Origin of the sequence: Nocardia brasiliensis IFM 10847 (assembly GCF_000710915.1) — a bacterium.
Taxonomy (GTDB): Bacteria; Actinomycetota; Actinomycetes; order Mycobacteriales; family Mycobacteriaceae; genus Nocardia; species Nocardia brasiliensis_A.
Map to the genome: position 1 here is coordinate 1 of NZ_BAUA01000090.1, position 115,343 is coordinate 115,343.

Sequence of the window (115,343 nt, forward strand, 5' to 3'; positions counted from 1 at the left end):
ACCTGGTAGTACCTGCCGTCCAGCGTCGCCTTGCCGGTGGTCCACGCCTGCCGGAAGATCTGCACGCCCTCGTCGAGCCGGCCGAGTCGCTCACCCGCCGACGGGAAACCGTAACCGTAAGCCCGCCACTCGTGTTCGTACCAGCCGCCGCCGATGCCCATCTCCGCCCGGCCGCCGGAGATCAGGTCGACGGTCGCGGCGACCTTCGCCAGATAGGCCGGGTTCCGGTAGCTCATCGCGGTACACATCTGCCCGAGCCGCACCCGCGAGGTGGACGCCGCGAACGCCGACATCAGCGTCCAGGCCTCGTGGGTCGCCTCCGCGGTGGGCACGGGCACGGTGTGGAAGTGGTCGTACACCCACAGGGATTCCCAGATGTCGGCGGCATCCGCGCGTTGCGCGAGGTCCCGCATCACCCGCCACTGGTCGGCGGGGTCGATACCGACGAGGTCGAGCCGCCAACCCTGCGGGATGAAGATGCCGAAGCGCACAGATTTCTCCTTCGTATGTTTGCCCACAACCTAACCAATCATCCCGTGATCGGCCGGGTGCGGCGAAGGCGGCTGATCTGCGCCGGTGCCGGTCAGCGCTCGCGGTGGGGCCGTTCCTGTTGTGCCGGAGTGGATTTGGGCGGCAGGACCACCGGATCCGGTTCGCCGGGGACGATCTCCGGGGCCACCTCGTTCGTCGGGTAGTGGTGGGACTCGTAGACCGGTAGGGAGCCGAAGCGGGCCGGGTGCCCGGTCTCGACCCCGGCGAAATGGTGTTCGAGCAGGTTGGCGGCGTGCAGCGTGCCGGTCGCGCCGCGGAACCCGGCGGCCACCCGGGCGGCGCCGTCGCGGCAGGCCAGCGCCCGCTCGATCCCCGCCCGGAGTCCGGCGACGGTGCGCCGTTTCGGCGCGACGCAGCTGCCCGCCTCGTTGCCGAGCACCCGGCGCGCGACCTCGAAGTGGTCCCGCCCCGACGGCACGACACACACGGGAACGCCGGTGGCCAAAGCCTTTTGGACGAGGCCCATGCCGCCGTGCGAGACCACCACGGCGGCGCGGTCGAGCAGCAGGTGATGCGGCACGAACCGTTCGACTCGCGCGTTCGGTGCGGCGGTGAGGGTTTCGGGATCGATGGCGCCCGAGGTGACCACGGTGTACATCCCGCTGTCGGCCAGCGCGTCCATCGCCGTCTGGGCGATCCTGCCGTCGTCGTGGAATTCGGTCGAGCAGGTGACCAGCGCCAGGGGACGATCGATCGCGGCCAGCCATGCGGGTGGTTCGGCGTCCGGGGCCCACAGGCCGGGGCCGACCTGTGCGACGGATTCCGGCCAGTCCGAGCGCATGTCGTCGAACGGCGGCGCCGTGAAGTTGAGGGTCAGCGGCGGCATGCGCAGGTAGTCGACGATGCTGTCCAGGGTGTCGAGGCCGTAGTACTGGCGCATGTGGTTGAGCTCGGGTAGCACCTCGTTCCATCTTCGTTCCAGGAACCAGTGCAGGCCGTTGTCGCGCAGGCGGCCGAACAGATCGGTCCGCGGCGCCAACCCGGGGCCGAAGGGCGGCGTGTCGGCCGAGGGGAGTGGCAGCAGTTTCGGCGCCCAGGAGGCCCACGGCAGCCCGCTGGCCGCGGCGAGGATCTGCGCGCCCGGCGCGGTGATGTCGATCAGCAGGGCGTCGGGCCGTTCGGCGATGATCGCGCTGCGCAGCGCCTGGATCTCGTCGGGGATGCGGGCGACGAGCGCGCGCAGCGCCGCGCGCAGGGCGGGGATCTTGGCAGTGGTGGCCCAGTCGTTGAGCGTGTCCATCGCCAGGGCCGGTGGCAGCTCGCGCACCGTGAGGCCGAGTGGGCCGAGCTCGCGCTCGCTACCGGGAATCGTCAGCACGGTGACGGAGTGGCCGCGGGAAACCAGCTCGGACAGTACAGGCGCGACCGGATACAGATGTCCCTTTGCCGGTGAGGTGAAGGCCAGTATCTTGGTCATGCCACACGCTAACTCATAGCTAATGGATGTGCAGAGGCTGTTGGTGAACCGTTATCCGCAGGTGCAACGCGTCTTCGGGACCGACTTTCTCGGATATATCTGCAAGTAGTGGCTGCTTCACGCGGAAGTATCGGTCGCCGGGGCTGAAAGGTTCAACAAGGACAAGCTTTCGGTATGAAGTATTGGCGTTCCATTTGCAATCATCGGGCAAACACTCAGTCGGATGGGTGTGCTAAGCAAGGAGCATGACGAGCGCGATCGGCCTGCTGCTGTTCCCCGGCGTCGAAGAACTGGACGCGGTCGGTCCGTGGGAGGTGCTGTCGGTCTGGACGCAGTACTTCCCCGACGACGGCTACACCGTCTTCACCTTCGCCGAGCACGAGGGCCCGGTCGAGTGTGCGAAGGGCATGCGGATCGAGGCCCAGTACTCCTATGCCACCGCGCCCCGGCGGGACGTCTTGATCATCCCCGGCGGCATGGGCACCAGGCCGATGCTGAACGACGACGCCGCGCTCGACTGGGTACGCGCACAGCGCGCGACGACCCCGCTGATCACCAGCGTCTGCACCGGTTCCTTGGTGCTCGCCGCCGCGGGACTGCTGGCCGGCCGCCCGGCGACCACGCACTGGGCCTCGCTCGAGCACCTGCGTGAACTCGACCCCACCATCGCGGTCAGCACCGAGGAACGATTCGTCGACGACGGCGACATCATCACGTCCTCGGGTGTTTCCGCGGGCATCGACATGGCACTGCATCTCGTGCGCCGCCTCGCCGGTGCCGAACGCGCCCGCCAGGTCCGCCACACGATCCAATACGACCCGGCCCCGCCGGTGTGAGTCTGCCGCGCGCCCACCATGGACCGCGGTGGAGACGGCCGTCACAACCACTGTCGCCGAGTAGCGCACACCCGCGGTCGAGGTGAAGAATCTGGACGGATGCCTGTATCCTGCGTAGGGATGCATTCGCGTCCGATCAATGGTGAAGACGGTGTAGACGCCCAGGTCTGCGGCCGCGACGAAGAGGAGGTGGGGTTGCCATGCGCAGCGAACCTCCCAGTCGAAGGCCGCGCGGCGCCGCCCCTTCGCATTCCTGAGTAATCAGCGACGGTGGGGGCCGGCGCCCGCGGTGTGACTCTTCGCGCCCGCTCTTGTTCACTCACGCGTATTTGCTGAGGATCCCCCATGTCGCAGACCGACGTAATCGAAGTTCGTCCGACGCTGTCCGAGTCCCTGCGGGATATCGCCGACGCTCACCGCGTCGACGCCGCGCTGGCCTGGCTCGATGAGCGCCCGCCGCATGTCATCGCCGATCAGCTGGCCCGGATGGACGCCGTCCAGGCCGGTATGGCGTTCCGGCTGCTCGACAAGGATCTGGCGCTGGCCGTTTTCGAGGAACTCGAGCCGGTCGACCAGCAGCAGATCCTGCAGGGCCTGCGCGACCAGAGCTTCCGCGACCTGGTCGAGGGCATGGCTCCGGACGACCGCGCCCGCATGCTGCGCGAGGCGCCCGCGAAGGTGGCCAAGAAGGTGCTGGCCGGGCTGAGCCCGCGCGAGCGGCGGATGACCGCCACACTGCTCGGCTACCCGGAAGGCTCGGCCGGGCAGTACATGACGCCCGCCCTGGTGGCGCTGCCCCGTGACCTCACCGTCGCCGACGCACTGACCGTGGTGCGGGCCAAGGGCGCCGACGCGGAAACCGTCTACACGCTGCCCGTGGTCGACGGGGGCCGGCGGCTGACCGGCATCGTCGAACTGCGCGAGCTGGTGCTCAGCAAGCCGGACACGATGATCGCCGAACTGGTCGTCACCGAACCGGCTTTCGCGCGCGCGACCGACTCGGCGGAAAAGGCCGCCCGGTTGATGCGCGAGACCAACGACATCAACCTGCCCGTGGTGGACAGTGAGGATCGGCTCGTCGGGCTGCTCACCATCGACGATGCCGTCGAGGTGATCGAGGCCGCCGACAGCGAGGACGTGGCCCGGCAGGCGGGTTCGGCGCCGTGGGAGGGCCACTACATGGCCGCCGGGGTGTTCCAGCTGGCCCGGTATCGCGCCATGTGGCTGGTGCTGTTGCTGCTCGCCGCGACCCTGACGGTCAGCGTCACCGACATGTTCGAGGGCACCCTCCAGCAGGCCGCGCATCTCGCGCTGTTCATCCCGCTGCTGATCGGCGCGGGCGGCAATGCCGGCGCGCAGGCCGCCACCGCCTGCGTGCGCGCGCTCGCCGTCGGCGAGGTGCGGGTCTCGGATCTGTTCAAGGTGATCTGGCGGGAATGCCGGGTCGGGTTGGTGCTCGGCGCCATGCTCGCCGCCGCGGGACTGGTGATCGGCGGGCTGTTCGTCGGCCCGCGCGTCGCGGTGGTCGTCGGCATCACCCTGGTGCTGATCTGCGGCTGGGCCGCGACCATCGGCGGCACCATGCCGTTGCTCGCCAAGAAGCTGCGGATCGATCCGGCGGTGGTGTCCGCCCCCATGGTCACCACCCTGGTGGACGCCACCGGCTTGGTCATCTACTTCACCACCGCCAAGCTGGTGCTCGGCATCTGAGCCGGAACACCGCTCGGTGCAAGCGAAGTCGGCCACCGCGGATCGGCGCGGGCAGCTCCGTTAGTGCTTCGTTGATTTCCGGTTAGGACCCGGCGCGACGCTGTGTGCGATCACCCGGATACCAGCACACGGAGCCACCGATGAACGTCAAATCCACCGCCGCCACCCTCGCGATCGCCGCGGGCGCCTGCCTGTTCGCGCTGCCCGCCGCCTCCGCGACGACCTACACCAACTGCGATGTCGAAACCGCCGCGCTCGCGCTGCTCGGCGAGGAAGGCGTCGTGCTCGACCAGATCAACAAGCTGCGCAAGGACGCGGGCCTGGCCGCGGTCACGCACAGCGAGGTGCTGGCGCGGCCCGCCGAATGGGCGAGCAACGACAGCGCGCGCCGGGGCAGCTCGCCCGCCGACCACGTGGACACCCTCGGCCGCGATATCAAGACCCGTTTCGCGCAGTGCGGCGTGCCCGTGAACGCGCCGAAGATCGCCGAGATCAACTTCTACGGCCGCGGCGTCGAACCCGCCGACGCCATGCGGTTCTGGTCGAATTCGCCTGGGCACCGGGCGATCATCCTCGACGGCAAGCTGGACAAGGTCGGCGTCGCGGTGATCTACCAGGGCGACCGGCGGCACTGGACGGTCACCTTCGCCGCCGACCACAGCACCCCGCCGCCCACCCTGCCCGCCACCGTCACCCGGGACAACCTGAACGGCGCGCAGCATCAGGCCGAGTTCGACAAACTGGTCGCGCAGGGCTACCGGATCAGCGATATCCGGGTCAGCGGCGGCAACGATCCGCGCTATTCCAGCACCTGGGTCCGCAACGACGGCCGCGCGTGGCAGGCCCGGCACGGCCTGGACGCCAAGACCTATCAGGCCGAATTCGACAAGCTGCTGGCGCAGGGCTACCGCTTGACCCTGGTCCGTGGCTACGAGGTCAACGGCGCGTCGCGCTTCGTCGGCATCTGGGAGCGCAACGACGGCCGGGCTTGGCAAGCGCGCCACGACATCTCGGTGCAGGCCTACAACAGCACCGCGGCCCAGCTCGCCGCGCAGGGCTACCGTCTCGTGCACGAGCACCGGTACCCGGTACAGGGTCAGACCTTCGTCGCGGCCATCTGGAACAGGTGATCGGCGCTCGAGGCCGCGGCCGTCCAGCAGGGCGGTCGCGGCCCCGTCGCGTCTGCGCAACCGCTCGTTACCGCACTGCCCCCGCGAGCTTGCTAACGTCGGAGCGCTCGAACAACAACATGAGGGGCGAATGAGACAGATCTTGTTCTCGGCGATGATCGCGCTCGTGGTGTCGATCACGTTGACGCCATTGCTGATCAAGCTTTTCACGAGACGTAACGTCGGCCAGGAGATCCGGGTCGACGGCCCGGCCAGCCATCAATCCAAACGCGGCACCCCGACCATGGGCGGCATCGCGATCCTGATCGGCATGTGGGCCGGATACCTGGGGGCGCATCTGCTCGACAGCCGGCACGACGAAGCCGAGATCTCGGTCTCCGGTCTGCTGGTGCTCGGCTTGGCCACCGCGCTAGGTTTCGTCGGGTTCCTCGACGATTTCATCAAGATCCGCAAGCAACGCAATCTCGGCTTGACCGCCACCGGGAAGTACATCGGACAGCTGCTCGCCGCAGTCATTTTCGGCGTGCTCGCGTTGCGGTTCCCCGGCGATATGGGGCTCACTCCCGCCAGCAGGCACATGTCCTACGTCCGCGACGTGACCACGGTGTCGTTCGGCGTGATCGGCTTCCTGCTCGTCGTCTGCTTTCTCGTGGTGGCCTGGTCGAACGCGGTGAACATCACCGACGGCCTCGACGGGCTGGCCGCCGGATCGATGAGCTTCGCGCTCGGCGCCTACGTGATCATCACCTTCTGGCAGTACACCAATTCGTGCGTGAGCACCCCGGTCGCCGGGTGCTACACCGTGCGCGATCCGCTCGACCTCGCCGTGGTGTGTGCGGCGGGCGCCGGCGCGTGCATCGGATTCCTGTGGTGGAACGCGGCGCCCGCGAAGATCTTCATGGGCGACACCGGTTCGCTGGCGCTGGGCGGTCTGCTCGCCGGGCTGTCCATCACCACCCGCACCGAGCTGCTGATGGCGGTGGTGGGCGCGCTGTTCTTCGCCGAGATCCTCTCGGTGCTGTTGCAGATCGTGGTGTTCCGGACCACGCGCAATCGGCTGTTCCGGATGGCGCCGTTCCACCATCATTTCGAACTGGGCAAGTGGGCCGAAACCACGGTCATCATTCGGTTCTGGTTGCTCGCCGGCATCGCCGCCGCGGTCGGGCTGATGCTCTTCTACGGGGAGTATCTGGCCGTCGTCGGCTGAGGTGTCAGGCGTGGCGGGCGTCGCGGTCCAGGTCGCGGTGCGGTGCCGCGGTGCGGCGAGCGCGCTTGCCGCGGGCGATCTCGGTGGCCAGCGCGTCCAGCGGTTGCGCGAGTTGGTGCAGCGGGTCGGCGAGCGCGCTCAGCCAGGTCTTCGCGGCCGCCAAGCCCGCCTCGTCGAGCGTGTAGAAGCGCCGGGTGCCCGCCGCGCGAACGCGGACCAGCCCGGCGTCGCGCAGCACCTTGAGATGCTGGGAGACGCCGGGTTGCGAGATCTGCGCGTGCTCCTGCACCGCCGCGACGACCGCGCCCGCGGGCTGTTCGCCTGCCGCCACCAGCTCCAGGATGTAGCGGCGGATCGGGTCGCCGAGCGCCTCGAAAATGCTTGCGGTAGAACGGTCCATCAGGACTCGGGGCTCTCCTCGGATTCCACGGTGTAGAACGTCACCGTATTCGCCGCGGCCGCGCGCGCCGCGTCCGGCTCGTCGCCGTCGCCGATCGCGGCCTCCGCCCAGCCCGCCGCGGCCGCGCGGATGAACTCCTTGCCCTCCGGCGTGGTGTGCAAGGTGAGCGCCTCGGCCTGGTCCACCGGTTCGCCGCTCGCCAGGTGCAGCCCGAGGCCCACCAGCGCGAGATCCCAGCCGACACCGACGGCGCCGGGACCGTACTGCGTCCAGAAACCCGGGTCGACGGGCGCCTCGTGCGTCAGTTCGAGCAGGGTGCCCGTCTCGCTCGGCGCGAGGCCGACTCGCACCCAGGACACCTGCGGTCCCATCTCCCAGGTCACCGCGAAACCCTTGGGCTCATCACACTCTTCGACCACTCCGCCCGCATTCCCCTCCAACTGGTAGCGCCCGCCGAGCGCCAACTCCCCGCTGATCGGCAGGAACCAGCGCGGAATCCGCTCCGGATCGGTCAGCGCCTCCCACAGGTCGGCCTGATCGGTCGAATAGCTCCGCCGCGCCACCGCAACCTTCGTCGGCACGCCATCACGCACCCCACTGCGAATCTCGCGCGTCACCAGTCCGGCAAGGGTGACAGGGTCGGTCAGCAAGGCCATCGGACTCTCCTTCATAAGTTTCTACTTATATTAACCGCCAGCATACTGCCACGCCAGAGCGTTCTCGTCTATTGCCCGTAAGAGAACCGCAGGTCGGCGAACAGCAGCGTGCCGAGTCGCCGTCGCAGATGTCCGAGCTTGCTCTGGTCGGGCAGATCGTCCGGAGTGAGCAGGGTGAACCGCAGCAACGTCTCGCCGTCGCGCACGGCCGTCAAAGCGAAATGCACCTCGTCGCGCGGCCTGCTCGGCCACAACGACGACCACACCACCCGCTCCGGCTCCACCGCCGCCAACACCACCGGATCGACCTCGTCCGCCAGTAGCCGCAACCACGGCCGCGCCTCGGCCCGGCGTGGCTCCACCAGCGATCCCCACACCACCCGGGGCGGCGCGGGTAGCCGCCGTGCTCGCCCCCCGATCTCGATCACTCCAGCACCTTACGGCTCGGTGCCGGGGTCAGCTCAGGTCTCGGGCGTAGTGTCTGCTGCCGGATTCTTCGCGGTAGCGGCCGAAGCCGGGGATCGGGTGGTAGCCGGCGGAGGTGTAGAGGGCGATGGCTTCCGGTTGGCGGGTACCGGTTTCCAGCACGATGCGGCGGCGTCCGGCTGCCGCCGCGCTGTGCTCGATGGCGGCCAGCAGTTGCCGGGCGAGCCCGCGGCCGCGCACCTCCGGTGCCACGTACATCCGTTTGAGTTCGGCGTCCCCGTCCCGGAAATCGGGTTCGTCGCCCTCGTGTGCCCGCCACCCGGCACATGCCACCGCGATCCCCTCCACGTACCCGATCAGGAACGCGCCCAGCGGCGGCGCGAACTCGCCCGGATCGGTCGGACTCTCGTCCGGCCCGCCATAGCGCACCACATACTCCTGCTGCACCTCGGCGATCAACTTCCGCGCGTCCGGACTGTCATAAGCGCGCGCCACCAGTTCCATGAGGGTCAGGCTAGCGAGCGTGGCGGCGATCAGCCGGTGATCGTCGCCACGGAAGCGGTCGAATTGCCGATCCCTCTCCGAAATCCGCTCCAGCGGAAAAGAATGCGGGAGGATATTGCCGGCCACTTGATCGCCAGGTAATGGTGGCGGTATCGCGCGAGAGGGACGCCACCATTACCTGGTGATCGGTTGCCCAGGAGGAAAAGTCGGGTGGCCGCACGGGCTCGGATTATTCGCCGAGCTCGGCGGCGATGTCGAGGATGTGTGCACGGCTGTCGGTTTCGGGCAGGGCGAGGCGTTTGAGGTCGGTGCATACGGAGCGGTAGGTGGCGATCTCTTCGGGGTGCTCGAGGTAGAGGTCGCCGGTGAAGCCTTGGACGTAGACGACCGGCGGCTCGGACAGGTACGCGGTGGGGTGTGCTGGAAACTCCAGCAGGACAAAGCTGCCCACCAGCAGACCCTGGTACGCGCCGGCGGTACGCGGCAGCACCCGTACCGAAACATTGGGCAGCCGAGCGAGATCGGCCAGACGGGTCAACTGGTCGATCATGACGCGGGTACTGCCGGTGATCCGGCGCAACGCCATCTCATCGATGAACGCATCGAACGCGAGCGGGTTCGCGCTGTCGGTGAGCCGCGACTGCCGCCGCGCCATGACTTCGACGTTCTTCTCGATATCGGCGGTCGGCCAGTTGGGGTGCAGCGCCCACGTCATCGCGCGGCGATAGTCGGCGGTCTGCACCAGGCTGGGCAACAACGTCGGCTGATACGAAATGACGTGCTGCGCAGCCTCTTCCAATCCGACGAACAGCCCGCCGTGCGACGGCAGCGCGTTGTCGTAGCCGTGCCACCACGCCTTGGTCTGCGTCTCCTCCATGAGCCCGAGCAGCATTCGGGTCAGACTCGGCGGCAGCTCGTAGATCTCGCACAGCCGCTTGATGTACAGCGGGTTCAGGCGGATCTGGACGCCGTTCTCCATCCGCCAGAAGGTTTGTTTGCTGACGCCGATCTCGTTGCGGGCGACTTCCGCGGTCACACATGCCTCGAGGCGTGCGCGGCGGAGCTCACGGGCCAGGAGCCGGCGGGGCAGGGTCGAGCCAGTCGTCATGGGCAGCATCTCCGAAGGGTTGCTAATGGATTGGGTCCGTTTTGGAACCTGAATAGGGCGCCGATTTTGGAACCTTGCCGAAAAAGCTCGACTAACTCGGTGGTGCAAGGTCCCGATCGTGTGGCTGTGCTGTTGCATTGCTGGTGTTCGCGGAAACCCGACCGGCCCGCCAACCCGATTCGGTGTCCGTGCTCATCCAACCAGGCGACTGTATAGGAGGATTGCCAATTTGCCGAATTGCTCAGTGCGTCAACTCAATCGACCCCCGAGGGTAGAAAAAAGTCGCGTTCCAACTGGAACATTCCAGAATGTCGATTTCCCTCGCGGTGGGTTATTGCTGCCATTCATCCGGACGCGGAACGCGCATTTATCCGTATGTCACCGCCGCGCGACTTTTGGGTTGTCGCACCCGCTCTGGCCTGCCGAAACGAGTGCGGGAAGGTGGAATGGGCGCGGCAAGCGAGTTCCGTCGGGGCATACGCTTCGGCGCGCTTGCCGGAGTCCGGATAGGCCCTGTGCGGTGAATGGGTATGCGGTGTAGCAGCTTTCTACGTGGCGTGTGTCCCGCGACAGCGGCGCAGCCTCTGCCGGGATGTGCACTCGGCTCTGTGAAACCAATTGCGCACCAGCCTGTTCGGCCCCACAACGCATCGACCCCAGCGCCCGCGGGACGCTGGGGTCGAAAACGTGCGCGCTTTACTGCGTGGCGAGTTGCCGCGCCAGCGCCCAGATCACCAGGACATCGATCGCGATGATCACCAAAGCCCAGAACGGATAGATGGGAGCGAAGAGGAAGTTGTCCAGGATGCTGATCGCCGCCATGACGATGCCCGCGAGGTAACCCCAGGTCTTGCCCGTGACGATGCCGAAGCCCGCGACCAGAACGAGGATTGCGATCACCAGGTGGATCCAGCCCCACGTCGAGACGTCGACGAGGAACACCTGGTCTTCGGTGACGACGAAGATGTCGCGTCCCGCGATCGCGGCGATGGCGCTCATCAGATGCAGCAGGCCGGTGACGAGGATGAGGGCACCGGCGAAAATCGTCATGTCGTTGAGCACCGGGCCGGTGCGGACGGGTCCGGGACTGGTCATAACACACACTCCTTCCGAAACGCGTGGTACACCTCTCGGCTAAACGTAGCCCCTGATCAGGCGAAACCGGCGCAGATCGGCGGATCGGAACCGTTGTGGCAAACTTTCCGCGATCTCGCGCGGCGCGCCAGCATCGATGTGGTCGATCGGCTGCCGGTGGCGCACAATAGGGGCCGCACGCGGTGGCTCCCGGCCGTTTCCGTCCAGGTGACACACATCGCTGCGACACAAGGTGTTGTGCTGCACGGACTTGTCACCCCCAAGGAGTAGTGTCCAGGGGAGAGAAATTCCGTGACGGCCGCGGGCTCGGGAAAGGTGTGGAGGCAGCATGAAACTGATCGATCGGGTATCGGCCATCAACTGGAATCGGGTGCCCGACGAGAAGGATGCCGAGGTCTGGGATCGGCTGACCGGCAACTTCTGGCTGCCCGAGAAGGTTCCGGTGTCCAACGACATCCCCTCGTGGGGCACGTTGACCACCGACGAGAAGCAGCTGACCATGCGGGTCTTCACCGGACTGACGCTGCTGGACACCATTCAGGGCACCGTCGGCGCGGTGAGCCTGATCCCGGACGCGCTGACCCCGCACGAGGAGGCGGTGTACACCAACATCGCGTTCATGGAGTCGGTGCACGCCAAGAGCTACAGCTCGATCTTTTCCACGCTGTGCTCCACCCGCGAGATCGACGACGCGTTCCGCTGGTCGGAGGAGAACCGTAACCTGCAGCGCAAGGCCGAGATCGTGCTCGACTACTACAACGGCGACGATCCGCTGAAGCGCAAGGTCGCTTCGACCCTGCTGGAGAGCTTCCTGTTCTACTCCGGCTTCTACCTGCCGATGTACTGGTCCTCGCGGGCCAAGCTCACCAACACCGCCGACCTGATCCGGCTGATCATCCGGGACGAGGCCGTGCACGGCTACTACATCGGCTACAAGTACCAGAAGGGCTTGGAGCTGGTCGGCCAGGCCGAACGCGACGAGCTGAAGAACTACACGTTCGAGCTGCTCTTCGAGTTGTACGACAACGAGGTCGAATACACCCAGGACCTCTACGACGAGGTCGGCCTCACCGAGGACGTCAAGAAGTTCCTGCGCTACAACGCCAACAAGGCGCTGATGAACCTCGGCTACGAGGGCCTGTTCCCCAAGGACGAGACCGAGGTGAATCCGGCCATCCTGTCGGCCCTTTCGCCGAACGCCGACGAGAACCACGACTTCTTCTCCGGCTCCGGCTCCAGCTACGTGATCGGCAAGGCCGTCAACACCGAAGACGAAGACTGGGAATTCTGACCCCTCCCGAACCTGAAACGGCGGCAGAAATCCTCTGCCGCCGTTTTTCGTGAGCTGGTCACCTTCGGCTGGCTCGGCGGTAGCCGATGGTGGCGGGGATGGCGAAGAGGGTGATGGCGCCCAGGGACCAGAGGAAGGTGAGGGTCAGGGGGCGGGCGAGCGGACCTTCGAGGGCGAGGGCTTTCATGGCGTCGACGGCGACGGACATCGGCTGGTTGCGGACGACCGGTTGGATCCAGGTGGGGTAGGCGGCCAAGGGGACGAAACCGGTGCTGAAGAACATCATCAGCGAGGTGAGGATGGTGATTCCCTCGACCAGTGCGGCTTTGGCGTTGAAGACGGCGACCGAGGTGACCACGGTCGCGAAGGCCAAGCCGAAAAGCACCGGGATGAGCAGGAATACGAGCGTGGGCAGCAACCCTTGGTGGAAGCGGAAGCCGAGCAGGAACCCGACCAGGATGATGGCGAGGGTGCCCGCGAAGATCCGGCAGCCTTCGGCGACGATGCGGGACGCGAGTCCGGACGCCCGATGCACCGGCAGCACCCAGAAGCGGGCGAGCAGCCCGGCTTCCCGCTCCCGTCCGAGCAGCACCCCGCACGCGACGGCACCGGAGACGGCGCCCGCGATGGTGACCATCGGCACCGAACCATAGAGCGCGCTTTCACCGGTGAAACGCTGGATCTGCCCACCGACCACCGTCTCCAGCATGATCAGCAGCAGGCACGGGATGATCAGAGCTTCCAGCAGGGTGACCGGGTTGCGCGCCCAGCGCAGCAGCAGCCGTTGGGTCTGAATCAGCGTGTGCCGCAGCAGCGCCGCGGACGACGCCTCCGCGGCGCGGACGCCCTCGCTTCGATCGGCCAGCAGTGTCATCATGCCCTCCCTGCGCTCAACCGGATGGTCAGCGGTATGCACACGAGCAGAATCGCGGCGGTCCAGGCCAGCGACGGCCCCATCAGCGACCAGGTGACCTGGCCCGCGTTGCCCAGCGAGTCGCCGGCCAGCGCACGCAGGCCGATGACGAACTGCGAGACCGGCTGGTTGCGGACGAACGCCTGGACCCAGGCCGGAAACTGATGTGCCGGAGCCAATCCCGTCGACAGCATGCCGAAGATCAAGGGCGGCAACACCAATGCCTGCGTGGTGGCTTCCGGGCTGCGAGACAGGGTGCCGATCACGTCCGCGCCGAGTGTCAGCGCGGTGCCGATGAGCATCGACAGCAGCAGGAAGCCGAGGGTGTGGGCGGTGTCGAGATAGAACCGGAACCCGATGACGTGCCCGCACACCACGGCGGCGCACAGTGACAGGGCCAGCCGGAAGATGTTGCCCGACATCCGCGCCGAGACCGGCACGAGCCGGCCGACGGGCATCGACCCGAAGCGCCGGTTGAGTCCGGCCACGGAATCGGTGGCCGCGCGGAAAGCGGCCGAGATGGCGGTGAAGGCGGCGGCCTGCAGCACGACGAGCGGCATCATGAACTGCGCGTAGCTGCTGAATCCGGTGCCCGCGAAGGTCATCACCGTTTTCAGCGGAATGTAGAAGCCCGCGGTGAACGTCGCGGGCGCGAGGATCGAGGTCAGTACCTCGCCGGTTTTGACCGAGGGCACGATCAGCCGGGACGTGAGCACCCACCATTGCCGGGCCCGCGCCGGTGTCGCGCCGACCTCGGCGAGCCAAGCTCCGGTGGTCATGAGACAGCCTCCACGTCAACGGTTTTCGCCTCTTCGGTGGTGGCGAGATGCCCGGTCAACTGCAGGAACACGTCGTCGAGCGACGGCCTGCGCAACGCGATGTCGACCAGCTCCACCTGCGCCCCGTCCAGCCGCCGCAACGCTTCCGCGAGCGTCTTCGCCCCGTCGGGCGCGGGGATGGTGATGCGATCCGAATCCGGTGTCAGCGCGGCCCGATTCTCCGCGGGCAGCAGCGGCCCGAGGGCGGCCGCGATGACGTTCAGGTCGGTCAGGTCCAGCGGCACCACTTCGCAATAGCTGCCGCCGGTCCGGGATTTCAGCTCGTCCGCGGTGCCCTGGGCGATCACCACGCCGTGGTCGATCACGATGATGCGATCGCTCAGCGCGTCGGCCTCCTCGAGGTACTGGGTGGTGAGCAGCGTGGTGATGCCCGCCTTCTTGAAGCTGCGCACCAGATCCCAAACCCCTTGCCTGCTGCGGGGATCCAGCCCCGTCGTCGGCTCGTCGAGGAAAACCACATCCGGACGGACGACGAGGCCGCACGCGATATCGATGCGCCGCCGCATGCCGCCCGAGTAGGTGCCGACCCGGCGTCCCGCCGCGCCGACGAGATCGAACTCGGTGAGCAACTCGTCCGCCCGGGCCCGCGCGGCGCGTTTGCGCAGGCCCATCAGCCTGCCGAACATCACGAGATTCTCGTAGCCGCTGAGCATGTCGTCGAGTGCGGCGTACTGCCCGGTCAACATGATGGAGCGGCGCACGGCCGCCGGGTCGGTGACGACGTCGTGCCCGGCGACGAGCGCGCGGCCGCGGTCCGGGGCGATGAGCGTCGAGAGGATGTTCACCGTGGTGGTCTTGCCTGCGCCGTTGGGACCGAGGATGCCGAGGATCTCGCCGGGCGTCGCCGTGAAATCGACGCCGCGCAAGGCCTGCACGGCACCGAACGACTTCTCGATGCCCTCGACCACCACTCCCTGCTCGGAATTCATTGTTGTCCTTCCAGATGTTCGTCGAGCACGCGCGCGATGATCGGCAGCACGTGTGGTGCGGTCAGCTCGTTGTGGGTGACCTCGATGTCGTGGTTGACGACCGAACCGGTCGCGTACGGCCGCCAGCCGTCCGGTCCGACGATGTCGGAGCTGTCGACCGTTGCGCTGAAATACAGCAGGTCGCCGTCGAATACGGGTCGCTGATACCCCGCGCGGGAGCGGGCGGCCGCGTTGTACGACTCGGTCAGGCGCTCGATCATGTCCGCGTCGACGAGCGTGAGGCCGCCGAGCCGTGCGCGGATGCGCTCGGCCGCTTCGCTCGCGGTCGCCTCGGCGGGCACATCGTGGATCCCGAAGATCGCGCCGAAGCTGTTGACGAAGGCTCCCGCCGTGAGCTGTTCGACGTCCGAACCGTCCACGTCGGCGGTATCCGAATCCAGCAGGGCGACCAGGCCGACGCGGTGTCCGTCCGCCTGCAACCGAGCCGCGACGGCGTGTGCGATCACTCCGCCGAACGACCAGCCGAGCAGGTGGTACGGCCCGGACGGTTGCAGCGCCCGAATCTCGCGGACATACCGGTCGGCGAACTCCTCGATCGAGCGCAGCGACGGTTCGCGGCCGCTGAGGTCCGGCGCCTGGAGAGCGTAGATCGGCCGCCCCGGGCGCAGCACCTGCGCGAATCCCAAGTAACTCCAGGAGATTCCGGACGACGGATGGATGCAGAACAGCGCGGGCTCGGTACCGTCGCGCCGGATCGGCAGCACGACGTCCAGTCCCAGCGCGAAGTCCGGCGCGGGCCGGGCCGCCGCGGCCGCTTCCTCCGCCGCCGCGAGCTCGGCGGCGGGGGTGCGCGCGAATTCGGCTGCGGCAGCGAGCGCATCGAGCCACAGGCCGGCCAGCCCGGCGATCTCGGCGCGATGCAGCAGGGTCTGCGGGAACGTGAAATCCGCACGCAGCTTGCCGTCGACCACTACCGTGTTCACCTCCAGCACCGAGAGCACAGGCAGATCGGCATCGGCCGCGGCGGACAGCTCACCGAACTCGTCGGTCCGTGTCCAGCCCAAGCCGTCGAGTCCGGGCGGGACGTCGGACGGGGACTCGGCCCCGCGATAACGGAAGCCGATCTGTCCCGGCGCGCCTTCGGCGGCGCGCAGCCGGGCACCCGTCTCTGTGTTGAGGTAACTCAGCAGCCCGAACCCGAGGCCGTTGTCCGGCACTGCATTCAGCTGCTGCTTCACCGCGCGGATCGCTGTGCCCAGCGCCGGACCGCCCGCGAATGCGGTGTCGAGGTCGAGCTGCCCGAGTTCGAGTCGCACCGGGTAGTGCCCGGCGAGCGAGCCGATCGTGCGCGACAAGCTCGCACCGGGGATAGCGTCGCTCTGCCTGCCCCGTCCGGCCAAGCGCAGCAGCGTATCCGTGGCCGCCTCTCCGGATCGTGCTGCCCGCCAGCGCAGCAGCGCCACCGCGAGCGCGGTCAGCAGGACGTGCTCGGTCTCGGTCGCGAACAGTCTCGGCAGGTCCGCGCACACGGTCGCGGTGACCTCGGCGGACGTTTCGCAACGCACCGTGCGCAGCCGACGCGTTCGATCGACGGCGGGTTCCAGGGCCCGGCTGCCGATCAGCGGGTCCGCGCCGGCGAGCACACCTTGCCAATACCCGAGCTCGAAAACGCGGGTGGCGCTATGGGCTTCGTCGACGAGCGCATGTGCCCACCGGCGCATGGATGTACCGGTCTCGGCGAGCACCGCGGTGTTGCCGACGCGCACCTGCGCCCACGCCGCCATCAGGTCCGGCAGCAGAATCTCCCACGAGTCCTCGTCGATCAGCAGCCGGCTCGCCAGCACGAGCAGCCGACCGGCGCTGGTCCGTGCGCCGGCGTCGCCGACCGGATCGAGCCAGAGGCACCGCAGCACAACGCCGTTCGCCGGATCCAGCCGGTTGATCGGCGAATGCAGTTCGGCCAGCACGTATTCGCGCAGATCGACGGAATCGGCCGCGGCATCGAACTCGACCCGGCGCACCAGCGCGCCCACCTCGACCGAGCCGGGTTCGCCCACCTGCAACCGCCAGTCGCCGCCCTCGCGCCGCAGCCGTGCCCGGAGCATGTCGTGCCGGTCGATCACCGCCGCGAGAGTGGTGACCAGCTGCGCATGCTCGATGCCGATCGGCAGCTCGAGCGTCACGATACGCGCGGCGCGCAGGAAACCGCTGTCCTGCTCCAGCAGGTACCGCGTCGCCGGCGGGAGCGGCAGGTCACCGACGCCGCCACCGGGCAGCTCCGCCAGCGGCGCGACCGCACCGGCACCGTCCACGGCCGTGGCCAGCGCGGCGACGGTGCGGTGCTCGAACACCTGCAGCGGCGTGCAGTCGATGCCCCGCTGCTTCGCCTGGGCCACCAGCTGGATCGCGAGAATACTGTCGCCGCCGAGCTCGAAGAACGACGCGTCGATGCCGACCCGGTCGAGTCCGAGCAGCCCGGCGACGATCTGGGCCAAGGCTTCCTCGGTCGCCGTGCGGGGTGCCCGGTATTCGGTCTCCGCTGCGCTGAACTGCGGCGCGGGCAACGCTTTTCGATCCAGCTTGCCGACCGCGGTGAGCGGGATCTCGTCCAGGACGACGAATGCCGACGGCACCATGTAGCCGGGCAGCGCCTCGGCGGCGAACTCGCGGATCTGTGCGAGATCGAGTTCGACACCGGGCTTCCGGACGAGATAGGCGGCCAATACGGTAGTGCCGGCGGGCCCGGCGACGCCCAGCGTGAGTGCGAAATCGACGCCGTCCGCCCGCCCGAGCACCGCGTCGATCTCACCGAGTTCGATCCGTTGCCCGCGCACCTTCACTTGGAAGTCGGTGCGGCCGAGGTACTCCAACATCGGCCCGCCGTTCGGCGTGCGCGTATCGGCGGTCGTCCACCGCACGAGGTCGCCCGTGCGATACATCCGTTCACCCGGTGCGCCATAGGGATTCGTCACGAAACGACCGGCGGTCAGGCTCGGCCTGGCGTGGTAGCCGCGCGCCAGGGCGGGACCTGCAAGGTAGAGCTCGCCCGCGACGCCGATCGGGACCGGTCGCAGCCTGGCGTCGAGCACCATGGCGGCCGCGCCGCGAATGGGCGGCCCGAGCGAGACGGGCGCGCCGACGCGCACTACGGCACCGGTTGCCACGACGGTGAACTCGGTCGGTCCGTACAGATTCACCATCCGCAGACCACGGCGGTGGCCGCACCACCGCTCGACGAGCTCGGCGCCGACCGCCTCGCCGCCCACCGCGAGCACCCGCACCTCGGGCACGCCGGCGGGATCGATGGTGGCGAGCGCGGACGGCGTGATCATCACGTGTGTGACGTGCTCGGCGTCGATCAGTTCGGCCAGCGCACTGCCGCCGAACACCTCGGCGGGCGAGACGACCGAAGCGCCGCCCCAGCCGAACGCCATCAGCGCCTCGAGAATCGACGCGTCGAAACTCGGTGAGGCGACATGCAGTACCCGCGACTCCTCGTCCAGGTCGAGCAGATCGCCTTGGGCCGCAACGAAGTCGGCGATGCCGCGGTGCGTCACGGACACGCCCTTGGGGGTGCCGGTGGAGCCGGAGGTGTAGATGAGCCAGGCGGGATTGTCCAGCCGGATCGGTCGCGGCAATTCGTGGTCGCGCACCGCACGCGCGTTCGCGGCGGACCACCGCTGCACGACCTCGAGATCATCGAGCACCAGCCAATCCGTGCTGTCCGGCAGCAGGTTCCGGTAGGCCCGCAGCGTGAGTCCCACACGCGCACCGGAATCGGTGAGCATGTGGTCGATGCGCTCGATCGGGTGCTTCGGGTCGACCGGCAGGAAGGCCGCGCCGATCTTCGCCGCCGCCCACATGCCGGTGAGCAGGTCGGGCGAGCGCGGCAGGCCCAGGGCCACCACGGTTTCCGGTCCGGCGCCCGCCTCGAGCAGGAGGCGGGCCAAGCGATTGGCGTGCGCGTCGAGTTCGCGATAGGTGGTCGTGTCACCGCCCGCGACCACGGCGGGTCGCTGCGGATACCGGGCCACGGTAGCCGCGAGCAAGGCGGGCAGCGTTGCCGGCGCGACACTGTCGAAGCCGCGCACCGGAATCAGTTGCGCGCGTTCCTGGTCGTCGAGCAGTTCGATATCAGCGAGCCGCACGTCGGGCCGGGCCGGCACCGCGGCCAGGATCCGGCGCCAGCGGGTGACGAAAGAGGACACTGTCGCCTCGTCGAACAGGTCCGTCGCATAGGTCAGGACACCGTCGAGACCCGCCGGGCCGGACGCATCGAAGCGTTCGCGCAGATCGAGGGTCAGATCGAATTGTGAAGCGCGCCGGTCGAAGTCCTGCACCTCCACCCGCAGTCCGGGCAGTTCCAGCACCGGTTCGACGAAGTTCTGCAGCGACAGCGACACCTGGAACAGCGGGTGGTGGGCCGTCGACCGGGCCGGATTCAACGCCTGCACGAGACGTTCGAAGGACACGTCGGCGTTGGCGAACGCGTCGAGATCGGCCGCCCGCACCGCCTTCAGGAACTCGGCGAATCCGAGCCCCGGATCGACCGCAGTGCGCAACGCAAGAGTGTTGACGAACATGCCGACCAATTCGTCCAGCGCGGCCTCCCCGCGCCCCGCCACGGGCGTGCCGACGACCACGTCGTCGGTGCCGCCGAGCCGCGCCAGCAGCACGGCCAGGGCCGCGTGCACGACCATGAACAGGCTCACCTGCTGCGCCGCCGCGAATTCGACCAGGGCGCCGTGCAGTTCGGCCTCGATCGCGAACTCGACGTCGGCGCTGTGCATCGACTGCACGGCCGGACGCGGGCGATCGGCGGGCAGCTCGAGCACATCGGGAGCATCGGCGAGGGTCTCGGTCCAGTACCGAATCTGACGTGCTGCCAGGGAATCCGGATCGTTCTCGCTGCCGAGCACCTCGCGATGCCACAGCGCGAAATCGGCGTACTGCACTGTCAGCGGCACCCGCGTGGTGTCGGCCCCCGCCGCACGCTCGGAGTATGCGGCGACGAGATCGGTGGCCAGCGGCGCCATGGACGCGCCGTCCGCGCTGATGTGGTGCACCACCAGGACGACTACGTGCACCGCCGCGTCGGAACCCGCTGCGACACGGAACAACCCGACCCGCAGCGGCGGTTCGTGGCTGATGTCGAAGCCGGTGCCCGCGAGGGCATTGATCCGGGTACGCAGGGCCGCACCGTCTTCGGTGTCGACGACGACCAACCCGGGATCCGCCGATTCGGCGTGCATGATCACCTGGCGCGGTCCGTCCGCGTCGGCCGGGTAGATCGTGCGCAGGCTCTCGTGCCTGCGCACCACATCGGTCAACGCGTGGCGCATCGCGTCGACGTCGAGCGTGCCGGTGAGGCGCAGCGCGACTGCGATGTTGTAGGCGGGCGAGCCGGGGTCGAGCCGGTTCAGCACCCACATCCGCTGTTGGGCGGGGGAGAGCGGGATGCGGTCCGGGCGGATGCGCGGTGCGAGCACGAACCGGCCCGGCGCACCGTCGGTGGCGGGCACGACGCGGGCAGACAGCTGCGCGACCGTGGGCGCGTCGAACAGGTCGCGCAAGGCGATGGTCGAGCCGAGCGCCGAATTGACCCGCGCGACAACCTTTGTCGCGCTCAGCGAGTTGCCGCCGAGTTCGAAGAACGATTGATCGACGCCGACCCGCTCGGTGCCGAGTACGTCGGCGAACACCTCGGCCACCGCCTGCTCCACCGGCGTGCGGGGAGCCAGGTACGGCCGATTGGCGTCGGAGAAGTCGGGCACCGGAAGCGCTTTGCGGTCCAGCTTGCCGACCGGTGTGAGCGGAATCGAGTCGAGCACGACCAGGTAGCCGGGCACCATGTATCCCGGCAGCTCGCCCGCCACCCGCACGCGCAGCCTTTCGGTGTCCAGTCGCACGCCCGGGGCGGGCAGCACGTAGGACACCAGCACCGTCGCCCCGCCGGGCCCGGCGCGGCCGATCGTAACCGCGTACTCGACCTCCTCGTCGCGCGACAGCACGGCGTCGATCTCGCCGAGTTCGATGCGCAGACCACGAATCTTGACCTGGAAGTCGCTGCGGCCCAGGTATTCCAGTTCGTAGTCGCCGCTCTGCCCGACGACCCAGCGCACCATGTCCCCGGTCCGGTACATCCGTGCGCCGGGTGCGCCATAGGGATCGGCGACGAAGCGACCGGCGGTCATCTCGAAACGGTTGAAGTATCCGCGGGCGAGTGCCGGTCCGGCCAGGTACAACTCGCCCGCGACACCGACCGGGACCGCCCGCAGCCAGGTGTCGAGCACCATGGTGGCGGCGCCGCGGATCGGGCCGCCGATGGTGATCGGTTCGCCCGCGACGAGTTCGGCAGGCCCGGTCGCCCAGATGCTGAACTCGGTCGGTCCGTACAGGTTCACCATCCGCCGCCCGATCGACCAGCGTTCGATGAGTTCGGGGGTGGCCGCCTCGCCGGCCACCGCGAGCACGCGCAGCTGGTCGAGCCCTGTGGGTTCCATGGTGGCCAGCGCCGAGGGCGTGATCACCGCGTGGGTCACCCGTTCGGTGCGCAGCAGCTGTTCCAGCTCGGCGCCGCCGTAGACGTCCGGTGGCGACACCACGAGCCTGCCGCCCGCACCGTGCGCGGTGAGCAGTTCGAAGACCGAGGCGTCGAAGCTCGGCGAGGCCACCTGCAGGGCACTCGCCGTCGGATCGAGGGCGAGTGTTTCGCGTTGCGCGGACACGAGATTCGCGATGCCGCGGTGGCTGAGCAGCACGGCCTTCGGTTTGCCGGTGGAGCCCGAGGTGTAGATGAGGTAAGCCGTTTGGTCGAGGTCGATCGGGCCGCCGCGTTCGTCGTCGGTGATCGGGTCGGCGGACACGGTCATCACCCGGCGGATCGTGTTCAGGTCGTCGAGCAGCAGCCAGTCGATGCTGCCGGGCAGCGTCTCGCCGGTAGCGGTGACGGTGACCCCGATGGGCGCCTTCGAGTCGGTGAGCATGTGCTCGATCCGCTCGACCGGATAGTTGGGGTCCAGCGGCGCGAAGGCCGCGCCGGATTTGGCCAGAGCCCACACCGCCACCACGGATTCCAGCGACCGGGTGAGCGCCAGCACCACGAAGACCTCGCGGCCGACGCCGCGGCTCAGCAACAGCCGCGCGAAGCGATTGGACCAGGCGTCGAGTTCGCCGTAGGACATGGTGAGTTCGCCCGCGCTGACCGCGATGGCGTCGGGATCGATCGCCGCACCCGCGGCGAGGATCTCCGGAAGTGTGCTGAGCGCCAGCGATTCGGGCCCGTGCACCGGCAGCAGCGCCGCGCGCTCGGCCGCGTCGCAGTATTGCACCTGCGAGACCAGCGCCCGCGGATCGTCGGCGAGCTGGGTGAGCAGCCGGACGAAGCGATCGAGCAGCGGTCGCGCCGCGGCGGGCTCGAGCTGGTCGGCCATGAATTTCAAGGTGATCCGCAGGTTGTCGCGGCCGTCGTCGCCGCGCAGCGGAATGATCATGAGGTTCAACGGGTACGGCGTGGCGTCGGTGCCTTCCACCTCGAGTACCCGCATGCCCGCGATGTCGAGCGCCTGGGACAGGGCCTCGCGGTCGATCGGGTAGGACTCGAAAACCGTGAGTGTGTCGAACAATTCGGCGAGACCCACGGCCTGATGGATGGCCGCCAGGCCGACATGCTGATGATCGAGCAATCGAGCCTGCTCAGCTTGCAGCCGGGCGAGCAGATCGACCACCTTCTCGGCCGGATCGAGCTGTACCCGTACGGGCAGCGTGTTGATGAACAGGCCGACCATCTCTTCGACGCCGGCCAGCTCCGGGGGACGCCCGGACACGGTGCCGCCGAAGACCACATCGGTGCGGCCGGTGCGCATCGCGAGCAGCATCGCCCAGCTCGCCTGCACCAAAGTGTTGACGGTGGCGCCGGATTCGCGCGCGGCGGCTTCCAGACGGGCGACCGTGTCGGCGGACAGATCGGTGGACAGCATCCCCGTCTCGGTCGATTCGATCCCGGCCAGGGTGGGCACCGCGCGGGTGGGGGTGTCGACGCCGGCCAGCGACTGCCGCCATGCGGCGATCGAGGCGTCGTTGTCCTGTTCGCGCAGCCAGTCGAGGAATTCGCGGTAGGAGTGCGCGGGCGGCAGCGCCGTCGCATCGCCCGAGGTGACGTAGAGCGTCAGCAGTTCGCGCACCAGCAGCGGCGTGGACCACCCGTCCAGCACCAGATGGTGATTGGTCAACACGAACCGATACGCCTCGGCGTCGGTCCGGATCAGCGTGCACCGGATCAACGGAGGCTTGGTGAGTTCGAATCGGGTGTGCGCGTCGAGCGCGATCACCCGATCGAGCTCGCGCTGCCGCTGCTCGGGATCGGCGATGCCGGTCAGATCCACCTCGTGCCAGCCGATCTCGGCCGCGGCCAGCACGAGCTGGCGGGGGCCGTCGTCGGTTTCCACGAAGGCGACCCGCAAATTCTCGTGCCTGGTCACCAACGCTTGTGCGGCGGTGCGCAATCGCGCCGCGTCGACGGTGCCCGCCAGGGTGAGCAGGGATTGCACGGTGTAGCCGTCGGCGGTGTCCGAGTCGTACAGCGCATGGAAGAGCAGGCCGTATTGCAGGGGCGAGAGCGGCCAGACGTCGGCGAGGTCGCGGTAATCGCCCTCCCAGGCGTCGATCTGGGCCTGGGTGACCGGGACTAGGTCGAAGTCCGAGGGCGTGCGCCCGCCCGCACCCGCGCTCGTCGCGTGCGCGGCGAGCCCGCGCAGCGCCTCGGCCCACAACTCGGCCAGCTGGTCCACCTCTGCGGCGGCGAGCAGCCGGGACGCGTAGGCCCAGGTCACTTCCAGGCCCGCGTCGGTGCGCACGGCGTTGATGTCGACGAGCGCGGCCAAGGGCGCCCGATCGTCCTGTGTCGCCGTGAAACGTTGCGGCAGCCAAGGTCCCGTGTCCGCGCCGGTGGTGGCCCGGCCCAGATAATTGAAACTGATCTGCGGCGTCGGGCCGGCGGCGAGCGCCGCGGCGGACTCGGCGTGCAGATATCGCAGCATGCCGAAGCCGATGCCCTTGTCCGGCACCGTGCGCAGCTGTTCCTTCGTCGCCTTGATCGCCGCGCCTGCCGCGGCCCCACCGGCGAACGCCTCGTCCGGATCGATCCCCGTCAGGTCGATCGCCACGGGATACACGCTGGTGAACCAGCCGACCGTGCGTGCGACATCGGCGCCGGGCAGGATCTGCTCCGCCCTGCCGTGGCCTTCGAGCGTGAACAGCGTCGCGTGCCGGTCGCGCCACCGGCCGACCGCCAGCGCGAGCGCGGCCAGCAGCACATCGTCTGCGCTGCAATGGAATCGGTCGGGGGCGGTGGTCAGCACGGCGGCCGCGATCTCCGGGACGATCACCGTCTGCCGCTGGGCCATGGTGGCGACGACATCGACCTCGGGGTCCAGGGCAGCGGTGCCGAAGGCCGGGTCCGGCGTCGCCAGGATGTCCTGCCAGAGCGGCAGTTCGGTGGCGCGTTCGGCGGCTTGCTCGGCTTGGCCGTGCGCCCAGCGCCGGAACGAGGTGCCGACCGGCGCGAGAGTGCCGCCCATGGCGGCGGTCGCGAGGTCCGGCAGCAGGATGCGCCAGGAGACGCCGTCGGTCACCAGATGGTGCAGCACCAGCCAGAGCGCGGGCTCGTCGGCTTCGAGCAGTACGAAACGGGCGACCACGCCCGCCGCCGGATCGAGCAGGTCGGCCGCGCGCTGCAATTCGCGTTCGGCGCTGTCCGTGTCCGCCCGCACCGCCTCGACCAGGGACTCGGCATCGATGGCGCCCGGTTCGGCCACCGTCCAGGACCAGCCGTCGTCGGTCCGGCACAGCGTAGAGCGCAGCAGATCGTGCCGATCCAGCAGTGCCTGCACCGCCGCGATGACCTGCTTCCGCTCGAAATTCGCGGGCAGGCCGACGAGTACCGCCTGCGCGAAACGTGGCCAGGTATCGCCCTGCGCCAGCATGGCGTGCACGATCGGGGTCAATTCGACCGCGCCGACGCCACCGCCCGGCAGTTCGTGCACCACCTGTGACGGCACTTCGGTCGCGACGGCGGCCAGCGCGGCAACGGTTTTGCGCTCGAACACATCTCGCGCGCTGAGGCCGAGGCCCGCGGCCTTCGCCCGCGAGACGAGCTGAATGGAGACGATGCTGTCGCCGCCGAGGGCGAAGAAGCTCTCGTCGACGCCGACCTGGTCGAGGCCGAGCACCTCCGCGAAGAGCGCGGCGAGGGTCTGCTCGCGCGGCGTGGACGGTGCCCGGCTGACGAGCGCGCGGGTGCCGAAATCCGGTGCGGGCAGGGCTTTGCGGTCTACCTTGCCGAGCGGGGTTAGCGGAACCTGCGCCAGCACCATCACCACGGTAGGCACCATGTAGGCCGGGAGGGTCTGTCCGGCAGCCGCTTTCAACGCCTCCGGATGCACTTCGGCGCCGGGCCGCGGCAGAACGTAGGACACCAACGCGGTCGCGCCCGTGCCGGTCTCGGCGCCGAGGGTGATCGCGAAATCGATCTCGGGCAGCCGCTGCAGCGCCGCATCGATCTCGCCGAGCTCGATGCGGAAGCCGCGCACTTTCACCTGGAAATCGCTGCGGCCCTGGTACTCCAGCTCGAGCCGGTCACCGTGGCGGTGCCAGCGCACCAGGTCGCCGGTGCGATACATCCGCGCGCCCGCCGCGTACGGATCGGCGACGAACCGGCCCGCCGTGAGCCCGTTGCGCCGGTGATATCCACGCGCCAGGCCGGGGCCCGCGAGATAGAGCTCACCCAGGGTGCCGGGCGGTACCGGGCGCAGCCAGGGGTCCAGCACCACGGCGGTGACGCCGCGGGCCAGGCCGCCGATGGTGACCGGTGCGCCCGGCGTCATCGGCCCGCTGAGGGTCGCCGTCACCGTGGTCTCGGTGGGGCCGTAGCCGTTGAGCAGCGTGCGGCCCGCCCACTTGGTCACCAGCTCCGGCGGGCAGGCATCACCGCCGACGATCACCGTACGCAGATCGGGCAGGCTCGCCGGGTCCAGCGAACCGACTACTGCCGGAGTGACATTCAAATGCGTGACGCGGTGTGCCCGCAGCACCTCGGCCAGTTCCTCGCCCGCGTAGGCCGCGGGCGGCACGATCGCGAGGGTGGCGCCCGTCGCGAGCGTCACCAGGATCTCCTCGACCGAGATGTCGAAGCTCGGCGAAACCGCGTGTGCGACCACGGAGTCCGCGGTGACCCCGAATCCGGCCGCGGAGCCGGTGGCGAGGTTTGCCAGTCCGCGATGCGAAACCGCCACGCCCTTGGGCAGACCGGTGGAACCCGAGGTGTAGATGAGGTAGGCGATCTGGTCGATGTGCAGCGCGCCGGTGCGATCGGCGGCGGCCACCTCGGCCGAGTTCTGTTCTGCCACAGTGCGAGTGGTGTCCGCGTCGTCGAGGATCAACCAGTGCACCCGGTCCGGCAGCGCGGTCCGCGCCGCCGCGACCGTCAGTCCCGCGACGACGCCGCTGTCGCCGATCATGTGCTCGATCCGGTCGGCCGGATAGGTGGGGTCGATCGGGACGAACGCCGCCCCGGTCTTGGCGACCGCGAGGGTGGCCAGCACCGATTCCAGCGAGCGCGGGATCGAGATCGCCACGGCGCGTTCGGGTCCGGCTCCCGACGCGATCAGCACCCGGGCGAGGCGATTCGTGCGCTCGTCGACCTCGCGATAGGTGAGCGCGACGTCCCCGGCGCGGATCGCGATCGCCTCCGGGTCGAGTCGTGCTCCGGCCGTGAGGATTTCGGGAAGAGTGCGGGCGGCCACACCTTCGGCCCCCGAGGCGGGCACCAGGTCGGCCCGTTCGTCCTCGGACACCACCGGCACCGTCGAGAGCGCCGCATCCGGCCCAGCGGTGAGGAACTCGTGCAGGAAGCGCAGGAAGCGCCGATGCTGCGCGGCCAATTCGGTGTCGCTGTACAGGTTCGCGTTGGCCTGGAAATCGATGTGGGTGCTCTCGCCGCCCACGCCGGGATAGAAATTGAGGAACAGGTCGTCGATCAGACCCGAGGTCAGCACATGCAACCGCCCGGTCACCGGGCCGAGCTGAATCCTGGTGTCCACCATCATCAGGTTCACCGAGGGACCGAAGGACGCGGCCTCGTCCATCGACCAGCCCAGGTCGCGGAAGATGTCCTCCTGCCGGTACCGCTGCCTGCGCAGCGCGCTGGTCAGCTCACCCTGCGCGGCTCGGATCACCTCGCCCACCGTGGTGGCGGGGGTCAGCCGCAGCCGCAGCGGCACGACATTGGCGATCATTCCGCCGGAACGCCGCAGGATCGCGGTGGTGCGTGCCGAAACCGGCAGGCTCAGTACCACTTCGGCGGCGCCGGTCATCGCCGCCAGGTACGCGCCGAAGGCGGCGACCACGGTCGGCGCGACGCCGGAATCGGCCTCCTTGGCGACGGACTCCAGCAGGACCGCGGTGTCCGGCGGCAGCGCACCGGCGACGCGACTGGGATGCGCGTCGACCTCGGCGGTGCGGCCCGCGAGGCTGACCGGATCGGCCACGCCGTCCAGATGGGTCAGCCAGTGCTCGCGGTCGGCCGCGAACCGCTCCGAGGTGCGGTAGGCGAGATCGGCCTCGACGATCTTGCGCAGATCCTCGGCCTTGGCCGCGGGCGGTTCCTCGCCCGCGAGCGCCGCGTTGTACAGCTCCCCGGTGCGCTGCACCATGGTCAGCGCGCCCATGCCGTCCAGCACGATGTGATGGATGCGGGAGTACCAGTACCAGCGGTCCTCGGCCAGCCGCAGCATCACCACCCGGACCAGCCGGTCGCGGGTGAGTTCGAGCGGCGCGTTGTATTCCGCGCGCATCCAGGCGTGCGCGGCGGCTTCGGGGTCCGGCTCGCCGCGCAGGTCCAGCGTGATCAGGTTGTCGTCCAGCGTGGGGTCGACGAACTGGAACGGCTGACCGGCAACCTCGACCAACCGCAGATAGCCGGTGCCGAATTCGCGACCGGCCTGCCGGGCCGCCCGGGCGAGCAGGTCGAGCTCGATCGGGCCGCGCAACTCGACGTACTGGGCGATCGAGATGGGAGTGTCGCCGGCGATGTGCTGGGCGAACCAGATGCCGCGCTGGGCCGCCGAGAGCGGGAAGGCGCCTTCGGGCAGACCGGTAGGGGTCTCGAGGGGTACGAGGGAAGGCTGTTGCATGAATAGTCCTACGTTCTTACCGCTCACAGCTGCGCGGCTGTGACCGTCGCCCGGCTTACGCGGTAGTGGTAGTACCTGCCGCACAGCTTCGCGACAGGTTCATTCTGAACCGATGACGTGTGCACCGATGGGTGTTTGCCGACATGCGGTACCCGGACACGCGACAGGCGCGCCCGAACGACGTCGGACGCGCCTGTCGCAGCTCAGGCCGCGAGCGGGTGGTCGGCGGAGGTGAGCGGGGCGTCGGAGCCCGCGAGGTAGCGCTGCAGGGTCGAGCGGTCGTCGAGCACCAGCCAGTCGATCGCGTCGGTGAGCTCGCCGCGGCGGGCCTTGGTGGTTACCCCGACCGTGGTGCCGAGGGCGAACGAGGCGTCGCCGGTGGCCGGGACCGGGATGGCGCCGATCTTCACCGCGGCGCGCTCGGCGACCACCGATTCGATCTCGTCGTCGATCGCGATCGCGACGCGGGTGTCGAGGCCGGCGCCGAGCCCGAGCAGCAGCCGCCCCAGGCGGTTGGACCAGCGGTCCAGCTCGGCGTAGGTGAGGGCGCAATCGGGGGTGGACGCCACGACCGCGTTCGGATCGACCACGGCGACGGGCCGCGCGAGCGGCAGCAGGCGGAGGTTGTCGGTCTGCGATGCGGTCAGCGTGTACATGATGTCCGTCCCTCGAAGTCTCGGAGAAGAGGTTTCTTGCTTGCCTCTAAATCTCGGCTACGAGGGCGAACTTCGACAGCAACCCAAGCGCTGGACGCTGTCCCTCCCAGGGTGTGTGTTTTTCACCCCAGGGGGTACCGGGGTATCTGGTACGGCGCCGCGGTCAGTCGGTGACGAACCCGTTGAGGGTGCCGGTCAGATCGGTGAGCAGCGCCCGCGCGGCGGTGAGCCCGTTGCCGTGCCAGACGGTGTCCTCGACCGCGAAGACCCGCTTGTCGGTCGACGCGCCGAGATCCTTGAAGGTCTCCGAGCGCATCACCTGCTCGCCGTGCTTCTTCCCGTCCGCGCCGGCCAGCAGCACATAGATCAGATCGCCCTCGAGTTTGCCGGCGAACTCGTCGGGCCGCACGTCGAAGGTGGTGCCGCGCTGGGCCTGCGGGCGCTGCACACCGGCGTCCGCGAGGATCTGGCCCGCGAAACTGTTGCTGCCCTGAATCTGGTTGGCATCGCCGGTGAATCGGACCACCGAGGCCTGCGTCTGGCCGGAGCTGAGCACGTTGCCGGTGTCGGTCGCGGCGGTGCGGTAGTCCTCCAGCGCGGCGTCGGCGGCCGCCTTGCGGCCCAAACCGGCTGCGAGCGCGGTGAATTCGGCCTGCCAGCTGTTGTTCGCGCCGACCAGTACGGTGGGCGCGATCGCCTGCAACGCGTCGAAACTCGCAGTGGCCGTGGGGATGTCGCCGATGATGAGGTCCGGATGCTGCTCCGCGATCAGGGCCGGGTTCGGCTGGGCCGCGGTCCCGACGCCGGGGATCTTCAGCACGCCGGTGCCGAGATAGGCCGGCTGCGGGCTCGGTCCGTCGATGGTCACCGCGCCGACCACGCGTTCCCACAGGCCGACCGCGCAGGTCGCGTCCAGGGCGGAGGTGGTCAGCACCACGATGCGCTTCGGGTCGGCGGGCACCTCCGAGACGCCCGCGGCGTGGGTCACCGTGCGGGTGCTGCCGTTGGCCGGATCGGGTGCGCTCGGCAGCGGGCACGCGCGTGTGGTGTCACGTTCCAGCCCCACCACGCCCGCGCCCGCGATATTGGTCGTGGTGCGCACGATGGTGCTCGCGTCGTCGGTCTTGCTGCACCCCGCCGCGACGACGGTGGCGGCCAGCGCGACGACGGCGGCCAGCCGGCGCCGCGCCACGCGGGCGGTGCCGGATCCTGGAGTAGCTGTGCGGTTTCGGGTACGAACGAAGGCGCTCAGCGGCATGCGGGTGAGGGTACATGCGCCGGCCGGTTCGGCGGGGGAGAGGTCACCGCCGCCGCGTGCCGCCCGGCGGGCCTCGGTCGCCGCAGGGCGAACTCATCGGTAGCGTGTTGTGCGGACAGGTCGGTCCGCCGGACCAGCGCTGTGCCCATCAACGAAATACGACACAGAGTAGGACCCGTGCGGATTGCTGCGGCAGCACGGTTTACGATTCCAGAAGCGCAAGCGAACTGTCGTCTGTTCCGACCCGGGGATGGATGCAAGCAGCGGAGCCTGCGGAGCGACCTAAAGGCACCTTCAGGAGGATCAGTGACTGCGGTAGAGCCCCAGCCAGTCCAGCAGTTGGAAGCGACTCGGCCGTATCCGGCACGGACCGGGCCGAAGGGTTCTTTTCTCTACAAGATGGTCACCACCACCGACCCCAAGGTGCTCGGTGTCATGTACCTGGTGACCGCGATGAGCTTCTTCCTCATCGGTGGTCTGATGGCGCTGATGATGCGCGCCGAACTGGCCCGCCCCGGTCTGCAGTTCCTCTCGCCCGAGCAGTTCAACCAGCTGTTCACCATGCACGGCACGATCATGCTGCTGTTCTACGCGACCGCGATCGTGTTCGGCTTCGCGAACATCGTGCTGCCGCTGCAGATCGGCGCCCCCGACGTCGCCTTCCCGCGGCTGAACGCGTTCAGCTACTGGCTGTACCTGTTCGGCGGCACGATGGCGACCGCGGGCTTCATCACCCCCGGCGGCGCCGCCGACTTCGGTTGGACCGCTTACACCCCGCTCACCGACATCCTGCATTCGCCCGGCGTCGGCGCGGACCTGTGGATCCTCGGTCTGGCGGTCTCGGGTCTGGGCACCATCCTCGGTGGCGTCAACATGCTGACCACCGTCGTCTGCCTGCGGGCCCCCGGTATGACCATGTTCCGGTTGCCGATCTTCACCTGGAACATCGCCGTCACCAGCGTGCTTGTCCTGCTTGCCTTCCCGCTGCTCACCGCCGCGCTGTTCGGCCTGGCCTACGACCGGCACCTCGGCGGCCACATCTACGACCCGGCCACCGGCGGCGTGCTGCTCTACCAGCACCTGTTCTGGTTCTTCGGCCACCCCGAGGTGTACATCATCGCGCTGCCGTTCTTCGGCATCGTCTCCGAGATCTTCCCGGTCTTCTCGCGTAAGCCGATCTTCGGTTACACCACGCTGGTCTACGCGACGCTCGGCATCGCCGCGCTCTCGATCGCGGTGTGGGCGCACCACATGTACGCCACCGGCGCCGTGCTGCTGCCGTACTTCTCGTTCATGACCTTCTTGATCGCCGTGCCGACCGGTGTGAAGTTCTTCAACTGGATCGGCACCATGTGGCGTGGTCAGCTGACCTTCGAGACACCGATGCTGTGGTCGATCGGCTTCCTGGTGACCTTCCTCTTCGGCGGCCTGTCCGGCGTCATCCTGGCCTCGCCGCCGCTGGACTTCCACGTCACCGACTCGTACTTCGTGGTCGCGCACTTCCACTACGTGCTCTTCGGCACCATCGTGTTCGCCACCTTCGCCGGCATCTACTTCTGGTTCCCGAAGATCACCGGCCGGATGATGGACGAGCGCCTGGGCAAGTGGCACTTCTGGACCACCTTCGTCGGCTTCCACACCACCTTCCTCGTCCAGCACTGGCTGGGCGCCGAAGGTATGCCGCGCCGCTACGCCGACTACCTGCCCAGCGACGGATTCACCACGCTGAACACGATTTCCACCATCGGCGCGTTCATCCTCGGCGCCTCGATGCTGCCGTTCGTATGGAACGTCTTCAAGAGCTTCCGCTACGGCGAGGTCGTCACCGTGGACGATCCGTGGGGCTACGGCAACTCGCTGGAGTGGGCCACCACTTGCCCGCCGCCGCGGCACAACTTCTACGAGCTGCCGCGGATCCGGTCCGAGCGTCCCGCCTTCGAGCTGCACTACCCGCACATGGTCGAGCGGATGCGGGCCGAGGCGCACGTGGGCTGGGGTTCGGGCAAGCACGCCCACGATGTCCACGAGGGCGCGGTCGCGACCAAGTAGGCATCAGAATTACGACGTCGAGTGTGCACCTGCTGGTGACAGCAGGTGCACACTCGTTTCTGCGGGAGCTCGCGCTCACCGCAGGGCACCATCGCCCGGAGCGACGTGACAACGAGGTCAAGCACAGCGACGGCGTACCACGACCCTGGAGCACATCAGTTGACCGACACCACCGTTCTCGTCACCGTCACCGGACCCGACCGTCCCGGTGTGACGTCCGTGCTGCTCGCCGCGATGTCCCGGCACCACGTGGACCTGCTCGATGTCGAGCAGGTGGTGATCCGCGGCCGGCTGACGCTCGGCGTGCTGGTCACCTGCCCGGGTGACGCCGAGTCACTGCAGGACGAGCTCGAAGAAGCGATGAACACCGTCGGCATGCACGTCGATGTCGAGGTGGACGCGGAGATCGGCAGGCAACCGATGTCCACCCACGCGGTGGTGATCCTGGGCGCCCCGGTCACCGCGCACGCGTTCAGCGCGGTGTCGCGGCAGCTCGCCGCGCTGGGCGCGAACATCGACACCATTCGCGGCATCGCCGACTACCCGGTCACCGGAATGGAATTGCTGGTCACCGCGACCGATACCGGGGCCGACACCGACTCGCGACTGCGTACCGCACTGGCCGAGATCGCGGTAGCCGAGCAGGTCGACGTCGCGGTCGAGCGGGCCGGGCTGGCCCGGCGGGCCAAGCGCCTCATCGTCTTCGACGTCGACTCGACGCTGATCCAGGGCGAGGTGATCGAGATGCTCGCCGCGCACGCGGGCGTCGAGGAGGAGGTCCGCAAGGTCACCGAATCCGCGATGGCAGGTGAGATCGACTTCGCCGAATCGCTGCGCCAGCGCGTCGCGACCCTGGCCGGCCTGGACGAGTCGGTGATCGACGAGGTGGCCGATCGGATCGAGCTGACGCCCGGCGCCCGCACCACCATTCGCACGCTGCGCCGGCTCGGCTTCCGCTGCGGTGTGGTGTCGGGCGGGTTCCGTCAGGTGATCGAGCCGCTCGCGCACGAGCTGGAACTGGATTTCGTGCAGGCCAACACCTTGGAGATCATCGGCGGCAAGCTGACCGGTCGCGTGGTCGGCGAGATCGTCGACCGGGCCGCCAAGGCGACCGCACTGCGCAAGTTCGCCGCCGAGGCGGGCGTGCCGATGGAACAGACCGTCGCGGTCGGCGACGGCGCCAACGACATCGACATGCTCAATGCCGCGGGACTGGGCGTCGCGTTCAACGCCAAGCCCGCGCTGCGCGAGGTCGCCGACGCGGCGCTGTCGCATCCCTTCCTGGACGCGGTGCTGTACGTCCTCGGCGTCACCCGGCACGAGGTCGAGGCCGCCGATGCCCGGGACGGATTGCTCAGGCGCGTGCCGCTGGGCTGAGCGGCGGGTAGCCCGGTGTCGATGTCCGGCTCGGGTCGGCGTCGTCGGTAGGCTGACGCCGACCATGATCATCAGGCGATCGGAGCTTTCGGTGCGCAAGACTCTGCTGGTGCTGTTAGTCGGGCTGTCGGTCGTCGGATGCGGCAAGGACGACTCCGCCGACGCGAAACCGACGTCCGCGGCCGCGCCGACGTCCGGCTCCGCGTTCTCGGTGCTGAACGCGACGCAGGAAGCCAACGGGCAGGAGCGCCGGCTCACCATCGGGCAGTCGCTGGTGCTGACCCTGCCCGCGAATCCGTCCACCGGCTTCTCCTGGCAGATTTCCGGCCTGGACCCGAATGTGGCTCGGGTGCAAGGCGAACCGACGTTCAAGCAAGACCCGTCGGTGCCGGTGGCGCCCGGCGCGGGCGGTACCTCGGAATGGACCTTCGTCGGCGAGGGCGCGGGCGTCACCCAGCTCACGATGGACTACATGCGCCCGTGGGAGCAGGGCATCGCACCCGCGCAGACGTTTTCACTGACGATCAAGGTGGAGTGATGTCGAGCATCCCGGAATGCGCGGCCGGAATCCGGGACGAACACGAAAGTCCGGGGCGGGCAGCCGAATTCGACGAGGCAGGCTTCCGCGTCCGGCACGCGGAGCTGGCGGCGGGCTACGGCGGCGCGGGCGACCCCGACGATCCGGCCATGGTGCAGGCCATGCAGATCGTGTTGCACCTGCCCAAACAGGACCCGCCGCCGCGCAGCGCGTTGCTCGCCGCGGCCGCCGCCGCGTCGGTGGCGCTGTGTCTGGACGAACGGGTGGGCCCCGGTGGCGAATGGGCCGAGCGCTACCTGGCCTGGAAGCGCTCGCGCATCCGCAAGGTGAGCAGGCGAGCCCGCGGCGCCCAGTGGCTCGCCGCGAACGAGGTGGACGGCGTCACCGTCGAGGTCGACGGGGCGCAGGCGCGCGCGTTCGTCCCCGGGCCGGTGGGCGCGGTCGACCCGCGGATCAAGCGGTTGCAGATCGGTGGCACCGACCTCGAGCACGACGATCCCGGTCCCGCCCCGGCGGAACTGCCCGTGCTGTGGGTGAATTCGGCGCTCGGCATGACGCTGGGCAAGGCCGCCGCGCAGGTCGGTCACGCCAGCATGTTGCTGGCCGGCGCGCTGACCGTGGCGCAGGCGCGGTGCTGGGCGGAGCGAGAATTTCGTTGTGCCGTCCGGGAAGCCGACGCGCGACAATGGAAAGTGTTGGCGGATGCGGTCGCACACGGATCGGCAGTGGCCGTGCGCGACGCCGGGTTCACGGAAGTGGCGCCCGGCTCGATGACAGTGATAGCGGTTCCCGCGCAAGCTGGGTGACCGTCGGAAACAGTCGCGAGGGCCGAAGAGGCTTCGGGCGGGCCGAATCGGGGTATCACTCGAGGACGTTGTGCTCTATCTCGCCGGGCCTGCCGAGCGGAGGCTCGAAGACCCAAGGCCACGCGGCTTTGTCGACCGAAGGGATGGAACCAGCTATGACGACGCTGCTGGTGATTCTCGCCGTCTGGGTGCTGCTGTCGGTTCCACTGGCCTTCCTCGTGGCGCGACTGCTACACAAGTCGCCCGAGCGGGACGAGCGGCATCCCAGGGCCGAGCACGACGACGACCAGCGGCTACGTGGTCTCTTCGCGCTCGGCCGCAAACGCTGACCCGGCGACACGCGCCACGCACCCCCGCCCGCGTTGGCCAGTGATCCCATGGGTGGGCCAAGATGGACCGCGTGCCACAACCGGATCCGGATCTGCTCATCGATTTCACCGACGTCACTGTTCGCCGTTCGGGCCACACGCTCGTCGGCCCGGTGACCTGGCAGGTCGAGCTCGACGAACGCTGGGTCGTGCTCGGCCCCAACGGCGCGGGCAAGACCTCGCTGCTGCGCATGGCGGCCGCCGAGCTGCACCCCACCTCCGGCGTGGCGCATCTGCTCGGTGAAGTGCTCGGCAAGGTCGACATCAGCGAACTGCGCCCGCGGATCGGCCTGTCTTCCGCGGCCGTGGCCGGCCGGGTGCCGCGCGACGAGAAAGTCAGCGATCTGGTGGTGTCGGCGGGCTACGCCGTGCTCGGCCGCTGGCGCGAACGCTACGACGACGTCGACACCGACCGCGCCGTCGACATGCTGGAAAGCCTGGGCGCCGAACATCTTTCCGACCGCACCTACGGCACCCTGTCCGAAGGGGAGCGTAAGCGGGTGCTCATCGCCCGCGCGCTGATGACCGATCCGGAACTGCTGCTGCTCGACGAACCGGCTGCGGGCCTGGACCTGGGTGGCCGCGAAGAACTGGTGGAACGGCTCGGCGATCTGGCCGCCGACCCGGACGCGCCGGCCATCGTGCTGGTCACCCACCACGTCGAGGAGATCCCGCCCGGCTTCACCCACGGCCTGCTGCTCAACGAGGGCGAGGTGATCGCACAGGGTTTGCTCACCGACGTGCTCACCTCGGAGAATCTCAGCGACGCATTCCGTCAGTCGATCGCGCTCGACCAGATGGACGGTCGCTACTTCGCCCGGCGCGCCCGCCGGGCGGGCAAACATCGCACCCGCTGAGCACACCTACCCGTGACAGTGCGTACCGCTCGCGGGTTACTGTGCAGGGGTGAGTGAGACAAATACCGCGGCCGGCTCTCAGGTTGCCCCGCCGGTCAAGGATGCGTCGACGGTGCTGCTGGTGCGCGACAGCGCCGCCGGTCCCGAGATCTTCCTGCAGCGCCGGGTCGGCGCGATGGCGTTCGCGGCCGGGATGACCGTGTTCCCCGGCGGCGGCGTCGATCCCACCGACGGCACCGCCGATATCGCCTGGGCCGGACCCGAACCCGCCTGGTGGGCCGAGCGATTCGCGACCACCGAGTCGCGGGCCAAGGCGCTGGTCTGCGCCGCGGTGCGGGAGACCTTCGAGGAATGCGGGGTGCTGCTCGCCGGTCCGACCGCCGACACGGTGGTCTCCGACACCACCGGCTACCGCGCGGCGCGCGGCCGGCTGGAACGTCGTGAGCTGTCGCTGGCCGGTTTCCTCGCCGCGGAGAACCTGGTGCTGCGGGCGGATCTGCTTCGGCCGTGGGCGAATTGGATCACGCCGGTGGTCGAGCCGCGCCGCTACGACACCCGCTTCTTCGTCGCGGTGCTGCCCGCCGGGCAGCTGGCCGACGGCGCCACCTCCGAAGCGGCGGAGGTGAATTGGCGTACCGCGGCCGAGGCGCTGCGGCGGTGGCGGGCGGGCGCCGACATCCTGTTGCCGCCCACCTGGTCGCAGTTGCAGGGCCTCAGCGAATTCGGCTCCACCGCAGAGATTTTCGCCGCCGAGCCGGTGATCGAGCCGATCATGCCGGAACTGGTCGAGCAGGACGGGCGGCGGGTGCTGATGTTCCCGGACAACGGGCGCTACCTGACCGATCTGCCGGATCCGAGCAAGCTCGAGGGATCCGTCCGCAAGTGAAGCCGCGGCAGGGCACCCGGTAGCGTCTGCTGCCATGGCCGAATTCGTGACCCTGGAGCTGCCGGAGGGTGATGCCGCGCGCCGCGTGGCCGTCCTCCGGATCGACCGCCCGCCGTTGAACCTGCTGAACCTGCAGCTGGCGCGCGAACTGGCCGAGGCGGCCGAGGCGGTCGCGGCCGACCCGACGGTGGCCGCGGTCATGGTCTACGGCGACGAGCGGGTGTTCTCCGCGGGCGACGATCTGGCCGAGCTGGCCGCACTCGGCGCCGGCCAGGCGCGGGCGCTGGCCGCGGATCTGCAGAGCCACCTGGGCTGCCTGGCCCGCCTGCCGCAGCCCACGGTCGCGGCGATCAGCGGCTACGGTCTCGGCGCGGGACTCGAGCTCGCGCTGGGCGCGGATCGGCGGATCATCGGCGACAACGTCAAACTCGGCCTGCCGCAGATCAAGGCGGGGCTGATCCCGCTCGCCGGCATCCGGCGGCTCGCGCTGTTGATCGGACCCGGCCCGGCCAAGGATCTCGTCTACAGCGGCCGGTTCGTCGAGCCGGCCGAGGCGCTGACGCTCGGCCTGGTCGACGAGGTGGTGCCGCCCGACGACGTGTACACCGCCGCGTTGCGCTGGGCCCAGCAGTTCACCGCGGCCCCGGGCCGGGCACTCGCCGCGGCCAAGGCGGTGTTCGAGGCGGGCCCGCACGGACTGGACCGCGCACAGACCGAATGGTCTGATCTGTTCACGACCGAGGACCGCCGGATCGGCACCGAGTCCTACTTGGCGAACGGTCCCGGATCGGCCGCGTTCGTCGGGCGCTGAGGCGTGCAGCGGCTCGGCGTCGCGGGCGTGCTGAGCAGGGGTTTCCGGAAGATCGCCTGATCGGAACAGGTTGCTGTCCGGCCGCCGGTCCGGCGGGCGTCCTGTTGGGTGGGCCGAGGGCAAGATCATCGGTTGACCTTGGGTAGGCTTGGCTGCCATGACGGTACGCCCTGACGACCCCGCGCCGAACCCGCACGCCACCGAGGCCGAGGTCGAAGCAGCGCGCAAGGATACGAAGCTCGCCCAGGTCCTCTACCACGACTGGGAAGCCGAGACCTACGACGACAAATGGTCGATCTCCTATGACGAGCGCTGCATCGAATATGCCCGTGGCCGGTTCGACGCGGCCGTCGGTCCCGCCCCGCTGCCGTACGAGCGCGCCCTCGAGCTGGGCTGCGGTACCGGCTTCTTCCTGCTGAACCTGATGCAGGGCGGCGTGGCCAAGTCCGGTTCGGTCACCGACCTGTCGCCGGGCATGGTCAAGGTCGCGCTGCGCAACGCGCAGAACCTCGGCCTCGACGTGGACGGCCGGGTCGCCGACGCCGAAACCATCCCGTACGAGGACGACACCTTCGACCTGGTGTGCGGGCACGCGGTGCTGCACCACATCCCGGATGTCGAACTGGCACTGAAGGAATGCCTGCGCGTGCTCAAGCCGGGCGGGCGCTTCGTGTTCGCCGGCGAGCCGACCACCGCGGGCAACTTCTACGCGCGCTGGCTCGGCCGGATCACCTGGAAGGCCACCACCACCGTCACCAAGCTGCCGCAGCTGGCCGGGTGGCGGCGTCCGCAGACCGAGCTCGACGAGTCCTCGCGGGCCGCGGCGCTCGAGGCGGTCGTCGACCTGCACACGTTCGATCCCAGCGACCTGGAGAGCATGGCGCGCTCGGCCGGTGCCGTCGAGGTCAAGGCGACCACCGAGGAGTTCGCGGCGGCGCTGTGGGGCTGGCCGGTGCGCACCTTCGAGGCGGCCGTGCCGGACGAGAAGCTCACCATGGGCTACCGGATGGCCATGTACAAGGCATGGCTGCGGCTGAGCTGGTTGGACGAGAACGTGATGCGCCGCGTGGTGCCCCGTCAGTTCTTCTACAACGCGATGATCACCGGCGTGAAGCCGCACTCCGCCGCCAAGTAGTGGGTTACGGCTTCGGTCGTCCGGATGTCGCCTTCCTCGGCAGCTCGGCGGGTAGCGCCGCGCTGTCCGAGGTGGACCGGCTGGAGCTGACCCCGGCCGCGCTGCTGCGCGATCTGGAACGGGTGCGGCGCGAGCACGGCACGTGGGCGGCCGCGCTCGTGGAGACGGTGCGGCTGCGGCGCAAGGCGGTCGGCAAGCTCGCCGGCGCGGGGGCGTGGTTGTTCACCGACGACGCCCTGCAGCAGGCGACGCCGACGCTGGTCGCCCGGCATCGAGCCGCCCGCCTGGCCGGGCGCGCCGTGCACGACGTGACCTGCTCGATCGGCGCCGAGCTGGCCGAGCTGGCGCGCGCGTGTCCCGCGGTGCTCGGCAGCGACCTGGACGAGGTGCGGCTGGCGATGGCCGCGCACAATCTGGCCGGATCCCGAAATGTCTTGCTGGCCAAAGCGGATGCGCTGGTGCCGGTGAGCAGGGACACCGTCGTGGTCGCGGACCCGGCGCGGCGGGCCGACGGCAAGCGCACCCACGATCCCGCGAAGCTGCAACCGCCGCTGCCCCATCTGCTCGCCGCCTACCCCGGGCGCGATCTGGTTGTGAAGTGTGCTCCCGGACTGGATTTCGACCGGCTCGACTGGTCCGGCGAGATCGAGGTCGCCTCGCTCGACGGCGCGGTCCGTGAGGCGTGCCTGTGGTCGCGTGGGCTCACCGACCCTGCGGTTCGTCGGCGCGCGACCGTACTGTCCTCGGCCGGAACATCTTTCACCCTCACCGACGCGGACCCCGACGAGATCCCCGAGCGGGCGCCCGGTGCGTGGCTCATCGATCCCGACGGCGCGGTGGTCCGGGCCGGCCTGGTGCGGCATTACGCCGCGAAACACGGCCTCTGGCAACTGGATCCGCGCATCGCCTATCTCACCGGCGACACCGTCCCGCCGGGCACCCGCGGCTTCCGCATCGTCGACCGCCTCGACTACCGCGAGAAAACCCTGCGGGCCGCACTGCGCGGCCACGACTGCGGCCCGCTGGAGATCCTGGTCCGCGGCGTCGACGTCGACCCCGACAAACTCCGCCGCACCCTCAAACCCCAAGGAAACCAACCCTTTACGTTGGTCATCACCCGAATAGGCCGCACCCCCACAGCGTTCCTGTGCACGGCGGTCGCTGCGCAAGCTTGAGGTTCGGTCCGCTGCGTGCGGTTCAGCTTGCGGTGCGTGGTTGGGTCGGTTGCGCGTGGTTGGGTCTGTTGCGCGTGGTTGGGTCTGTTGCGCGTGGTTGGGTCTGTTGCGCGGGGTTGGGTCTGTTGCGCACGCTTCGGTCTGTTGCGCGGGGTTGGGTCTGTTGCGCGGGGTTGGGTCTGTTGCGCACGCTTCGGCCTGTTGCGCACGGTTCGGTCCGTCGCGCGCGTTTCGGCCTGCCGCGTACGGTTCGCTCCGTTACGCACGGTTCGGTCTTTCGCGCACGCTTCGGCCTGTGGTGCACGGGTTCGGCCTGTGGCCTACGGGTTCGGTCCGCGGGGCGCGGGTTCGGTCCGCCGCGCACGGTTCCGGTCCGTTGGGTGCGGTTCGGCCTGCCGTGCACGGTTCGGTTTGTTGGGTGCGGTTCGGCCTGCCGTGCACGGTTCGGTTTGTTGGGTGCGGTTCGGCCTGCCGTGCACGGTTCGGTTTGTTGGGCGCGGTTCGGTCCGTCGCGTACGGTTCGGGCTGCTGCGGACGGTTCGGCTTGCTGGGCACACCGTGGTCGGCGGTGTCGCGCGTGCCGTGGCAATTCGTGCGCGGTGCGCCTACGTCTCCATCTTCTTGACCACGCGCTGCACCGTCAGCCAGGTGCGCGTCGTGATGTCCTTGCCGTAGGTCTTGTCCAGCCAGCTCATGAAGTCCGGGGTCTTGCCCGGGTCACTGTTGTCGATGACGGCCAGGAAGGCGCGGCAGGGCTTGTCGTAGCCGACGATGCGGGTCAACGGATCGGGCTGGTCCGGCAGCTTGCCCGGGGCTTTCGCCCCGTCCTTGAGGAAGGTCGCCACCAGATAGGTGCCGCGTCCGTGGGTCAGTCCGGGGAACGGGTCGCTGTCGAGCAGCGCGCGCAGTTCGGGGTGGCTGCGGACGATGGTGCCGCCGGGAATCCCGAGTTCCCGATTGAGCGCCCGCTGGATCCGATCTTCCAGTTCGACGATATCGGTGTCGGTGCTGCGGAACACGATGTTGCCGCTGGCCAGCACCGAAGCGACCTTCTCGAACCCGAGCCCTTCGAACACGCCGCGCAACTTGTCGTTGCTCATGTTCTTTCCGCTCGGCGCGATCCCCCGCAACAGCGCGGCGTAGGTGTGCATATCGCAGACGCTACCCGGCGCGTCGAGGCGCAATGACCGCCGCGCATGCCCTGTTGTCCCGCGCGCGTGTCTGTCGACCGGCACGCGCGCGGAACAACAGAAGTTGCGCGGGAGACTAAGCCGTCGTGGTGGCGCCGTTCTTCTTGCGCTCGATGTCCTCGAGCGCGGCGAGGTACTTGGCGCGCTCCTCGGCGCCGGCCTCCCAGGCGGCCTTGCGGTTCTTGACCACCTTCGCGGGGGCGCCGACGGCGATGCTGTAGTCGGGGATCTCGCCCTTTACCACCGCGTGCGCGCCGAGCACACAGCCGCGGCCGACCCGGGTTTCGCGCAGCACGGTGACCTTCGCGGCGATCCAGGTGTCGGGGCCGATGCGCACCGGGCTCTTCACGATGCCCTGGTCCTTGATCGGGAGCGTGATGTCGTCCATCTTGTGGTCGAAATCGCAGATGTAGCACCAGTCGGCGACCAGGGTGGATTCGCCGATCTCGATATCGAGGTAGGTGTTGACGACGTTGTCCTTGCCGAACACCACCTTGTCGCCGATGCGCAGCGAACCCTCGTGGCAGCGGATGGCGTTGCCGTCGCCGATGTGCACCCAGCGGCCGATCTCCATCCGGCCCAGCTCGGGGGTCGCGTGCACCTCCACCCGCTTGCCGAGGAAGACCATGCCGCGCAGCACGATATGCGGGTTGGCCAGCCGGAACTTGAGCAGCCGGTAGTAGCGCACCAGGTACCAGGGGGTGTACGCCCGGTTGGCGAGCACCCAGCGCAGCGAGGCCACCGTCAGAAAACGGGCCTGCTGCGGATCCCGGCGGCGCGATCCACGCCAGCGCGAGCGCAACGGCGCGCCCCACATGCTCGTCACGTACGGCTCTCCTGTCCTGGTCCAACGACTGGTCGCGCGCCCGGGCGGCGACGGGGTAGAGCCTAGTTGGCGTGGTCGGACGCAGTCCATCCGCAGGCCACCCGCCCCGCAACCGCACCACTTGACGGACGTGCGGGTGCGGCTCCCGTACAGTGGCTCCGACGCCGGGGGCGGCGTCCCGGAATCCACACGCGTACACCCGAAACCGGGTTGCTGCGCCGACGGTGGGTCGACACCCTTTAGTCTCGTCCGAGCGGAAACGACGACAGGAGTGCAGCAGGTGCGTAGCGGCGGCATACTGGCCAGTTCCCGGTGGCGACCGTCGCGGGTGCGGCTGGCCGCGTCGCTGGCCGCGATCAGCGCGCTGGCCTTGACCGGCTGCGGCACCGACGTCGACGACATCACGGTCGGGCCCGGCAAAGGCTGGCCCGCCGCCTTCCACGACGGCCGCAACGCGGGCACCAGTCCGGTCACCGGCGCCAAGAAGATCGCCCTGAGCTGGTCGCGCCCGATCGGCGGACCGATCGCGCAGCCGGTCACCATCGGTCCCGACGGGCAGTTCTTCCTGACCACGCTCTCGCGCGACTGCATGCTCTTCTCCGGCCAGATGGCCACCGGCCGCAAGCGCTTCTGCAGCAAACTGGGTCCGAGCGCGATTTCGGCGCCGAGCGTGGTCGACGGCACGACCAACGTCTACGTCGGCGACGACGACGCGGTCAACTCCTACAACTATCTCGGGCAGCCGCGCTGGCGGACGCCGATCGGCGGCACCCCGGTCTCCACGCAATTCACCGGCGACGGAAGGCTGTTGGTCGTCACGCAGTCCGGCCAGGTCGATGTGCTGTCCCGGCAGACCGGCGAGCGGACCGTCCCGACCACCCAGTTACTCGGGGAACCGGACTTCCTGGAGTACCCGAATCTGACCCGTCCGGCGGCCGGGCAGGGGCTCGACGACTGCCGCACCGGCGGTCCGCAGTGCCCCGTCGCGAACATCTCCGCCGTCGACGCCGCGAGCGGGCGTTTCTTCGTGACGGTCTGGAAGCCGGGGCAGCCCGCCGCGGCCTTGGTCGCGCTGCGCTACGCGGACAACAAGATTCAGCAGGAGTGGAGCGCGGAGCTGCTCTCCGGCGGCAGCGGCACCAGCCCGGTGCTCTCCAGCGACGGCAAGACGCTCTACGTCGGCGACAACAGCAAGCGGCTGATCGCGGTGGACACCGCCGACGGCCGCACCAAATGGGTGCACCAGCTGGAATGGGCGCCGCAGGGCGGCTTTTCGGTGTCCGACGACGGTCTGATCATCCCGGCCGGCGACGACGGCTACCTGCTCGCCCTCCGCGACACCGGCGACACCGCGGAAACCGTCTGGGAGCGTAAAGATCTCGCCCTGCGCGGCACCCCGGTGCAGACCGCGGGCGGCACCGGCTACACCACCGCCGCGATCGGCGACGGCCTCAACCTGATCACCTTCGACACCAAAACCGGCGCCACCATCGACTCCGACGTCCTGCCCGGCGCCCAGGGCAGCACCACCGGCACCTCCATCGGCCCCAAGGGCGAAGTCCTGGTAGCCACCCGAATCGGCGAACTCTTCACCTTCGAACCCGAACACTGACCCACACCCCACACCCCGCGCATCTTCCCGCGCGCCGCGCACCTTCCGGTACGCCGCGCACGTTTTCGTCGAATGACTCGTGCGCGTGGTGCTAGAAGGTGCGCGGGAGCTGGGTGGTGCGGCCCAGCGGGCGCGGTCGGTGCGCGGAGCGCGCGACTGCGCGCCGGAAGCGGTCCGCCACGAGTGGCGGGGTGTCGAGCTCGGGCCAGCCCCATCGGACGACTTCCCAGCCGAGATCGCGAAGGGTGTCTTCACGAAGTTTCTCCTCGTACAGCGCCGTGGCTGGTTCCTTCGGAAGGGTTCCGTCGTACTTCACTTTGCCGTCGAATTCGCCGATGATGCCGAGCTCCTCGAAGCAGAAATCGACGCGGGCGACGAATCGGCCGGATCCATCGAGAACGGTCGTCTGCAAATCGGGCGTGGGCAGGTCGAGCTCGGCGAGCAGGACTCGGCTGCGGGATTCGCCGACGCTTTCGCTGCGCTCGTCGAGCATTCCGATCGCTCGTGCAGCGGCGCGGTAACCGGGTCTACCGACAGCGTAAGTCAGTGCCTGGCAGAGAGATTCGTGAATCAAGTGGAATCGGCGCACTGCCGCGTCACCGATGGCGACCGCTGCTTGGAGTGTGGCGGTACGCGCGATGTCGACAACGGTGCGTGCCGGGGTGAACACGCGCAACGGCCCGATCGTCAGGGTCTCGGCCTCATCGAAGGGTGCGCAATGCATGTGCACGTGTTTGCCGCGGTGCCCACCGCTGCGCCGAGGCCGCGTCACGTGCACGCGATCGAGCGCCAAGCCCCACAGGGGCAGATCCTGCACCGCGGCCGCGGACTGATGGCTGATGATGGCAGGCGCGGACAGGTGCGCTGCCGTGGCGTAGACCAGGGCGCTGTACTGCTCCTGCCGGTCCAGCGCCGCGTAGGCGTCCGACCGTAGATATGAGCCGGGCCGTAGCCGGCGCCAGCCGCACCGAGTTGTCAGCCGCCGCAACTCGTTGTCGCTGAATCCTTGTGCCAACGCATCACGGCGCTGGATGGGTGTGGCTGTCATCCGCCCATCCTGCCCGCGCCGCACCCGGAACCAGCGCCGAAAATCGGCCCCTGTGGACAACCACCGCCCTGTGCACAACGCTGCCGCGCACACCTTGTCGCGCCGCGCACGTTTCATTCGAAAGTCTTGTGCGCGGGGTACCGAAGTGTGCGCGCGGCAGCCGAAAGCCGTTACGCGCCAGGTGGTTAGCGGCCGAGCTCGGTGCGCAGTATGGCTTCGTAGCGCTCGGACAGGTCGGGTTCGGCTTCGAAGGATGCGGCGAACGGCAGGTCGTGGGCCGCGCTCGTGGCTAGGACGTCTCGCCACAGCTCGACCGCAGGTCGCAATTCGGCTTCGGGCAACCCATCTACCAGGCGGTGCAGGTCTTTACGAATCGTGCCCACGAGCGTACGGACCGGCGGATTTCGGCGGTACGGGGTGATCGACTACTTCGGGTCTCGTTCGGGGAGGGGGCGTTCGATGATGGTGGGGCGGCCCAGCGGGTTGCGGACGCGGCGTTTGGCGGCGTGGTAGACCTGGGCGGTTTCGGCGGCGACCACGTCCCAGGCGAAGTCGGCGGTGAGGCGTTCGCGGGCGGCGTAGGCGCGGTCCTGGGCGGCGGCCGGGTCGTCGAGGGTGGCGCGGGCCGCCTCGACCAGGCCGTCGACGTCGGCCGGTTCGAACGAGGCGCCGGTGACGCCGTCGATCACGGCTTCGCCGAGTCCGCCGGCGGTGGAGGTGATCAGCGGGGTGCCCGCGGCGGCGGCTTCGAGCGCGACGATGCCGAACGGCTCGTACCGGCTCGGCAGCACGATGGCGTCGGCGCCGTGCAGCCAGCCGAGGAGTTCGGTGTGGTCGAGCTGTCCGGCGAAGGTGACCGCGCGGGCCACCCGGTGCACCCGGGCGCGTTCGCGCAGCCACTCGAACTGGGTGCCGACCCCGGCGATGGTGAGCGTGGTGCCGGGGTGCGCGCGCCGGATCCGCGGCAGCGCGGCGATGGCGTCCTGCACGCCCTTCTCGTATTCCAGGCGGCCGACGTACAGCAGCCGCGGCGGCCCGGTGCGCGGTGAGCGCGGCCGAAATGTCCAGGCGCCCACGTCGATTCCGTTGCGGATCACCGTCATCGGCACCCGCTCGGGCCCGTAGAGCCGTTCCACCTCGTCCTGCATGGAGGTGGAGCAGGTGATCAGCGCGTCGGATTCGTTGGCCAGCCACCACTCGACCGAATGCACCTGCCGGTTCACCTTGCCCGCGACCCAGCCGCTGTGCCTGCCCGCCTCGGTGGCGTGGATGGTCGAGACCAGCGGCACGTCGTAGTACTCGGCCAGCGCGATGCCCGGGTGCGCGACCAGCCAGTCGTGCGCGTGCACCACGTCGGGCGCCCAGCCGTCACCGATGCCCGGTTTGCCGAGCGCGATGCCCGCGCGCACCATCGCGTGCCCCATCGCCAGCGTCCAGGCCAGCATGTCCTCGCCGAAGTCGAACACCGGCGGATCTTCCGCGACGGCCACGACCAGCACCCCCTCGGCGATGAAGGAGTGGGTCGGATGGGTCGAGGAGTCGGTGCCGGACGGCCTGCGCGCGAGCACGACCACTTCGTGGCCCGCCTTGGCCAGTTCGGTCGCCAGGTGGTGCACATGCCTGCCCAACCCGCCGACCACGACCGGCGGGTACTCCCACGACACCATCAAAATCTTCATGCATGTCCTTCTGCGGTGGACCGTTCAACGGGGCCCGATCCTGCGGCGGCGGCGTGCTGGGCAGGCACTGCGGCGTGTGCTCCGGTTCCGGCGCTCGCGAGCCGCCGGGCGTCCACACCGGGGAACAGTCCGTCAGCCGCCCCCCATCCTGCCGCCAACTGGCGTGCTTTGGCGACTTGGCCCGCGCCGACGGCGGCCGCGATCTCCCGCACGGCGTGCGCGTGCCGGTGCGCGCGATCGCGCGCGTAGCCCGCGGCGGAGTCCTTGCTGACCATGAAGGCCCAGTCGCTGGACACGGTGAGGATCGCCTCGCGAAGCAACTGGTCGGCAACGTGGTCGCGCAGGCCGCGACCACCATCGGCGGCGCGCATCTTGTCGATGGTGTCGAGGGCGAGCCGCACGATGTCGTCGTTGAGGTCCACCAGGTCGCGCACCTGGTCACCGGCCCAGACCCGCCAGTCCTTGCCGGAACCCCACGACGAATCCGCCAAAGGCACAGGCGCACCGACGAATCCGCGCTCTCGGGCGTCGGCGAGCGTGCCGACGGTGATGCCTGCTTTGGGCAGCGCCCGCAACACCTGGGCCAACCACTGCGGGCCCTCGTGCCACCAGTGGCCGAACAATTCGGTGTCGAACGCGGCGACCACCAACGCGGGCCGGCCGATCCGCTCGGATTCGCCGATCAGTCGCTCGCGCACCGTCTGGACGAAATCATCCACATCGCGCACCACCGCCGCGGCGGCGAGTTCCGGGTCGTAGGGCGCCTTGTCCGGACCGGCCACCGTCTTGCCGGTGACCCGAGCGGGCTTGAGGCCCGTCGCGTGGTCGTAGTGATGAAAGTCACGGTAGGCGCTCTGCCCGGGATAGCCGGACTTCGGCGACCACACCCGGTAGCTGACGTGCAGATCGCGGCCGAACGCGACCACATCGGACTCGCGTACCGGCCGCCCGAGCGTGGTGTCGCCGCGCAGAGCGGGCCCGTCGACCATGAAATGCGTCACACCCGCGGCGGTGTAGCCCGCTTCCATGCCGGGGGTGTAGCCGCATTCGGGCGCCCAGATCCCGGTGGGGGTGTGGCCCCAGCGATGCCGTGCGTCGCCGAGGCCCTCGCTGAGCTGGAACTGGCGCAGCCGCGGGTCGAGCAGCGGCTGGAACGGATGCGCGAGCGGTCCGCCGAGCAGTTCGATGGCGTCGGCGTCGATGAGTTCGCGCCAGACCGGCGCTGCGCCGTGCCGCCAGCGTGTTTCGAAATCCGCGAGAGCCGCTGTGGCCAAACGATGTTCGTGCCCGCCGAGCGCGCGGTTGCCCGCCATCGCGGCCTCGTCGGCGCGCAGCTGCCAGTTGCCGAGCCAGTGGTGCATACCCGCGAGGCAGTGCGGGTCGTCCAGCTGTGCGGCGAGCACCGGCGTGATGCCCAGGCTGAGCAGGTGCGAACGTCCCTCGGCGGCAAGGGTTCTCAGTACTTCGGCGACGGGAAGGTAAGAGGCGGCCCAGGATTGGTAGAGCCATTCCTCGCCGACCGGCCAGCGGCCGTGATGCGCGAGCCAGGGCAGGTGCGAGTGCAGCACCAGGGTGAACTGGCCGGGTACCGCCCCGGTCAAGGCTTCACCGCGATGGCGACCAGGTCGAGGCTCGCGTCGATGTCGTCGGCGAGCAGCACGAAATCGTCGATGGTGACGGCGGCGACGTCGGCGGTCAGCTCGGCCGGCCACGGCTCACCGGCCAGCGCACGCTCGATCTGGGCGTCGATGAACGAGCCGCCGTGCTTGGCGTCCAACGCTTTCAGGCTCGGGCCGTGGTGCACGCCGGTCAGCTCGGCGACCTCGAACCCGGCCTCGGCCAGCAGCTCGGTGAGTTCGGCGGCGTTCAGTTCGCGGGTGTGGAACGGGTTGAGCGGGGTATCTCGTCCGGGCGAGAAGGTGATCCGGTTGGGCGTGCTGATCAGCAGTTCACCGCCGGGTCGCAGCACCCGCAGGCATTCCCGGAGGAATTGGGCTTGATCCCAGAGGTGTTCGATCACTTGGAAATTCACCACCACGTCGACCGAGGCGTCGGCCAGCGGCAGTGCGGCGAGATTGCCCTGGATCATCTCGACGCGCGGGTAACGCGCACGCACGTGCTCGACCGCGCCCGTGTCATAGTCGACGCCGGTGACCTTGGTCGCGACACCGGCGATCATGTCGGCCCCGTAGCCTTCGCCGGATCCGGCCTCCAGCACGGTTTTTCCGGCGCAGCGGGGCAGCAGTTCGGCGTAGGCGATCTCGTGCCTGCGGAACCAGTAGTTCTCCTCGGCAATGCCGGGCACGGTCCGCTCGCCGGTCAACGGCAGCGGTTCGGCGTTGTTCGTGCCGGAAGTTTCGTCCACTGCGGCAGGGATCACAGCCTCGCTCATCATTCGCACGTTACTGGTACGTCTAGTTGCCAGACACTCGCACCCGCCTCCCGGACCGGCGCACCATATCGCCGGGGCTGGCGTTGTGAGAGAGAAGAGGCTAAGTTACCCATGGGTAACTTAGCGTAGGGTAATGTCACGCCCGAGCTACTCACACGGACGTACGGCTCCCCGCTCGTGCGACCACCCACACGTGTAACCAGAACAGGAGGTCGACGAAGACCGATGCCGAACATCGTCGTACTCATCAAGCAGGTTCCCGACACCTGGTCCGAGCGCAAGCTGACCGATGGTGACTTCACCCTCGATCGCGAAGCCGCCGACGCCGTCCTCGACGAGATCAACGAGCGCGCCGTCGAAGAAGCGCTGCTGATCAAGGAAGCTCAGGGCGGCGAGGTCACCGTGCTGGCCGCCGGTCCCGACCGTGCCACCGAGGCCATCCGCAAGGCGCTGTCCATGGGCGCCGACAAGGCCATCCACATCAACGACCCGGCGATCCACGGCTCCGACGCCGTGCAGACCGCGTGGGTGCTGGCGAGCGCGCTCGGCCAGGTCGAGGGTGTCGAGCTGGTCATCGCGGGCAACGAGGCGACCGACGGTCGCGCGGGCGCCGTGCCGGCCATCATCGCCGAGTACCTGGGCCTGCCGCAGCTGACGCACCTGCGCAAGCTCACCGTCGACGGTGACAAGATCACCGGCGAGCGCGAGACCGACGACGGCGTGTTCAAGCTGGAGGCCACCCTCCCGGCGATCGTCAGCGTCACCGAGAAGATCAACGAGCCGCGCTTCCCGTCCTTCAAGGGCATCATGGCCGCGAAGAAGAAGGAAGTGCAGACCTTCACGCTGGCCGACCTGGGCGTCGACCCGTCGACCGTGGGCGTCGCGAACGCCGGCAGCGCGGTCAGCGCGGCCACCCCGAAGCCGCCGCGCACCGCGGGCGAGAAGATCGCGGACGAGGGCGACGGCGGCACCAAGATCGCCCAGTACCTCGTCGGTCAGAAGATCATCTGATTTCGCGCCGAGACTGCTTAGGAGAGAACACAAATGGCTGAAGTACTTGTGCTCATCGAGCACGCGGACGGTGCGATCAAGAAGGTCAGCACCGAGCTCCTGACCGCCGCCCGCAACCTGGGCACCCCGGCCGCCGTGGTGCTCGGCACCGCGGGCACCGGCGAGAAGCTGGCCGACGCGCTGGCCGCGGCGGGCGCCGAGAAGATCTACATCGCCGAGTCCGACGACGTGGACAACTTCCTGGTCACCCCGAAGGTCGACGTGCTCGCCGGCCTGACCGAGCAGGCCTCGCCTGCCGCCGTCATCGTCGCCGCCTCGGCCGAGGGCAAGGAGGTGTCGGGCCGCCTCGCCGCGCGCATCGGCTCCGGCCTGCTGGTCGACGTGATCGACGTGAAGTCCGACGGCACCGCCGTGCACTCCATCTTCGGTGGCGCGTTCACCGTCGACGCGAAGGCCACCGGCGACGTGCCGGTGATCTCGGTGCGTCCGGGCGCCATCGAGGCGTCCGCACAGGCCGGCGCCGGTGAGAAGGTCACCGTCGACGTGCCCGCGCAGGAAGACGGCGTGACCAAGGTGACCTCGCGGGAGCCGGTCGTCGCCGGTGACCGTCCGGAGCTCACCGAGGCGACCATCGTCGTCTCCGGTGGCCGTGGTGTCGGTTCCGCCGACAACTTCTCGGTCGTCGAGGCGCTGGCCGACTCGCTGGGTGCCGCCGTCGGCGCCTCGCGTGCCGCGGTCGACTCCGGCTACTACCCGGGCCAGTTCCAGGTGGGTCAGACCGGTAAGACGGTCTCGCCGCAGCTCTACATCGCGCTCGGCATCTCCGGTGCCATCCAGCACCGGGCCGGCATGCAGACCTCGAAGACCATCGTCGCGGTCAACAAGGACGAAGAGGCCCCGATCTTCGAGATCGCGGACTACGGCATCGTCGGCGACCTGTTCAACGTGGCGCCGCAGCTGACCGAGGCGGTCAAGGCCCACAAGGGCTGATCCCTTTATTTCGGTCGAAAGGGCCCCGGGTGCGCACCCGGGGCCCTTTCGCGTTCCGGTACGGGCGCGGATTCAGTTGCGGTGCAGTCCGGCGAGCAAGGTGGTGAGGATCGGTGAGCGGCGCACGTCGCTGCGCAGCACCGCCGAGACCGGGATGCGCAGTTTCTGTTCGGCCAGCTTCAGTACGACCAGGCCCTCGGTGGAACTTTCCGCGTAGAGGACGGTCCACGCGTCGGGACGGTTGATCAATTCGAGCGTCGCGGTGTGGTCGGGCGGGATCGGCGGGCCGAAGGTGGGACCGGTGGGCAGTTCGGCGAACGCGGACCGAATCACGGTGTGCAACAGCACCTGTTCCTGTTCCGGCGGCAGCAGCAGGGGATAGCGGCTCAGGTCGGACAGCGTCACCGTCTCCCGGGTGGCGAGCGGATGCGCGCTGGAGGTCGCGATCACCAGATCCTCCACCCACAGCTTCTCCACCTCCAGTCCCGGCTGATCGACGCTGCCGCGGATGAGCGCGAGGTCGCAGTCGCCGTCCGCGACCGCGGTGATCCGCTGCCGGAACGGTTTGATCACGAACTCGATCTCGGCCTCCGGGTGCGTGGCTCGCGCGCCGGCGATGGCCGACAGCGATCTGGTCGCGAAGGACATGTTCGCGGCGAGCCGGATGCGCGGGCCCACCGTGCGCACCGCCGCCCGGATCGCCGATTCCAGACTCAGCATCTGTTTCGCAAGGGGAAGTAGCCGTGCGGTGGCGTCGGTGGGTACCACTGATCTTGTCGAGCGTTCGAACAGTTGCACGCCGAGGTCGCGCTCGAGCCGGGAGATCTGATGGCTGATCGCGGACTGTGAGATAAAGCACCGTGCGGCCGCTCCGCTGAAGCTGAGCTCCTCGCAGACAGCGACGAAGTAGGTGAGCTGCCGTAGTTCCACAGCGCCTCCGATTAATGACGGATCGAGATAAGAGTCATCTGCATTATGCGCCCTGACACCTGAAATATCTCGCTTCCGGATGACGGTTGGTAATGAGAGAAGGAGGCTGTCATGCAGTTCGTGGATGCGGGAATCGAGACCGCGGGTGTAGTAATCGTCGGATCGGGATTCGGCGGGCTGTCCGCCGCCAAGCAACTTGCCAAGTCGGGTATCGATTACGTGCTGATCTCCAGCACGCCGGAGCACCTGTTCCAACCGTTGTTGTACCAGGTAGCGACCGGTGTGCTGGCATCGGAGGAGATCGCGCCGCCGATCGCGGGCATTCTGCGCCGCCACCGCGAGGCCGACGTGCGCCTCGGCAAGGTGGTCGCCATCGACCCGGACAAGGCGATCGTCACTTATGAGCAGGACGGCACGCAGCACCGGATCCGCTACGGTTCGCTGATCGCCGCCACCGGTGCCAGCCAGTCCTATTTCGGCCGCGACGATTTCGCCGAGAAGACCTTCTCGCTCAAGACCATTGATGACGCGAAACTGCTGCGCGCGCAGATCCAGCGGGTGTTCGCCGAGGCCGCGGGCGCCGACGAGGAGACCAGGCGCAGGCTGCTGAGCTTCGTCGTGGTCGGCGCGGGCGCCACCGGCGTCGAGGTCGCGGGTCAGCTCAAAGAACTGGCGAAACGGTATTACCACCAAGAAGTTTCGGTGACCCTGGTCGAGGGTGCGGGCGAGGTGCTGCCCCCGTTCGGCGGTGGGCTCTCCGAGTACGCGAAGAAGTCGTTGACCCGCTCGGGCGTCGAAGTACTGCTAGGCACCTTCGTCACCGATATCGAGCACGGCAAGGTCACCGTCAAGGACAAGACCGGGGTCGAGCACGGCATCGCGGCCGAGACGGTCGTCTGGTCGGCGGGTGTGCAGGCGGGCGGCTTCGCGAAGATCCTGGCCGAGGCCACCGGCGTGGCGACCGACCGCGCGGGCCGGCTGCTGATCAATCCCGACCTCACCGTCGGCGGCTACGCCGATATATACGCGATCGGCGATATGACCTCGCTCAACGGCTACCCGGGACAGTCGCCGGTGGCCATGCAGGAGGGCAGGCACGCCGCCGACATCATCCGCCGCAAGAAGCCCGCCGGTACCGCGTTCAAGTACTGGGACAAGGGCAGCATGGCGGTGATCAGCCGGTTCAGCGCGGTCACCAAGCTCACCGACAAGATCACCTTCCGCGGCGTGCTCGCCTGGTTCGTATGGCTTGCGGTGCACCTGTTCTATCTCGTCGGCTTCCGCAACCGGTTCGCCGCCGTCGCCTCCTGGTTGGTCGCCTTCATCGGCAGCGGCCGTCCCGGTTTCGCCGAGGTGGACAAGGCGCGGCGACCGGCCGGCGCCGAGGAACGCTCCGCCGCTTGACCGTTCGCGGCGCACACCGCCCGAACACGACGTGAAGTCGCATCGCGCCACGCGCGGTGCGACTTCGTGCTGTTCGCGTCGCGTTCGAATGGTGTTCACGGACAACGTTTCCGACGGCTGAAAGCCGCGCTTTCGGCGCGTGGGCGCGAACGCGGTGCGACGCCGGGGTGAACGCGCGGTGTGATCCGCATCTCGTTCACCGAACCGGCATCGCGGGGACACTTCGAGGTTGCTCCAGCGCAGCTTCAGCCTGGCTTCATCACGGATATGACAGCATCGCTCAGCGATTCGATCAGGGGTGGCGACCGGGCGAAGGGCGCGATCACGTCGGTGTTGACCGCCCCGGCCCGCTCGACGGACGCCGGGGAGCACCGAGCACGGTACTCGTTGGTCGTTTCCTCCGACACCGAGCACCGCACGGCGGCGCAGCGGCTCCGTTACGGGGTTTTCGCGAACGAGCCCGGTTTCGAGATTCCCGACAACGGCACCGGACTGGACGCCGACCGGTTCGACGACCACTGCGACCACATGCTGGTGCGCGACGATCTGACCGAGGAGTTCGTCGGCTGCTACCGCATGCTGCCGCCGGACAAGGTCGCCGCCGCGGGCGGGTACTACACGGCCACGGAATTCGAACTGTCCCAACTGGATCCGACCGGACGGCGGATCGTGGAGATGGGCCGGGCCTGCGTCGTGCCGGAGCACCGCAACGGTTCGGTGCTCACCCTGATGTGGGCGGGCATCCTGCACTACATCCAGCTCACCGGCTACGACTGGGTGATGGGCTGCGCGTCCGTGCCGATGCAGGACACGCCTACCGACGCGCCCGGCGTGAACGTCCGCGGCGTGCGTGACCTGCTGCTCGACCGGCACGCCTGCGATCCCGAACACCGGGTGCGGCCGTATCGTCCGGTCGTGGTCGACGGCAAGACTCTCGACGAGATGATTCCGCCGGCGCGCCCCAAGCTGCCGCCGCTGCTGCGCGGCTACCTGCGCCTGGGCGCGGAGATCTGCGGCGAGCCCGCGCACGATCCGGACTTCGCGGTCGCCGACTTCGTCGTGCTGCTCGGGCTGGACACGATCAACACCCGCTACCTCGAGCGGCTGCAGGGCGCAGCCGCCAATTTCGACGGAGGACGGTGAGCGACATGGTGTTCGACGCACCACCCGCCGAAGCGAAGGCGCACTCGTGGATGCCGTCGAGCCCGTGCGGGCCCGGCTGCATCGAGCCGATCGACGCGGTCGGCACCGGGCGCGTGCTCGGCAGGTTACTCGGCGTGGCCGGGCTGCTGATCAGCTTCCCGATGGTGAATCTGGTTACCCCGCAGGGCAAACGAGAACATCTCCAGCGCGGCTACGCGCGGACCCTGTTGAGTTGTCTCGGAATGGAATTGCGAATAGTCGACCGGCGGGTCGACACGAACGGGCGCGGCGCTGTCGATGAGGGCAGCACCGCGCCCGTTGCGTATGGCGAGCGGGGCGCCGGGGTCATGGTCGTGGCCGGGCATATCGGCTGGACCGATATCGTCGCGCTGGCCGCGGTGCAGCCGCTGGGCTTCGTCGCCCGCGCCGACATGGTCGACTGGCCGGTGCTCGGCAAACTCGCCACGCTGATGCGGGTCATTCCGATCGAGCGGGAGAAGCTGCGTGCGCTGCCCGGTGTGGTCGCGCAGATCGGCGCCCGGCTCTCGGCGGGCGAGCGGATCGCGGTGTTCCCGGAGGGCACCACCTGGTGTGGCCGCGCGTACGGCAGCATGCGGCCCGCGCTGTTCCAGGCCGCGGTCGACACCGGGACCGCGGTGCAGCCGGTTCGGCTGCGCTACCTGGACCGGCACGGAAAGCAGTGCACGGTACCGGGATTCGTGGGCGAGGACACCTTCGCGTCGTCGGCCAAGCGGGTGCTCCGCTCGCGCGGCATGGTCGCCGAGGTGGTGCTCGAGCCGCTGCAGCAGCCGGGCACCGACCGGCGGGATCTGGCGCGGCGGTGCGCGGCCGCGGTGCGCGGCACGGAACTGTCGCGGCACGGCGCGCTCGACGCCACGGTCTGGATCGAGGCCGGATCGACCCGGGTCCAGGACCCGTCCGTCGCCGCGGACGCACCTGAGGTACGTAGGCCGGTGCGCCGGCTCCCGCTGCTGCGCGGGCGGGCGCGCCGGGCGGAAGCGGTCGCCGGATAGCTCGATCGATCGACGGGAGCGGCAGGGAAAATCCTTGCCGCTCTTCGTCGTTCCACGCGGCCGATCCGGTGTGTGGCGAGCGCCTATGGCATGCCGAGTGATTCGGCGATGCGTGCGGCCATGAGCGTCGCGATGCCCGACGGGCGTTGCGGATCGAGTCCGGTGAGCTCGGCGACCCGGTTCAGCCGGTAGGTGATCGTGTTGCGGTGCACGAACATCTCGCGGGCCACCGCGTTCTGGTTGAAGTCGCGGTCGATGAACAGGCCGAGGGTTTCGCGCAGTACCGGCTGATCCGCAAGCGGTTCGAGCAGGCCGACCAGGGCGGTCCGGGCCGGTTTCGCTGTCGCGACCAGGTATTCGAACATCATCGCCTGCCGGCGGCAGATCAACTCGGACCAGCGGGTGCTCCGCGCGACCTCCGCCACGGCCTGTGCTTGCGCGTAGGCGGCGGGGATATCGCCGTGGCGCACCGCCGCCGCGACGCCGATCCACAGCTGCGGCCGCCCGGCCGAGATCGCGGTGAGCTGTGCCGCCAGCGCGGAGACCGCCGCGTCTTCCTCGACGGCGGTGTCGTACGGGATGAGCGCGGTCCAGCCGCCGCCGTCGCGGCGCAGGAAGGCGCCGGGCATGGCGTGAAAGGTATTGCGCAGCAAAGTGACCGAGCCGGGGCTGGGGTCGCCGAGGCGCACGACGGCGATCAGGAACGCGGCGGCGATCGCGATGTCCTGGCCGGTCGCCCATTCGACCGGATCGCGCCCGTTGAGCAGGGCGTCGGCGATCTCCCGGTGCCGTTCGATGATGTCCCAGCGGGGTTGACGGATGTCCTCGACCACCGCGGCGGCGATCCGGGTGGTGATCAGGCCCAGATAGTCGTTGAGCTGAAAGGGCAACGCCGTGGGCAGCGGCGGCTCCTGCTCGGCCGACCACTTCTGTATCAGCTGCGACCACAGGAACGACACCCCCAGGCGATAGTTGGTCATCGCTTCGGTGAGTTCCATGCCTTGCCGGACCAGGCCCACCGCCCGGTCCACCAGCGGTTGCGTCTCGGCCTCGGACGGTTCGACGCCGGTGCGCGCGAACTCGAAGAACAGGTCGACGTTCAGTTCCGCGCCGGGCCGGAAATCCGCGTCCATGAGGGTGGGCGACAATTGGTCGTACGGCGCGGCTCCGACGGTGAATTCGCTGATCAAGGCGGCGGCGAAGGCGTGCAGGCGGTCGAGCACCGCGTCGGGCGCAGTCGCGTTCTCGGCGTCGTCACGGTGCGGCACCGGCATTCACCCCTACTTCGGCAGAGTCGGAAAACGTGCTGCTCGAATCATCACATCCGGGTGCGCACAGCGGCCGCTTCGCATCGTCGGCGGTGTCGACCGCGACAGATCCGGCTGCTCTCACCGGTACCGATTGTGCACAGTGGCGAGTGCCGGTCGCTCTTTTTCGGCTCGGTGCCGATTGACGATGCAAACCGGGTGGTTTGGAATTGATGGAGTACGACACAAGCGCATAGCGAATGTGGGGCTACTCATAGTGATACATTGCACCGCATTGCAGGGGTCGAGGTGAGGGACTCGCTGTATTCGTGGAGATCCGTGTTCGGCGCGTGATCGGACGGAACAGCGTCGATTCGGCAATCTCGGCGGATCTTTCGCCATAACACTGATCGGTTCGTCTGTGATCTCTCGTCGAGGAGTGCGTCATGCGTGTCGTCGGATTGCGGTACCTGTTGCGCCGGTGGGCGACCGTGCCATTCGCGGTGTTGTGCGCGGTCGGCCTGGTGGCCGCCGCCGGTACCGTGTCGGCCGAACCGGTTCCCGTGCAGCCGGTGCTGCCTTTTCCCATCCCGCCGACGCCGCCGGAATTCGACCCGGCGTTCTATGAGCCGGACCCGGCCGTCGTGGCCGCCAAGAAGCCCGGCGAGATCATCGCGGCGCGCGAGGTGCACGTCTCGCTGTATTCGGTGCTGCCGTACAACGTCGACGCCTGGCAGTTGTCGTTCCGCTCCACCAACACCCGGGACGAACCCATCGCGGCGGTGACCACGGTGGTCAAACCGCGCGGCGACAACAATGGCGTGCCGCGCAATCTGCTGTCGTATCAATTCGCCCCGGACTCCAGCGCCAAATACTGTTCACCGTCCTACGTGCTGCAATTGGCCTCCGTGCCGCCGAATATCACCGGAGCGCTCAACATTCCGGCCGAGTTCATCAACGCGATCACCACGGTCGGGCTGGGTTGGGCCCTGAACATGCCCGACTACGACGGCCCCGATATGGCGTTCGGGGCGGGCCCGCTGAACGCGCGGATCACGCTGGACAGCATCCGCGCGGCGGAGAACTTCGATCTGCTCGGGCTCGAAGGGACCGCCACCAAGGTGGGTCTGCTCGGTTATTCCGGCGGTGCCATCGCCACCGGTCACGCGGCCGAACTCAAGGCGTCCTACGCCCCGGAACTCAACGTCGTCGGTTCGGCGATGGGCGGCATACCCGCCGACCTGGTCCGGATGATCAAGCTGGCCAGCAACAACGCCGGCTCCGGCTTGCTGTTGTCCGGCATGCTGGCAGCCGCGCGCGAATATCCGGAACTGGCACAGTATTACGACCAGCACATGAATGGCTTCGGCAAAGCGATGGCCGCGGTGAAGGCCCCGTTCTGCCTGTGGTCGGCCGCGGTGCTGCCGTTCGTGAACCTGCCGGGCTTGTTCGACAGCCCGGACGTGTTCAGCGATCCGGTGCCCGCCGCGGTGTTCGAGAAGCTGCGGATGGGCCACTCGACTCCCGATATGCCGGTCTTCATGTTCCAGTCCAATCCCGACTGGATCGTGCCGGTCGGCCCGGTCAACGACCTCTACGCGCATTACTGCCAGGACCCGAACGCCCGCGTCGAATACATGCGCGACAACTTCAGCGAGCACTTCTCCTTGCTGGCGATCGCGTGGGCGAAGGAGACCACCTGGCTGAAGGACCGCTTCGACGGTGTGCCGGTGCAGCAGGGCTGCGTTTTCAACGACGTCGGATCGATGGCGCTGGACCCGGCTACCTGGCCCGAATGGCTGCGTAAGGTCGCCACCTTCGTGCCCGCCGTTTTCCAGTACCCGATCGGGAACTGACTCGGCCGTCGACCCGCGTGCGGGACACGCCTGCCGGGAATAGCCGAACACCGTCACCGGGTTCTGGTTGGTGGGTGAGTCGTAGCTCACTGGGGGGACACCCCGCAGATACGCAGGTCAACGCTGGGATAGGCTTTCTAGGTCATGATGGCGGGTTTTTCGGGTCCGGAGCACAGTGCGGCGCCCCAGACGGTCTACCTCGATCATGCGGCCACCACGCCGATGGTGCCTGCCGCCATCGAGGCGATGACGGCTGCGCTCGGGCTGGTGGGGAACGCGTCGTCGCTGCACGGCTCGGGCCGTGCCGCCCGCCGCACGCTGGAGGAGGCGCGCGAATCGATCGCCGCCGATCTGGGCGCCCGGCCCTCGGAGGTCATCTTCACCTCCGGCGGTACCGAGAGCGACAACCTGGCGGTCAAGGGCATCTACTGGGCGCGCCGCGATGCCGAGCCGCGCCGGACCCGGATCATCGCGAGCTCGATCGAGCATCACGCGGTGATCGACGCGGTCGAGTGGCTGGAACAGCATGAGGGCGCGCGGGTGACCTGGCTGCCGGTGGACGCCGAGGGCGTGGTCTCGCCGCGCACGCTGCGCGCCGCGCTCGCCGCCGACCCCGGCGACGTCGCGCTCGTCACCGTGATGTGGGCGAACAACGAGGTCGGCACCATTCAGCCGATCGGCGAATTGGCCTCCGTGGCACAGGAATTCGGCGTGCCCATGCACAGCGACGCGGTGCAGGCCGCGGCGCAGCTGCCGATCGATTTCGCCGCGAGCAACCTCTCGGCGGCGAGCTTCGCCGGGCACAAGGTCGGCGGTCCGCACGGCATCGGCGTGCTGCTGCTCGGCCGGGAGGTGCCCTGCGTGCCGCTGCTGCACGGCGGCGGGCACGAGCGCGACCTGCGCTCCGGGACCTCCGATATCGCCGCCGCGGTCGGACTGGCCACCGCGCTGCGCCATACGGTGCGCGAATTGCCCACGCGCACCGCGGAACTCACCGCCCTGCGGGACGGCCTGATCGACGGCGTCCAGGACATCGAGCCGGACGCGGTGCTCAACGGCGCCCCCGGCGAGCGGCGGCTGCCCGGCAACGCGCACTTCACTTTCCCCGGCTGCGAAGGTGATTCGCTGCTGATGCTGCTCGACGCGGCCGGGGTGGAATGCTCGACCGGCTCGGCGTGCACCGCCGGTGTCGCGTCGCCGAGTCACGTGCTGATCGCCATGGGCGTCGAGCCGTGGCAGGCCCGCGGCTCGTTGCGATTCTCGTTGGGGCACACCTCGACCCGCGCCGAGGTGGACCGATTGTTGGAGGTGCTGCCCCAGGTGGTGCAGCGGGCCAGGGCCGCGGGTCTGGCCGGTGCGAAGGGAGGTGTTTGATGCGGGTACTCGCTGCGATGAGTGGTGGTGTCGATTCGGCGGTGGCGGCGGCGCGTGCGGTCGACGCGGGTCACGAGGTGGTCGGCGTGCATCTGGCACTGTCCGCGACGCCCGGCACGCTGCGGACCGGATCGCGGGGTTGCTGTTCGAAGGAGGACGCGGGCGATGCCCGGCGTGCCGCCGACGTGCTCGGCATCCCGTTCTACGTCTGGGATTTCGCGGACCGCTTCAAGGAAGACGTGATCGACGATTTCGTCGCCGCCTACGCGGCGGGGGAGACGCCGAACCCGTGCCTGCGCTGCAACGAGAAGATCAAGTTCTCGGCGCTGGCCGACCGCGCGGTGGCGCTCGGCTTCGACGCCGTGGTGACCGGGCACTACGCGCGCCTCGACGACGGCGTGCTGCGCCGGGCCGTGGACGCCGACAAGGACCAGTCCTACGTGCTCGCCGTGCTGAGCGCCGAGCAGCTCTCGCGCGCCATGTTCCCGGTGGGCGACACCCCGAAGCCGCGGATCCGCGAGGAAGCCGCCGAGCGCGGGCTGGCCGTCGCGAACAAGCCGGACTCCCATGACATCTGCTTCATCCCCTCCGGCGACACCCGCGCCTTCCTCGGCGCGAAGATCGGCATCCGGCCCGGCGCGGTGGTCGACGCCGACGGACAGGTGCTCGGCGAACACGAAGGCGTGCACGGGTTCACGATCGGCCAGCGCAAGGGGCTCGGCCTGCCGGGTCCGGCGGCCGACGGCAAGCCGCGCTACGTGACGGGCATCGATCCCGATTCCGGCACCGTCCGGGTCGGCTCGGCCGAGGACCTCCAGGTGTGGACCGTCGAGGCCGAGCGGGCCATCTGGACCTCGGGCGCCGCGCCCGAGGGGCCGATCGAGTGCGTCGCGCAGGTGCGCGCGCACGGCGGCACCGCACCCGCGATCGCCGAGGCCGTCGGCACCGGGCTCGCGGTGCGTTTGCGCGCGCCGCTGACCGGTGTCGCCCGCGGTCAGGCAGTGGTGCTTTATCGCCCGGATGAGCTGGGTGACGAGGTGATCGGCAGCGGCACCATTTCCGGTACCGGTGGGGCGGACAGCGCCGTCGCGAACAGCGAAGCCGCCTCCGCGACACGATGATTCGAGCCGCCGCGGCGGTATCGTGCCGCGGCGGTATCGATGTTCGCGCCGTTTCATGGACTTCGCTGGGCGCGCACAATGATCGAAGCGCATCGGGTACCGGTGTGCGCAGACGATGATCGACCGACGGAAACGGGCAACGGTGTATCAGGACGGCATGGGCGAGGGACGCGACAGCGAAGCCGACGGCGAGGCCGCGGCGCGCCCCCTCCTGCGCGGCGGCACCGCGACGGGTGTCGGTTCGTGGCCGGGCACCGACCCGAGGGAAGCCGCCGCGACCATCCTCGGCGAGCTGCCGGAGCTGCCGCACCTGGCGGAGCTGCCGGGGCGGGGCGCGGGCGCGGACCTGATCGGGCGCATGTCGGCCCTGCTGGTGGACATGCGCTTCGACACCACGACCCGCGGTTACCGGCTCGCGCCGCGACCGGGTGCGCTGTCCAGGCGGGCCCGCGACCTGCTGCGCGCCGACCTCGACGCGCTCGAAGAGGTCTGGGAGACAACGGGTTCGAGTGGTCCGATCAAATTACAGGTCGCGGGTCCGTTGACCTTGGCGGCGCAGGTGGAACTGCCGCACGGGCACCTGGTGCTCACCGATTCCGGTGCGCTGCGCGATCTTTCGGAGTCACTCGCCGAAGGGCTGCGCGAACACGTCGCCGAGGTGCGTAAACGGCTCGGCGCGCAAGTGCTGCTGCAGCTGGACGAACCGTCGCTGACCGCGGTGCTCGACGGATCGCTGCGCGGTGTCAGCGTGCTGGACACGGTGCGCGCCCTGCCGGAACCGGAAGCGCTCGCCACCCTCGACACCGTGCTCGCGGCGCAGTCCGCGCCGGTGCTGCTGCACAGCTGTGCCGCCCCGCCCGCGCTCGGCTTCCTGCGCCGAACCAGCGCGGCCGCAATCGGATTCGATCTGGCCACGATCGGCACGAAGGAACTCGACCCGGTGGGCGAGTTGCTCGATGCCGGCAAACATCTGGTACTCGGGGCGGTGCCCACCACGCCCGCCGCCGTCATGCCGGACTGGCGTGCGCTCGCCGAACCCGGTGTCCGCCTGGTCGACCGGCTCGGCTTCCCCCGCTCGACCCTGGCGACCCAGATCCTGGTCAGCCCGGCGTGCGGCCTCGGCAACGCGCCGCTGAGCTGGGCCCGCCAGGCCCTGAGCCGCGCCGCCGAGGTCGCGCGCGCCTACGCGCAGGACCCGGAGTCCCTCACCTTCGAGTGAGGTGTGGTGGGCCGACGCGGGGCCGCGACGTGCGCGAACACTGCCGTGTGATGTCGGTGGCCTCGGCTAATGTGCGTTGGGTGAGTGACAGCAGTGCGGTGGACAACGACGCGAACGCGCCCGCCCCGGCGACGGCCGAGCAACGCGTGCAGTGGCAGCAGTTGGCGGACGAGGTGCGCGAGCATCAGTTCCGCTACTACGTGCGCGACTCGCCGATCATCACCGACGGCGAGTTCGACACGCTGCTGCGCCGCCTGCAGGCCATGGAGGAGCAGCACCCCGATCTGCTCACCCCGGATTCGCCGACCCAGCTGGTCGGCGGTGGGTTCGCGACCGATTTCACCGCGGTCGACCACCTGGAGCGGATGCTGTCGCTGGACAACGTGTTCGACTTCGACGAGCTGCGTACCTGGGCGAGCCGCGTCGAGGCCGAGACCGGGCCCGATCTGCACTATCTGTGCGAGGTGAAGATCGACGGCGTCGCGCTGAACCTGGTGTACGAGAACGGGCGGCTGGTGCGCGGAGCGACCCGTGGTGACGGGCGCACGGGCGAGGACGTCACGCTCAACGCGCGCACCATCGAGGACATCCCGGGCGAGCTGACGCCCAGCGCCGAGTTCCCGATCCCGGCGCTGCTCGAGGTGCGCGGCGAGGCGTACATGCGGCTCGAGGACTTCGAGACGCTCAACGCGGCCATCGTGGCCGAGGGCAAACCGCCGTACGCGAATCCGCGCAACACCGCGGCCGGCTCGCTGCGGCAGAAGGACCCGGCGGTCACTGCCCGCCGCCGGCTGCGGATGATCTGCCACGGCTTCGGCCGCATCGAGGGCTACGCCCCGGCCTCGCAGCACGAGGCCTATCGGGCGCTGGCGGCCTGGGGCCTGCCGGTGTCCGAACACACCAAGCTGGTGCAGGGCATCGACGCCGTCATCGAACGCGTCGAGTACTGGGGCGAGCATCGCCACGATATCGAGCACGAGATCGACGGCCAGGTCATCAAGATCGACGAGATGGCCCTGCAGCGCAGGCTCGGGTCCACCTCCCGCGCGCCACGCTGGGCGATCGCCTACAAGTACCCGCCGGAGGAGGCGACGACCAAGCTGCTGAACATCGAGGTGAACGTCGGCCGCACCGGCCGGGTCACCCCGTTCGCGGTGATGGAGCCGGTGTCCATCGCGGGGTCGACGGTCTCGATGGCCACGCTGCACAACGCGTCGGAGGTCGAACGCAAGGGCGTGTTGATCGGCGACACGGTCACCATCCGCAAGGCGGGCGACGTGATTCCCGAGGTGCTGGGTCCGGTGGTGGACGCGCGCACCGGCACCGAGCGCGCGTTCGTGATGCCGACGCACTGCCCGGCCTGCGGCACCGAATTGGCGCCGCAGAAGGAGGGCGACGCCGATATCCGCTGCCCGAACCAGCAGTTCTGTCCCGCCCAGTTGCGCGAGCGGGTGTTCCACGTGGCGGGTCGCGGCGCGTTCGATATCGAGTCGCTCGGCTACGAGGCGGCGAACGACCTGTTGAAGTCGGGCGTGATCACCGATGAGGGTGATCTGTTCGACCTCGATGAATCCCGCCTGCTGGCGACCACCCTGTTCGTCAACAAGGACGGCGGGTTGTCCGCGAACGGCCGCCGCCTCCTGGACAACCTGGACGCGGCCAAGAGCCGGCCGCTGTGGCGGGTGCTGGTGGCGTTGTCGATCCGGCACGTCGGGCCCACTGCCGCACGGGTATTGGCGCGAGAGTTCGGCAGTCTCGACCGGATCCAGGACGCCTCGGCCGAGGAGCTGGCCGCCGCGGACGGGGTCGGGCCCACCATCGCGGCGGCGGTCGCGGAATGGTTCACCGTCGAGTGGCATCGCGCGATCGTCGGCAAGTGGCGCGCCGCGGGCGTGCGGATGGCCGACGAGCGCGACGAGTCCATCGAGCGCACGCTCGAAGGGCTCTCCATCGTTGTCACCGGCTCGCTGGACGGGTTTTCGCGCGACGGCGCGAAGGAGGCCATTCTGGTGCGCGGCGGCAAGGCGGCCGGTTCGGTGTCGAAGAAGACCGCTTTCGTGGTGATCGGTGATTCGCCGGGCTCGAAGGCGGCCAAGGCGGAGGAACTCGGAGTGCCGATCCTCGACGAGGACGGGTTCCGGTTGCTGCTGGCGGCGGGGCCGGACGCGGTGACGCCGCGGTCCGACACCGAGTCCGGCACGCAAGAGTAAGCAGCACAGGCGGATTCGGCCGCGTGCGAAGTGCCCCTTGACCTGAACCTATCTCAAGGTATGAGGATCGACCGGTAGGCCACTACCAGGAGGTCATCATGGCTTGTCGCACCGCACTGATCACCGGCGCCTCCGCCGGATTCGGCCGGGCGCTCGCCCACGCGCTCGTGCATCGGGGCTGGCGGGTGATCGGCACGGCCCGGGACGCCGAACGGCTGGCCCGGGTGGCCGCGGAGCTCGGGGCCGCCTTCGTCGCGGTCCCCGGCGATGTGACCGATCCGGCGCACCGTACGGAATTGGCCGAAGTAGCCAGTGGTGCAGGAGAACTCGCGCTGGTGGTGAACAACGCGAGTGCGCTCGGACCGAGTCCGCTGGTCCGCCTCGCCGACTATCCGCTCGACGAACTCGAGCTGGTGTACCGGACCAATGTGGTCGCGCCGCTCGCCGTGGTGCAGTTCGCACTGCCGCTGCTGGCGGCGGACGGCAGCGTGGTGAACCTCAGTTCGGACGCCGCGGTCGAGCCGTATCCGGAATGGGGCGGCTACGGTTCGTCGAAGGCGGCGCTCGACCAGCTCACCGCGATCCTGGGCGCCGAGCATCCGCAATTGTCGATCTACGCGTTCGATCCAGGCGATATGCGGACCGCGATGCACCAGGCGGCCTTCCCCGGTGACGACATCTCCGATCGTCCCGAGCCCGAGACCGTGGTCCCCGCGCTGCTGCGGCTGCTCGACGAGAAACCGAAGAACGGGCGCTACGCCGCCGCCGATTTCGCGGTGGGGCACCGGTCATGACCGTGCTCGTCGACCGCCCGCGGTTCGTTCTCCCGCCCGAACGCAATGCGGTCGCCCCGCCGGAGGCGCGCGGGCTGGCCCGGGACGAGGTCAGGCTGCTGGTCGCCGGGGCGGGACTCACGCACGCCCGGTTCCGCGAACTGCCACGGCAGCTGCGTCCCGGTGACCTTGTGGTGGTGAACAATTCGGCGACATCGGCCGCCGCGGTGGACGGCAGACTCGACGATCGGCCGATGGTGCTGCACTTCGCGACCTGGCTGGACGACGGCGGCTGGGTGGTCGAGGTGCGCACCACCGCGCGTACACCCTTTCCGGCGGAAGAGCTTGCGGCGGGCGCGGTCATCAGGCTGCCGGACGGCGTGCGCGCCACGCTGCGGTCGCCGTGGCTGGCGGGCGGTCGCCGGCTCTGGGTGGCCGACCTCACCGCGGATCCGCGACAGCTGTTCGCGGTCTACGGCTATCCGATCACCTATTCGTATGTGCCGCAACGATGGTCGCCGTCCTACTACGAAACGGTGTTCGGCCGCGTGCCGGGTAGCGCGGAGATGCCCAGTGCGGCAAGGCCGTTCACCGAGCGACTGGTGCTCGACCTGGTCGCGGCCGGTGTCGGTCTCGCACCGATCACCCTGCACACCGGCGTCTCGTCACCGGAGGCGGGGGAGCCGCCGAGCCCGGAGCGACTCACCGTGTCGGCGTCGACCGCGCGTCGGGTGAACGACACGAAGGCGGCGGGCGGGCGCGTCATCGCGGTCGGCACCACGGTGACCCGGGCGCTCGAAACCGCCGGTGACGCCGCGGGCATCGTGCATCCGGTACACGGCTGGACCGAGCTGGTCCTGGGGGCGGGACGACCCGCCCGCGTCGTGGACGGTCTGATCACCGGCTGGCACGCGCCGGGCACTTCCCACCTGGACCTGCTGGTCGCGGTGGCGGGGGAAGCCACGGTCCACGCGGCCTACACGGCGGCGCTGGACACGGGATACCTCTGGCACGAGTTCGGCGACAGCGCCCTGCTGCTCAACGGTGCGCGCGGCTAGGCGCAATGCTCGCCGCGCACATCGCATCGTCCCGCGCGCGTGTCAGCCGAGCGACACGCGCGCGAGGTGCGAAACATCGCGCAGCAACGCCGGCGGCTAGTTCTGGGTGACGGAGACGGTGGCGCTTTCCTGGGCCGCGATCTCGAAACGTCCACACGTGCCGTTGGTCAGCTCGAGTCGCTGGGTGACCGCTTTGCCCCGCAGCTTCGGGAAGGTGGCCTCGGCGACCACGTCGGACCCCGGCATCGAGCACACCTTCGCGATCGTCTGGGTGCGGTAGCTGGTCGTGCCGGTCACGCACGCGGGCTCGGCATTGGCGAAGAAGATGCGCGCGGTGCCGTCGCTACACGTGTCGGCGGCCGCGTGCGGCGCGACGACCGCGACCGACCCGAGGGCGAGCGCGGCGGCGACGGAGCTTCGGACAACAAGGCGACGAACCGTCATACCTGATCACTACCCATCGGTTTCGAGCGTTCTGCGTATCGGCCGCGGGGTGCCGCGGCGTCCAGCATGCTAACCCGGCACCAGGTGGTTTGTCGGGTGATCAGGGTAGGTCGCGTGGTCGACCAGGGGGCGCACAGCCCGTCAAGCTTTATGTATGCGCAATCGCTATGACTTTGTGGACTTCGCGTCCGCGGCTGCCGCGCCCCTGCTGTCGCGGCGTCGGCCCCCGGACGACAGGATGGCGGGATGCTGCGCAGTTTTCGGGTGACCAATCACAGATCGCTGGCCGAGGAGCAGGAGTTGCGGCTCACCAAGGGGAGTGGGCCGGTGGCGGTACCGGTCACCGCGATCCACGGCACCGCGGCGGCGGGCAAGACCAACCTGATCGACGCGCTCGCGCAGATGCGCGACGCAGTGCTGCATTCGGTCACCGGGTGGGATCCCTACGCCGGTCCGGTGCGCACGCCGCATCTCGGATTCGCGGACCGCCCTTCGGAATTCGTGGCGGGCTTCGTCGCCGAGGGCGTGCCCTACACCTACGGCTTCCGCTTGGACAACGCCGACGTGACAGCCGAGTGGCTCTACACCCAGCCGCGTTCGCGCAAGCGAATCGTGTTCGAGCGCAACGGGGAACAGATCAAGATCGGGCCGATGTTCGAGGCGGCGCGCTACGGCATCGCGGCGCTGGTGCCGCTGGTGCGCCCGAATGCCTTGCTGCTCAGCCTGGCCGGGCAGATGTACGCGGACGCGCTGGTGCCCGCCTATCGCTGGTTCGAGTCCATGCTCGAGGTCCAGCTCGGACCGGCCGATACCGCCGCCGTCGCGCACCGCCTCGGCGGGCACCTGTCCCGCTCGCCGGAGAACGCCGCGCGGCTGCTGATGCTGCTGCGCACCGCCGAACTCGGGATCACCGATCTGCTGATCGCCGAGCACGATCCGATGTACGCCGACTACCTGCGCGACCTGGATGCCGATATCGCGGCGATCGGCAAGCAGATCGAGCTGTGCGCCACCTCCGCGGACTTCGCCGACCGGCTGCTGCGAGAAGGCGGCGTCACGCCGGTGCTGCTCGAACGCGAGCTCACCAACATGAAGTCCGCCAGGGACGCGCTGTACACCCGGATGGTGGCCCGCCGCGGCGTCGGCCTCGGCCTGGTGCACGACGGCATCGACAACCCGTTCGACCTCGCCGACGAATCCACCGCGACCGTCTCGCTGCTGCGCGTCCTGCCGACCATGCTGGACGCCCTCGATTCGGGCCGGGTCCTGGCCGTCGACGATATCGGCGCGCACCTGCCGGCGGAGGAGACCGACCGCCTGATCCAGCTCTTCCAGAACCCCGAAACCAATTCGCGCGGCGCCCAACTGGTCTACACCACCAACAATCGCGCCCTGATCGATCGCGGCAACGGGCGTTCGGCGCGCACGCGCAGCGTGGTGTGGCAGGTCCGGCGCACCGACCACGGCACCAGCGAACTCGCCGCCGTGTAGCGCCGGAGCCGCGCCGGCGAGGCAATAGCATGGGCACATGCTCGAATTCGGAATGCTGCTGATCATGGTCCTCGCGGTGGCGGGGATGGTCGTGCTCTATCTGCGCGGTCGCGGCGGCTTCCGGCCCACGCAGGCGGAAGCGGGCACGCTCTACGTCACCGGCGTGAGCCCGCGCCCGGACGCGCAGGGCGAGCAATACGTGACCATCACCGGCAATCTGACCGGGCCCTCGGTATCGGGCACGGTTGTCTACGGGCGTTTCGCCTGGGACGTCAATGCCTGGCCGTCGATCGGCGACCTCATCGACGTGGTCTATTCGCCGCGCAATCCGCAGAGCTGGTCGATCGCACACCCCGGCGCTCGGCCGAGCCTGGGTTCCTGACTGCGGGCAGGTGTGACGTAGACCGTGTTACGTCGAATGGCACGATGCCGGGTATGGATCCGAACGCTGCCATCGATGCCAAGGACACGCGGTTGGAGATTCGACCCGCGCGACCGGACGAGTACGCGGCGGTCGGCGAACTGACCGTCGAGGTGTACGTCGGCGAGGGATTCGTCCGCGCGGGCACCCCGTACGCGGCCGAGCTGGCCGATACCGCGCATCGCGGCGCGTCCGCGGAACTGCTGGTGGCCGTGCACGCCGGCCGGATCGTCGGCTCGCTCACCGTCGCTCGCCCCGGCACGCCCTACGCCGAGATCGCGCGCCCCGGCGAACTCGAGTTCCGGATGCTGGCCGTGGCCAAGACCGCGCGCGGCCTCGGCGCGGGAACCGCGTTGGTGCGCACCGTGATCGACATCGCGAAGGCGGAAGGCTTTGCGGCAGTGGTGCTCACGACCATGCCCGCGATGGTCGACGCGCGCCGCATCTACGATCGCTACGGCTTCGTCCCTACCCCCGACCGCGACTGGCACACGCCCGCGGGCGAGCTCCTGACGGTGCTGCGGTTGGCTCTCGCGGCCTAGCCGAGCACGGTGGCCACGATGCCCGCGAGATAGCCGAGGCGGGCCACCTCCGAAGGCCGGAAGTCCGGGCCGCCGGGCCGCCCGAGCAGCAGCACCTTGCCGGTGTTGCCGAGCGGCGCGGCGGCGAGCTTGGTATCCATGTCCCGCCAGATCTCGGGCACCCATTCGGATTCCGGATCGAGGATGGCGGGCTTCTCCAGCGGCATCCACGGCGCCGAACCCGCTTGTGTCTCAGGCGCACTCGGGCTGCCGACCACCCGGTAGGCGCCCTGCGGCCCCATGTCGATGATGGTGCTCCAGCCGACCCGCAGCACCCGGGGCACGCCGTCGACGAGCACCTGCAGCCGGTCGTCCTTGGCGCTGGCCACCTGGTCGATCAGTTCGAGTTCGCGGTGGGTGTCCAACACGCCCGAGTACGGGCGGATGGAGTCGACCCGGACGTCGCCGATCGATTCGGCGGCGGTGATCAACGTGTCGGGCAACGCGCCCTGGGGCACCTCGACGACGAGGTCGTCGACGGCGAATCCGGCGCCGCGCTCCACCACGTCCAGCGAGAGGATGTCGGCGCCGACAGAGCCGAGGGCGAGCGCGAGCGCACCGAGGCTTCCCGGTCGATCCGGAAGTTGCACGCGGAGCAGGTACGACACGTGCTTTCCTTTCCTTGGGCGGCCGAGGCTCTGAACGGATACCCGGGTCACGCAATACTTACACCCCTGGGGCCGGGTTATCGACCCGAAGTGCGGCCAGTGATGTACGCCACGCGGCGATTTCGTGACAATACGGCGTGTCGAGCTAGTTCGAGAAACCGTGTCGTCCCGCCGCTTCACCAGTTTCAGTTACCCTCGGCGACCCGATCAGCCTACTGCGCGGCGGTGACACGGACGACCGATCGCCGGGGTGGGGGTGTGGGTGGCGTGTGCGGTGGCTAGGCTCGTAGTCCGTACGCTACCCGTGTACACGATACGAAACGACGCTCGCGCCCGGCCACGAATGCGATACGCGCGAACGAAATTGTTGATACCGAAGCCGAAAGGGGTCCCGCGGTGCCCGCCATCTCCCGTGACGAGGTCGCACACCTCGCCCGGCTGTCCCGGCTCGCGCTGTCCGATGCCGAACTGGATCAGTTCGCCGGGCAGCTGGATTCGATCCTGAGCCACGTGCGGACCATTTCCGAGGTCGCCGCCGCCGACGTCCCGGCCACCGCGTCGCCGAATCCGACGACCAACGTGACCCGTCCCGACGAGGTCGTGCCCTGCCTGACGCCCGAGCAGGCGCTGTCCGGCGCCCCGGCCGCCGAAGAACAGCGGTTCATGGTTCCGCAGATCCTGGGAGAAGCCGAATGAGCGAGCTGACTTCGCTGTCGGCGGCCGAGCTGGCCGACAAGATCCACGGTGGCGAGGTGTCCTCGGTCGCGGTCACCCAGGCGCATCTGGATCGGATCGCCGAGGTCGACGGCGAGTACCACGCGTTCCTGCACGTGGCGGGGGAGCAGGCGCTCGAGTCGGCCGCCGCGGTGGACGCCGCACTCGCCGCGGCACCGCGCCCGCGTCGCCGCTGGCCGGAGTTCCGTTGGCGCTCAAGGACGTTTTCACCACCACCGATATGCCGACCACCTGCGGGTCGAAGATCCTCGAGGGCTGGGTCGCGCCCTACGACGCGACGCTGACCACGCGGTTGCGCGCGGCGGGCATCCCGATTCTCGGCAAGACCAACATGGACGAGTTCGCGATGGGTTCGTCCACCGAGAACTCGGCCTACGGCCCGACCCGTAATCCCTGGGACACCACCAGGATTCCCGGTGGCTCGGGCGGCGGTTCGGCCGCCGCGCTCGCCGCCTACCAGGCGCCGCTGGCCATCGGCACCGACACCGGCGGTTCCATCCGCCAGCCCGCCGCGGTGACGGCGACCGTCGGCACCAAGCCGACCTACGGCACCGTCTCCCGCTACGGCTTGGTCGCCTGTGCGTCCTCGCTGGACCAGGGCGGGCCCTGCGGCCGGACCGTGCTGGACACCGCGCTGCTGCACGAGGTGATCGCCGGACACGACCCGCGCGACTCCACCTCGCGCAACGTGCCGGTGCCCCCGGTGGTCGCCGCGGCGCGCGAAGGCGCCAAGGGCGATCTGGGCGGCGTGAAAGTCGGTGTGGTGAAGGAACTGCACTCCGACAGCTACCAGCCGGGCGTGCTCGAATCCTTCGACGCCGCGGTCGCGGTGCTCAAGGAACTCGGCGCGGAAGTGATCGAGGTGTCCTGCCCGCACTTCGAATACGCCCTGTCCGCTTACTATCTCGTCATGCCCAGCGAGGTGTCCTCGAACCTCGCCCGGTTCGACGCGATGCGCTACGGCCTGCGCGTCGCCGACGACGGGCAGCACAGCGCCGAACAGGTGATGGCCGCGACCCGGGCCGCCGGCTTCGGTCCGGAAGTCAAGCGCCGCATCATGATCGGCACCTACGCGCTGTCGTCCGGGTACTACGACGAGTACTACGGTCAGGCGCTGAAGGTGCGCACGCTGATCGCGCGCGACTTCGACAAGGCCTACGAGCAGGTCGACGTGCTGGTCTCGCCGACCAGCCCGTTCACCCCGTGGAAGCTGGGCGAGAAGGTCGACGACCCGCTGGCCATGTACCTGTCCGACCTGTGCACCCTGCCCACCAACCTGGCCGGGCATCCGGCCATGTCGGTGCCGTCCGGGCTGAGCAAGGACGACGGCATGCCGGTCGGCCTGCAGATCATGGCGCCCGCGCTCGCCGACGACCGGCTCTACCGGGTCGGCGCGGCCTACGAAGGGGCGCGCGGGCCGATCGCCTGAGCGATGTTGCCCGGCGACGATGAGTTCGCCGGCCGGGCAACATCTTCCGGTCGATCACCGGGATCACTGCTGGCGAGCCACGTCAGCAGAGGTCCGCGAATGGGTAAGTCGTCGGGGACCGTTCCGCACCTCGGGCGTGCCCGAGGCGGGTCCAGACCTGCGAAGCGGTCAAGCGGGCCAGGTGAATTCGGGGTCGGTCAGGTAGTCCTGGCGGCGCTGGTCCAGTGCCATGGTGACCATCTGGTGCGCGCCCGGGCCGATGACCTTGCGTACCGGCGGATTCGGCATGTTCACGAGGGCGATCAACGCTGCCGCGCCGACTTCCGGTGCGGGCTCCTGCCATTCGGGGTTGTCGGTGACCGGCGGCGGTGCACTCGGGTCCGGGTAGTCCGGCATGCCGAGGATGCCGGCGCGCAGTCCCTCGTACGCCGGTAGTCCGCTGCCGAACTGCATGCTCGACTTCGCCCAGTCGGTGTCGAAACCGCCCATCTGCGCGAGGGTGACCGAGATGCCGAAGGGGCGCAGTTCGTCGGCCAGTGAAGCGCTGAAACCTTCCAGCGCCCACTTGCTCGCGTTGTACATGCCGAACAGCGGGAGGCTGCCCACCGCGCCCACCGTCGAGATCTGCACGATGTGGCCGGCGCCCTGTGCGCGCAGATGCGGCACCGCGGCCTGCGAAACCCAGAGCGCACCATAGAAGTTGGTGTCCATCTGGTCGCGGATCTGCACTTCGGTGAGTTCCTCGATCGCGCCGACCAGGCCGTAGCCCGCGTTGTTCACGATCACGTCGATCGTGCCCATCAGCGCGAACGCCTTGTCCACCGTGGCGATCACGTTCGCGCGATCGCGAACATCCAACGGCAGCACGGTGAGTCGCTCCTCGGCCAGGTCGGCCATGGTGCGCGGGTCGCGAGCGGTCGCGACGACCCGGTCACCCTCGGCGAGCGCGGCCACCGTGAAGGCCCGGCCGAGTCCGCGGTTGGCGCCGGTGATGAACCAGGTTCTGGTCATGTGTCGATCCTTTCGTCGCGAGACGCCCCGTCTCGTTGAAGACGAGCATGCCAGCCGTGCCGAGCAATGTCAAGACGAACCGTATCGTCTCGTTATGGGGATAGGTGACGACCGGGCACTCGTTGCCGCACCCTTTCTGATCTTCTCACCGGTGTGTCACCCGGCGAGTCGGGGTGCGGGAGGCCGGAGAGGGTGCGGCGGGCGAGTCAGTGGGTGTGCAGCGCTTCGGCTCGCTGCTGGATGCCCGCGGTCATACCGGCGAAGCCGGCCTTCAGGTGCTTGCCGAGTAGGGCGACCACCAGGGGGTGCAGCCAACCGTTCAGTTCGAAATGGGACTCGTAGCGGGTGCGGTGATCGCCGAGCGGCGTCAGGGTGTGCGACCGCAGGCTGTGCAGGGCGCCGAAGGGGGTCGGCTTCATCGAATAGCTCAGCTCATGCCCCGGCGTGTGCGAGCGAATCCATTCGCGCTGGCGGCGCGGGCGTCCGCCCAGACGCACAACCATGTCGATCGGTTCACCCGGCACCAGCGAACTCCGGCATTCGCTGACGAAGGGGTTCCACTCGCCATAGTGTGAAAAGTCGGTGATCACCTGCCAGACCCGCTCGGCGGGCGCGTCGATGTCCACGGAAGCGTCGATGACAAAGGCCATGCCGACGATTAGAACACGTTCTACATCGGTTCGGGTTTCGGATCAGCAGGTGCCCATCGCCGTGCCCTGGTCGGTGCCGTAGCGGTGGCCGTGTCCGGCGGGTGCGTTCAGTGCGGCCAGGAGGTCGGCGGTGGTCTGGATGAAGCTGACCGCCGGCAGCCAGTGCGGCAGGGGTGCGTCCAGGCGGGTGCCGGTGAGGTCGGGTGCGCGCCAGAGCAGGGCGGGGGACCAGTGGACCACCGGGTCGGAGCTGTTCGCCAGCACGGTTGCGCCGGCCCGGTGCACCTGTCCGGCGGGTGGTCCGGCCCAGAGCGCGGCGCAGGTCCGGCGATCCTGGTCGGCGTCGTCGGCGAAAACCGAACTGCCGCCGAACGCGCCGAGGCTCTGACCGTAGAGGTAGAGCCGTGGCTTGTGGTCCAGGGTGCGGATGCGGTCCTCGACGGCGGTGAACAACGCGCGGGCGGCGGTGACCGCCTGATCACGGCCGAATACGAAGGTGACCCAGCTCGGCGCGAACGAGTACTGCAGGCCGACCAATGCGACATCGCTGCCGAAGCGCTCCTCGAAACCGCGCACGGCGTTCTTGTCGATCCAGCCCGAACCCGTCGGCACCATCAGCACGAGATGGGACCGGTCGAACGCCCCCGAGCGCTCCAGTTCGCGAACCGCCAGCGCGACACGCGATGCCAAGCTCGGCGCGGACTCCACCCCGACGTAGACCCGAATTGGTCCGGCGGGCGAGCCACTCACGAACTTGCGCCCCTCGGCCCCGAGCGAGGACCAGCTCACCGCCGACCCGGCGCTGCCCGACCTGGTGCTCGAAACCGGCTGCACCAGCGCCGGATCCACCATCGCGTTGGCGCTCGCATACGCCGACTGCCGCCACCCGACCACCGTCGGCGCCGCCACGAAATACAGCAGCGCCCCGACCACCGCGGCCAGCGCAACACTGCGCGCCCAACCGAGTTTGCCCAGGGCCCAGCTCACCGCCCGCGCCCCGCCGACGACCACGCCGACGATCAGCGCGGCTTCGATCAACCACCGCACCCAATACCAAGCCCCGATCGGCGCAGCGTCCATCGCGCTGCGCAACTGGTTCTGCCAATGCCACGCATGCGCCCCCGTCGCCGCCACGAGCAGAGCCATCCCCGCGAGCAACGGCGCTCGCGCCCCGGCCAGCCGCCGATTGACATCGAACCCCCGGCGCCGCCCCGCGAATCGAACAATCCCCGCGACCCCCAAGCCGATCACCACCAGCAACGCGGTAAGAATCGCCTGTGCCCCGGCGGTGCGCGGCAACAACCCGGGCCCCAGCGACACCAGCATCCCGGCCCCCACCCCGAGAGTGGTCCCGACCCGCGGCCGCACCATCCGCCCGACAACACCCGGTACGGCACGAATCACGTATCGCCACAACCGATTGCGCCCCAGTGCGATCCGCCCACCCCCGGACTCATAACCCGTGGTGGTGACGTCTGCCGTGGTCGTGGTGACGGGTTCGCGTGCCGCGGCGGTCGGCGGGGTGGTGCGCGGCCGGTGTGCGCCTTGTTCTACCGGGCGTGGGGATGCGGCTCCGGTGCGGGGTGGGAGTGTGCTCGTCATCCTTGGACCCCCTGTGCGGCAGTGGGATTGGTGCGGGTGCGGAGCGTGAGGGCGGCGGCGAGCCCGGCGACGCCGGCGCCGAGGATGCCGAGGAGCTGCCAGCTGGTGGTGGAGCCGGGGTCGGCGGCGCCGAGGAGGGATTCGGCGACGGGGGCGCCGTAGTCCTGGCGGCGCGAGTTGAGGTCGACGAAGGTGGCGGCGATCGTCGCCATGGTTTCGCAGCGCGCCCGGGAGAACGTGTCGGCGCGGGCCCCGCACGCCTCGTGCATGTGCCGATCCAGGGTGGCGTCGAGCGCCTGCCTCGCCCAGGGGCCGAGCGGCTCGCCGTGCTCCTCGGCGTAGCGCAGCAGGTCGTAGCCGAGGTCGTGGGCTTTGCAGGCGGTATCGAATTCGGCGGGCAGCGTCACCGGCGACGAGCAGTCGCCCTGCGGGTTCACCACCAGTCCGTCGAGTGTGCTCGGCCGATAGCCGAAGCGGGCGGCGAAGTCGTCCGGAATCGCGGTGAGCGAGCCTGGACCACCGGAGGTCAACTCCGCGACCGCGATTCGTGCCATCGCGCTCTCGGCGGGCCCCGACGAGGCCGCCGCGGCGTGCGGGGCGGGCGCGAGGAACACGGTGGCCGCCATCGTGGTCAGCGCGGCGGCGGTGACGGCGGCGGCCCGCCGGGCGGTGCGGCTTGCGGCCTGCGCGGGCCGCGCCGTTGCGGGCCCTGCGGGGGTCGGTGTGCTCATGGACTAGACGCTAGGAACGCGCGCCCCTCGCCGACCTCACGCCGAGGACCGGTTTCCGGCGTGCGGCCCCTGGGTGAGCAGGGCAGATGTCTCGCACCGTGGTACGGGGTGCGAAATCACCCGACGGTATGACGTGTCAGCACGACCCGGTTTCTACTGTCGTAGACATGATGCAGAAGAGTCGTGCCCGGATGAGGCGGATGTCGGGGCAGATGTGGTTCGACACGCTGACCGTTCTCGTCGCCGTCATCTTCTACGCGGTGGCGTGGCCGACGCTGCATCTCACGCACAGCGTCGCACCCCCGGTGCAGCCGTTCATCGCGGCACTGGCCGCGTTCCCCGTGCTGCTCGTGCGGATCAACCCGCCACTGGGCTGGGCGATCTCGGCGGGCTCGGGGATGATCATCGCGCTGGCGATTCCGCATCAGCCGCACAACGAGCTGCCGATGCAGGTCGTGCACATCCTGAGTTTGTTCATCCTGCTGCTCGCGGTGGCGGTGCGCGCGACGCCGCCGATCATCGGTGTCGCGTGGGTCGCGACCTCGCTGCTGCTCGGCACGACGATGTCGAATCAGAGCGGCGAGCTGGGCAGCTCGGTGTGGGGCTGGCCGATCGCGCTCGGCGCGGTGGTGCTGTTCGGGCTGCTGGTCCGGTGGCTGGTGGCCTCGCGCAAGCAGTTGGTGCGCCAGGAAGAGGAGAACGAGGTCGAGCGTGCGCGCCGCGCCATCCTCGAGGAGAAGGCGCGCATCGCCCGCGATCTGCACGACGTGGTGGCCCACCACATGTCCCTGGTGGTGGTGCAGGCACAGACCGCGCCCTACCGGGTGGAGGGCGTAACCCCTGCCGCCCGAGCCGAATTCGAGTCCATCGGCGCGACCGCGCGCGAGGCGCTCAACGAGATCCGCGGCATGCTCGGCGTGCTGCGCAGCGACGGCCAGGCCCCGGAGCACACGCCGCAGCCCAAGGCGGCGGATGTACCGGGCTTGTTCGAGGGCGCGTTGCGTGCGGGCGTGCGGATCGCGTGGACGATCGACGGAGCGCTCGAGTCCGTCCCCGATGCGCCGGGTCTCGCGCTGTACCGGATCGCGCAGGAGTCGCTGTCGAATGCTTCGCGGCACGCGCCGGAGGCGGCGATCCAGGTGCGGCTACGGGTCGACGGTCCGGTGCTGGAACTCCTCGTGCACAACGGGCCCAGCGCCTCGGCCGGCAAGCCGATCGGCAACGGCGGGCACGGCATCGCGGGCATGCAGGCCCGTGCCCTGGCGGTCGGTGGCGAGGTCACCGCGGAGCCGAGCGCGGACGGCGGGTTCACGGTGCACGCCCGGCTGCCGCTGCATCCGGCCGCCTCGCTGGATTCGACGCTGCTCGGTCAAGCCGGTAACTGAGCCGTCTCGCTGGTCGGGGCCGGGGCCGCATAGGGTGGTGCGGTGGCAATAACCGTGTTGATCGCCGACGACCAGGCGATGGTGCGGCAGGGCTTCGGCGCCCTGCTCGCCGCCCAGACCGACATCAGCGTGGTGGGCGATGCCCCGGACGGCAAGATCGCGGTGGCCGAGGCCAAGCGGCTGCGCCCGGATGTGGTGCTGATGGACGTCCGGATGCCGGAGATGAACGGTCTCGACGCGGCCCGCGCGATCCTCGCCGCCGGGTTCGATCCGCCGGTGCGGGTGCTGATGCTCACCACCTTCGATATCGACGACTACGTGTACGAGGCGCTGAGCATCGGCGCGAGCGGCTTCCTGCTCAAGGACGCGCCCGCGGAGGAACTCGTGCGCGCCGTCCGGGTGGTCGCCGACGGTCAAGCGCTGCTCGCGCCCACGGTCACCCGCAGGCTTATCGCCGATGTCACCAGCCGCCGCTCGGCCGCGCGCGCCAAACCCGCGCCCGCGCTGGCCACTCTGACCCCGCGCGAGCGGGAGGTGCTGGAGCTGATCGCGAAGGGCATGTCCAACACCGAGATCGCGGAAACCTTGTTCGTCGCCGAGCAGACCGTGAAAACCCATGTCTCCAAGGTCTTCTCGAAGCTGAACCTGCGCGATCGGGCGCAGGCCGTCGTGCTCGCCTACGAATCCGGTCTGGTCGTTCCGGGCTGACCGGCGCCGCTCAGTGCGCGCAGGTGCCGCCGCGCAGTTCGGCCAGGTGCCTGCCGAGCAATACCGCCAGCCTGCTCAAGATGGCGGTCGAATCCTCATAGGTCCCCGAATCCGCTTGCGCCGCAAGGGCGACGGCCACCATCCCGTTCTGCGTCGGCACCACGCCGAACTGGCGGACCGTGTAGATGCCGGTCTCGTCGTCGGGCCCCCAGCCGCCCTTGAACGCGGCGCCTTCGAGATTGCCCAGCCCCCAGGACTGGTCGGGCGTGATCTCGGCCATGAGCTCGGGCACCTGGAAGGTCTCGGGCAGGCACGGCAGCCGGGACGCGAAGCGCACCTGGTTGGCCAGCGTCCATTCGGTCTGTCCGAAAGCGGTGTAGTCCAACCTGGTTCGCGGTCCGGCGAGGCCGGTGGTGGAGTCGCCCGCCTCGTCGATCACGTCCTGTACCGCCTGCGCCGCCTCCAGTCCGTCGCCCAGCGATTCCCACAGTGCTTCGGCGGCGCCGTTGTCGGAGACGGTGATCGCGGCTTCGGCGTTCTCGAAAACGCTCTCGTCCGGGTCGTGCCGCAGCGCCGCGATGGCCAGCGGCACCTTGATGGTCGACCAGGCGATACCGCTGACCCAGTCGCCGAAGATGGTCATCCGGCCGCCGCCGACCGGCATGATCGCCAAGCCGACCTGGCCGCCCAGGTTCGGTTGCAGCTGGGTGAAATCGGCCGCCAGCGAATCGGGGATGGACACCGAGAGGCCGGGCCGGAACGATCCGGCGGTGTCGACGACGACGGCGGGGGGCTCGTCGCGGTCCCGCTCACCGGGCAGCAGTGCGCACGAGGTCACCACGAGCAGCGTGAGCAAAGCGGTCGCGCGCAAGGCGACGCGATACCCGCGACCTGTTCCCGTCGACTTCACCACGCGTCCTCCCCACCACCCTTGCGTGATCGCTGTTCGTCGGCGGTGCAAAATTTAGCTCATCGGTCGGCCCCGGTCGATGACCGGGCGTGAGGCCATCATGAACGCCCCACCATAGTTTTGCCGATCGTCGCGAAGAATTCGAAACCGCGTGGCCACGGCGTTACCCGCTATGCTCCAGGATCTGAGGGAGCGCAGGGACGCGGCATCGTTAAGCCGCGGTGAAAATCGGAAGGGACCGTATTGCTGACCAGCGGGGAGGTGTTCGCCGGGTTCACCGTCGAGAAAATGCTCGGGCAAGGCGGTATGGGATCGGTCTATCTGGCCCGACATCCCAGGCTGCCCCGGCAGACCGCGCTGAAACTCCTCAACCGCGAGCTGTTCACCGACGTCGAGGTGCGCGCCCGGTTCGAGCGCGAGGCCGACCTGGCCGCGCAGCTCGATCATCCGAACATCGTCCAGGTCTACGACCGCGGTACCGAGGACGATCAGCTGTGGATCTCCATGCAGTACGTCGACGGTGTCGACGCCGCCACGGTCAACCCGCAGAACCTGCCGCCGGAGCGGGCGGTGCAGATCATCGAAGGTGTCGCCGACGCACTGGATTACGCGCACGGCATGGGCGTGCTGCACCGCGACGTGAAGCCCGCGAACATCATGCTGGCGCGCTCCGGCGGCGGGAACCGCGAGCGGGTGTTCCTCACCGACTTCGGCATCGCCCGGCTGCGTGAGGATTCCACCCACTTGACCCAGACCGGCATGTTCACCGCGACGCTGGCCTATGCCTCGCCGGAACAGATGACCGGCGCGCACCTCGATCACCGCTCCGACCAATACTCGCTGGCCTGCGCACTGTTCTGGCTGCTGACCGGGATCGCGCCGTTCGACGCGCCCGCGCCCGCCGACATCATCCGCGGCCATCTGCAACTGCCGCCGCCGTCGGCCGCGGCCCGCCGGGCCGGTCTGTCCCCGGCGCTGGACACGGTGATCGCGGTGGCGATGGCGAAGCGACCCGATCACCGATTCGCCTCCTGCGCCGATTTCGCCGCGGCCGCGAGACAGGCGCTCAGCGGCCAGGTTCCGCCGCTGCCGTACACCCCGGCGCCGACTGTGATCGCCCAGCCCCCGCCGAGCCAGAGCGCGTATCAAGCGGCCCCGCCGAGCCAGGGCGCTTATCAGGCGGCCCCGCCGACCTATGTGCCGCAGGCCGCAGCGGCCGGCTCGGTCGAGTGGAAGCAGTACGGACCGAGTTCGGCTGCGGGACAGCAGTTCTCCGCCGCCGGCTATGCGGACGCGCCGCCCAGCACCGGTACGCCGTACCCGTCCGGCGGATACCAGGACGCCGCGTCCGGCGCCGGTCAGCAATACTCCGGCGGTTATCAGGATGCCGGTGCCGGACCGTCTTTTCCGGCTGGCGGCGGGTACAGCCCGCCGAATTCCGGTGCCGGGCAGTCGTTCCCGCCACCGGGGCCGCCGCCGATGGCTTACGCACCCGCCGCCGGCTATCCGATGCCGCCGCAACGTCGCTCGAACACGGGCCTCATCGTGGTGATCGCGCTGATCGGAATCGTCGTGCTGGTCGTCGCCGGGGTGGTGATCGCGCAGGTGAGTTCGTCGGATTCGTCGTCGCCGAGCGATCCGGGCCAGCCGCCCGCTGCCGTCGCCTCGACCGACGCCGATGCCTTGGCCAAGGCTTTCCCGAAGATCCTGCCGCAGGGTGTCGACACCCAATACGGGGTCGGCAGTGGCAAGGGCTACCAGGACAAGACCTGCTTCCTGGGCACCGGCAAAGCGGGTAAGAAGGTGTCCAGCGAGGACGGCGTGCCCGACTTCGCGAACTGGGAGACGGCCTGGAACTGCTGGGGCGTGCCGATTGATCAGCCCGATTTCACCGCGATCGCGTTCAAGAGCGCCGAGGACGCGAACGCCGCGGCCCGGGCGCTGCCGTCGAACACCAAGGCCAGCGAGTCCGCCAACGGCAAGCAGTACACGACCTATCGGTGGCAGAAGAAGGACAGCGGTCTGCCGGACGGGTACCTCGTGGTGAGCTTCGAGAACGATCCGGCTCGGGCCAATTATCTGTTCTTCGCGCAGGTGTCGATCACCGACAGCCTGCCGGATTCCGGATTCGGTCTGACCCAGCAGAAGTTCAAGGCCTGGTTCACCAGTCTGCCGCTGTAGCAGCAGGATTCAGTCGACCGCCAGCGCGGCCACGATCGGCAGCCGGGCCGCGCGCAAGGCGGGCGGGATCGACCCGAGCATGGCCAGTACGAGTGCGGCCGCGCCGTAGGCCAGCAGGATCGGTCGCGGCTGGTAGGTGACATCGATGGTCAGTGCATGGGCGATGGCGACGGTGGCCAGGTACTGCACGGCCAGGCCGACGACGAGACCGAGTGCGGCGCCGACCAAGCCGATCCCGGCGGCCTCGGCGAGCACCGAGCGCATCAGGAAGCCGCGATTCGTGCCCATCGCCCGCAGTACGCCCAACTCTCTGCGGCGCTCGAGCACGGACAGCATCAAGGTGTTCAGCAGCGCCACCGTGGCCACGAGGACCACGATCCACAGGATCGCGTTGCTCATCGCCGAACCCTGCCGGATGCTGGAGGCCGCGGCGACAACGGTATTCGGCCCGGTGTCCACGTGGATCTGCGGCGGGACCACCTGCCGGATCGCCGCCAGCACGGCCGCGCGATCCGCGCCGGGCGCGATGTTCGCGGACACGATCGTCTCGCCGGGCCGCTCGTACCACCGGCGCAGCAGGTCGAGGTCCATCATGACCACGCCCGCGATCGCCGAGAAGTACGGAATCACTTGCAGGACGGTCACGGTGTGCGTGCCGGTCGGGGTCGGCAGCGTCAGCTGGGACCCGACGCCCACACCGAGATCCCGGGCGACGTCCCGGGAGATCGCGACCCCCTCCCCGGCGGACAGGCGGGCGGCCGCGGCCGCGTCCAGCATGTGCATTCGGGTCTCGCGCGCCTCGGCCGGAAAGCCCTGCAGCATCACCCGTCCGGCGCCGAGGGTGGCGAACGCCATCTGCGCCGGGCTCACCGACCGGACGCCCGGGACCGCCGCGATCCGATCCTTCAGCCCGGCGGGCAGCAAAGGGCCGGTGGGGAACTGGGCCATGGACGCGGGACTGACGTAGACGTCGTTCTCGGCCAGATCCTGGAACGTCGTGGTCGCGGAGTCCACCATGTTGGTCGTCGCGCCACCCATCGACACCGTGGCGGCCACACCGATCAGGACGGTCATCACGGTCGCCCAGATCCGCCGCGGTGCGCGTTCCAGCGTGGTCGCGCCGAGGGCGCCGGCCGCGCCGAACATGCGCGCGGCCGCCGCGGCGCACCGGACGATCGGGCCGATCGCGGCGAAGCAGAGCACGACGGCCGCGATGATCGCGGTCGAGACGGCGCCGAGTGAGTAACGGCCCAGGTCGATTTCCGCGACCGCCACCGAGCAGACCGCCAGCGCGAGCCCGAGTACCACTGCGGCCCAACGCAACGCGGCGCTCGCGGTATCGGCCCGGCCGACGCCGACCGGAACCAGCGCTTCGATCGGCTCCACCTTGTACACCTGCCGCGCGGCGATGCCCGCCGCGAGCACGCTGGCGAGGACGCATGCCGCGATCGCGAACGGCACGGCGTAACCGGGCACCAGGTACTCGGTGCGCGCCTCCACCGACGACATCACCGCGGCGGGGAGTTGCCCGATCGCGATGCGGCCCATGAAGATACCGATCACCGCGCCGACCGCGCCGCCGCACAGCCCGAGCAGAGCTGCCTCGGCCAGCAGATCCCGCACCAGCGGCCCGCGCTTGCCGCCGAGGGCGCGCAGCAGCGAGAGCATCGGCCTGCGCTGCGCGATCGCCATGCTCATCGCGTTGTAGATGAGGAACGCCGAAACGATCAGCGCCGCAGCCGAAGCCATCGTGGTGGAGTAGCGCACGAGCTGGATCGCGCCGCCCGCCTGCGCGGTGCGCAGGCTCGGCTCGGCGACCACCGCGCGACCGTCGACCGCCGCGGTGAGTTCGGTGCGCAGCGTGGCCACCGAGGCGCCCGGCGCGGGGATGATCTGGATCGAGTCGAGCCGACCTTGCCGTTCGGTCAGCCGCTGCGCGAGCCCGAGCGGCGCGGCGACCAGATGACCACCGTTGAGCCGCTCGGAGGTCTGCTGATCGAGCACGCCGGCGACGGTGACGGTGGCCGAACCCAGCGTGAACTGTTCGCCCTCTTCGTGCCCCATCGCCGCACCGACCAGGACGCCGTTGGGCACCGAGAGCAGTTTGCCCGTCTGCGCGGCCAGCGGCCCGGCCAGTGCGCTGCCCAACGCGGTGATGTTCTGATCGGCGCCGATCAGCAGGGCGCGGTCCGCGCCCGCGCCGATCTGCGCCCGCAGCATCGGCACCGCCTTGTCCACACCGGGCGTGTTCGCGATCCGTTGCAGCAGTTGCTGATCGAAGCCCGCGTCGGTGACACCGGTGACCTCGAGCGCGGCCCGGCCACCGAGGCTTTCGGTGAGCCGCTGCACCGACCCGGTGACCGAACCGGCGATGCTCAGTACCGCGACCAGCAGCCCCGCCGAGACCCCCAGTACCACCATTGACATCAAGGTCCGCCCGCGGTGGGCGAGGAGTTCACCGATATTGAACAGCCGCAAGCGATCCCAGGCGGCGCCGATCACGCGATGGCCGATCGCTGCGCGGGTTCGTTCGAGCCGATCCGGCCGTCGCGCAGGATGACCACCCGATCGCAGTACGCCACTGCGCCCATGTCATGGGTCACCATGACCACCGAATTGCCGGAACCGGCCAGCTCACCGAGCAATTCGAGGATCGCGGTCCCGGTCTTGGAGTCGAGGTTGCCGGTCGGTTCGTCGGCCAGGATCAGCGGCGGATCCATGATCAGCGCCCGGGCCACGGCGACCCGCTGCATCTGACCGCCGGACAGCTCGGCCGGACGATGTTCGGCCCGGTCGCGCAGGCCGACCCGGTCGAGCAACTCCAGCGCCCGCGGCTTGGCCTTGCGTAAGCCGGTGCCGTCCAGCAGCTTCGGTATCGCGACGTTCTCCCAGGCCGACATCGTGGGCAGCAGGTTGAAGAACTGGAAGACGAAACCGACCCGATGGCGGCGGAACTCGGACTGGCGCTCGTCGTCCAGCGCGCCGATCTCGTTGCCCTGGAACCGGATCGAGCCGGTGTCCGGGGTGTCCAGCGCGCCGAGCAGGTGCAGCAGTGTGCTCTTGCCGGAACCGGAGGGTCCGATGATCGAGGTGAATTCGCCGGTCTCGATGCGCAGGTCGATTCCGTCCAGCGCCCGGACCGATTGCCCGCCCACCCGGTATTCCTTGGTGACGCCGGATAATTCGAGCATGGCCGCTGTCGGCATCGCCGCCCCCCGCTGTGGTCGATCGGTCACCAATTGTTCGTCTCTCGTCGTGCTAGCGAGCCATGGCTTCCGATGTCTGCCTGCGCCGGCGGTACTGGGCGTCCAGGACCGCGCGCAGCACCGGCTGCTCGGCGGCCAGCTCGAGGTAAGCGTCGATCGCGGACTGCCCGCGCGTCAATGCCTGATCCAGCTTCGCGTCGAGATGGTTGTTCCACCGATAACGCAGCGCGAGCAGGAGGCCGTCCGCGTCACCGAAGAGCCTGCGCAGGCCGGGGATGCCGGCGAACAGGTGCGGATCGGCCGGGTCCACCGCGGCACGGGCCAGGACGAGATGCACGATTTCGGTACGGGTGTGCTGATCTTCCCAGGACATGAGCCTCGCCTTCCGTGCGACGACGCGTTCCACGCTACGGAGCGCACGCGAGGCTGTCTTCGTGCCAGGGACCCGAATCGATCTCCGACCACGGTAGGAGAAACGGACCACTCGGGGAACGATGTATCGCCCGGTATCGGGCGGTTAGCCTTACCGCATGGGTGTGATCGGCGTCGCCGCGCCGGCCGGTGAGCCGGGGCGGGCGACCCGCGCGCGGCGCCGGGTGGCGCTGGGCTGGCGGCAGTCCAGGGCGCGGATCGCCGAATTCGTCCGGGAACCCGTCACTTCGTTCCAGCGCCGGGTCGAGGAACTGCCGTTCGACTACCCGCCCTCGGTCATCGTCGCCGTGGATCTGTCGCTGTTCATCGTCGCCGTGGCGGCGGCGATCCAGCGGCACGGCTACTTCCCGACCGTCCTGCCGATCATCGCGGTGCTGCTGACCGCCGCGTTCGGCCCGATGTATGCCTTTCTCGGGGTGATGCCGCGGCCGCTGACACTCGGCCTGTTCGCCATGGTCGCCGAGGCGCTGTTCCTGCTGCAGCCGGTCTCGCCGGATCTCGCGCCGTTCGTGCTGGTGGCCGCGGCGGGTGAGGTGGCGGCGATCGCGCCGAAATGGGTCAGCGTCCCGATCACTCTCGCGATGATGCTCGAGCTGGTCGTGTTCGACCTGTATCGGGACATGGCACAGGGCTTGCCGACCTACGTGGTCGCCGTCGCGTTCGGCTGGATGGCCGGGCTGATGCTGCAATATCAACGTCGCTCGCTCTATCAGGAGCGCGGGTATCAGGACATTCGCGCGGCCCAGGCCGCCGACGAAGAACGCCGCCGGATCGCCCGCGAGGTGCACGACGTGATCGCGCACTCGCTGAGCATCACCCTGCTGCACATCACCGCGGCCCGGCACGCGCTGCGCACCGACCGCGATGTCGATGAGGCGGTGGAGGCGCTCGCCGAGGCGGAGCAGCTCGGCCGTCAGGCCATGGCCGATATCCGGCGCACGGTCGGACTGCTCGACGCGCGACCGTCGAAGCTGGTGCCCGAACCGACCGTGCAGGACATCGAGGCGCTGGTCGGCGATTTCGCGCGAGCGGGCCTGGACGCGGGGTACCGGTGCACCGACGATCTGCGTGAGGTCTCGCCCGCGGTCGGTCTCGCGCTCTATCGCATCGGCCAGGAATCGCTGGCCAATGTCGTCAAGCACGCGCCGGGCAGTACGGCGACCGTGCGGGTGACGGTCGACGGCACGGCGGTCGCGCTGACGGTCGACAACAGCTTGCCGGTCGGGCTGCCCGCACAGCTCGGCACCGGTATGGGCCTGTCCGGGATGCGGCAGCGGGCCGAACTGCTCGGCGGCGAGCTGATCGCGGGTCCGTGCGCGGGCGGGTGGTCGGTGCGGGCCGCCATCCCGCTCGCGCCCACCCGCGGCGGCATGTTCTGCACGGTGTGGGAGCCGATCTCCCGCCGAACCCAGGAGGGTATGTGACAGCGGCATCGCCCGCGGGCGCCGAGGACGCGGTGACCGTTCTGGTGGTCGACGACCAGGAACTGGTCCGCGGCGGCCTGCGCCGGATCCTGCGCAGGCGCGACGGGTTCGTGGTCAGTGAATGCGCCGACGGCGACGAGGTGCTTGCCGCGGTCGCCGCCGAACGGCCCGACGTGGTGCTGATGGACCTGCGCATGAAGCGGGTCGGCGGCATCGACGCCACCCGCATCCTGCGGGCCCGTGACGGAGCGCCGCCGGTGTTGGTGCTGACCACCTTCGACGACGATCAGCTGCTCTCGGGTGCGCTGCGCGCGGGTGCGGCGGGCTTCATCCTCAAGGATTCGCCCGCTGAGGATCTGATCCGCGCGGTGCGGACCGTCGCGGGCGGCGGCGCCTGGCTCGATCCGTCGGTCACCGAGCGGGTGCTCTCGACCTATCGCCGGATCCGGCCGAGCCCGACGCGGTCCGGTGCCCGGCTCGCCGAGCTGACCGCGCGCGAGTACGAAGTGCTCGAGCTGATCGGCCGCGGCCGGGTGAACGCCGAAATCGCCCGCGAACTCGGCATCTCGGAAGTGACGGTGAAAAGCCATGTCGGGCACATATTCGGCAAGCTGGAGCTGCGCGATCGGGCCGCGGCGATCGTCTTTGCGTTTGACCACGGGGTGGTGACACCCGGAGAATCCACTCTTTGACGGGCAAGGTCACGAGATCATAAACGTGCACTCCTGGCCCGGGATGTGGAGGATTGACGGGGTGGAGTCACCTGGACCGAGAACCGGCACACGGTTCGGGCCGTACGAATTGCGATCGCTGCTGGGCAAGGGGGGCATGGGCGAGGTCTACCAGGCCTACGACACGGTGAAGGACCGGGTGGTGGCGGTCAAGCTGCTGCACGAGGAACTCGCCGGTGACCCCGTGTACCAGGTGCGCTTCCGGCGCGAATCGCAGGCGGCCGCGCGGGTGGCCGAACCGCACATCATCCCGATCCACGACTGGGGCGTGATCGACGGTGTGCTGTTCATCGACATGCAGCTGATACCGGGCGTCGACCTACGCACGCTGTTACGCAGCGAGGGACCGCTGACCCCGGTGCGCGCGGTGGGCATCATCGAGCAGATCGCGTCGGCGCTGGACGCCGCGCACGCGGGCGGCCTGGTGCATCGCGACGTGAAACCCGCGAACATCTTGGTCACCGAGGCCGATCACGCCTACCTCGCCGATTTCGGCATCGCGCATACGCAGGGAGACAGCGCCGTCACGGTCGTCGGCATGGCGGTCGGCTCCTACATCTACATGGCGCCGGAACGGTTCGACGTCGCCGAGATCACCGGCCGCGCCGACATCTATTCGCTGGCCTGCGTGCTGCACGAATGCCTGACCGGCGCCAGCCCGTTCCCCGCCGCCAGCATGAACGTGCTCATCCGCTCGCACCTCGCCGACTCGCCGCCGCGCGCGAGCGCGCAGCAGGCCGGCATTCCGGCCGGGTTCGACGCGGTGATCAGCCGCGGCATGGCCAAGGATCCGGCCGATCGCTGGCCGAGCGCGTCCGAGATGGCCGCGGCCGCGCGCGCCGCGCTCACCACCGCGCCGCCGACCGGGCCGATGCTCGTCGTCCGCGCGCCCGCGCAGAATCGCGGCGCGGTGCCGCCGGAGTCGACCGGGGAGATCTCGGCGGTGATCCTGCCGAGCGCGCCGACGGTGGTGCGGCCGACCGAAATCCAGTTCACCACGCTGACGGAGCAGGAGCCGGTGGCGCCGCTCGGCCCGCCCCCGCGCTGGACACCGGACCAGGCGCTTCCGCCGATGCGCCCGTTCCCGGACGCACACCTGTACACCGACCAGGGTGCCGCGCAGGGCTATTCGGCCCCGCAAGGGTTCGTCGCACAGCCGGGCCCGCCGGAATACCCGAATCAACCCGATACTTCTCGCTACCCGGAACAGCCCGATCCCCAAGGATTCTCAGCGCAGCCCGGCTACCCGGCCCCTTCCGGCGCGCAGGGATATCCGGCGCCGTCGAACGCGTCGGGACACTCGGGAGAATCAGGCCCGACCAGTTTCTCCACGCAGCCCGGCAGCCCGGAATATCCGGCGCATCCCGCGAGGTTCGTCGAAGATTCTGCCGCGCCGGACTATCCAGAACGGCCCGGCGCACCGGGCTTCGCGGAAGACACTGCCGCGCAGCGCTACCCGGAACGGTCCGGTGGACCGGGCTTCGCCGAGGATCCTGCCGCGCAGGGCTATTCGGGACCGTCCGGCGCACCGGGGTTCGCGGATCGGTCCGACTCGGCGGGGTATGCCGAGCACCAGGCCTACTCGGATCAGGCCGGTTCGCGGGGTTATGCGCAGGGGTACGGTCCGCTGGGGGGCACCGGTCAGCCCGGACCGCAGGCGTATTCGGAGCATCCGGGTGCACAGGCGTACTCCGCCGACGAGCCGTTCGTGGGCGGACAGGCGTATTCGGACGCCCCGTCCTACGAGACGCGCAAGTTCCCGGACGCACCCGCCTATCCCGCGCCGGACCAGGCCGAGGACTACCCGCCCGATCACGCACCGACCCAGGCTTATTCGCCCCCCGCTGCCTACTCCGCCGCGGACCCGTATGCGACTCCGGATGAATACGGTGGTCCCGCAGCGTATTCCGGGCCGGGCAGTCATGCGCGCGCCGACTACCCGCCGCAGAGCAACTACGCGAGTCAGCGGGATTACGGCGATCCGGGCTACGCCGACGACTACGACGAGTACGACGACGACCAGTACGCCCCGCCCGCGAAGGGCCGCTCCATCGTGCTGCCCATCCTGATCGCGGTGGCCACCATCGTGGTGATCTCGGTCGGCGGTGTGGTGGGCTGGCAGGTGTTCGGCTCGGGCACCGTGCAGCCGAAGACGACGTCCGATCAGCAGGCGGCCGCCCCTGGACCGTCGACGAGTGCGGCGGCCCCGGCGCCGGCGACCTCGTCCACGCCGCCGGTCACGACCACGCCGACGAAGCCGGGCGCGGTCACGCTGCCCACCGGTGCGAAGCCGTGCAACCAGGGCACACCGGTGCAGGGCGCGTTCGCCCAGTCGGCCACCGGTTCTGCCGTGACGAGTTGCCAGTTCGCCGAGGAAGTCCGGCGGGCCTACGCCGAGATGAATACCGCGCAAGGCGGTTCGCGCGATGCGCCGCGCACAGTCGTGGCGACCAGCCCGGTCACCGGCCGGGCCTACACGATGAGTTGCCGCAGTGAGGGCCAGCTGGTCACGTGCAGCGGCGGTGAAAACGCGGTGGTGTATGTATATTGATCGTTTCCGTGCGGCTCGAATGCGAAAAGCGTTGGGCGGCGCGGTATCAGCCATGCTCTTGTTGTCGGGCTGCGGCACCGGTTCCGAGCAGTCGGCCGCCGAGCAGACCAGCATCACCGAGGCTGCCTCGCACGCGGATCAAAAGGGTCTGTCGATCACCGTGCCCGGCACGCTGGCGGCCGGGGTCGCCGAGTTGCAGGCCGGGGTCCGCGGCCATCTGGGCATGGCGATCATGCCGGTGGGCGGCGACCAGGTGGTCAGCTTCGGCGACTGGAGCACCGGGCCCGCCTGGTCGACCATGAAGGTGCCGTTGACGATCGCCGCGCTCCGCCGCGATGCCAGCAGTTCCAATTACGCCGCCTCGGCCGCGATCACGGCCTCCGACAACGCCGCCGCGGACACGCTCTGGCAGTCGCTCGGCAGCGGTCAGGACGCGGCGCAGGCCGTGCAGTCGGTGTTGCGGGAGGGCGGGGACAGCAAGACCACCGTGCCCGCTACCCGGTCCCGGCCCGAGCATTCGGCGTTCGGCCAGGCGGATTGGTCGCTCAACGAACAGGTTCGCTTCGCCTCCCGGCTGCCCTGCCTGCCCGCGACCGCGAACGTCATCGACCTGATGGAGCAGGTGCAGCCGAGTCAGCGCTGGGGACTCGGCGCCTTCTCCGGCGCGGAGTTCAAGGGTGGTTGGGGCCCGGACCCGAAGGGCGCGTATCTGGTCCGGCAGTTCGGGGTGATCTCGGCGCCGTCCGGGCAGATCGCCGTCGCGTTCGCGGCGCAGGCGGATTCGGGCGCGTTCTCCGACGGTATGACGATCCTGGACAAGCTGGCCACGCTCATTTCCCAGCACATCGACGAGCTGTCCGGCGGCACGTGTCCGGCCTGATCCGGCGCACTTGACCGGGTAACGACGACACCCGAAAATCCCGACGTATCGGATGCGGGCCCGGCAGGGCCTACGGTTGTGGTGCGCCGGGTCGCGCGCGTGAGTGGAGGTACGGGGTGGACGGACCGCGGACGCGGATCGGCACGGTTTTCGGTCCTTACCAGTTGCGTTCCCTGCTGGGCCGCGGCGGCATGGGCGAGGTGTACGAGGCCTACGACACGGTGAAGGACCGGGTGGTCGCGGTCAAACTGCTGCCGACCGACCTCGCTAAGGATCCCGTCTTCCAGCAGCGGTTCCGGCGGGAATCGCAGGCGGCCGCGCGGCTGGCCGAACCGCACGTCATCCCGATCCACGACTGGGGCGAGATCGACGGCGTGCTCTATATCGACATGCGCCTGGTGCGCGGGCACGACCTGCGTTCGGTGCTGCGCGGCGAGGGGCCGCTGTCGCCGGCCCGCGCGATCGGCATCCTCGAGCAGATCGCGTCGGCACTGGATGCCGCGCACGCCGAGGGGCTGGTGCACCGCGACGTCAAACCCGCCAACATTCTGGTCACCGCCTCGGAGTTCGCCTACCTCGCCGACTTCGGCATCGCCAGGTCCGCGCAGGACCCCGACATGACCGGCACCGGCGCCGCCGCGATCGGTTCGTACAGCTACATCGCGCCGGAACGTTTCGAGAACGGGCCGGTCACCGGGACCGCCGACGTCTACTCGCTGGCCTGCGTCCTCTACGAATGCCTCACCGGCACACAGCCTTTCCAGGCCGATGCGATGAGTGTGCTGATCCGGTCCCATCTTTCGGCGCCGCCGCCGCGACCGAGTCTGGTGCGCGCGGGCGTGCCCGCCGCGCTGGACGAGGTGGTCGTGCGTGGCATGGCGAAGAAACCCACCGACCGCTACTCGACCGCGGGCGGCTTGGCCTCGGCCGCGAAATCGGCGCTCACCGGCCGCGCTGTGGTCGCGATCTCGCAGCTGCCCACCGACCGGATGAACCTGGTGTCGCCCAAAGCGCCGCCGACGGTGGTGTTCCCGGCGGTCTCCCCGGATGAGCCGAATCCGAGCGCCCTGCCGACAGACGCGATCGCGCGCCCGCCGGGTGGGCGCGCCCCGGTGGACACCGGACCGCGACGGACCGACCCGGGACGGAACTTCATCGGTCCACCCCGCGCGCAGCGCAACGACCCGCCCAGCCATACCGATCCGCCCAGTCGCACCGGTCCGTCGCGGGAGTCGCAGCGCACCGACTCCGGCCGCGGCGAGCCGCGCCAGGGCACGGGGATTCAGCGGGCCCCCGGCGGCGGCAGCAGTCGAGTCTACCGCGCCGATATCGAGCCGAATATCGAACAGCGACAAGATGATTCGACCAAAGAGCCGGAGACCCCGGCCAACCCTGAGCGTCGATCGCGTTCGGGCAAACCGAGATTGATCGCCGCTTTCGTGATCGTCGCGCTCGCGCTGGTCGGTGTCGGCGGCTGGTTGCTGCGGGATCGGTTCAGGCCGGACCCGCTCACCCCGACCCTCGCGCCGGTGCCCGCCAATGCCAAGGGGTGTGCGACGAAGTATCCACCCATTGGTCGCTTCACCTACTCCGCCATCGGCACCTCGGCCACCACGTGCGAATTCGCGGAGGAGGTGCGCAAGGCGTACGGCACCGGCCCGGACACCGACGGCACCCGTCCGGTCGCCGCGTTCAGTCCCGCCACCCAGCAGGACTACACGATGGAGTGCGTCACGCGCGACGGTCTGGTCACCTGTATCGGCGGGGCGAACGCGATCGTCTACATCTATTGAAAGCGTGCAGCCGCTGTCAGGCCGGGTGCGCGCACGCTGTTACGCAGGGTTTATGGGGGTCGACCTGCCGTGCGTGGCCGAGCCGGGCAAGATAGCGGCCATGCGCATCGGAGTTTTGACCGGAGGCGGCGACTGCCCTGGACTGAACGCGGTCATCCGTGCTGTCGTTCGCACCGCGAACGGCCGCTACGGCGACGCGATCGTCGGCTTCGAGGACGGTTGGCGTGGTCTATTGGAGGATCGCAAGATTCAGATCCACAACGACGATCGCACCGACCGGTTACTCGCCAAGGGCGGCACCATCCTCGGCACCGCTCGCACCAATCCCGACGTGCTGCGGGCCGGCCTCGGCCGGATCAAGCGCACCCTCGACGACAACGGCATCGACGCGTTGATCCCGATCGGCGGCGAGGGCACGCTCACCGCGGCCAGCTGGCTGTCCGACGAAGGCGTGCCGGTGGTCGGCGTGCCCAAGACCATCGACAACGACATCGATTGCACCGACGTGACTTTCGGCCACGACACCGCGCTGAGCATCGCCAGCGAGGCGATCGACCGGCTGCACACCACCGCGGAATCGCATCAGCGGGTGATGCTGGTCGAGGTGATGGGCCGGCACGCGGGCTGGATCGCGGTGAACGCGGGCATGGCGGCCGGCGCGCACCTGACGCTGGTGCCCGAGGTGCCGTTCGATGTGGACCAGGTGTGCACCATGATCAAGCGCCGTTTCCAGCGCGGCGACAAGCATTTCATCTGCGTCGTCGCCGAAGGTTCGCATCCCGCCGAGGATTCCGGCTTCACGCTGCGCGCGGGCGGGATCGACGAGTTCGGGCACGAACGGTTCACCGGTGTCGCCCAGCAGCTCGGCGCGGAGATCGAACGTCGCATCGGCAAAGAGGTCCGGACCACCGTGCTCGGTCACGTGCAGCGCGGCGGCAGCCCGACGCCCTACGACCGCGTCCTCGCCACCCGTTTCGGCCTGCACGCCGCGGAGGCGGTGCACGCCGGTCAGTTCGGTCAGATGGTCGCCCTGCACGGCAGCGCCATCGAACTCGTCCCGCTGTCCGAGGCCACCAAACAGCTCAAGCGGGTTCCGTCCGAGCGCTACCAGGAAGCCGAGGCGTTCTTCGGCTGATCCCGTCCGCCGATCCGCTGTGTCCCCGGGCCACAGCGGATCGGCGCCTGACCGCGGATACCCGAGTTACCCTGGCTGGCATGTCCGACCTCGCTGTGCCCGACCTGCCCGACGCCGCCCGGACCGTCCTGCGCCGCCGCGCCGACGCCGCCGGCCTCCCGCTGACCACCTATCTGCGAGCGGAGCTGATCGCGCTGGCCGACCGGCGCAGCTCCGACGACACCGTCGTCGAATTCCTCGAATCCGAGGGCCGCGACCTCACGCCCGAGCTCGACGCGGCCGCCGTCGCGCTCGTGGACACCTACGACCTGCCCGCCGCGACACTGGCCACCTTCGGCCGCCGCGCCCACGCCGCCGACCTCCCGCTCGGCGCCTACGTCCGCCGCGCCCTCATCGCCTCGGCCCGGCGCACCACCGTCGAGGACGCGATGCTCGAATTCCGCGAACTCCGCGACGAAAACCCCGCGCTCACCTTCGATCCGACCGCGCTCGCCGACTCCGTCCGCTACGCCCGCGGCGAGTAACGGCCGTTCGCTCTTTCGGTTCCGCGGCGCAGGTCAGGAGTTCGGTCGGTGGGGTCGCCGGTGCCCGAGTCCGTCGCATGGTGGGTGATCGGCTATGTCGCGGCCGTCGGCGCGGCCAGGCTGATCTTCGCCACGGAAACGATGAGCGACCGGCTGATCAACTGGTTGATCGGGTGGACGCTGGCCGGTCTGCTGCTGTACCGGTGTACACCGACGCCTGATATCGCCAGTCTGCCCAATCAGCTCGCGCTGGGCTGCATCGTCATGACCGGCATGTATCTCTACGGACTGAGCCGGTTGTGGGAGACCGAGGCGGATCTGGCCCAGACCCGTTGGCGCCAGCGCGTTTACAACTGCGTCGCGGTGCTGTCGACGGTGGTGATAGTGCTCGCCGGTCCGGTGGCGGCGGACGCGGGCAGGCTGAGCGATCAGACGATCAACTGGGGCGGCATCGTCGTCTGGACCGCGTTCGCCCTGCCGCAGGCGGCGGCCTCGGTGGTGCTGGTCCGGTTGTCCGTCCGGGAACTGCGCCGTGGCACGCTCGGCACCTTCGTGCAGGTGGTCTGCTGTTCGATCGTCGTCGCGTGCCTGCCGTTCTGGTTCGAGCAGCAGCTCCCGTGGCTGCGGTGGGCATTCGGGTGGGAGGTGGCGTATCCGCATATCGCGCGGGTGGAGTTCCTGTTCACCTTCGATACCGCGCTCGTCGTCGCGACCCTGTTCGTGGTCCCGGTCCTCGGCCGGTTGCCCGGGCTGGTGGGCTGGGATCGCGACGGTCGTATCTGCCGCCGGTTGCGGCCGCTGTGGCGTGCGGTCACCACCGCGGTTCCCGAGATCGTCATGGACCCCGTGCTCAGCGCCGGCGGCGATTCCACCGCGCGCCTGCTGCGCATGACCGTCGAGATCCGTGACGCCCTCTTGCATCTCGGCCCCTACCTAGCCACCACCGATCCTGCCTCACCCGGGCGAAACACACCTGATCAGCAGTTGCGCGACTACGCGGCCCGGCTCCAGCAGGCCGCGCACGCCCGTCGGGCCGGACTCGCCCCGCCCGGCTCGGGCCCTGTCCCGCAACCCTTCCCGACCGCCCAAGACTTCGACACCGAACTCCGCCACCTGCTGGACCTCGCTCGCGCATGGCCTTCGCCGACCCCCGCTCCTCCCCGCGCCCGCAGGACGGCCGGCTGAGAAGCCCTGCGGGCCCTCCCGGAGCGTTTCGTCCAGTCGACTCAGCGGGGATCCCCAAACGTTCCGGCGGACCTTCCTATTTTCGCTCTGTACTGTTGATCTCATGCGCACCGGGCGAGTTGTCGCGTTGGCTCTGTTCGTCATTGCCGTGTTGGTCGCGGGGTGTTCGCGGTCGGATTCGAATCCACCGGAACCGACTACGGGCGAGTGGCACGGGGCGATCGAGATACCCGGGCAGCCGGTCGAGGTCGGGGTGACGTTCACCGACAAGGGCACGGCCACCATCGATATTCCGAAGCAGGGCATGTCGGCGGTCGAGTTGAAGGATGTGCGCTCCGATCGCGACGGGGTGTCCTGGGCGATCGCCGATGTGCCCGGCGATCCGAAGTTCCAAGGCATCTACGACAAGGGCGCCGACCGGATCAACGGCGACTTCGTCCAGGGCGGACAGACTTTCAAGCTGTCGTTGCAGCGGGGCAAGATCGCGCCGCTGGCCCGCCCGCAGACCCCGCAGCCGCCGTTCCCGTACAAGTCCGAGGACGTCACCTACCGCAACGGCGATATCACCATCGCGGGCACCCTGACCAAGCCGGAAGGCAACGGTAAGTTCCCCGCCGTCCTCATGATCACCGGCAGCGGCCCGCAGAACCGCGACGAAGAACTGTTCGGGCACAAGCCCTTCCTGGTGATCGCGGACAGCCTGACCAAGGCGGGTTACGCGGTGCTGCGCACCGATGATCGGGGTGTCGGCGGCACGAGCGGCAAGCTGGACGACGCGAACTACACCGATCTCGCCGGTGACGCCGCGGCCGGCGTCGGCTTCCTGCGCGGCCGTCCGGACATCGACCCGGCGCGGATCGGCCTGTTCGGGCACAGCGAGGGCGGCTACCTCGCCCCGCTGGTCGCCGCCCGCCCGGACAGCGGCGTCGCCTTCGTCATCGCGATGGCCGGGCCCGCCGTGAGCGGCGCGGATGTGCTGATCGAGCAGACCAAGCTGATCGGCGCGGCGAACGACACGCCCGCCGACGAGCTGGACAAGTCGGTGCGCCAGACCACCGAGATCTCGGCGCTGCTGAAGGCGGGCGACATCGCGGGCGCGAAGGCGTTGGCGCGCAAGCAGAACGCCGAAGCCCCGCCGGACCAGCGGGCGACCGACGAGCAGATCGACGCCAGCATGACCACGTACTTCGCCGCACTGATCGCCTACGACCCGGCCCCGGCATTGCAAGCGCTGCGCATGCCGGTGCTCGCGTTCTACGGCGGCAAGGATCTGCAGGTGCCGCCCGCGCAGAGCGAAGGACCGATGCGCGCGAACCTCGCGGGTGACCCGGACGCGACGGTCCATGTCTTCCCCGGTCTGAACCACCTGATGCAACCCACCCAGACCGGCAATCCCAAGGAATACGTCGACATCGAGACCAGCGTCGCACCCGAGGTTCTCACCTACGTCACGGCCTGGTTGACCCAGCGCATCCCGCCGAAGTAGGCGGGGTGTGAGCCGTTGCGGTCAGGTCTAAGGGGTTACATAGACTGTCAGGCATGAGTGAGCGCAGCGAGCGAAAAATGGGCACAGCCACCGGTGCGGTCATGCCGGAGCTGAGCGTCAGCGAGGCGCAGGCATGAGTGCACCCACAGTCGACTTGATGGACTATTCGGATGTCATCGCCCGGTTCGAGCCGGTGCTTGGCATGGAGGTTCACGTCGAGCTGTCCACCGCGACCAAGATGTTCTGCGGTTGCCCGACCGAATTCGGCGCCGAGCCGAACACCCAGGTGTGCCCGGTGTGCCTCGGTCTGCCCGGCTCGCTGCCGGTGGTGAACGAGAAGGCCGTCGAATCGGCCATCCGCATCGGGCTCGCGCTGAACTGTTCGATCACGCCGTGGGGCCGGTTCGCGCGCAAGAACTACTTCTACCCCGACCAGCCGAAGAACTACCAGATCAGCCAGTACGACGAGCCGATCGCCACCAACGGCCACCTCGACGTGGTGCTCGACGACGGCAGCACGTTCCGGGTGGAGATCGAGCGCGCGCACATGGAGGAGGACACCGGCAAGTCGACCCACGTCGGCGGCGCCACGGGCCGCATCCACGGCGCGAGCCACTCGCTGCTCGACTACAACCGCGCGGGTGTGCCGCTGATCGAGATCGTCACCAAGCCGATCACCGGTGCCGGGGAGCGGGCGCCGGAGGTGGCGCGCGCCTATGTGACCGCGCTGCGTGAGGTGCTCAAATCGCTCGACGTGTCCGATGTCAAGATGGAGCAGGGCTCGCTGCGCTGCGACGCCAACGTCTCGCTGATGGATATCGGCGCAACGGAATTCGGCACCCGCACCGAGACCAAGAACGTCAACTCGCTCAAGAGCGTCGAGGTCGCGGTGCGCTTCGAGATGCGCAGGCAGGCCGCGGTGCTGGCCGGCGGCGGCAGCATCGTGCAGGAGACCAGGCATTTCCACGAGACCGACGGCACCACCTCGCCGGGCCGGGTCAAGGAGACCGCCGAGGACTACCGCTACTTCCCCGAACCGGATCTGGAACCCGTTGCGCCCGCGGCGGAATGGGTGGAGCAGCTGCGCGGCACCATCCCGGAGTACCCGTGGTTGCGCCGGGCCCGGATCCAGGCCGACTGGGGCCTGTCGGACGAGGTGATGCGCGATCTGGTGAACGCGGGCGCGCTCGATCTGATCATCGCCACCGTCGACGCGGGCGCTCCGGCCAACGAGGCCCGCTCCTGGTGGGTCGCCTACCTGACCGAAAAGGCCAAGGAGCGCGAGGTTTCGCTGGAGGACCTGCCGATCACCCCGGCCCAGGTCGCCGCGGTGATCAACCTGGTCGAGGCGAAGACGGTGAACAACAAGGTCGCCAAGCAGGTCGTCGACTTCGTGCTGGCGGGCGAGGGTGATCCGGCGCAGATCGTCGAGGCCAAGGGCTTGGGCATGGTCAGCGACGACAGCGCGCTGCAGGCCGAGGTGGAGAAGGCGCTGGCCGCGAACCCGGATATCGCCGACAAGATCCGCTCCGGCAAGGTGCAGGCCGCGGGCAAGATCGTCGGCGACGTCATGAAGGCCACCCGTGGTCAGGCCGACGCCGCCCGGGTGCGCGAACTCGTCATCGCCGCTTGCAGCTGAGTGCCAGAACAGATCAGGGGCCGGCTCCGCGGAGCCGGCCCCTGATCTGCGTCCGCGGCTAGTCCGGGCCGCCGCCGCCCGCCTGCGGCGGCGGAATGCGTACCACCCGATCGTCATTCGGCCCCGGTTGGCCGTCGGTCTTGTTCACCGTGCCCACCCAGATGGTGCCGTCGGGCCCGACCGCCGCGCCACCGAGCTGGCCGTACTTGTCCTGCGCGAGCATCGTGGGGGCAGCGGTGACGGCGTGCGTGTTCGGGTCGGCGGCCGCGATGGCCAGCGCCTTGCCCTTGGTCAGCGCGATCGCCACGCCATCGGTGGCGGCGGCGCAGCCCGCGACACCGGGACGGTCGGGCCAGGTCCACGCGGTGGTGACGCTGCCGTCGCCGCCGAGCCGTTGCAGCCGGTCCTCGACGGCGGTGCGGTCGGTGATCCAGACGCTGTCCTTGTTGTCCCGGCAGATATCACCCGCGATCCCGATGCCGGACAGGGCGACCTCGGCGTTGGCGCCGGGGGCGGGCGAGTTCACCCGTAGCAGCTTGCCCGCCAGCGAGGCCGGTGAACTCGCCGCGCCGGGATTGCCCGCGTCGCCGGTGAGCACCAGCATCTGGCCGGGCGTGGCGAATTCGATGGCGCCGTGATTTCCGCTCGGCCCCTTCGGGATTCCGGTCAGGATGTCCTTGGGCGGGCCGCCGCCCTCGGCGATCCGCACCACCCGGTTGTCGCTCGCCGTGGTGATGTAGGCGTAGATCAGCCCGTCTTCGTGGAAGGTGGGGGAGAGCACGATATCGCTCAGGCCGCCGTCGCTGGAGCCGTCCACGTCCACCCGGGCGAATTCGGTGGTCGGCGTCTCGGGCGCCACCTTGAGGATGCGTCCGGTGCGGCGCTCGGCGACCAGCGCGCCGTCGCCGAGCGCGACCAAACCGCCGGTGGTGTCCAGGCAGGTGGCCACCACGGCCGGATCCGGGTCGATGCACGGACCGCTGGGGCGGGTGGTCGAGGTGGGCGGTTGCGACGGCTTCTTCGGGTCGATGTTCGCGCCGTGCAGCGTCGGCTCGGGGGTGAACGGGCTCGACGCCGAATCATCGAACCGCGCGCATCCGGTCACCAGCGCGGACCCCACCGCCACGGTCACCGCGACGCGACCAATGCCAACCAACCTCATAGCTCAGACGTTACGGAAATCTTCTCGCCCGCGCCCCTTCGCCCCACCTTTGGGCCGGGGTATTTCGTACCGGGGCGCGCCGGCTCGGAATCGGGCGTGGCGCTGTTGCCCGTGACACAGCGTCTCGTGCGCCGTGTTCGGGGCCTGTTCCGGGGGAGCGCAGCTTAAGGTATTGGCCGTGACCGACAAGTCGAAAGACACTTCCGAATCCTCGGCGGCCCAGGGTTCGACGCCGTCCACGGCCGAGCAGTCGGCGGTGTCGTCCACCGGTCGGGGCGTCAGCAGCCCCTTCGATTCGCCGACCGAGCAGTTCCCGAAGCTGACCAAGGACGTGCCGCGCACGGAGGACGAACTCGGCCTCGACCCCGGTCCCGACGTGCCGACCGTCGGTGCGGACGGCCTGTCCGCGGACACCCCGACCTACGCCTACGCGAGCATCCCGCCCGCCGCGAACCCGCCGGGCGACACCGCCCGGCTGCGTCGCCGTAACCGCGAAACCCAGCGCGGCACCCTGGATTTCGGCTTGTTCCTGCTGCGCCTGGTGGTCGGCGGCACGTTCATCTATCACGGCCTGCAGAAGTTGACCGGCTGGTTCCACGGCCCCGGCCTGGACGGCACCCGCGACATGATGGCCAACGGCGGCTGGGATCACCCCACCCTGTCGGCCATCCTGGTCACGGTCGGTGAGCTCGGCGGCGGTGTGCTGCTCGTGCTCGGCCTGGCCACGCCGTTCGCCGCGGGCGCCCTGCTCGCCGTCATCCTCGACGCGTGGGCCTGGAAGCAGGGCATGATTCCCGGCTTCCAGTACAAGGCGGGCGTGCAGACCGGCGTCGAAATGGAGAGCATCCTCGTCGGCGCCACCGCCGTTCTCATTCTCACCGGGCCGGGGCGCTGGGCGCTCGATCGCAACCGCGGCTGGGCCACCCGCCCGTTCGCCGGTTCCTTCGTGGTGCTCGTCCTGGCTGTCGCGGCAGCCGTACTCGCCTACTGGTACCTGCACGGCGGCAATCCCCTGACCGGTATCGGCTAGCCCGCCTCTCCGCGTATTCAGGCCGGACTGAGGCATCTCTACGGTGCCGTCGGCGTCCGGCGGTCGAGCCGAGTGTGCGTTGGCTCGTCCCCGGCGAGTTACCCATGTTCTCGCGAGATCTGTAGTCGAGTTGGCAGGTGCAAACGACGATGGCGCCCTCCGCGGAGGGCGCCATCGTCGTTTCGAGGGCTTACGGCACGTAGCGGACCGCGCCCTTGTCGGCCGAGGTGGCGAGCGCGGCGTAGGCGCGCAGCGCCGTGGTGACCGGGCGGTCGCGGTTCACCGGCTGCCAAGGGCGTTCGGCGGCTTCCATTTTGGCGCGGCGCTCGGCCAGCACGGCGTCGTCCACCAGCACCTCGAGCGTCCGGGTGCTGACGTCGATGCGGATCTGGTCGCCGTTCTCGATCAGGCCGATGGTGCCGCCGCTGGCCGCCTCGGGGGAGATGTGGCCGATGGACAGGCCCGAGGTGCCGCCGGAGAAACGACCGTCGGTGATCAGCGCGCACTGCTTGCCCAGACCCGCGCCCTTGAGGAATGCGGTGGGGTGCAACATCTCCTGCATGCCGGGCCCGCCCGCGGGACCTTCGTAACGGACGACGAGCACGTCACCCGGCTTGATCGTCTTGTTGAGGATCACCGAGACCGCCTCCTCCTGGGATTCCACGACGAGTGCGGGCCCCTGGAAGGTGAACAGCTCCTCGTCGATGCCCGCGGTCTTGAGCACGGCGCCGTCGGGAGCGACGTTGCCGCGCAACACGACCAGGCCGCCCTCCTTCGTGTACGCGTGCTCGATATCGCGGATGCAGCCGCCCGCGGCATCGGTGTCGAGCGAGGACCAGCGATTCGCGGTGGAGAACGGTTCGGTCGTGCGCACGCCGCCCGGCGCGGCATGGAACAGCTCGACCGCCTCGTCGGAAGCCTTGCCGGAGCGGATATCCCAGGTGTCGAGCCACTCGTCGAAGCTGCGCGAGTGCACCGTGCGCACATCGGTTTCGAGCAGCCCGGCGCGGCGCAGCTCGCCGAGGATGGCGGGGATGCCACCGGCCCGGTGCACGTCTTCCATGTGGTAGTCGGAGTTGGGCGACACCTTGGACAGGGTCGGTACCCGGCGGCTGGTCTCCTCGATGGTGTGCAGATCGAAGTCGATCTCGCCCTCCTGCGCGGCGGCCAGCGTGTGCAGCACCGTGTTGGTGGAGCCGCCCATCGCGACGTCGAGCGCCATCGCGTTGCGGAAAGCCTTGGCATCGGCCACGTTCCGCGGCAGCACCGACGCGTCGTCCTCGCGGTACCAGCGGTTGGCGATGTCGACGATCACGGTGCCCGCCCGCTCGAACAACGCCCGGCGCGCTTCGTGGGTGGCCAGCGTGGAACCGTTGCCCGGCAACGCGAGTCCCAGCGCCTCGGTGAGGCAGTTCATCGAGTTCGCGGTGAACATGCCCGAGCACGACCCGCAGGTCGGGCAGGCGGACCGTTCGACCTCCGACAAACCCTCTTCGGACACAGCCTGATTCGCGCTCGCGGAGATCGCGGTGATCAGGTCGGTCGGGGCCTGCGCGACGCCGCCGACCACGACGGCCTTACCCGCCTCCATCGGCCCGCCGGAGACGAACACCGCCGGAATGTTCAGCCGCATAGCGGCATTCAGCATGCCCGGGGTGATCTTGTCGCAGTTGGAGATGCACACCAGCGCGTCGGCAGTGTGCGCGTTCGCCATGTATTCCACGGAGTCGGCGATGATTTCGCGCGAGGGCAGCGAGTAGAGCATGCCGCCGTGGCCCATCGCGATGCCGTCGTCGACGGCGATGGTGTGGAATTCGCGGGGCACACCGCCTGCCGCCCGTACCGCCTCGGCAACGATCTCGCCGACGTTCTTCAGGTGCACGTGGCCGGGCACGAACTGGGTGTAGGAGTTCGCGATGGCGATGATCGGCTTGCCGAAATCGGTGTCGGTCATGCCGGTGGCGCGCCAGAGCGCGCGGGCGCCTGCGGCATTGCGGCCGACGGTGGTGGTGCGTGAACGAAGCGGTGGCATAGCGGGTCCTCGGTCTGGTCGCGGGGGCTGAGGAGCGACGGGGGCGGAGGCTGGCTCCGCGGCCGTTCCACGGTACTCCCGCGTGGAGGTGGGTTTACTGCCGGTCGGGCACGGCTCGTGGCCGTCGGCCTGGACGGTGCCAGGTGGTGCGGTGTCGTGGGTCGCCGCGAGTGGTGGTCGTCGGCGCTGACGGTGTCGCCGGAGGTGCCGGCCCGTCGGGCTCGCGGGGTGCGCGCCGGGACGGGTCCGCCCGACGCGGTGATCGCATCGCATAGCCGACAACATCGTAGCGCCGGCACTTTGTTCCGGCCCGCGCGTTATTGCGCGTTCTTGTCCCCGGCGGTGTTCTGTTCTTTGCCGTCGGCATCGGTGTTCGCGTTTTCGGCGCTCGCGGTGTCATCACTGGGTTCGTCGGCCGATTCCGCGTCCGCCGAATTGTCGGCCGGCTCTTCCTTGGGCACCACATACGGATCGGGAATCCACCCGTGCGAGGCCGCCGCCAGATCCCGCACCCGGTCGTAACTCACGGCGGGCAATTTCACCTCGGTGCCGTCCACGAGATCGGCGCGCACGTATCCACGCTTCGGGATACGCACCCCCTTCAGCTGAGACCAGTCCAGGTGCCGCGAGCCGAATACGGTCCGCAGATCGAGCCCGGCGTCGGACACCGTGGTCTGCGTCCGCTGCACCCAGACGGCCACCGCGACGGGGATCAGCAGCAGCGGCCACAGCCCGGCGGGCCAGCCGACGAACATGAAGAACATGCACATCAGAAGGATGAACACGCCTAGGAAGGCCAGGCGTGGGATGCGGATCACAGTGGCGGTCGAGGCGCTACCCGTATCCGATCCCTCGGTGGCGGTGTGGGACGATTTAGCCGGTGGCACGGACTGATGCGGTGATGACACACCACCATCCTCGCATCCTGGTGAAGGACCCAAGCAGCCGCACTATCCCACATAATGGGAGCTGTTTGACTCTTCGGCCAACGCACACATACCGTCATGCGCGTGAACCGAAACGAGTTGCTCGTAATCGGCCGGCGCGTCCAGCGTTGAGCCTGACTACCTGAGTCGAATACGTCAGCTCGCGTTGCGACGCGCCACCCTCGAACAGCCATGCGCTGTCGGGGGCTTTTTTGTGTTCGGACGAATTGTCCGACAGGGCGAGTCGCAAGACACCGCATGTCAGACACAAATCCGGGGTCAGAACGACAAGCAGTTAGGAACAAGACGGTGAGTGCACCTACCGCACGGCCCGGGCCATCGGCCCGCAGGCCGGCGCCTGCGGCCCATCAGCCGGGCGCCGGCAGCTCGACGACGCAGGCCAACCGCCGCCAGGTCCCGCCCGAGCGGGTCACCGGCGCGCAGTCGGTCGTCCGTTCGCTCGAGGAGCTCGGCGTCGACACGGTATTCGGCATTCCCGGCGGCGCGATTCTCCCGGTCTACGACCCGCTGTTCGACTCGACCAAGGTGCGCCACGTGCTGGTCCGGCACGAGCAGGGCGCGGGTCACGCCGCGACCGGCTACGCGCAGGCCACCGGCAAGGTCGGCGTCTGCATGGCCACCTCCGGTCCGGGCGCCACCAATCTGGTCACCCCGATCGCCGACGCGCAGATGGACTCGGTGCCGATCGTCGCGATCACCGGGCAGGTCGGTCGCGGACTGATCGGCACGGACGCCTTCCAAGAGGCCGACATCTCCGGCATCACCATGCCGATCACCAAGCACAACTTCCTCATCACCGAGGGCGTGGACATCCCGCGCATCATCGCCGAGGCGTTCTACTTGGCCGCCAGCGGCCGCCCGGGCGCGGTGCTCGTCGACATCCCGAAGGACGTGCTGCAGATGCAGACGACCTTCAGCTGGCCGCCGGAGATGCGGCTGCCCGGCTACCGTCCGGTCACCAAGCCGCACGGCAAGCAGGTGCGCGAGGCCGCGCGGATGATCTTGGAAGCCAAGTCGCCGGTGCTCTACGTCGGCGGCGGCGTGATCAAGGCCGACGCCTCGCCCGAACTGCTGGAACTGGCCGAGCTGACCGGCATCCCCGTGGTCACTACGCTGATGGCGCGGGGCGCGTTCCCGGACAGTCACCAGCTCAACATGGGCATGCCCGGCATGCATGGCACGGTGGGAGCCGTTGCGGCACTGCAACGCTCGGATCTGCTGATCACCCTCGGCGCGCGCTTCGACGACCGGGTCACCGGTCAGCTCGACTCGTTCGCGCCCGACGCCCGGGTGATCCACGCCGATATCGACCCGGCCGAGATCGGCAAGAACCGGCACGCCGACGTCCCGATCGTGGGCGACTGCCGCGAGGTGATCATCGAGCTGATCGAGACGCTGAAGGCCGAGCCGACCGCCACGACACCGCTGCTCGACCTGGCCGACTGGTGGAAGTACCTGGACGGCGTGCGCAAGAGCTACCCGCTCGGCTGGACCACGCCCAGCGACGGTTCGCTCTCGCCCGAATTCGTCATCGAGGCCCTGGGCCGCTTGGCCGGGCCCGACGCCGTCTACTGTGCCGGCGTCGGCCAGCACCAGATGTGGGCCGCGCAGTTCATCAAGTACGAAAAGCCGCGCACCTGGCTGAATTCCGGCGGTCTGGGCACCATGGGCTACGCCGTGCCCGCCGCCATGGGCGCCAAGATGGGCGCGCCCGAGAAAGAGGTGTGGGCGGTCGACGGTGACGGCTGCTTCCAGATGACCAACCAGGAGCTGGCCACCTGCGCCGTCGAGGGCGTGCCGATCAAGGTCGCGCTGATCAACAACGGCAACCTCGGCATGGTCCGGCAGTGGCAGACGCTGTTCTACGAGGAGCGCTACTCCAACACCGATCTCGGCACGCACACGCTGCGCATCCCCGACTTCGTCAAGCTCGCCGAAGCCCTTGGCTGCCACGGCATCCGGGTCGAGCGCGAGCAGGACGTGGAGGCCGCGATCCGCGAGGCGCAGGCGATCAACGACCGCCCCGTGGTGATCGACTTCATCGTCGGCAAGGACGCCCAGGTGTGGCCGATGGTCGCCGCGGGCACCAGCAACGACGAGATCATGGCCGCCCGCGGCATCCGCCCGCTGTTCGACGAAGACGAGCAGGCCGCCGAGCCCGCCGTCATCCACGAGGCGATGTCGCACGAGAAGAACAAGGGGAGCGATCAGTGAGCGAGCGCAGCGAGCGAACAATCGACGCAGCTACGACTGTGCTCGTGCCGGAGCCGAGCGCCAGCGAGGTGCAGGCATGAGTACGACACACACTTTGAGTGTGCTGGTCGAGGACAAGCCGGGCGTGCTGGCTCGGGTTGCGGCACTGTTCTCGCGCCGCGGGTTCAATATCGAGTCGCTGGCCGTCGGTGGCACCGAGCTGCCGGAGATCTCCCGGATGACCATCGTCGTCACCGTCGAGGACCTGCCGCTCGAGCAGGTCACCAAGCAGCTCAACAAGCTGGTGAACGTCATCAAGATCGTCGAGCAGGACTCCGACACCTCGGTGGCCCGCGAGCTGATCCTGGTGAAGGTGCGTGCGGATGCCAGCGTGCGGACCCAGGTGATCGAGGCGGTTACGCTCTTCCGGGCGAAAGTGATCGACGTCTCCCCGGACGCGCTCACCGTCGAGGCGACCGGCACCCGGTCCAAGCTCGACGCGCTGCTGCGCATGCTGGAGCCGTACGGCATCCGGGAGATCGTGCAGTCCGGTGTGGTCGCCGTCGGCCGTGGGCCGAAGTCGATCACGGCGACGCGCTAGCGCTCGCAAATCTCAGACCTATACAGAAAAATCCAGAAGGGAACCAACCAGTGGCAGTCGAGATGTTCTACGACGACGACGCCGACCTGTCGATCATCCAGGGCCGCAAGGTCGCTGTCATCGGCTACGGCAGCCAGGGCCACGCGCACTCGCTGAGCCTGCGCGACTCCGGTGTCGAGGTCCGCGTCGGCCTCGCGGAGGGTTCGAAGTCGCGGCCCAAGGCCGAGGAGGCGGGCCTGACCGTCGGCACGCCGGCCGAGGTTTCGGCGTGGGCCGACGTGATCATGGTGCTGGCCCCCGACACCGCCCAGGCGTCGATCTTCACCAACGACATCGAGCCCAACCTGACCGACGGCGACGCGCTGTTCTTCGGCCACGGCCTCAACATCCACTTCGGCCTGATCAAGGCGCCGGAGTTCATCACCGTCGCGATGGTCGCGCCGAAGGGCCCGGGCCACCTGGTGCGTCGTCAGTTCGTCGACGGCAAGGGCGTGCCCGCGCTGATCGCGGTCGACCAGGATCCCAAGGGTGAGGGTCAGGCGCTGGCCCTGTCCTACGCGAAGGCGATCGGCGGCGCGCGCGCCGGCGTCATCAAGACCACCTTCAAGGAAGAGACCGAGACCGACCTGTTCGGCGAGCAGGCCGTGCTCTGCGGCGGCACCGAGGAACTGGTCAAGACCGGTTTCGAGGTCATGGTCGAGGCCGGTTACGCGCCGGAGATGGCGTACTTCGAGGTGCTGCACGAGCTCAAGCTCATCGTCGACCTGATGTACGAGGGCGGTATCGCCCGGATGAACTACTCGGTCTCCGACACCGCCGAGTTCGGTGGCTACCTGTCGGGCCCGCGGGTCATCGACGCCGACACCAAGAAGCGGATGCAGGACATCCTCAAGGACATCCAGGACGGCACCTTCGTCAAGCGCCTCGTCGCGAACGTCGAGGGCGGCAACAAGGAGCTCGAGGGTCTGCGCAAGCAGAACGCCGAGCACCCGATCGAGGTCACCGGCGCCAAGCTGCGCGGCCTGATGAGCTGGGTCGACCGCCCGATCACCGAAACCGCCTGAGTTTTCCAGCGTTAGTGGCCCGGCCCCTGAATGGTGCCGGGCCACAACCTTTTCCGGGGACTAGCTGCTGCCGAACAGGCCGTGCGGGCGGTTCTGGCGGAACTGCCAGAACGGGTCGTCGTGCCTGCCGCGGTCGAACGGGCCGTTGTTGCAGCGCCAGTTCTCGAACGGGCCGAAATCGCAGTTGTGGTTGTGGTGCGGCCGGTGCCGGACCTCGGTGACACCCGGCACGGCGATGTTCGCGTCCGCCGAGGCCGGAATCGCCATGGCGGTCAACGGAACAGCGACGATCGCACCGGCTACGGCGGCCCGGGCCAGCAGACGCCGCGACGGCGTGGACTTGGTGGTGGAGAACAACGTGGATCCTTTCACTCTGCGGCGAACTGTGCGTTCACCATCCCCCGGCTGCGGTCTGCCCACGTCGCACAGCGGTCGCTGACATGCGCGCCGCGAACAGGTCGGGATCAACTGTGTCGCCGCTGCTTCGCGAGGCGCCCCCGGCATACCGGCGCAGCACCGACTGCACGGTCTCACTCTCGCGCATCCGGCGCGCGGCGTCACGGGTGTTGTCCCCATTCCGGAGAATTTCAGTCATTGGTATTAGGGGTTAACCCCCATACACAGATCAGCTGCGGGCCCCGGGCGAATCATGCCCCCGCGGCTATTCCTTTGTCGCGCCTTCGCTTACCGAGACGTTCCGCGATCAGCGGCGCCCCGACGCCGTGCAGGATCACGCTGCCGACGACCACCACCAGGGTCACGCCGATCACGAGAAACGCGTCGTCATCGTCGCGCAAGCCGTTGAAGGCCAGCAGCGCGAACACGATCGACGCCACACCGCGCGGCCCGAGCAGGCCGATCATGAGCCGTTCCCGCCTGGTGAACGGTGAACCGAGCAACGAGAGCGCGACCGGCACCAGGCGCACCAGCGTCAACGCGAGCAGACCGTAGACGACGACCTGCCAGCTGAGCCAGGACAGCGTCGCCGCCGCCACGTTGCCGACGATGAACCACATTGCCAGGCCGGAGAACTCGGCGACGTCCTCGGTCGATTGCAGTGGCTCGCCGGGGAGTTCGTGCCGGGTCGTGCTGTAGGCGATGCCCGCCAGGAAAGCGGCCACGAATCCGTTGCCGTCGAGCCAGACCGCGACGCTGTAAGTGAGCACCGGGATCGCAATCGTCCCGATGCGCACGGCGCGCGCGTCCGTCCAGCGTTTGCGGGCGGCGAAGGTCATGCAGTATCCGGCCAGCGCGCCGATGGACAGTCCGATGAGGATCGATTTCACCACGGCGGGCACCGCGTGACCGAGGGCGTTCAGCGCCTGGTCGGAGTCCGCGCTGGCCTCCGCCGCAGCCAGCGCGAACAGGAAGATCGGGGCGACGAGTCCGTCGTTGAATCCGCTCTCTACGTTGAGCGCGTGCCGAACCCGTTCCGGCACCCGCAGATCCCGCACGATCGCCTGCGCGGGCACCAGGTCGATCGGGATCACGATGCACGCGATCAACAGCAGCACGGTCCACGAAACACCGGGCAGCAGCACGAATCCGAGCAGATACGCGGCGCCGAGGCTCAGCGGGAAGGCGAGGAAGAGCAGCCGGAAGATCCCGGTGTGCCGCCGCCCGGACAGGCCGTCGCGCACCTCGGTCGCATCGGTGAAAAGGAACAGCGCCAAGATGAATTCGACGATCCGCTGCGCCGTGTCGGTATTGATCGCCGCGGTCAGCCAGTGGTCGCTGCTCCAGCTGACCACCGCGCCGACCACCACCATCGCCAGCGGTGCGGTCACCTTCCAGCGCGCCATCGTCCGGGACAGGCACGACCAGATCAGAATGACCGTCATCGTCGCGGCGATCGCAATGAACATGAGTCTCCCGATTCCGGCCCATGAGCGGGTGTCGGCCGCTGCGCAGCAGCCCGCCCGTTGACAGCAAACGACGAGCTTACTCGGGGCCGGACGGTTCCCTGCGGTCCAACTCGGGAATTCATGAGCAACGGCACATGACGGTGCGTTTTGCCCGCCCGTCAGCCGACGTTGCGTGACTCCCCGTCCGGGTTGGCTGGGTCGAGGTGCCAGCTCTTGATCCTGCGCGGGTGGATGCGAATGATGTCGTTCGAGAACCACTCCGGCGCGACCGGCGGCACGTCCACCGTCAGTGTCTCCACCACGCCGCGGATCTCGATGCCGCGACCCCAGCCGGGTTTGACGGTGCCCGGCTCGTCCGGCGTCATGTCGTCGATCAGCAGGCTGACCCGCGGGTTCCCGAGGATGTTCTTGTAGCGTTGTGTCGCAACATGATTCGGCCCGCCGATATCGATGGTGTCGTCCGCGTTGAGCCGGAACCCCAAGGCGGTGAGCTGTGGTGCGCCCTTGGCGGAGACGGTGGCGAGGCGGGCCAGCCGCTGGCCGGCGAGATAGGCGCGTTCGATGTCGGTGAAGATCATGGATCGACCGTAGAACCTCGAGCGCGGTTCAGTTCAAGTCATGCGTCGAAGCCCTGGTAGCCGGGCGCTCTAGACTGGCTACCGATGAGTAAGTTCTTCGACTCCGTCGGCGCGGTCACGCAGCGGCTCACCGAGGCCGGGTACATCCCGTCCCTCGATATCGCCACCGCGGTCTTCCTCGCCGGGCACCTCGGCAAGCCCCTCCTGATCGAGGGACCGGCCGGCGTCGGCAAAACCGAGCTCGCCAAGGCCGTCGCCGCCGCGGCGTCCGCCGATCTCATCCGGCTGCAATGCTACGAAGGCATCGACGAGGCCCGTGCCCTCTACGAGTGGAACCACGCCAAACAGCTGCTGCGCATCACCTCCGAACGCGAAGACTGGGACAGCACCCGCGACCACGTCTTCACCGACGAGTTCCTGCTCGCCCGCCCACTGCTCGCCGCCATCCGCAACTCCGGCCCCACCGTGCTGCTCATCGACGAACTCGACAAAGCCGATGTGGAACTCGAAGGGCTGCTGCTCGAGGTCCTCGGCGACTATCAGATCAGCATCCCCGAACTCGGCACCATCGCCGCCGTCCGCGCGCCGTTCGTCCTGGTCACCTCCAACGCCAACCGCGAACTCTCCGACGCCCTGAAACGCCGCTGCCTGTATCTCCACATCGACTATCCGACAGCCGAATTGGAGCGGGCCATCGTCCGGATGAAGGTGCCGGAGCTGGACGAAGCGCTCGGCGAACCTTTGGTGCGGGTCGTCGGTGCACTGCGCGAACTTTCGCTGCGCAAGCCCCCGTCCGTCGCCGAAACAGTCGACTGGGCGCGAACTCTCGTCGCGCTGGGCGCTCGCGCCGTCACCGGCAACGTGATTCGCTCGACGCTGGGGGTGCTGCTGAAATATCAAGCGGACCACCGGATCGCGAGCGAGAAGCTGGGCTTGCCGGAGTCGGACGAAGGTGGGTCGAGGTGACCGTCGGCGCTCACCGCGTGCTCGTTCCGCACCCGCCGCGGCGGCTCCTCGCGCAGCTACCGGCTGTTCGCAACGAAAGCGGCTACCTCGCCGCGGCAATGCGCCGGGCCGATTGTGCCGCCTCGGTCGGCCCGACCGCCGTTGACGCCACCGCTTCCCGCTGCACCGCGATGACGTGGGCGCTGCACCCAAACTGGTCTACCGCCGATATCGAGAAGAACGTCGAAGTCATGGCGCGGCGGCAGTCGCGGCTCACCGACAGCGCGAACGCGCTCGACGGGCTCCACAGGGGAGTGCCTGCCCGAGGAAGGGTGACGGCATGACCTCCTCCACGCAGCGAGGGCGCCCCGCCGCGCAATCTTCCGAGACGATGACGGACCGTTTGGTCGAGTTCGTGGGTCTGCTGCGGGATCACGGCATCACCGCAGGCCCCAGTGAAACTCTCGACGCCGCAGCGGCAATGGTCGCGCTCGGCCTGTCCGACCGCAATCGGCTGCGATCCGGGATGGCGGCGTGCCTGCTGCGCCGCAACGGCCAGCGCGCCGTCTTCGACCAGCTCTTCGACCTCTACTTCCTGACCACCGAGCAGCCGCACGCGTCGACACCCGCCACCCCGGAATCCATTGCGGCGCTGCGTGATCGCCTGGTATCCGCACTGGCTGACGACGATCCCGAAGCGACAGCCGAACTCGCCCGCCAGGCGCTGACCGAACTAGGCGCGTACGGAGGAGCGGGCTCCGGCCAATCCACCACACCCGTCACCACCGCGTCCGGTGCTGGCTGGTCCTCCTACCTGACCATGAAATCCCTTCGCCCCGAAGAGCTCTTGGACCGAGTCGTCGCCGGCATGGGCGGCGCATCCGCCCTCGACAGCACCGTCCACACCATCGAAGCCAACCGCCGCCTCAACCGATTCCGCACCGCCGTCCAATCCGAGGCCCGCCTGCGCTCCGCTCAACTCCGCGGCACCGAGTACATCGCCCGCCGCGGCGTCGACACCAGCTCCGACCAGATCGATTTTCTCGGCGCCCGCGAACAGGACCTCGCCGAAATGCGCCGCCTGGTAAACCCGTTGGCCCGCAAACTGGCCACCCGCCTCGCCGCCCGCCGCCGCAAATCCGTCCGCGGCCACATCGACATGCGCCGCACCCTGCGCCGCTCCATGGCCACCGGCGGCGTCCCCATCGACCCCGTCCTGCGTGCCCGCAAACACGGCCGCCCCGACCTCGTCGTCCTGGCCGACCTCTCCGGCTCCGTAACCGGCTTCTCCGAGTTCACCCTCCAACTCATCCAAGCCCTGCAAGACCAATTCACCAAGGTCCGCAGCTTCGGCTTCATCGACACCTGCGACGAAATCACCCCCCACTTCACCCCCGGCGACCCACCCACCCCCGGCCTGGCCGCCCGAATCATCCGCGAAGCCAACGTAACTCGCTACGGCAGCTCCAACTACGGCGAAGCTCTCCAGGGCTTCGTGGACAACTACCTCGAAGCCCTAGGCCCACGCACGTCGTTGTTGATCCTCGGCGACGCCCGCACCAACCGCACCGCCCCCAACCTCGAAGCGCTGGAGGTCATGTGTGACCGAGCCAAACACGCTTACTGGTTGAACCCGGAGCCCTCCCGCTCGTGGTCCACGGGAGACTCCGCCGCCCACGTGTACGCGGAGCGCATCACCATGCACGAGTGCCGAAACGTAAAGCAGTTAGCCGAGGTCATAGGCCGTCTCTTGCCAACCTGAGCACCTTCGTAACGATGGGTCTCCGTTGACGGATCTTCCACTAAAGTTCTGTACTCGAGCTGTGGCGGTGGAGTGATCGTGGGGTTGGCGATGACGGCAGAGTGGCAATTCGACGTCCCGACGGCAGGGACCAAGTACTTGCCGCCGGACGCGCGGTATATGGACGCACTGACCAGTCAGGGCTACGGCTTCGAGGCCGCGATTGCCGATCTGATCGACAACTCGATTGATGCAGGTGCGAACGACGTCGTCGTGCACTTCTTGCGAGATGGTGACAACCTGGTCAGCCTGCTTGTCATCGATGACGGCCACGGGATGACCGACGAAGAACTCGATGTCGCGATGACGGTGGGTGGCCGCCGCAATTACGCTGCCAACGCGCTCGGCATGTTCGGTACCGGCCTGAAGTCCGCGTCGCTGAGCCAGGCGTCTGCGGTAACCGTGACGAGCAGGACCCGCAAGACCCGGCCCGCTGGTCGACGTTGGGAAATGGACCGCGCTCGCGACGGATTCCAATGCGACATCGTTGAGCCTCGTTACGCCCAGTCACTGATAGATCGCTACAACGGTTGCCCGATCACGTGGCAAGGTACGGTCGTTCGCTGGGACGGGGTCAAGAATTTTCCTCAGCATGGCGGTGGTGGCCAGACCGACCGCTACCTCCATCGCACGATCAACAAGCTGGGGTTGCATCTCGGGCTGCAACTGCACCGATTCCTGCTTCGAGAAGACTTCAACATAACCATCGCTGTCGAGGACATCCGGACCGGCGACGTGTACATGAATTTCGGCGTTGTGCCCCTCGATCCCTTCGGCTATCCCATGAGCGGACACCCCGGCTATCCCCGGACTTTTGTTGCCGAGATTCCATCGATCGGCCCGCTGGCGTTGCGCGCGCATGTCTGGCCTGCGAAGTCTTCGCTGGACGAGTACAAGTCCGTTGGCTCGGTCATGGACCGCCAGGGCTTCTATTTCTATCGTCACGGCAGGCTGGTCCAGGCCGGCGGCTGGAACAACTTTCGTCAGCCTGAGCAACACCTCTCACTCGGGCGAGTCGATATCGATCTGCCCGCGGACAGCCACGATGTGCTGCGGCTGAGTGTGAAGAAGGAGGGTGTCGAGGCGTCCCCCGAGTTCGTGTCGGCTGTCGAGGACGCCCGTGACTCGGATGGCCGTCCCTTCGCCGAGTTCGTGCTCGACGCTCAGACGGTTTATCGGGAAGCTCGAAAACGTTCCGGCACTCACCGGCGACCAGTGATCCCGCCCGGCGATGGATTCGCACCGGCAGTGCGTGAAGCCATCGAAGAAGAACTGCCGCTGATCCCAGGCGAGCAGCCGATCACCATTCAATGGCGCAAGTTGGCCGGCGACGTCTTTTTCGAGGTGGATCGCGATCGGCGGATGATCGCGCTCAACCGGCGCTATCGAACAGCTATCCTCGGCGGGCGGCGCGGAACCCTCAACGATGCACCGATGCTGAAGTCGTTGCTGTTCTTCCTGCTTCATGAGGTGTTCGAGAAGGAGTTCAGTGGCTCACGGGTCAAGGACAATCTCCAGCTATGGCAGTCGGTTCTGGTCGCAGCCGCGCGGGCAGAATTGGACCAAATCGACGACGGCGCTGGAGATTCCGAATGACCGACCTCGAAGCACTGCGAATCGCGCTGCACAGCGCTGTTGTCGCGGACATGGGAGCCAGCAGGCCCAAGAACCTTGTGCGTGCAATGGAATACCAGGCCGAAAACATGGTACGCGAGGCTGTGTCGCTGGCGCGTGAAGATGACTTCCGACAAGCATTGTTGGTTGCGTCGCCCGGTGATCGGCTCGTTGGTATGTGGCGGAAACTGTTGACCCAGTGGGATATCGCTGAGCAACCGATGTGGTCGACGTCGTTGTCCAGAACAGACGAACGGCGAGCAGACATCTACCGGCTCCTCGGGGTCGACGGTGCGACTCACAAGCTGCTCGAGGCATCGGTGCCGAGAGCGAACGTGGCGCCTCCCGTTGTAATCAGCACCAAATTTGTACCTTGGTACACCCCGCAATCGCAGCAGGGGAGGCCGTGGTATTGGCCGTCGTACGAAGGTGTGTTGCGAAGAAAAGGCTGGTCCGAGGAGGCAATTGCGGGTCTGGACTTGGCTACCGACCGTGTAGTCGAGCGATTGGCGGACCCCACGCGGTTCGAGGCATACCAGTCGAAGGGCCTCGTCGTCGGGTATGTCCAGTCCGGGAAAACGGCGAACTTCACCGGCGTGATCGCCAAGGCAATCGACGCGGGTTACCGCTTGGTTATTGTGTTGGGTGGCACACTCAACCTCCTGCGCGGCCAGACACAGCGTCGGCTGGACATGGAGCTCGTGGGTCGAGAGAATATTCTGCGCGGTGCCAATGAGTTCGAGTCCGACTACGCCGATGATCCTGCGTGGATCAAACGGCGATTCGTCGAATTCGGTGGCCTGCCTTCATCATTGGGTGCTTTCGATATTGTGCGCATGACCACGCGTAACGATGACTACAAAAGCTTGCTGCAAGGCATCGTCGCACTCGAGTTCGAAAAGCAAGAGCCTGCGTTACCGCTCTACGACACGAGGAATCTGCACCGATCATCGGCCCGCCTGATGGTGGTCAAGAAGAACAAGTCCGTGCTCGCCAAGCTGGTCAAAGACTTGAACAAGATAAAGACACCATTGACCGAGATCCCCGTACTGATCATCGATGACGAGTCGGACGAGGCCTCCGTCAATACCTCTCGGCCCAAGCCCGACGCCGACCGCACGGCTATCAACCAGAAGGTCTCGGACTTGCTTACGATGCTGCCACGTGCGCAGTACGTCGGCTACACGGCGACGCCATACGCGAATGTCTTCATAGATCCGAGTGATACCGCCGACATCTTCCCGAAGGACTTCATCGTCTCGTTGCCACGCCCTGACGGCTACATGGGCGCGAGTGATTTCCACGATCTCGACTCGGAGATAGCGGAAGCTGAACGCACAGTGTCAAACTCGAACGAGATGGCACACGTACGTGACGTCGTCATCGAGTCTGATGACGACAC

93 protein-coding genes and 1 pseudogene (1 of these 94 running past the window's edge) are annotated in these 115,343 nt (G+C 68.8%); 55 read left to right on the forward strand and 39 right to left on the reverse strand.

The window, feature by feature from the left end:
- Both NBRGI_RS19415 and NBRGI_RS19420 read right to left on the reverse strand, forming a co-directional pair.
- Positions 1 to 491, reverse strand: a 491-nt coding sequence (locus tag NBRGI_RS19415) for an LLM class flavin-dependent oxidoreductase (RefSeq protein ID WP_029898302.1), incomplete at its 3' end; no start/stop codon positions are given.
- Positions 492 to 583: 92 nt separating this feature from the next.
- On the reverse strand, positions 584 to 1,969 hold the full coding sequence (locus NBRGI_RS19420; RefSeq protein WP_051727888.1) for a glycosyltransferase: 1,386 nt from the start codon (positions 1,967 to 1,969) through the stop codon (positions 584 to 586).
- 245 nt (positions 1,970 to 2,214) lie between these two features.
- Between NBRGI_RS19420 and NBRGI_RS19430 the strand changes: the two genes are divergently transcribed.
- The 4 genes from NBRGI_RS19430 (at position 2,215) to mraY (ending at position 6,852) form a co-directional block, all read left to right on the forward strand.
- Positions 2,215 to 2,805, forward strand: coding sequence for a DJ-1/PfpI family protein (locus NBRGI_RS19430; protein WP_029898305.1), 591 nt, complete (start codon positions 2,215 to 2,217; stop codon positions 2,803 to 2,805).
- Between the two features lie 345 nt (positions 2,806 to 3,150).
- On the forward strand, positions 3,151 to 4,515 hold the full coding sequence (mgtE, locus tag NBRGI_RS19435; protein ID WP_029898307.1) for a magnesium transporter: 1,365 nt from the start codon (positions 3,151 to 3,153) through the stop codon (positions 4,513 to 4,515).
- Positions 4,516 to 4,655: 140 nt separating this feature from the next.
- Entirely contained in the window at positions 4,656 to 5,645 is a 990-nt protein-coding gene (locus NBRGI_RS45295; RefSeq protein WP_051727889.1) for a CAP domain-containing protein, read from the forward strand.
- Between the two features lie 130 nt (positions 5,646 to 5,775).
- Complete coding sequence (gene mraY / locus NBRGI_RS19445) at positions 5,776 to 6,852, forward strand: phospho-N-acetylmuramoyl-pentapeptide-transferase (protein ID WP_014987220.1); 1,077 nt, start codon at positions 5,776 to 5,778, stop codon at positions 6,850 to 6,852.
- A gap of 4 nt (positions 6,853 to 6,856) precedes the next feature.
- Here mraY and NBRGI_RS19450 read toward each other — a convergent pair whose 3' ends face one another.
- From NBRGI_RS19450 to NBRGI_RS19475, 6 genes are all read right to left on the reverse strand, one after another.
- The gene (locus tag NBRGI_RS19450) at positions 6,857 to 7,252 is read right to left on the reverse strand and encodes an ArsR/SmtB family transcription factor (protein WP_029898311.1); all 396 of its coding nucleotides are present in this window, start codon (positions 7,250 to 7,252) and stop codon (positions 6,857 to 6,859) included.
- Positions 7,252 to 7,908, reverse strand: coding sequence for an SRPBCC family protein (locus tag NBRGI_RS19455; protein WP_029898313.1), 657 nt, complete (start codon positions 7,906 to 7,908; stop codon positions 7,252 to 7,254). Before NBRGI_RS19455 ends, NBRGI_RS19450 begins: the two co-directional genes overlap by 1 nt.
- 68 nt (positions 7,909 to 7,976) lie before the next feature.
- Positions 7,977 to 8,336, reverse strand: coding sequence for a hypothetical protein (locus NBRGI_RS19460; RefSeq protein WP_029898315.1), 360 nt, complete (start codon positions 8,334 to 8,336; stop codon positions 7,977 to 7,979).
- Between the two features lie 28 nt (positions 8,337 to 8,364).
- Positions 8,365 to 8,838 (reverse strand): GNAT family N-acetyltransferase, encoded by a 474-nt coding sequence (locus NBRGI_RS19465; RefSeq protein ID WP_029898317.1) that lies wholly within the window; start codon positions 8,836 to 8,838, stop codon positions 8,365 to 8,367.
- 229 nt (positions 8,839 to 9,067) lie between these two features.
- Positions 9,068 to 9,946, reverse strand: coding sequence for a helix-turn-helix domain-containing protein (locus NBRGI_RS19470; protein ID WP_029898319.1), 879 nt, complete (start codon positions 9,944 to 9,946; stop codon positions 9,068 to 9,070).
- Positions 9,947 to 10,642: 696 nt separating this feature from the next.
- Positions 10,643 to 11,041, reverse strand: a complete 399-nt coding sequence (locus NBRGI_RS19475) for a DUF7144 family membrane protein (protein WP_029898321.1) — start codon at positions 11,039 to 11,041, stop codon at positions 10,643 to 10,645.
- 328 nt (positions 11,042 to 11,369) lie between these two features.
- Between NBRGI_RS19475 and nrdF the strand changes: the two genes are divergently transcribed.
- Positions 11,370 to 12,332 (forward strand): class 1b ribonucleoside-diphosphate reductase subunit beta, encoded by a 963-nt coding sequence (gene nrdF, locus NBRGI_RS19485; RefSeq protein ID WP_029898323.1) that lies wholly within the window; start codon positions 11,370 to 11,372, stop codon positions 12,330 to 12,332.
- A 58-nt stretch (positions 12,333 to 12,390) separates the two neighbouring features.
- Here nrdF and NBRGI_RS19490 read toward each other — a convergent pair whose 3' ends face one another.
- From NBRGI_RS19490 to NBRGI_RS19515, 6 genes are all read right to left on the reverse strand, one after another.
- Positions 12,391 to 13,206: an ABC transporter permease gene (locus NBRGI_RS19490; protein WP_029898325.1), complete on the reverse strand. Its 816-nt coding sequence runs from the start codon at positions 13,204 to 13,206 to the stop codon at positions 12,391 to 12,393.
- Positions 13,206 to 14,024: an antibiotic transporter gene (locus tag NBRGI_RS19495; protein ID WP_029898326.1), complete on the reverse strand. Its 819-nt coding sequence runs from the start codon at positions 14,022 to 14,024 to the stop codon at positions 13,206 to 13,208. The genes NBRGI_RS19490 and NBRGI_RS19495 overlap by 1 nt, the downstream gene beginning before the upstream one ends.
- Positions 14,021 to 15,013 carry an ATP-binding cassette domain-containing protein gene (locus NBRGI_RS19500; protein ID WP_029898328.1) on the reverse strand — a complete coding sequence of 331 codons (993 nt, stop codon included), beginning with the start codon at positions 15,011 to 15,013 and terminating at the stop codon, positions 14,021 to 14,023. Before NBRGI_RS19500 ends, NBRGI_RS19495 begins: the two co-directional genes overlap by 4 nt.
- On the reverse strand, positions 15,010 to 28,203 hold the full coding sequence (locus NBRGI_RS19505) for a non-ribosomal peptide synthetase (protein WP_029898330.1): 13,194 nt from the start codon (positions 28,201 to 28,203) through the stop codon (positions 15,010 to 15,012). The genes NBRGI_RS19500 and NBRGI_RS19505 overlap by 4 nt, the downstream gene beginning before the upstream one ends.
- A gap of 203 nt (positions 28,204 to 28,406) precedes the next feature.
- A complete protein-coding gene (locus NBRGI_RS19510; RefSeq protein WP_029898333.1) occupies positions 28,407 to 28,859 on the reverse strand; it encodes an AMP-binding protein in 453 nt (150 codons plus the stop codon).
- Between the two features lie 163 nt (positions 28,860 to 29,022).
- Positions 29,023 to 30,117 (reverse strand): ABC transporter substrate-binding protein, encoded by a 1,095-nt coding sequence (locus NBRGI_RS19515; RefSeq protein WP_228832637.1) that lies wholly within the window; start codon positions 30,115 to 30,117, stop codon positions 29,023 to 29,025.
- Between the two features lie 306 nt (positions 30,118 to 30,423).
- On the opposite strand from NBRGI_RS19515, the gene ctaD reads away from it, so the two are divergent.
- The 10 genes from ctaD to NBRGI_RS19565 all read left to right on the forward strand — a co-directional run bounded on the left by ctaD (position 30,424) and on the right by NBRGI_RS19565 (position 40,119).
- Complete coding sequence (gene ctaD, locus NBRGI_RS19520; RefSeq protein ID WP_029898337.1) at positions 30,424 to 32,166, forward strand: aa3-type cytochrome oxidase subunit I; 1,743 nt, start codon at positions 30,424 to 30,426, stop codon at positions 32,164 to 32,166.
- A 159-nt stretch (positions 32,167 to 32,325) separates the two neighbouring features.
- Positions 32,326 to 33,543 carry a phosphoserine phosphatase SerB gene (serB, locus tag NBRGI_RS19525; protein WP_029898339.1) on the forward strand — a complete coding sequence of 406 codons (1,218 nt, stop codon included), beginning with the start codon at positions 32,326 to 32,328 and terminating at the stop codon, positions 33,541 to 33,543.
- A gap of 64 nt (positions 33,544 to 33,607) precedes the next feature.
- Positions 33,608 to 34,081 carry a protease inhibitor I42 family protein gene (locus tag NBRGI_RS45300; RefSeq protein ID WP_051727890.1) on the forward strand — a complete coding sequence of 158 codons (474 nt, stop codon included), beginning with the start codon at positions 33,608 to 33,610 and terminating at the stop codon, positions 34,079 to 34,081.
- Positions 34,081 to 34,887 carry an aminoacyl-tRNA hydrolase gene (locus NBRGI_RS19535; protein WP_029898343.1) on the forward strand — a complete coding sequence of 269 codons (807 nt, stop codon included), beginning with the start codon at positions 34,081 to 34,083 and terminating at the stop codon, positions 34,885 to 34,887. The genes NBRGI_RS45300 and NBRGI_RS19535 overlap by 1 nt, the downstream gene beginning before the upstream one ends.
- A 155-nt stretch (positions 34,888 to 35,042) precedes the next feature.
- Positions 35,043 to 35,216 carry a transmembrane 9 family protein gene (locus NBRGI_RS47560; RefSeq protein WP_148310880.1) on the forward strand — a complete coding sequence of 58 codons (174 nt, stop codon included), beginning with the start codon at positions 35,043 to 35,045 and terminating at the stop codon, positions 35,214 to 35,216.
- Between the two features lie 62 nt (positions 35,217 to 35,278).
- Positions 35,279 to 36,112: an ABC transporter ATP-binding protein gene (locus NBRGI_RS19545; protein WP_029898345.1), complete on the forward strand. Its 834-nt coding sequence runs from the start codon at positions 35,279 to 35,281 to the stop codon at positions 36,110 to 36,112.
- A 49-nt stretch (positions 36,113 to 36,161) separates the two neighbouring features.
- The gene (locus NBRGI_RS19550; protein ID WP_029898347.1) at positions 36,162 to 36,998 is read left to right on the forward strand and encodes an NUDIX hydrolase; all 837 of its coding nucleotides are present in this window, start codon (positions 36,162 to 36,164) and stop codon (positions 36,996 to 36,998) included.
- Positions 36,999 to 37,032: 34 nt separating this feature from the next.
- Positions 37,033 to 37,809: an enoyl-CoA hydratase-related protein gene (locus tag NBRGI_RS19555; RefSeq protein ID WP_029898349.1), complete on the forward strand. Its 777-nt coding sequence runs from the start codon at positions 37,033 to 37,035 to the stop codon at positions 37,807 to 37,809.
- Positions 37,810 to 37,966: 157 nt separating this feature from the next.
- Positions 37,967 to 38,944: a class I SAM-dependent methyltransferase gene (locus NBRGI_RS19560; protein WP_029898351.1), complete on the forward strand. Its 978-nt coding sequence runs from the start codon at positions 37,967 to 37,969 to the stop codon at positions 38,942 to 38,944.
- Complete coding sequence (locus tag NBRGI_RS19565; protein WP_029898354.1) at positions 38,944 to 40,119, forward strand: class I SAM-dependent methyltransferase; 1,176 nt, start codon at positions 38,944 to 38,946, stop codon at positions 40,117 to 40,119. The genes NBRGI_RS19560 and NBRGI_RS19565 overlap by 1 nt, the downstream gene beginning before the upstream one ends.
- 605 nt (positions 40,120 to 40,724) lie before the next feature.
- On the opposite strand, the gene NBRGI_RS19570 is transcribed toward NBRGI_RS19565, so the two are convergent.
- Together NBRGI_RS19570 and NBRGI_RS19575 are read right to left on the reverse strand one after the other, a co-directional pair.
- Complete coding sequence (locus NBRGI_RS19570; RefSeq protein WP_029898356.1) at positions 40,725 to 41,270, reverse strand: DUF1697 domain-containing protein; 546 nt, start codon at positions 41,268 to 41,270, stop codon at positions 40,725 to 40,727.
- A 115-nt stretch (positions 41,271 to 41,385) separates the two neighbouring features.
- Positions 41,386 to 42,135: an acyltransferase gene (locus tag NBRGI_RS19575; RefSeq protein WP_029898358.1), complete on the reverse strand. Its 750-nt coding sequence runs from the start codon at positions 42,133 to 42,135 to the stop codon at positions 41,386 to 41,388.
- 280 nt (positions 42,136 to 42,415) lie between these two features.
- Here NBRGI_RS19575 and NBRGI_RS19580 point away from each other — a divergent pair, with 280 nt between their 5' ends.
- Positions 42,416 to 43,747, forward strand: coding sequence for an outer membrane protein assembly factor BamB family protein (locus tag NBRGI_RS19580; RefSeq protein ID WP_235211017.1), 1,332 nt, complete (start codon positions 42,416 to 42,418; stop codon positions 43,745 to 43,747).
- A gap of 91 nt (positions 43,748 to 43,838) precedes the next feature.
- Here NBRGI_RS19580 and NBRGI_RS19585 read toward each other — a convergent pair whose 3' ends face one another.
- The 5 genes from NBRGI_RS19585 to NBRGI_RS19605 form a co-directional block, all read right to left on the reverse strand.
- The gene (locus NBRGI_RS19585) at positions 43,839 to 44,795 is read right to left on the reverse strand and encodes a hypothetical protein (protein ID WP_029898362.1); all 957 of its coding nucleotides are present in this window, start codon (positions 44,793 to 44,795) and stop codon (positions 43,839 to 43,841) included.
- A 185-nt stretch (positions 44,796 to 44,980) separates the two neighbouring features.
- Positions 44,981 to 45,178, reverse strand: a complete 198-nt coding sequence (locus NBRGI_RS19590; RefSeq protein WP_029898364.1) for a hypothetical protein — start codon at positions 45,176 to 45,178, stop codon at positions 44,981 to 44,983.
- A 42-nt stretch (positions 45,179 to 45,220) separates the two neighbouring features.
- Positions 45,221 to 46,474 carry a glycosyltransferase family 4 protein gene (locus tag NBRGI_RS19595; protein ID WP_029898366.1) on the reverse strand — a complete coding sequence of 418 codons (1,254 nt, stop codon included), beginning with the start codon at positions 46,472 to 46,474 and terminating at the stop codon, positions 45,221 to 45,223.
- The gene (locus NBRGI_RS19600; protein ID WP_029898369.1) at positions 46,471 to 48,075 is read right to left on the reverse strand and encodes a 1,4-alpha-glucan branching protein domain-containing protein; all 1,605 of its coding nucleotides are present in this window, start codon (positions 48,073 to 48,075) and stop codon (positions 46,471 to 46,473) included. The genes NBRGI_RS19595 and NBRGI_RS19600 overlap by 4 nt, the downstream gene beginning before the upstream one ends.
- Positions 48,072 to 48,869 (reverse strand): class I SAM-dependent methyltransferase, encoded by a 798-nt coding sequence (locus NBRGI_RS19605; RefSeq protein ID WP_148310881.1) that lies wholly within the window; start codon positions 48,867 to 48,869, stop codon positions 48,072 to 48,074. The genes NBRGI_RS19600 and NBRGI_RS19605 overlap by 4 nt, the downstream gene beginning before the upstream one ends.
- A gap of 222 nt (positions 48,870 to 49,091) precedes the next feature.
- On the opposite strand from NBRGI_RS19605, the gene NBRGI_RS19610 reads away from it, so the two are divergent.
- Positions 49,092 to 49,877, forward strand: coding sequence for an electron transfer flavoprotein subunit beta/FixA family protein (locus tag NBRGI_RS19610; protein WP_014987252.1), 786 nt, complete (start codon positions 49,092 to 49,094; stop codon positions 49,875 to 49,877).
- 33 nt (positions 49,878 to 49,910) lie between these two features.
- Complete coding sequence (locus tag NBRGI_RS19615; RefSeq protein ID WP_029898373.1) at positions 49,911 to 50,867, forward strand: electron transfer flavoprotein subunit alpha/FixB family protein; 957 nt, start codon at positions 49,911 to 49,913, stop codon at positions 50,865 to 50,867.
- A gap of 72 nt (positions 50,868 to 50,939) precedes the next feature.
- Here NBRGI_RS19615 and NBRGI_RS19620 read toward each other — a convergent pair whose 3' ends face one another.
- On the reverse strand, positions 50,940 to 51,797 hold the full coding sequence (locus NBRGI_RS19620; protein WP_014987254.1) for a LysR family transcriptional regulator: 858 nt from the start codon (positions 51,795 to 51,797) through the stop codon (positions 50,940 to 50,942).
- Positions 51,798 to 51,908: 111 nt separating this feature from the next.
- Here NBRGI_RS19620 and NBRGI_RS19625 point away from each other — a divergent pair, with 111 nt between their 5' ends.
- The 3 genes from NBRGI_RS19625 (at position 51,909) to NBRGI_RS43990 (ending at position 55,378) form a co-directional block, all read left to right on the forward strand.
- Positions 51,909 to 53,201, forward strand: coding sequence for an NAD(P)/FAD-dependent oxidoreductase (locus tag NBRGI_RS19625; RefSeq protein ID WP_081878154.1), 1,293 nt, complete (start codon positions 51,909 to 51,911; stop codon positions 53,199 to 53,201).
- A 267-nt stretch (positions 53,202 to 53,468) separates the two neighbouring features.
- Positions 53,469 to 54,344 (forward strand): GNAT family N-acetyltransferase, encoded by an 876-nt coding sequence (locus NBRGI_RS19630; RefSeq protein ID WP_051727897.1) that lies wholly within the window; start codon positions 53,469 to 53,471, stop codon positions 54,342 to 54,344.
- A complete protein-coding gene (locus NBRGI_RS43990; RefSeq protein ID WP_029898381.1) occupies positions 54,341 to 55,378 on the forward strand; it encodes a lysophospholipid acyltransferase family protein in 1,038 nt (345 codons plus the stop codon). Before NBRGI_RS19630 ends, NBRGI_RS43990 begins: the two co-directional genes overlap by 4 nt.
- 83 nt (positions 55,379 to 55,461) lie before the next feature.
- On the opposite strand, the gene NBRGI_RS45305 is transcribed toward NBRGI_RS43990, so the two are convergent.
- Positions 55,462 to 56,652 carry a PucR family transcriptional regulator gene (locus NBRGI_RS45305; RefSeq protein ID WP_029898383.1) on the reverse strand — a complete coding sequence of 397 codons (1,191 nt, stop codon included), beginning with the start codon at positions 56,650 to 56,652 and terminating at the stop codon, positions 55,462 to 55,464.
- A 419-nt stretch (positions 56,653 to 57,071) separates the two neighbouring features.
- Between NBRGI_RS45305 and NBRGI_RS19645 the strand changes: the two genes are divergently transcribed.
- From NBRGI_RS19645 to NBRGI_RS19675, 7 genes are all read left to right on the forward strand, one after another.
- The gene (locus tag NBRGI_RS19645) at positions 57,072 to 58,481 is read left to right on the forward strand and encodes a lipase family protein (protein ID WP_029898385.1); all 1,410 of its coding nucleotides are present in this window, start codon (positions 57,072 to 57,074) and stop codon (positions 58,479 to 58,481) included.
- A gap of 144 nt (positions 58,482 to 58,625) precedes the next feature.
- The gene (locus tag NBRGI_RS19650) at positions 58,626 to 59,855 is read left to right on the forward strand and encodes a cysteine desulfurase family protein (protein ID WP_029898387.1); all 1,230 of its coding nucleotides are present in this window, start codon (positions 58,626 to 58,628) and stop codon (positions 59,853 to 59,855) included.
- Positions 59,855 to 60,976, forward strand: a complete 1,122-nt coding sequence (gene mnmA / locus NBRGI_RS19655) for a tRNA 2-thiouridine(34) synthase MnmA (RefSeq protein WP_036559897.1) — start codon at positions 59,855 to 59,857, stop codon at positions 60,974 to 60,976. The genes NBRGI_RS19650 and mnmA overlap by 1 nt, the downstream gene beginning before the upstream one ends.
- Positions 60,977 to 61,091: 115 nt before the next feature.
- Complete coding sequence (locus tag NBRGI_RS19660) at positions 61,092 to 62,195, forward strand: methionine synthase (RefSeq protein ID WP_235211018.1); 1,104 nt, start codon at positions 61,092 to 61,094, stop codon at positions 62,193 to 62,195.
- A 98-nt stretch (positions 62,196 to 62,293) separates the two neighbouring features.
- Positions 62,294 to 64,405, forward strand: a complete 2,112-nt coding sequence (gene ligA / locus NBRGI_RS19665) for an NAD-dependent DNA ligase LigA (RefSeq protein ID WP_029898393.1) — start codon at positions 62,294 to 62,296, stop codon at positions 64,403 to 64,405.
- A 98-nt stretch (positions 64,406 to 64,503) separates the two neighbouring features.
- Entirely contained in the window at positions 64,504 to 65,199 is a 696-nt protein-coding gene (locus tag NBRGI_RS19670) for an SDR family NAD(P)-dependent oxidoreductase (protein ID WP_029898395.1), read from the forward strand.
- Positions 65,196 to 66,236: an S-adenosylmethionine:tRNA ribosyltransferase-isomerase gene (locus NBRGI_RS19675; RefSeq protein WP_029898397.1), complete on the forward strand. Its 1,041-nt coding sequence runs from the start codon at positions 65,196 to 65,198 to the stop codon at positions 66,234 to 66,236. The genes NBRGI_RS19670 and NBRGI_RS19675 overlap by 4 nt, the downstream gene beginning before the upstream one ends.
- A gap of 96 nt (positions 66,237 to 66,332) precedes the next feature.
- Here NBRGI_RS19675 and NBRGI_RS19680 read toward each other — a convergent pair whose 3' ends face one another.
- A complete protein-coding gene (locus NBRGI_RS19680) occupies positions 66,333 to 66,680 on the reverse strand; it encodes a hypothetical protein (protein WP_029898398.1) in 348 nt (115 codons plus the stop codon).
- Between the two features lie 246 nt (positions 66,681 to 66,926).
- Here NBRGI_RS19680 and NBRGI_RS19685 point away from each other — a divergent pair, with 246 nt between their 5' ends.
- From NBRGI_RS19685 to NBRGI_RS19695, 3 genes are read left to right on the forward strand one after another with little or no spacing between them, the layout of a single operon-like run.
- Complete coding sequence (locus tag NBRGI_RS19685) at positions 66,927 to 68,171, forward strand: AAA family ATPase (RefSeq protein ID WP_029898400.1); 1,245 nt, start codon at positions 66,927 to 66,929, stop codon at positions 68,169 to 68,171.
- 37 nt (positions 68,172 to 68,208) lie between these two features.
- Positions 68,209 to 68,553 (forward strand): hypothetical protein, encoded by a 345-nt coding sequence (locus NBRGI_RS19690; RefSeq protein WP_029898403.1) that lies wholly within the window; start codon positions 68,209 to 68,211, stop codon positions 68,551 to 68,553.
- Between the two features lie 53 nt (positions 68,554 to 68,606).
- Positions 68,607 to 69,134 (forward strand): GNAT family N-acetyltransferase, encoded by a 528-nt coding sequence (locus NBRGI_RS19695; protein WP_051727891.1) that lies wholly within the window; start codon positions 68,607 to 68,609, stop codon positions 69,132 to 69,134.
- Here NBRGI_RS19695 and NBRGI_RS19700 read toward each other — a convergent pair.
- Positions 69,131 to 69,781, reverse strand: a complete 651-nt coding sequence (locus tag NBRGI_RS19700) for an amino acid-binding protein (protein WP_014987212.1) — start codon at positions 69,779 to 69,781, stop codon at positions 69,131 to 69,133. The genes NBRGI_RS19695 and NBRGI_RS19700 overlap by 4 nt on opposite strands.
- A 396-nt stretch (positions 69,782 to 70,177) precedes the next feature.
- Here NBRGI_RS19700 and gatC point away from each other — a divergent pair, with 396 nt between their 5' ends.
- Both gatC and gatA read left to right on the forward strand, forming a co-directional pair.
- On the forward strand, positions 70,178 to 70,477 hold the full coding sequence (gatC, locus tag NBRGI_RS19705; protein ID WP_014987211.1) for an Asp-tRNA(Asn)/Glu-tRNA(Gln) amidotransferase subunit GatC: 300 nt from the start codon (positions 70,178 to 70,180) through the stop codon (positions 70,475 to 70,477).
- A pseudogene (gene gatA, locus NBRGI_RS44000) lies at positions 70,474 to 71,945 on the forward strand (Asp-tRNA(Asn)/Glu-tRNA(Gln) amidotransferase subunit GatA). The gene gatC and the pseudogene gatA overlap by 4 nt, the downstream one beginning before the upstream one ends.
- Positions 71,946 to 72,113: 168 nt before the next feature.
- Here the strand turns inward: gatA and NBRGI_RS19715 are convergent.
- From NBRGI_RS19715 to NBRGI_RS19730, 4 genes are all read right to left on the reverse strand, one after another.
- Positions 72,114 to 72,956, reverse strand: a complete 843-nt coding sequence (locus tag NBRGI_RS19715) for an SDR family NAD(P)-dependent oxidoreductase (RefSeq protein ID WP_029898407.1) — start codon at positions 72,954 to 72,956, stop codon at positions 72,114 to 72,116.
- Positions 72,957 to 73,162: 206 nt separating this feature from the next.
- Complete coding sequence (locus NBRGI_RS19720; RefSeq protein ID WP_029898409.1) at positions 73,163 to 73,606, reverse strand: SRPBCC domain-containing protein; 444 nt, start codon at positions 73,604 to 73,606, stop codon at positions 73,163 to 73,165.
- A 42-nt stretch (positions 73,607 to 73,648) separates the two neighbouring features.
- Positions 73,649 to 75,208, reverse strand: coding sequence for an alpha/beta-hydrolase family protein (locus NBRGI_RS19725; RefSeq protein WP_235211020.1), 1,560 nt, complete (start codon positions 75,206 to 75,208; stop codon positions 73,649 to 73,651).
- On the reverse strand, positions 75,205 to 75,939 hold the full coding sequence (locus NBRGI_RS19730) for a hypothetical protein (RefSeq protein WP_029898413.1): 735 nt from the start codon (positions 75,937 to 75,939) through the stop codon (positions 75,205 to 75,207). Before NBRGI_RS19730 ends, NBRGI_RS19725 begins: the two co-directional genes overlap by 4 nt.
- 167 nt (positions 75,940 to 76,106) lie before the next feature.
- Between NBRGI_RS19730 and NBRGI_RS19735 the strand changes: the two genes are divergently transcribed.
- Positions 76,107 to 77,324: a sensor histidine kinase gene (locus NBRGI_RS19735; RefSeq protein ID WP_370627797.1), complete on the forward strand. Its 1,218-nt coding sequence runs from the start codon at positions 76,107 to 76,109 to the stop codon at positions 77,322 to 77,324.
- A 42-nt stretch (positions 77,325 to 77,366) separates the two neighbouring features.
- Entirely contained in the window at positions 77,367 to 78,032 is a 666-nt protein-coding gene (locus NBRGI_RS19740; protein ID WP_014987204.1) for a response regulator, read from the forward strand.
- Positions 78,033 to 78,042: 10 nt separating this feature from the next.
- Here NBRGI_RS19740 and NBRGI_RS19745 read toward each other — a convergent pair whose 3' ends face one another.
- The gene (locus NBRGI_RS19745) at positions 78,043 to 78,945 is read right to left on the reverse strand and encodes a hypothetical protein (protein WP_029898417.1); all 903 of its coding nucleotides are present in this window, start codon (positions 78,943 to 78,945) and stop codon (positions 78,043 to 78,045) included.
- A 240-nt stretch (positions 78,946 to 79,185) separates the two neighbouring features.
- On the opposite strand from NBRGI_RS19745, the gene NBRGI_RS44005 reads away from it, so the two are divergent.
- Positions 79,186 to 81,123 carry a serine/threonine-protein kinase gene (locus NBRGI_RS44005; protein WP_036559905.1) on the forward strand — a complete coding sequence of 646 codons (1,938 nt, stop codon included), beginning with the start codon at positions 79,186 to 79,188 and terminating at the stop codon, positions 81,121 to 81,123.
- Positions 81,124 to 81,132: 9 nt separating this feature from the next.
- Here NBRGI_RS44005 and NBRGI_RS19755 read toward each other — a convergent pair whose 3' ends face one another.
- Genes NBRGI_RS19755 through NBRGI_RS19765 form a run of 3 tightly spaced genes read right to left on the reverse strand, consistent with a single transcriptional unit; the run spans position 81,133 to position 84,702 of the window.
- Complete coding sequence (locus NBRGI_RS19755) at positions 81,133 to 83,625, reverse strand: FtsX-like permease family protein (RefSeq protein ID WP_029898421.1); 2,493 nt, start codon at positions 83,623 to 83,625, stop codon at positions 81,133 to 81,135.
- Positions 83,622 to 84,329, reverse strand: coding sequence for an ABC transporter ATP-binding protein (locus NBRGI_RS19760; protein WP_029898423.1), 708 nt, complete (start codon positions 84,327 to 84,329; stop codon positions 83,622 to 83,624). The genes NBRGI_RS19755 and NBRGI_RS19760 overlap by 4 nt, the downstream gene beginning before the upstream one ends.
- A 52-nt stretch (positions 84,330 to 84,381) precedes the next feature.
- Entirely contained in the window at positions 84,382 to 84,702 is a 321-nt protein-coding gene (locus NBRGI_RS19765) for a hypothetical protein (RefSeq protein ID WP_029898425.1), read from the reverse strand.
- A 157-nt stretch (positions 84,703 to 84,859) separates the two neighbouring features.
- Here NBRGI_RS19765 and NBRGI_RS19770 point away from each other — a divergent pair, with 157 nt between their 5' ends.
- The 10 genes from NBRGI_RS19770 to gatB all read left to right on the forward strand — a co-directional run bounded on the left by NBRGI_RS19770 (position 84,860) and on the right by gatB (position 98,109).
- Positions 84,860 to 86,185, forward strand: coding sequence for a sensor histidine kinase (locus tag NBRGI_RS19770; protein ID WP_029898428.1), 1,326 nt, complete (start codon positions 84,860 to 84,862; stop codon positions 86,183 to 86,185).
- The gene (locus tag NBRGI_RS19775; protein ID WP_029898430.1) at positions 86,182 to 86,877 is read left to right on the forward strand and encodes a response regulator; all 696 of its coding nucleotides are present in this window, start codon (positions 86,182 to 86,184) and stop codon (positions 86,875 to 86,877) included. The genes NBRGI_RS19770 and NBRGI_RS19775 overlap by 4 nt, the downstream gene beginning before the upstream one ends.
- Before the next feature lie 61 nt (positions 86,878 to 86,938).
- A complete protein-coding gene (locus tag NBRGI_RS49940; RefSeq protein ID WP_370627800.1) occupies positions 86,939 to 89,467 on the forward strand; it encodes a serine/threonine-protein kinase in 2,529 nt (842 codons plus the stop codon).
- Positions 89,468 to 89,519: 52 nt separating this feature from the next.
- A complete protein-coding gene (locus tag NBRGI_RS19785) occupies positions 89,520 to 90,347 on the forward strand; it encodes a hypothetical protein (protein ID WP_081878157.1) in 828 nt (275 codons plus the stop codon).
- 116 nt (positions 90,348 to 90,463) lie between these two features.
- On the forward strand, positions 90,464 to 92,140 hold the full coding sequence (locus NBRGI_RS19790; protein WP_029898436.1) for a serine/threonine-protein kinase: 1,677 nt from the start codon (positions 90,464 to 90,466) through the stop codon (positions 92,138 to 92,140).
- A gap of 100 nt (positions 92,141 to 92,240) precedes the next feature.
- Positions 92,241 to 93,275 carry an ATP-dependent 6-phosphofructokinase gene (locus NBRGI_RS19795; protein ID WP_029898438.1) on the forward strand — a complete coding sequence of 345 codons (1,035 nt, stop codon included), beginning with the start codon at positions 92,241 to 92,243 and terminating at the stop codon, positions 93,273 to 93,275.
- 80 nt (positions 93,276 to 93,355) lie between these two features.
- A complete protein-coding gene (locus NBRGI_RS19800; RefSeq protein ID WP_029898440.1) occupies positions 93,356 to 93,799 on the forward strand; it encodes a hypothetical protein in 444 nt (147 codons plus the stop codon).
- Between the two features lie 48 nt (positions 93,800 to 93,847).
- Positions 93,848 to 94,984: an MAB_1171c family putative transporter gene (locus NBRGI_RS19805; RefSeq protein ID WP_148310882.1), complete on the forward strand. Its 1,137-nt coding sequence runs from the start codon at positions 93,848 to 93,850 to the stop codon at positions 94,982 to 94,984.
- A gap of 103 nt (positions 94,985 to 95,087) precedes the next feature.
- A complete protein-coding gene (locus NBRGI_RS19810) occupies positions 95,088 to 96,470 on the forward strand; it encodes an alpha/beta hydrolase family protein (protein WP_029898444.1) in 1,383 nt (460 codons plus the stop codon).
- A 133-nt stretch (positions 96,471 to 96,603) separates the two neighbouring features.
- Positions 96,604 to 98,109 (forward strand): Asp-tRNA(Asn)/Glu-tRNA(Gln) amidotransferase subunit GatB, encoded by a 1,506-nt coding sequence (gatB, locus tag NBRGI_RS19815; RefSeq protein ID WP_029898445.1) that lies wholly within the window; start codon positions 96,604 to 96,606, stop codon positions 98,107 to 98,109.
- Positions 98,110 to 98,167: 58 nt separating this feature from the next.
- Here gatB and NBRGI_RS19820 read toward each other — a convergent pair whose 3' ends face one another.
- Complete coding sequence (locus tag NBRGI_RS19820; protein WP_029898447.1) at positions 98,168 to 99,271, reverse strand: PQQ-dependent sugar dehydrogenase; 1,104 nt, start codon at positions 99,269 to 99,271, stop codon at positions 98,168 to 98,170.
- 178 nt (positions 99,272 to 99,449) lie between these two features.
- Here NBRGI_RS19820 and NBRGI_RS19825 point away from each other — a divergent pair, with 178 nt between their 5' ends.
- On the forward strand, positions 99,450 to 100,301 hold the full coding sequence (locus tag NBRGI_RS19825; protein WP_029898449.1) for a DoxX family protein: 852 nt from the start codon (positions 99,450 to 99,452) through the stop codon (positions 100,299 to 100,301).
- A 190-nt stretch (positions 100,302 to 100,491) separates the two neighbouring features.
- Here NBRGI_RS19825 and ilvD read toward each other — a convergent pair whose 3' ends face one another.
- Positions 100,492 to 102,333, reverse strand: a complete 1,842-nt coding sequence (ilvD, locus tag NBRGI_RS19830) for a dihydroxy-acid dehydratase (RefSeq protein WP_029898452.1) — start codon at positions 102,331 to 102,333, stop codon at positions 100,492 to 100,494.
- A 317-nt stretch (positions 102,334 to 102,650) separates the two neighbouring features.
- On the reverse strand, positions 102,651 to 103,118 hold the full coding sequence (locus NBRGI_RS44015; RefSeq protein WP_235211021.1) for a PH domain-containing protein: 468 nt from the start codon (positions 103,116 to 103,118) through the stop codon (positions 102,651 to 102,653).
- Between the two features lie 450 nt (positions 103,119 to 103,568).
- On the opposite strand from NBRGI_RS44015, the gene NBRGI_RS19840 reads away from it, so the two are divergent.
- From NBRGI_RS19840 to ilvC, 3 genes are all read left to right on the forward strand, one after another.
- Complete coding sequence (locus NBRGI_RS19840; protein ID WP_029898456.1) at positions 103,569 to 105,494, forward strand: acetolactate synthase large subunit; 1,926 nt, start codon at positions 103,569 to 103,571, stop codon at positions 105,492 to 105,494.
- Positions 105,495 to 105,570: 76 nt separating this feature from the next.
- Complete coding sequence (ilvN, locus tag NBRGI_RS19845; protein WP_014987182.1) at positions 105,571 to 106,074, forward strand: acetolactate synthase small subunit; 504 nt, start codon at positions 105,571 to 105,573, stop codon at positions 106,072 to 106,074.
- A 62-nt stretch (positions 106,075 to 106,136) separates the two neighbouring features.
- Positions 106,137 to 107,138 carry a ketol-acid reductoisomerase gene (ilvC, locus tag NBRGI_RS19850; protein ID WP_029898458.1) on the forward strand — a complete coding sequence of 334 codons (1,002 nt, stop codon included), beginning with the start codon at positions 106,137 to 106,139 and terminating at the stop codon, positions 107,136 to 107,138.
- Between the two features lie 60 nt (positions 107,139 to 107,198).
- Here the strand turns inward: ilvC and NBRGI_RS19855 are convergent, their stop codons facing one another.
- From NBRGI_RS19855 to NBRGI_RS19865, 3 genes are all read right to left on the reverse strand, one after another.
- Positions 107,199 to 107,495, reverse strand: a complete 297-nt coding sequence (locus tag NBRGI_RS19855; RefSeq protein WP_029898460.1) for a hypothetical protein — start codon at positions 107,493 to 107,495, stop codon at positions 107,199 to 107,201.
- A 290-nt stretch (positions 107,496 to 107,785) separates the two neighbouring features.
- On the reverse strand, positions 107,786 to 109,003 hold the full coding sequence (locus NBRGI_RS19860; protein WP_029898463.1) for a cation:proton antiporter: 1,218 nt from the start codon (positions 109,001 to 109,003) through the stop codon (positions 107,786 to 107,788).
- Between the two features lie 158 nt (positions 109,004 to 109,161).
- Complete coding sequence (locus NBRGI_RS19865) at positions 109,162 to 109,581, reverse strand: PPOX class F420-dependent oxidoreductase (protein WP_029898466.1); 420 nt, start codon at positions 109,579 to 109,581, stop codon at positions 109,162 to 109,164.
- An 84-nt stretch (positions 109,582 to 109,665) separates the two neighbouring features.
- Between NBRGI_RS19865 and NBRGI_RS19870 the strand changes: the two genes are divergently transcribed.
- The 5 genes from NBRGI_RS19870 to NBRGI_RS19890 all read left to right on the forward strand — a co-directional run.
- On the forward strand, positions 109,666 to 110,547 hold the full coding sequence (locus NBRGI_RS19870; RefSeq protein WP_029898468.1) for an AAA family ATPase: 882 nt from the start codon (positions 109,666 to 109,668) through the stop codon (positions 110,545 to 110,547).
- Entirely contained in the window at positions 110,544 to 110,870 is a 327-nt protein-coding gene (locus NBRGI_RS48755) for a hypothetical protein (RefSeq protein WP_029898470.1), read from the forward strand. Before NBRGI_RS19870 ends, NBRGI_RS48755 begins: the two co-directional genes overlap by 4 nt.
- A 47-nt stretch (positions 110,871 to 110,917) precedes the next feature.
- Positions 110,918 to 112,288 carry a vWA domain-containing protein gene (locus tag NBRGI_RS19880; protein WP_029898472.1) on the forward strand — a complete coding sequence of 457 codons (1,371 nt, stop codon included), beginning with the start codon at positions 110,918 to 110,920 and terminating at the stop codon, positions 112,286 to 112,288.
- Between the two features lie 78 nt (positions 112,289 to 112,366).
- Positions 112,367 to 113,923 carry an ATP-binding protein gene (locus NBRGI_RS19885; RefSeq protein ID WP_235211022.1) on the forward strand — a complete coding sequence of 519 codons (1,557 nt, stop codon included), beginning with the start codon at positions 112,367 to 112,369 and terminating at the stop codon, positions 113,921 to 113,923.
- A protein-coding gene (locus NBRGI_RS19890) for a Z1 domain-containing protein (protein WP_036559925.1) crosses the window boundary here: on the forward strand, positions 113,920 to 115,343 show its start. The gene runs 1,540 nt beyond the window's last position; only the first 1,424 of its 2,964 coding nucleotides appear in the window; its start codon is at positions 113,920 to 113,922; its stop codon lies off the right edge, out of view. Before NBRGI_RS19885 ends, NBRGI_RS19890 begins: the two co-directional genes overlap by 4 nt.

Excerpts from the sequence above, each read along its gene's own strand:
- NBRGI_RS19420 (WP_051727888.1), bottom strand. The coding sequence starts at position 1,969 with ATGACCAAGATACTGGCCTTCACCTCACCGGCAAAGGGACATCTGTAT.
- NBRGI_RS19430 (WP_029898305.1), top strand. The coding sequence starts at position 2,215 with ATGACGAGCGCGATCGGCCTGCTGCTGTTCCCCGGCGTCGAAGAACTG.
- mgtE (WP_029898307.1), top strand. The coding sequence starts at position 3,151 with ATGTCGCAGACCGACGTAATCGAAGTTCGTCCGACGCTGTCCGAGTCC.
- NBRGI_RS45295 (WP_051727889.1), top strand. The coding sequence starts at position 4,656 with ATGAACGTCAAATCCACCGCCGCCACCCTCGCGATCGCCGCGGGCGCC.
- mraY (WP_014987220.1), top strand. The coding sequence starts at position 5,776 with ATGAGACAGATCTTGTTCTCGGCGATGATCGCGCTCGTGGTGTCGATC.
- NBRGI_RS19450 (WP_029898311.1), bottom strand. The coding sequence starts at position 7,252 with ATGGACCGTTCTACCGCAAGCATTTTCGAGGCGCTCGGCGACCCGATC.
- NBRGI_RS19455 (WP_029898313.1), bottom strand. The coding sequence starts at position 7,908 with ATGGCCTTGCTGACCGACCCTGTCACCCTTGCCGGACTGGTGACGCGC.
- NBRGI_RS19465 (WP_029898317.1), bottom strand. The coding sequence starts at position 8,838 with ATGGAACTGGTGGCGCGCGCTTATGACAGTCCGGACGCGCGGAAGTTG.
- NBRGI_RS19470 (WP_029898319.1), bottom strand. The coding sequence starts at position 9,946 with ATGACGACTGGCTCGACCCTGCCCCGCCGGCTCCTGGCCCGTGAGCTC.
- NBRGI_RS19475 (WP_029898321.1), bottom strand. The coding sequence starts at position 11,041 with ATGACCAGTCCCGGACCCGTCCGCACCGGCCCGGTGCTCAACGACATG.
- nrdF (WP_029898323.1), top strand. The coding sequence starts at position 11,370 with ATGAAACTGATCGATCGGGTATCGGCCATCAACTGGAATCGGGTGCCC.
- NBRGI_RS19490 (WP_029898325.1), bottom strand. The coding sequence starts at position 13,206 with ATGACACTGCTGGCCGATCGAAGCGAGGGCGTCCGCGCCGCGGAGGCG.
- NBRGI_RS19495 (WP_029898326.1), bottom strand. The coding sequence starts at position 14,024 with ATGACCACCGGAGCTTGGCTCGCCGAGGTCGGCGCGACACCGGCGCGG.
- NBRGI_RS19500 (WP_029898328.1), bottom strand. The coding sequence starts at position 15,013 with ATGAATTCCGAGCAGGGAGTGGTGGTCGAGGGCATCGAGAAGTCGTTC.
- NBRGI_RS19505 (WP_029898330.1), bottom strand. The coding sequence starts at position 28,203 with ATGCAACAGCCTTCCCTCGTACCCCTCGAGACCCCTACCGGTCTGCCC.
- NBRGI_RS19510 (WP_029898333.1), bottom strand. The coding sequence starts at position 28,859 with ATGTACACGCTGACCGCATCGCAGACCGACAACCTCCGCCTGCTGCCG.
- NBRGI_RS19515 (WP_228832637.1), bottom strand. The coding sequence starts at position 30,117 with ATGCCGCTGAGCGCCTTCGTTCGTACCCGAAACCGCACAGCTACTCCA.
- NBRGI_RS45300 (WP_051727890.1), top strand. The coding sequence starts at position 33,608 with ATGATCATCAGGCGATCGGAGCTTTCGGTGCGCAAGACTCTGCTGGTG.
- NBRGI_RS19535 (WP_029898343.1), top strand. The coding sequence starts at position 34,081 with ATGTCGAGCATCCCGGAATGCGCGGCCGGAATCCGGGACGAACACGAA.
- NBRGI_RS47560 (WP_148310880.1), top strand. The coding sequence starts at position 35,043 with ATGACGACGCTGCTGGTGATTCTCGCCGTCTGGGTGCTGCTGTCGGTT.
- NBRGI_RS19545 (WP_029898345.1), top strand. The coding sequence starts at position 35,279 with ATGGACCGCGTGCCACAACCGGATCCGGATCTGCTCATCGATTTCACC.
- NBRGI_RS19555 (WP_029898349.1), top strand. The coding sequence starts at position 37,033 with ATGGCCGAATTCGTGACCCTGGAGCTGCCGGAGGGTGATGCCGCGCGC.
- NBRGI_RS19560 (WP_029898351.1), top strand. The coding sequence starts at position 37,967 with ATGACGGTACGCCCTGACGACCCCGCGCCGAACCCGCACGCCACCGAG.
- NBRGI_RS19570 (WP_029898356.1), bottom strand. The coding sequence starts at position 41,270 with ATGCACACCTACGCCGCGCTGTTGCGGGGGATCGCGCCGAGCGGAAAG.
- NBRGI_RS19585 (WP_029898362.1), bottom strand. The coding sequence starts at position 44,795 with ATGACAGCCACACCCATCCAGCGCCGTGATGCGTTGGCACAAGGATTC.
- NBRGI_RS19595 (WP_029898366.1), bottom strand. The coding sequence starts at position 46,474 with ATGAAGATTTTGATGGTGTCGTGGGAGTACCCGCCGGTCGTGGTCGGC.
- NBRGI_RS19605 (WP_148310881.1), bottom strand. The coding sequence starts at position 48,869 with ATGATGAGCGAGGCTGTGATCCCTGCCGCAGTGGACGAAACTTCCGGC.
- NBRGI_RS19610 (WP_014987252.1), top strand. The coding sequence starts at position 49,092 with ATGCCGAACATCGTCGTACTCATCAAGCAGGTTCCCGACACCTGGTCC.
- NBRGI_RS19615 (WP_029898373.1), top strand. The coding sequence starts at position 49,911 with ATGGCTGAAGTACTTGTGCTCATCGAGCACGCGGACGGTGCGATCAAG.
- NBRGI_RS19625 (WP_081878154.1), top strand. The coding sequence starts at position 51,909 with ATGCAGTTCGTGGATGCGGGAATCGAGACCGCGGGTGTAGTAATCGTC.
- NBRGI_RS19630 (WP_051727897.1), top strand. The coding sequence starts at position 53,469 with ATGACAGCATCGCTCAGCGATTCGATCAGGGGTGGCGACCGGGCGAAG.
- NBRGI_RS45305 (WP_029898383.1), bottom strand. The coding sequence starts at position 56,652 with ATGCCGGTGCCGCACCGTGACGACGCCGAGAACGCGACTGCGCCCGAC.
- NBRGI_RS19645 (WP_029898385.1), top strand. The coding sequence starts at position 57,072 with ATGCGTGTCGTCGGATTGCGGTACCTGTTGCGCCGGTGGGCGACCGTG.
- NBRGI_RS19650 (WP_029898387.1), top strand. The coding sequence starts at position 58,626 with ATGATGGCGGGTTTTTCGGGTCCGGAGCACAGTGCGGCGCCCCAGACG.
- mnmA (WP_036559897.1), top strand. The coding sequence starts at position 59,855 with ATGCGGGTACTCGCTGCGATGAGTGGTGGTGTCGATTCGGCGGTGGCG.
- NBRGI_RS19660 (WP_235211018.1), top strand. The coding sequence starts at position 61,092 with ATGATCGACCGACGGAAACGGGCAACGGTGTATCAGGACGGCATGGGC.
- NBRGI_RS19670 (WP_029898395.1), top strand. The coding sequence starts at position 64,504 with ATGGCTTGTCGCACCGCACTGATCACCGGCGCCTCCGCCGGATTCGGC.
- NBRGI_RS19675 (WP_029898397.1), top strand. The coding sequence starts at position 65,196 with ATGACCGTGCTCGTCGACCGCCCGCGGTTCGTTCTCCCGCCCGAACGC.
- NBRGI_RS19680 (WP_029898398.1), bottom strand. The coding sequence starts at position 66,680 with ATGACGGTTCGTCGCCTTGTTGTCCGAAGCTCCGTCGCCGCCGCGCTC.
- NBRGI_RS19685 (WP_029898400.1), top strand. The coding sequence starts at position 66,927 with ATGCTGCGCAGTTTTCGGGTGACCAATCACAGATCGCTGGCCGAGGAG.
- NBRGI_RS19690 (WP_029898403.1), top strand. The coding sequence starts at position 68,209 with ATGCTCGAATTCGGAATGCTGCTGATCATGGTCCTCGCGGTGGCGGGG.
- NBRGI_RS19695 (WP_051727891.1), top strand. The coding sequence starts at position 68,607 with ATGGATCCGAACGCTGCCATCGATGCCAAGGACACGCGGTTGGAGATT.
- NBRGI_RS19715 (WP_029898407.1), bottom strand. The coding sequence starts at position 72,956 with ATGACCAGAACCTGGTTCATCACCGGCGCCAACCGCGGACTCGGCCGG.
- NBRGI_RS19720 (WP_029898409.1), bottom strand. The coding sequence starts at position 73,606 with ATGGCCTTTGTCATCGACGCTTCCGTGGACATCGACGCGCCCGCCGAG.
- NBRGI_RS19725 (WP_235211020.1), bottom strand. The coding sequence starts at position 75,208 with ATGACGAGCACACTCCCACCCCGCACCGGAGCCGCATCCCCACGCCCG.
- NBRGI_RS19730 (WP_029898413.1), bottom strand. The coding sequence starts at position 75,939 with ATGAGCACACCGACCCCCGCAGGGCCCGCAACGGCGCGGCCCGCGCAG.
- NBRGI_RS19735 (WP_370627797.1), top strand. The coding sequence starts at position 76,107 with ATGATGCAGAAGAGTCGTGCCCGGATGAGGCGGATGTCGGGGCAGATG.
- NBRGI_RS19760 (WP_029898423.1), bottom strand. The coding sequence starts at position 84,329 with ATGCCGACAGCGGCCATGCTCGAATTATCCGGCGTCACCAAGGAATAC.
- NBRGI_RS19765 (WP_029898425.1), bottom strand. The coding sequence starts at position 84,702 with ATGTCCTGGGAAGATCAGCACACCCGTACCGAAATCGTGCATCTCGTC.
- NBRGI_RS19770 (WP_029898428.1), top strand. The coding sequence starts at position 84,860 with ATGGGTGTGATCGGCGTCGCCGCGCCGGCCGGTGAGCCGGGGCGGGCG.
- NBRGI_RS19785 (WP_081878157.1), top strand. The coding sequence starts at position 89,520 with ATGCTCTTGTTGTCGGGCTGCGGCACCGGTTCCGAGCAGTCGGCCGCC.
- NBRGI_RS19795 (WP_029898438.1), top strand. The coding sequence starts at position 92,241 with ATGCGCATCGGAGTTTTGACCGGAGGCGGCGACTGCCCTGGACTGAAC.
- NBRGI_RS19800 (WP_029898440.1), top strand. The coding sequence starts at position 93,356 with ATGTCCGACCTCGCTGTGCCCGACCTGCCCGACGCCGCCCGGACCGTC.
- NBRGI_RS19810 (WP_029898444.1), top strand. The coding sequence starts at position 95,088 with ATGCGCACCGGGCGAGTTGTCGCGTTGGCTCTGTTCGTCATTGCCGTG.
- gatB (WP_029898445.1), top strand. The coding sequence starts at position 96,604 with ATGAGTGCACCCACAGTCGACTTGATGGACTATTCGGATGTCATCGCC.
- NBRGI_RS19820 (WP_029898447.1), bottom strand. The coding sequence starts at position 99,271 with ATGAGGTTGGTTGGCATTGGTCGCGTCGCGGTGACCGTGGCGGTGGGG.
- ilvD (WP_029898452.1), bottom strand. The coding sequence starts at position 102,333 with ATGCCACCGCTTCGTTCACGCACCACCACCGTCGGCCGCAATGCCGCA.
- ilvN (WP_014987182.1), top strand. The coding sequence starts at position 105,571 with ATGAGTACGACACACACTTTGAGTGTGCTGGTCGAGGACAAGCCGGGC.
- ilvC (WP_029898458.1), top strand. The coding sequence starts at position 106,137 with ATGTTCTACGACGACGACGCCGACCTGTCGATCATCCAGGGCCGCAAG.
- NBRGI_RS19860 (WP_029898463.1), bottom strand. The coding sequence starts at position 109,003 with ATGTTCATTGCGATCGCCGCGACGATGACGGTCATTCTGATCTGGTCG.
- NBRGI_RS19865 (WP_029898466.1), bottom strand. The coding sequence starts at position 109,581 with ATGATCTTCACCGACATCGAACGCGCCTATCTCGCCGGCCAGCGGCTG.
- NBRGI_RS19870 (WP_029898468.1), top strand. The coding sequence starts at position 109,666 with ATGAGTAAGTTCTTCGACTCCGTCGGCGCGGTCACGCAGCGGCTCACC.
- NBRGI_RS19880 (WP_029898472.1), top strand. The coding sequence starts at position 110,918 with ATGACGGACCGTTTGGTCGAGTTCGTGGGTCTGCTGCGGGATCACGGC.